Annotated in this window: 108 protein-coding genes, 1 tRNA gene and 4 pseudogenes (2 of these 113 running past the window's edge); 45 read left to right on the forward strand and 68 right to left on the reverse strand. The window is 73.2% G+C overall.

Features of this window, described 5'->3' with window-relative positions; all coding sequences use genetic code 11:
• Positions 1-533 carry the 5' end (the start) of an extracellular solute-binding protein gene (locus AC5K6T_RS30240; RefSeq protein ID WP_493214307.1) on the reverse strand. 691 nt of this gene lie to the left of the window's left edge, so only the first 533 of its 1,224 coding nucleotides appear in the window; it begins with the start codon at positions 531-533; its stop codon lies beyond the left edge, outside the window.
• Between the two features lie 174 nt (positions 534-707).
• Here AC5K6T_RS30240 and AC5K6T_RS30245 point away from each other — a divergent pair, with 174 nt between their 5' ends.
• The 3 genes from AC5K6T_RS30245 to AC5K6T_RS30255 all read left to right on the forward strand — a co-directional run bounded on the left by AC5K6T_RS30245 (position 708) and on the right by AC5K6T_RS30255 (position 3,923).
• Positions 708-1,652, forward strand: coding sequence for an ROK family protein (locus AC5K6T_RS30245; protein WP_493214109.1), 945 nt, complete (start codon positions 708-710; stop codon positions 1,650-1,652).
• Positions 1,649-2,863: an N-acetylglucosamine-6-phosphate deacetylase gene (gene nagA, locus AC5K6T_RS30250; RefSeq protein ID WP_493214308.1), complete on the forward strand. Its 1,215-nt coding sequence runs from the start codon at positions 1,649-1,651 to the stop codon at positions 2,861-2,863. Before AC5K6T_RS30245 ends, nagA begins: the two co-directional genes overlap by 4 nt.
• Positions 2,864-2,993: 130 nt before the next feature.
• A complete protein-coding gene (locus AC5K6T_RS30255; protein ID WP_493214111.1) occupies positions 2,994-3,923 on the forward strand; it encodes a 1-phosphofructokinase family hexose kinase in 930 nt (309 codons plus the stop codon).
• A gap of 154 nt (positions 3,924-4,077) precedes the next feature.
• Here AC5K6T_RS30255 and AC5K6T_RS30260 read toward each other — a convergent pair whose 3' ends face one another.
• Together AC5K6T_RS30260 and cdgB are read right to left on the reverse strand one after the other, a co-directional pair.
• Entirely contained in the window at positions 4,078-5,046 is a 969-nt protein-coding gene (locus AC5K6T_RS30260) for a carbohydrate-binding protein (protein ID WP_493214113.1), read from the reverse strand.
• A gap of 130 nt (positions 5,047-5,176) precedes the next feature.
• A complete protein-coding gene (gene cdgB, locus AC5K6T_RS30265) occupies positions 5,177-6,835 on the reverse strand; it encodes a diguanylate cyclase CdgB (protein WP_493214114.1) in 1,659 nt (552 codons plus the stop codon).
• A gap of 478 nt (positions 6,836-7,313) precedes the next feature.
• Here cdgB and AC5K6T_RS30270 point away from each other — a divergent pair, with 478 nt between their 5' ends.
• Positions 7,314-7,832: a flavin reductase family protein gene (locus AC5K6T_RS30270; protein WP_493214116.1), complete on the forward strand. Its 519-nt coding sequence runs from the start codon at positions 7,314-7,316 to the stop codon at positions 7,830-7,832.
• A 647-nt stretch (positions 7,833-8,479) separates the two neighbouring features.
• Here the strand turns inward: AC5K6T_RS30270 and arfB are convergent.
• Positions 8,480-8,917, reverse strand: coding sequence for an alternative ribosome rescue aminoacyl-tRNA hydrolase ArfB (arfB, locus tag AC5K6T_RS30275; protein ID WP_493214118.1), 438 nt, complete (start codon positions 8,915-8,917; stop codon positions 8,480-8,482).
• 156 nt (positions 8,918-9,073) lie between these two features.
• On the opposite strand from arfB, the gene AC5K6T_RS30280 reads away from it, so the two are divergent.
• Both AC5K6T_RS30280 and AC5K6T_RS30285 read left to right on the forward strand, forming a co-directional pair.
• Complete coding sequence (locus AC5K6T_RS30280) at positions 9,074-9,649, forward strand: TerD family protein (RefSeq protein WP_493214119.1); 576 nt, start codon at positions 9,074-9,076, stop codon at positions 9,647-9,649.
• 189 nt (positions 9,650-9,838) lie between these two features.
• Positions 9,839-10,792, forward strand: coding sequence for a bifunctional GNAT family N-acetyltransferase/NUDIX hydrolase (locus tag AC5K6T_RS30285; RefSeq protein ID WP_493214121.1), 954 nt, complete (start codon positions 9,839-9,841; stop codon positions 10,790-10,792).
• 615 nt (positions 10,793-11,407) lie between these two features.
• Here the strand turns inward: AC5K6T_RS30285 and AC5K6T_RS30290 are convergent.
• Complete coding sequence (locus tag AC5K6T_RS30290; protein ID WP_493214123.1) at positions 11,408-12,817, reverse strand: M1 family metallopeptidase; 1,410 nt, start codon at positions 12,815-12,817, stop codon at positions 11,408-11,410.
• Between the two features lie 548 nt (positions 12,818-13,365).
• Here AC5K6T_RS30290 and AC5K6T_RS30295 point away from each other — a divergent pair.
• Complete coding sequence (locus AC5K6T_RS30295) at positions 13,366-13,866, forward strand: hypothetical protein (RefSeq protein ID WP_493214124.1); 501 nt, start codon at positions 13,366-13,368, stop codon at positions 13,864-13,866.
• A 126-nt stretch (positions 13,867-13,992) separates the two neighbouring features.
• Here AC5K6T_RS30295 and AC5K6T_RS30300 read toward each other — a convergent pair whose 3' ends face one another.
• From AC5K6T_RS30300 to AC5K6T_RS30310, 3 genes are all read right to left on the reverse strand, one after another.
• The gene (locus AC5K6T_RS30300) at positions 13,993-14,670 is read right to left on the reverse strand and encodes a pentapeptide repeat-containing protein (protein ID WP_493214126.1); all 678 of its coding nucleotides are present in this window, start codon (positions 14,668-14,670) and stop codon (positions 13,993-13,995) included.
• 235 nt (positions 14,671-14,905) lie between these two features.
• Positions 14,906-16,318: an NAD(P)/FAD-dependent oxidoreductase gene (locus AC5K6T_RS30305; protein ID WP_493214128.1), complete on the reverse strand. Its 1,413-nt coding sequence runs from the start codon at positions 16,316-16,318 to the stop codon at positions 14,906-14,908.
• A 268-nt stretch (positions 16,319-16,586) separates the two neighbouring features.
• Complete coding sequence (locus AC5K6T_RS30310; RefSeq protein WP_493214130.1) at positions 16,587-17,210, reverse strand: hypothetical protein; 624 nt, start codon at positions 17,208-17,210, stop codon at positions 16,587-16,589.
• Between the two features lie 323 nt (positions 17,211-17,533).
• Here AC5K6T_RS30310 and AC5K6T_RS30315 point away from each other — a divergent pair, with 323 nt between their 5' ends.
• The gene (locus tag AC5K6T_RS30315) at positions 17,534-18,103 is read left to right on the forward strand and encodes a hypothetical protein (protein WP_493214131.1); all 570 of its coding nucleotides are present in this window, start codon (positions 17,534-17,536) and stop codon (positions 18,101-18,103) included.
• A gap of 157 nt (positions 18,104-18,260) precedes the next feature.
• Here AC5K6T_RS30315 and AC5K6T_RS30320 read toward each other — a convergent pair whose 3' ends face one another.
• From AC5K6T_RS30320 to AC5K6T_RS30335, 4 genes and pseudogenes are all read right to left on the reverse strand, one after another.
• The gene (locus AC5K6T_RS30320; protein ID WP_493214132.1) at positions 18,261-19,916 is read right to left on the reverse strand and encodes a ricin-type beta-trefoil lectin domain protein; all 1,656 of its coding nucleotides are present in this window, start codon (positions 19,914-19,916) and stop codon (positions 18,261-18,263) included.
• Positions 19,917-20,529: 613 nt separating this feature from the next.
• Positions 20,530-21,087 carry a hypothetical protein gene (locus tag AC5K6T_RS30325; RefSeq protein WP_493214134.1) on the reverse strand — a complete coding sequence of 186 codons (558 nt, stop codon included), beginning with the start codon at positions 21,085-21,087 and terminating at the stop codon, positions 20,530-20,532.
• A 969-nt stretch (positions 21,088-22,056) separates the two neighbouring features.
• Positions 22,057-22,926, reverse strand: coding sequence for a helix-turn-helix domain-containing protein (locus AC5K6T_RS30330; protein ID WP_493214136.1), 870 nt, complete (start codon positions 22,924-22,926; stop codon positions 22,057-22,059).
• A gap of 11 nt (positions 22,927-22,937) precedes the next feature.
• Positions 22,938-23,674 (reverse strand): annotated as a pseudogene (locus AC5K6T_RS30335) (DUF6879 family protein).
• A gap of 169 nt (positions 23,675-23,843) precedes the next feature.
• Between AC5K6T_RS30335 and AC5K6T_RS30340 the strand changes: the two are divergent.
• The 3 genes from AC5K6T_RS30340 to AC5K6T_RS30350 are packed head-to-tail and all read left to right on the forward strand — an operon-like array spanning position 23,844 to position 24,600.
• Positions 23,844-24,059 carry a hypothetical protein gene (locus AC5K6T_RS30340; protein WP_493214138.1) on the forward strand — a complete coding sequence of 72 codons (216 nt, stop codon included), beginning with the start codon at positions 23,844-23,846 and terminating at the stop codon, positions 24,057-24,059.
• Positions 24,056-24,394 (forward strand): hypothetical protein, encoded by a 339-nt coding sequence (locus tag AC5K6T_RS30345; RefSeq protein ID WP_493214140.1) that lies wholly within the window; start codon positions 24,056-24,058, stop codon positions 24,392-24,394. The genes AC5K6T_RS30340 and AC5K6T_RS30345 overlap by 4 nt, the downstream gene beginning before the upstream one ends.
• Positions 24,391-24,600: a hypothetical protein gene (locus AC5K6T_RS30350; protein WP_493205685.1), complete on the forward strand. Its 210-nt coding sequence runs from the start codon at positions 24,391-24,393 to the stop codon at positions 24,598-24,600. Before AC5K6T_RS30345 ends, AC5K6T_RS30350 begins: the two co-directional genes overlap by 4 nt.
• Positions 24,601-24,753: 153 nt before the next feature.
• Here AC5K6T_RS30350 and AC5K6T_RS30355 read toward each other — a convergent pair whose 3' ends face one another.
• The gene (locus tag AC5K6T_RS30355; protein ID WP_493214142.1) at positions 24,754-25,293 is read right to left on the reverse strand and encodes a helix-turn-helix transcriptional regulator; all 540 of its coding nucleotides are present in this window, start codon (positions 25,291-25,293) and stop codon (positions 24,754-24,756) included.
• Positions 25,294-25,398: 105 nt separating this feature from the next.
• Positions 25,399-25,472 (reverse strand) — tRNA-Thr (locus tag AC5K6T_RS30360).
• A 213-nt stretch (positions 25,473-25,685) separates the two neighbouring features.
• On the opposite strand from AC5K6T_RS30360, the gene AC5K6T_RS30365 reads away from it, so the two are divergent.
• The 3 genes from AC5K6T_RS30365 to AC5K6T_RS30375 all read left to right on the forward strand — a co-directional run bounded on the left by AC5K6T_RS30365 (position 25,686) and on the right by AC5K6T_RS30375 (position 28,718).
• On the forward strand, positions 25,686-26,774 hold the full coding sequence (locus AC5K6T_RS30365; RefSeq protein ID WP_493214143.1) for an ABC transporter ATP-binding protein: 1,089 nt from the start codon (positions 25,686-25,688) through the stop codon (positions 26,772-26,774).
• Between the two features lie 432 nt (positions 26,775-27,206).
• Entirely contained in the window at positions 27,207-27,662 is a 456-nt protein-coding gene (locus AC5K6T_RS30370; protein WP_493214145.1) for a hypothetical protein, read from the forward strand.
• Positions 27,663-27,986: 324 nt separating this feature from the next.
• Positions 27,987-28,718, forward strand: a complete 732-nt coding sequence (locus tag AC5K6T_RS30375; protein WP_493214147.1) for a nucleotidyltransferase family protein — start codon at positions 27,987-27,989, stop codon at positions 28,716-28,718.
• A gap of 82 nt (positions 28,719-28,800) precedes the next feature.
• Here the strand turns inward: AC5K6T_RS30375 and AC5K6T_RS30380 are convergent, their stop codons facing one another.
• The 6 genes from AC5K6T_RS30380 to AC5K6T_RS30405 form a co-directional block, all read right to left on the reverse strand.
• The gene (locus AC5K6T_RS30380; RefSeq protein ID WP_493214148.1) at positions 28,801-30,549 is read right to left on the reverse strand and encodes a DoxX family protein; all 1,749 of its coding nucleotides are present in this window, start codon (positions 30,547-30,549) and stop codon (positions 28,801-28,803) included.
• A gap of 117 nt (positions 30,550-30,666) precedes the next feature.
• On the reverse strand, positions 30,667-31,608 hold the full coding sequence (rlmB, locus tag AC5K6T_RS30385) for a 23S rRNA (guanosine(2251)-2'-O)-methyltransferase RlmB (RefSeq protein ID WP_493214149.1): 942 nt from the start codon (positions 31,606-31,608) through the stop codon (positions 30,667-30,669).
• A 121-nt stretch (positions 31,609-31,729) separates the two neighbouring features.
• The gene (gene cysS / locus AC5K6T_RS30390; protein ID WP_493214151.1) at positions 31,730-33,145 is read right to left on the reverse strand and encodes a cysteine--tRNA ligase; all 1,416 of its coding nucleotides are present in this window, start codon (positions 33,143-33,145) and stop codon (positions 31,730-31,732) included.
• Between the two features lie 391 nt (positions 33,146-33,536).
• Positions 33,537-34,061: a 2-C-methyl-D-erythritol 2,4-cyclodiphosphate synthase gene (gene ispF / locus AC5K6T_RS30395; protein WP_493214153.1), complete on the reverse strand. Its 525-nt coding sequence runs from the start codon at positions 34,059-34,061 to the stop codon at positions 33,537-33,539.
• Positions 34,051-34,824, reverse strand: a complete 774-nt coding sequence (ispD, locus tag AC5K6T_RS30400; protein WP_493214155.1) for a 2-C-methyl-D-erythritol 4-phosphate cytidylyltransferase — start codon at positions 34,822-34,824, stop codon at positions 34,051-34,053. The genes ispF and ispD overlap by 11 nt, the downstream gene beginning before the upstream one ends.
• Positions 34,825-35,570: 746 nt before the next feature.
• A complete protein-coding gene (locus AC5K6T_RS30405) occupies positions 35,571-36,053 on the reverse strand; it encodes a CarD family transcriptional regulator (protein ID WP_003953493.1) in 483 nt (160 codons plus the stop codon).
• Positions 36,054-36,925: 872 nt separating this feature from the next.
• On the opposite strand from AC5K6T_RS30405, the gene AC5K6T_RS30410 reads away from it, so the two are divergent.
• Complete coding sequence (locus AC5K6T_RS30410) at positions 36,926-37,570, forward strand: copper chaperone PCu(A)C domain-containing protein (protein ID WP_493214156.1); 645 nt, start codon at positions 36,926-36,928, stop codon at positions 37,568-37,570.
• Between the two features lie 71 nt (positions 37,571-37,641).
• Here the strand turns inward: AC5K6T_RS30410 and phoP are convergent, their stop codons facing one another.
• The gene (gene phoP, locus AC5K6T_RS30415) at positions 37,642-38,322 is read right to left on the reverse strand and encodes a two-component system response regulator PhoP (RefSeq protein ID WP_362754850.1); all 681 of its coding nucleotides are present in this window, start codon (positions 38,320-38,322) and stop codon (positions 37,642-37,644) included.
• Positions 38,319-39,911, reverse strand: coding sequence for a sensor histidine kinase (locus AC5K6T_RS30420; RefSeq protein WP_493214158.1), 1,593 nt, complete (start codon positions 39,909-39,911; stop codon positions 38,319-38,321). Before AC5K6T_RS30420 ends, phoP begins: the two co-directional genes overlap by 4 nt.
• A gap of 234 nt (positions 39,912-40,145) precedes the next feature.
• Here AC5K6T_RS30420 and phoU point away from each other — a divergent pair, with 234 nt between their 5' ends.
• The 3 genes from phoU to AC5K6T_RS30435 all read left to right on the forward strand — a co-directional run bounded on the left by phoU (position 40,146) and on the right by AC5K6T_RS30435 (position 41,807).
• Positions 40,146-40,832 carry a phosphate signaling complex protein PhoU gene (gene phoU, locus AC5K6T_RS30425; RefSeq protein ID WP_493214160.1) on the forward strand — a complete coding sequence of 229 codons (687 nt, stop codon included), beginning with the start codon at positions 40,146-40,148 and terminating at the stop codon, positions 40,830-40,832.
• 120 nt (positions 40,833-40,952) lie between these two features.
• Positions 40,953-41,117, forward strand: a complete 165-nt coding sequence (locus AC5K6T_RS30430) for a hypothetical protein (protein ID WP_493214161.1) — start codon at positions 40,953-40,955, stop codon at positions 41,115-41,117.
• 210 nt (positions 41,118-41,327) lie between these two features.
• Positions 41,328-41,807, forward strand: coding sequence for a hypothetical protein (locus tag AC5K6T_RS30435; protein ID WP_493214162.1), 480 nt, complete (start codon positions 41,328-41,330; stop codon positions 41,805-41,807).
• 168 nt (positions 41,808-41,975) lie between these two features.
• Here AC5K6T_RS30435 and AC5K6T_RS30440 read toward each other — a convergent pair whose 3' ends face one another.
• On the reverse strand, positions 41,976-42,737 hold the full coding sequence (locus AC5K6T_RS30440) for a phosphoglyceromutase (RefSeq protein WP_493214164.1): 762 nt from the start codon (positions 42,735-42,737) through the stop codon (positions 41,976-41,978).
• 229 nt (positions 42,738-42,966) lie between these two features.
• On the opposite strand from AC5K6T_RS30440, the gene AC5K6T_RS30445 reads away from it, so the two are divergent.
• Positions 42,967-44,664, forward strand: coding sequence for a stealth family protein (locus AC5K6T_RS30445; RefSeq protein ID WP_493214166.1), 1,698 nt, complete (start codon positions 42,967-42,969; stop codon positions 44,662-44,664).
• 12 nt (positions 44,665-44,676) lie between these two features.
• Entirely contained in the window at positions 44,677-46,452 is a 1,776-nt protein-coding gene (locus tag AC5K6T_RS30450) for a stealth family protein (RefSeq protein WP_493214168.1), read from the forward strand.
• 314 nt (positions 46,453-46,766) lie between these two features.
• On the opposite strand, the gene AC5K6T_RS30455 is transcribed toward AC5K6T_RS30450, so the two are convergent.
• On the reverse strand, positions 46,767-47,327 hold the full coding sequence (locus AC5K6T_RS30455) for a type III secretion system chaperone family protein (RefSeq protein ID WP_493214170.1): 561 nt from the start codon (positions 47,325-47,327) through the stop codon (positions 46,767-46,769).
• Positions 47,320-48,660: a D-inositol-3-phosphate glycosyltransferase gene (mshA, locus tag AC5K6T_RS30460; RefSeq protein WP_493214171.1), complete on the reverse strand. Its 1,341-nt coding sequence runs from the start codon at positions 48,658-48,660 to the stop codon at positions 47,320-47,322. The genes AC5K6T_RS30455 and mshA overlap by 8 nt, the downstream gene beginning before the upstream one ends.
• 495 nt (positions 48,661-49,155) lie before the next feature.
• Between mshA and AC5K6T_RS30465 the strand changes: the two are divergent.
• The 3 genes and pseudogenes from AC5K6T_RS30465 (at position 49,156) to AC5K6T_RS30475 (ending at position 53,157) form a co-directional block, all read left to right on the forward strand.
• Positions 49,156-49,916: pseudogene (locus tag AC5K6T_RS30465) on the forward strand (class I SAM-dependent methyltransferase).
• A gap of 432 nt (positions 49,917-50,348) precedes the next feature.
• Positions 50,349-51,437, forward strand: coding sequence for a C40 family peptidase (locus AC5K6T_RS30470; RefSeq protein ID WP_493214172.1), 1,089 nt, complete (start codon positions 50,349-50,351; stop codon positions 51,435-51,437).
• A gap of 448 nt (positions 51,438-51,885) precedes the next feature.
• Positions 51,886-53,157, forward strand: coding sequence for a PP2C family protein-serine/threonine phosphatase (locus AC5K6T_RS30475; protein WP_493214173.1), 1,272 nt, complete (start codon positions 51,886-51,888; stop codon positions 53,155-53,157).
• A gap of 255 nt (positions 53,158-53,412) precedes the next feature.
• Here the strand turns inward: AC5K6T_RS30475 and AC5K6T_RS30480 are convergent, their stop codons facing one another.
• The 7 genes from AC5K6T_RS30480 to AC5K6T_RS30510 form a co-directional block, all read right to left on the reverse strand.
• The gene (locus AC5K6T_RS30480; RefSeq protein WP_493214309.1) at positions 53,413-53,748 is read right to left on the reverse strand and encodes a DUF2516 family protein; all 336 of its coding nucleotides are present in this window, start codon (positions 53,746-53,748) and stop codon (positions 53,413-53,415) included.
• Positions 53,749-53,921: 173 nt separating this feature from the next.
• Positions 53,922-54,596: a hypothetical protein gene (locus tag AC5K6T_RS30485; RefSeq protein ID WP_493214175.1), complete on the reverse strand. Its 675-nt coding sequence runs from the start codon at positions 54,594-54,596 to the stop codon at positions 53,922-53,924.
• A gap of 80 nt (positions 54,597-54,676) precedes the next feature.
• Complete coding sequence (locus AC5K6T_RS30490; RefSeq protein ID WP_493214177.1) at positions 54,677-55,117, reverse strand: helix-turn-helix domain-containing protein; 441 nt, start codon at positions 55,115-55,117, stop codon at positions 54,677-54,679.
• A 120-nt stretch (positions 55,118-55,237) separates the two neighbouring features.
• Positions 55,238-55,582 carry a hypothetical protein gene (locus AC5K6T_RS30495; protein ID WP_493214178.1) on the reverse strand — a complete coding sequence of 115 codons (345 nt, stop codon included), beginning with the start codon at positions 55,580-55,582 and terminating at the stop codon, positions 55,238-55,240.
• A gap of 34 nt (positions 55,583-55,616) precedes the next feature.
• On the reverse strand, positions 55,617-56,210 hold the full coding sequence (locus AC5K6T_RS30500; protein ID WP_493214179.1) for a hypothetical protein: 594 nt from the start codon (positions 56,208-56,210) through the stop codon (positions 55,617-55,619).
• The gene (locus tag AC5K6T_RS30505) at positions 56,207-56,545 is read right to left on the reverse strand and encodes a hypothetical protein (protein WP_493214181.1); all 339 of its coding nucleotides are present in this window, start codon (positions 56,543-56,545) and stop codon (positions 56,207-56,209) included. The genes AC5K6T_RS30500 and AC5K6T_RS30505 overlap by 4 nt, the downstream gene beginning before the upstream one ends.
• An 82-nt stretch (positions 56,546-56,627) precedes the next feature.
• Positions 56,628-57,929 carry a TniQ family protein gene (locus tag AC5K6T_RS30510; RefSeq protein WP_493214182.1) on the reverse strand — a complete coding sequence of 434 codons (1,302 nt, stop codon included), beginning with the start codon at positions 57,927-57,929 and terminating at the stop codon, positions 56,628-56,630.
• A 135-nt stretch (positions 57,930-58,064) separates the two neighbouring features.
• Here AC5K6T_RS30510 and AC5K6T_RS30515 point away from each other — a divergent pair, with 135 nt between their 5' ends.
• Both AC5K6T_RS30515 and AC5K6T_RS30520 read left to right on the forward strand, forming a co-directional pair.
• The gene (locus AC5K6T_RS30515; protein WP_493214310.1) at positions 58,065-58,712 is read left to right on the forward strand and encodes a DUF1963 domain-containing protein; all 648 of its coding nucleotides are present in this window, start codon (positions 58,065-58,067) and stop codon (positions 58,710-58,712) included.
• 17 nt (positions 58,713-58,729) lie between these two features.
• Positions 58,730-58,996, forward strand: coding sequence for a hypothetical protein (locus AC5K6T_RS30520; RefSeq protein WP_493214184.1), 267 nt, complete (start codon positions 58,730-58,732; stop codon positions 58,994-58,996).
• Positions 58,997-59,057: 61 nt separating this feature from the next.
• On the opposite strand, the gene AC5K6T_RS30525 is transcribed toward AC5K6T_RS30520, so the two are convergent.
• Positions 59,058-59,615, reverse strand: a complete 558-nt coding sequence (locus AC5K6T_RS30525) for a hypothetical protein (RefSeq protein WP_493214311.1) — start codon at positions 59,613-59,615, stop codon at positions 59,058-59,060.
• A gap of 2 nt (positions 59,616-59,617) precedes the next feature.
• Positions 59,618-59,944, reverse strand: a complete 327-nt coding sequence (locus tag AC5K6T_RS30530; RefSeq protein ID WP_493214186.1) for a hypothetical protein — start codon at positions 59,942-59,944, stop codon at positions 59,618-59,620.
• 168 nt (positions 59,945-60,112) lie between these two features.
• On the opposite strand from AC5K6T_RS30530, the gene AC5K6T_RS30535 reads away from it, so the two are divergent.
• Entirely contained in the window at positions 60,113-60,877 is a 765-nt protein-coding gene (locus AC5K6T_RS30535; protein ID WP_493214188.1) for a DUF5710 domain-containing protein, read from the forward strand.
• A gap of 63 nt (positions 60,878-60,940) precedes the next feature.
• On the opposite strand, the gene AC5K6T_RS30540 is transcribed toward AC5K6T_RS30535, so the two are convergent.
• A complete protein-coding gene (locus tag AC5K6T_RS30540) occupies positions 60,941-61,498 on the reverse strand; it encodes a hypothetical protein (protein WP_493214190.1) in 558 nt (185 codons plus the stop codon).
• A gap of 65 nt (positions 61,499-61,563) precedes the next feature.
• Between AC5K6T_RS30540 and AC5K6T_RS30545 the strand changes: the two are divergent.
• A pseudogene (locus AC5K6T_RS30545) lies at positions 61,564-61,671 on the forward strand (IS5/IS1182 family transposase); the annotation flags it as partial.
• Between the two features lie 201 nt (positions 61,672-61,872).
• On the opposite strand, the gene AC5K6T_RS30550 reads toward AC5K6T_RS30545, so the two are convergent.
• The 5 genes from AC5K6T_RS30550 to AC5K6T_RS30570 all read right to left on the reverse strand — a co-directional run bounded on the left by AC5K6T_RS30550 (position 61,873) and on the right by AC5K6T_RS30570 (position 68,126).
• Positions 61,873-62,484, reverse strand: coding sequence for a DinB family protein (locus AC5K6T_RS30550; protein ID WP_493214192.1), 612 nt, complete (start codon positions 62,482-62,484; stop codon positions 61,873-61,875).
• 145 nt (positions 62,485-62,629) lie between these two features.
• Positions 62,630-63,505 carry a hypothetical protein gene (locus tag AC5K6T_RS30555; RefSeq protein ID WP_493214194.1) on the reverse strand — a complete coding sequence of 292 codons (876 nt, stop codon included), beginning with the start codon at positions 63,503-63,505 and terminating at the stop codon, positions 62,630-62,632.
• A 134-nt stretch (positions 63,506-63,639) separates the two neighbouring features.
• Entirely contained in the window at positions 63,640-65,841 is a 2,202-nt protein-coding gene (locus tag AC5K6T_RS30560) for a phosphotransferase (protein ID WP_493214196.1), read from the reverse strand.
• A 681-nt stretch (positions 65,842-66,522) separates the two neighbouring features.
• Positions 66,523-67,275 carry an HAD family hydrolase gene (locus AC5K6T_RS30565; protein ID WP_493214198.1) on the reverse strand — a complete coding sequence of 251 codons (753 nt, stop codon included), beginning with the start codon at positions 67,273-67,275 and terminating at the stop codon, positions 66,523-66,525.
• Positions 67,275-68,126, reverse strand: a complete 852-nt coding sequence (locus tag AC5K6T_RS30570; protein WP_493214312.1) for a GntR family transcriptional regulator — start codon at positions 68,124-68,126, stop codon at positions 67,275-67,277. Before AC5K6T_RS30570 ends, AC5K6T_RS30565 begins: the two co-directional genes overlap by 1 nt.
• Before the next feature lie 173 nt (positions 68,127-68,299).
• Between AC5K6T_RS30570 and AC5K6T_RS30575 the strand changes: the two genes are divergently transcribed.
• Positions 68,300-68,488 carry a hypothetical protein gene (locus AC5K6T_RS30575; RefSeq protein WP_493214200.1) on the forward strand — a complete coding sequence of 63 codons (189 nt, stop codon included), beginning with the start codon at positions 68,300-68,302 and terminating at the stop codon, positions 68,486-68,488.
• Positions 68,489-68,885: 397 nt separating this feature from the next.
• On the opposite strand, the gene AC5K6T_RS30580 is transcribed toward AC5K6T_RS30575, so the two are convergent.
• Both AC5K6T_RS30580 and AC5K6T_RS30585 read right to left on the reverse strand, forming a co-directional pair.
• Entirely contained in the window at positions 68,886-70,139 is a 1,254-nt protein-coding gene (locus AC5K6T_RS30580) for a GNAT family N-acetyltransferase (protein WP_493214202.1), read from the reverse strand.
• A gap of 69 nt (positions 70,140-70,208) precedes the next feature.
• The gene (locus AC5K6T_RS30585; protein ID WP_493214204.1) at positions 70,209-70,868 is read right to left on the reverse strand and encodes an RsiG family protein; all 660 of its coding nucleotides are present in this window, start codon (positions 70,866-70,868) and stop codon (positions 70,209-70,211) included.
• A 158-nt stretch (positions 70,869-71,026) separates the two neighbouring features.
• On the opposite strand from AC5K6T_RS30585, the gene dtd reads away from it, so the two are divergent.
• Positions 71,027-71,452 (forward strand): D-aminoacyl-tRNA deacylase, encoded by a 426-nt coding sequence (gene dtd, locus AC5K6T_RS30590; RefSeq protein WP_493214206.1) that lies wholly within the window; start codon positions 71,027-71,029, stop codon positions 71,450-71,452.
• Between the two features lie 3 nt (positions 71,453-71,455).
• Here dtd and ygfZ read toward each other — a convergent pair whose 3' ends face one another.
• The 6 genes from ygfZ to AC5K6T_RS30620 all read right to left on the reverse strand — a co-directional run bounded on the left by ygfZ (position 71,456) and on the right by AC5K6T_RS30620 (position 76,852).
• Positions 71,456-72,421 carry a CAF17-like 4Fe-4S cluster assembly/insertion protein YgfZ gene (ygfZ, locus tag AC5K6T_RS30595; RefSeq protein ID WP_493214208.1) on the reverse strand — a complete coding sequence of 322 codons (966 nt, stop codon included), beginning with the start codon at positions 72,419-72,421 and terminating at the stop codon, positions 71,456-71,458.
• Positions 72,422-72,431: 10 nt separating this feature from the next.
• Positions 72,432-72,869, reverse strand: a complete 438-nt coding sequence (locus AC5K6T_RS30600; protein ID WP_493214210.1) for a Fur family transcriptional regulator — start codon at positions 72,867-72,869, stop codon at positions 72,432-72,434.
• Positions 72,870-72,942: 73 nt separating this feature from the next.
• On the reverse strand, positions 72,943-73,518 hold the full coding sequence (locus AC5K6T_RS30605) for a heme-binding beta-barrel domain-containing protein (RefSeq protein WP_493214212.1): 576 nt from the start codon (positions 73,516-73,518) through the stop codon (positions 72,943-72,945).
• A gap of 249 nt (positions 73,519-73,767) precedes the next feature.
• A complete protein-coding gene (locus tag AC5K6T_RS30610) occupies positions 73,768-74,556 on the reverse strand; it encodes a hypothetical protein (protein ID WP_493214313.1) in 789 nt (262 codons plus the stop codon).
• A 455-nt stretch (positions 74,557-75,011) separates the two neighbouring features.
• Entirely contained in the window at positions 75,012-76,139 is a 1,128-nt protein-coding gene (locus AC5K6T_RS30615) for a hypothetical protein (RefSeq protein ID WP_493214214.1), read from the reverse strand.
• Positions 76,136-76,852, reverse strand: coding sequence for a hypothetical protein (locus AC5K6T_RS30620; protein ID WP_493214216.1), 717 nt, complete (start codon positions 76,850-76,852; stop codon positions 76,136-76,138). Before AC5K6T_RS30620 ends, AC5K6T_RS30615 begins: the two co-directional genes overlap by 4 nt.
• 193 nt (positions 76,853-77,045) lie before the next feature.
• Between AC5K6T_RS30620 and AC5K6T_RS30625 the strand changes: the two genes are divergently transcribed.
• A complete protein-coding gene (locus AC5K6T_RS30625) occupies positions 77,046-77,408 on the forward strand; it encodes a DsrE family protein (protein ID WP_493214218.1) in 363 nt (120 codons plus the stop codon).
• 213 nt (positions 77,409-77,621) lie between these two features.
• Here AC5K6T_RS30625 and AC5K6T_RS30630 read toward each other — a convergent pair whose 3' ends face one another.
• The 8 genes from AC5K6T_RS30630 to AC5K6T_RS30665 all read right to left on the reverse strand — a co-directional run bounded on the left by AC5K6T_RS30630 (position 77,622) and on the right by AC5K6T_RS30665 (position 83,224).
• Positions 77,622-77,882 carry a DUF3099 domain-containing protein gene (locus tag AC5K6T_RS30630; protein ID WP_493214220.1) on the reverse strand — a complete coding sequence of 87 codons (261 nt, stop codon included), beginning with the start codon at positions 77,880-77,882 and terminating at the stop codon, positions 77,622-77,624.
• A gap of 193 nt (positions 77,883-78,075) precedes the next feature.
• A complete protein-coding gene (locus tag AC5K6T_RS30635; protein ID WP_493214222.1) occupies positions 78,076-78,363 on the reverse strand; it encodes a DUF1416 domain-containing protein in 288 nt (95 codons plus the stop codon).
• A gap of 32 nt (positions 78,364-78,395) precedes the next feature.
• Positions 78,396-79,241 carry a sulfurtransferase gene (locus AC5K6T_RS30640; protein ID WP_493214224.1) on the reverse strand — a complete coding sequence of 282 codons (846 nt, stop codon included), beginning with the start codon at positions 79,239-79,241 and terminating at the stop codon, positions 78,396-78,398.
• A 136-nt stretch (positions 79,242-79,377) separates the two neighbouring features.
• Positions 79,378-79,458, reverse strand: coding sequence for an Ms5788A family Cys-rich leader peptide (locus AC5K6T_RS30645; protein ID WP_351229977.1), 81 nt, complete (start codon positions 79,456-79,458; stop codon positions 79,378-79,380).
• A gap of 431 nt (positions 79,459-79,889) precedes the next feature.
• The gene (locus AC5K6T_RS30650; RefSeq protein WP_493214226.1) at positions 79,890-80,627 is read right to left on the reverse strand and encodes an LmeA family phospholipid-binding protein; all 738 of its coding nucleotides are present in this window, start codon (positions 80,625-80,627) and stop codon (positions 79,890-79,892) included.
• Between the two features lie 136 nt (positions 80,628-80,763).
• The gene (locus AC5K6T_RS30655; RefSeq protein WP_493214228.1) at positions 80,764-82,257 is read right to left on the reverse strand and encodes a hypothetical protein; all 1,494 of its coding nucleotides are present in this window, start codon (positions 82,255-82,257) and stop codon (positions 80,764-80,766) included.
• A 10-nt stretch (positions 82,258-82,267) separates the two neighbouring features.
• Positions 82,268-82,522, reverse strand: coding sequence for a MoaD/ThiS family protein (locus AC5K6T_RS30660; protein ID WP_493214230.1), 255 nt, complete (start codon positions 82,520-82,522; stop codon positions 82,268-82,270).
• A gap of 39 nt (positions 82,523-82,561) precedes the next feature.
• Entirely contained in the window at positions 82,562-83,224 is a 663-nt protein-coding gene (locus tag AC5K6T_RS30665) for an alpha/beta hydrolase family protein (RefSeq protein WP_493214314.1), read from the reverse strand.
• 660 nt (positions 83,225-83,884) lie between these two features.
• Here AC5K6T_RS30665 and AC5K6T_RS30670 point away from each other — a divergent pair.
• The 6 genes from AC5K6T_RS30670 (at position 83,885) to AC5K6T_RS30695 (ending at position 90,049) form a co-directional block, all read left to right on the forward strand.
• Positions 83,885-84,664 (forward strand): response regulator transcription factor, encoded by a 780-nt coding sequence (locus AC5K6T_RS30670; RefSeq protein WP_493214232.1) that lies wholly within the window; start codon positions 83,885-83,887, stop codon positions 84,662-84,664.
• A 97-nt stretch (positions 84,665-84,761) separates the two neighbouring features.
• Positions 84,762-85,784: a LacI family DNA-binding transcriptional regulator gene (locus tag AC5K6T_RS30675; RefSeq protein WP_493214234.1), complete on the forward strand. Its 1,023-nt coding sequence runs from the start codon at positions 84,762-84,764 to the stop codon at positions 85,782-85,784.
• Between the two features lie 268 nt (positions 85,785-86,052).
• Positions 86,053-87,339, forward strand: coding sequence for a S1C family serine protease (locus tag AC5K6T_RS30680; protein ID WP_493214236.1), 1,287 nt, complete (start codon positions 86,053-86,055; stop codon positions 87,337-87,339).
• Between the two features lie 47 nt (positions 87,340-87,386).
• Entirely contained in the window at positions 87,387-87,827 is a 441-nt protein-coding gene (locus AC5K6T_RS30685; RefSeq protein WP_493214238.1) for a hypothetical protein, read from the forward strand.
• Positions 87,828-87,881: 54 nt separating this feature from the next.
• The gene (locus AC5K6T_RS30690) at positions 87,882-88,616 is read left to right on the forward strand and encodes a response regulator transcription factor (RefSeq protein WP_493214240.1); all 735 of its coding nucleotides are present in this window, start codon (positions 87,882-87,884) and stop codon (positions 88,614-88,616) included.
• On the forward strand, positions 88,613-90,049 hold the full coding sequence (locus AC5K6T_RS30695; RefSeq protein WP_493214242.1) for a sensor histidine kinase: 1,437 nt from the start codon (positions 88,613-88,615) through the stop codon (positions 90,047-90,049). Before AC5K6T_RS30690 ends, AC5K6T_RS30695 begins: the two co-directional genes overlap by 4 nt.
• Positions 90,050-90,119: 70 nt before the next feature.
• Here AC5K6T_RS30695 and AC5K6T_RS30700 read toward each other — a convergent pair.
• The 3 genes and pseudogenes from AC5K6T_RS30700 to AC5K6T_RS30710 all read right to left on the reverse strand — a co-directional run.
• Positions 90,120-90,290 (reverse strand): annotated as a pseudogene (locus AC5K6T_RS30700) (DUF7848 domain-containing protein); the annotation flags it as partial.
• Positions 90,287-90,772: a hypothetical protein gene (locus AC5K6T_RS30705; RefSeq protein WP_493214244.1), complete on the reverse strand. Its 486-nt coding sequence runs from the start codon at positions 90,770-90,772 to the stop codon at positions 90,287-90,289. The gene AC5K6T_RS30705 and the pseudogene AC5K6T_RS30700, both read right to left, overlap by 4 nt.
• 479 nt (positions 90,773-91,251) lie before the next feature.
• A complete protein-coding gene (locus tag AC5K6T_RS30710) occupies positions 91,252-93,066 on the reverse strand; it encodes a bifunctional metallophosphatase/5'-nucleotidase (RefSeq protein WP_493214246.1) in 1,815 nt (604 codons plus the stop codon).
• Positions 93,067-93,210: 144 nt separating this feature from the next.
• Here AC5K6T_RS30710 and mshD point away from each other — a divergent pair, with 144 nt between their 5' ends.
• From mshD to AC5K6T_RS30730, 4 genes are all read left to right on the forward strand, one after another.
• Positions 93,211-94,137, forward strand: coding sequence for a mycothiol synthase (gene mshD, locus AC5K6T_RS30715; protein WP_493214248.1), 927 nt, complete (start codon positions 93,211-93,213; stop codon positions 94,135-94,137).
• A 546-nt stretch (positions 94,138-94,683) separates the two neighbouring features.
• A complete protein-coding gene (locus AC5K6T_RS30720; RefSeq protein ID WP_493214250.1) occupies positions 94,684-97,026 on the forward strand; it encodes an RNA degradosome polyphosphate kinase in 2,343 nt (780 codons plus the stop codon).
• Positions 97,007-98,056 (forward strand): CHAD domain-containing protein, encoded by a 1,050-nt coding sequence (locus AC5K6T_RS30725; RefSeq protein ID WP_493214252.1) that lies wholly within the window; start codon positions 97,007-97,009, stop codon positions 98,054-98,056. Before AC5K6T_RS30720 ends, AC5K6T_RS30725 begins: the two co-directional genes overlap by 20 nt.
• 221 nt (positions 98,057-98,277) lie before the next feature.
• Positions 98,278-98,676 carry an NUDIX hydrolase gene (locus AC5K6T_RS30730; protein ID WP_493214254.1) on the forward strand — a complete coding sequence of 133 codons (399 nt, stop codon included), beginning with the start codon at positions 98,278-98,280 and terminating at the stop codon, positions 98,674-98,676.
• 23 nt (positions 98,677-98,699) lie between these two features.
• Here AC5K6T_RS30730 and AC5K6T_RS30735 read toward each other — a convergent pair whose 3' ends face one another.
• A complete protein-coding gene (locus AC5K6T_RS30735; protein WP_493214256.1) occupies positions 98,700-98,873 on the reverse strand; it encodes a hypothetical protein in 174 nt (57 codons plus the stop codon).
• 136 nt (positions 98,874-99,009) lie between these two features.
• Between AC5K6T_RS30735 and AC5K6T_RS30740 the strand changes: the two genes are divergently transcribed.
• Together AC5K6T_RS30740 and AC5K6T_RS30745 are read left to right on the forward strand one after the other, a co-directional pair.
• The gene (locus AC5K6T_RS30740; protein ID WP_493214258.1) at positions 99,010-99,834 is read left to right on the forward strand and encodes an SCO4651 family lipoprotein; all 825 of its coding nucleotides are present in this window, start codon (positions 99,010-99,012) and stop codon (positions 99,832-99,834) included.
• A gap of 257 nt (positions 99,835-100,091) precedes the next feature.
• Positions 100,092-100,268: a hypothetical protein gene (locus AC5K6T_RS30745; RefSeq protein WP_493214260.1), complete on the forward strand. Its 177-nt coding sequence runs from the start codon at positions 100,092-100,094 to the stop codon at positions 100,266-100,268.
• 11 nt (positions 100,269-100,279) lie between these two features.
• Here AC5K6T_RS30745 and AC5K6T_RS30750 read toward each other — a convergent pair whose 3' ends face one another.
• The gene (locus AC5K6T_RS30750; RefSeq protein WP_493214262.1) at positions 100,280-100,615 is read right to left on the reverse strand and encodes a metal-sensitive transcriptional regulator; all 336 of its coding nucleotides are present in this window, start codon (positions 100,613-100,615) and stop codon (positions 100,280-100,282) included.
• 232 nt (positions 100,616-100,847) lie between these two features.
• Here AC5K6T_RS30750 and AC5K6T_RS30755 point away from each other — a divergent pair, with 232 nt between their 5' ends.
• Positions 100,848-101,468 (forward strand): DUF47 domain-containing protein, encoded by a 621-nt coding sequence (locus tag AC5K6T_RS30755; protein ID WP_493214263.1) that lies wholly within the window; start codon positions 100,848-100,850, stop codon positions 101,466-101,468.
• Positions 101,469-101,475: 7 nt separating this feature from the next.
• Positions 101,476-102,474 carry an inorganic phosphate transporter gene (locus AC5K6T_RS30760; RefSeq protein ID WP_493214264.1) on the forward strand — a complete coding sequence of 333 codons (999 nt, stop codon included), beginning with the start codon at positions 101,476-101,478 and terminating at the stop codon, positions 102,472-102,474.
• 650 nt (positions 102,475-103,124) lie between these two features.
• On the opposite strand, the gene pstB is transcribed toward AC5K6T_RS30760, so the two are convergent.
• From pstB to pstS, 4 genes are all read right to left on the reverse strand, one after another.
• Positions 103,125-103,901: a phosphate ABC transporter ATP-binding protein PstB gene (pstB, locus tag AC5K6T_RS30765; RefSeq protein WP_493214265.1), complete on the reverse strand. Its 777-nt coding sequence runs from the start codon at positions 103,899-103,901 to the stop codon at positions 103,125-103,127.
• A 73-nt stretch (positions 103,902-103,974) separates the two neighbouring features.
• Positions 103,975-105,036 carry a phosphate ABC transporter permease PstA gene (gene pstA, locus AC5K6T_RS30770; protein WP_493214266.1) on the reverse strand — a complete coding sequence of 354 codons (1,062 nt, stop codon included), beginning with the start codon at positions 105,034-105,036 and terminating at the stop codon, positions 103,975-103,977.
• Positions 105,033-106,040, reverse strand: a complete 1,008-nt coding sequence (gene pstC / locus AC5K6T_RS30775; RefSeq protein ID WP_493214267.1) for a phosphate ABC transporter permease subunit PstC — start codon at positions 106,038-106,040, stop codon at positions 105,033-105,035. The genes pstA and pstC overlap by 4 nt, the downstream gene beginning before the upstream one ends.
• A gap of 63 nt (positions 106,041-106,103) precedes the next feature.
• Positions 106,104-107,237 (reverse strand): phosphate ABC transporter substrate-binding protein PstS, encoded by a 1,134-nt coding sequence (gene pstS / locus AC5K6T_RS30780; RefSeq protein ID WP_493214268.1) that lies wholly within the window; start codon positions 107,235-107,237, stop codon positions 106,104-106,106.
• 401 nt (positions 107,238-107,638) lie between these two features.
• Here pstS and AC5K6T_RS30785 point away from each other — a divergent pair, with 401 nt between their 5' ends.
• Positions 107,639-109,222 (forward strand): FAD-binding oxidoreductase, encoded by a 1,584-nt coding sequence (locus AC5K6T_RS30785; RefSeq protein WP_493214269.1) that lies wholly within the window; start codon positions 107,639-107,641, stop codon positions 109,220-109,222.
• A gap of 183 nt (positions 109,223-109,405) precedes the next feature.
• Here AC5K6T_RS30785 and AC5K6T_RS30790 read toward each other — a convergent pair whose 3' ends face one another.
• From AC5K6T_RS30790 to AC5K6T_RS30800, 3 genes are all read right to left on the reverse strand, one after another.
• A complete protein-coding gene (locus AC5K6T_RS30790) occupies positions 109,406-110,113 on the reverse strand; it encodes a phosphatase PAP2 family protein (RefSeq protein ID WP_493214270.1) in 708 nt (235 codons plus the stop codon).
• A gap of 241 nt (positions 110,114-110,354) precedes the next feature.
• Positions 110,355-111,299 (reverse strand): C40 family peptidase, encoded by a 945-nt coding sequence (locus tag AC5K6T_RS30795; protein ID WP_493214315.1) that lies wholly within the window; start codon positions 111,297-111,299, stop codon positions 110,355-110,357.
• Between the two features lie 222 nt (positions 111,300-111,521).
• A protein-coding gene (locus AC5K6T_RS30800; protein WP_493214271.1) for an oxidoreductase crosses the window boundary here: on the reverse strand, positions 111,522-111,604 show its 3' end. The gene runs 877 nt beyond the window's last position; 83 of the gene's 960 nt are visible here — the last part of the coding sequence; its start codon lies off the right edge, out of view; the stop codon is at positions 111,522-111,524.

A 111,604-nucleotide genomic window follows, 5' to 3' on the forward strand; every position in this document is an offset into this window, starting at 1 on the left:
GGACCGAGGGGCAGGGCGTAGGGGTAGTCGACGCCGTCGTCCTTGAGGGTCTCGGCGGCGGCGGCCAGTTCGTCCCAGGTGGTGGGCGGGGTGAGGCCGGCATCGTCGAAGAGGGTCTTGTTGTAGAAGAGGACGCGGGTGGAGGCGGCGAAGGGCATGCCGTACTGGCGGCCGCCGACCTGTCCGGCGTCGGCGAGCTGTCCGGCGAAGTCGGCCTGGGTGGTGATGGAGAGCAGTTCGTCGGCGGTGTAGAGCCGGTCGGCGGTGGCGTAGTCGGCGTAGGCGCCGATCTGGGCCATGTCGGGGGCGTCCCCGGCGTCGACCATGTCCTTGACCTTGCGGTCGACCTCGCTCCAGGAGTAGACCGCCACGTCGATCCGCACGCCGGGGTGGTCGGCCTCGTAGGCGGTGACGAGGTCGGCCCAGTACTTCTCGGAGCTGTTGCCGGGGCTGTCGCCGTAGTCGGCGGCGACGAGCCTGAGGGTGACGTCGGCCTCGCCGTCGAGCCCGCAGCCGCCGAGGAGCGCCGTCATTCCGAGCGCGGCGACCGCCGCGACCAATCCCGTCCTAGCCCGCTGCACTGCCAGCCCCAACTCTGTTCACGTTCCCGTAGGACACCCTTCACCGGGCGTCCGCTATCCGAATTAAGGTCTACACCACGCAAGTGGACTAGACCTCTTGCGGGTCCTCGGGCCACACTGTTCCCCGTGAGACATGTCATCGCCCTCGACGTGGGCGGCACCGGGATGAAGGCCGCCCTGGTCGGGGCGGACGGCGAGCTGCTGCACCGGGCGCGCCGGGCGACCGGGCGCGAGCGCGGCGCGGACGCGGTCGTGGACGGCATCCTGGACTTCGCCGCCGACCTGCACGCGTACGGCGAGCGGGAGCTGGGCGAGCCGGCGGCCGCGGCCGGCGTGGCGGTGCCCGGCATCGTCGACGAGGAACACGGCGTCGCCGCCTACGCGGCCAACCTGGGCTGGCGGGACGTACCGCTGCGGGACCTGCTGGCGAAGCGGCTGGGCGGGGTGCCGGTGGCGCTGGGCCACGACGTGCGCACGGGAGGCCTGGCGGAGGGCCGGATCGGGGCGGGGCAGGGCGCCGACCGGTTCCTGTTCGTGCCGCTGGGCACCGGCATCGCGGGCGCGATCGGCATCGACGGCCGGGTCGAGGCGGGTGCCCACGGCTTCGCGGGCGAGATCGGCCACATCGTGGTCCGGCCGGACGGCACGCCCTGCCCGTGCGGGCAGCGCGGCTGCCTGGAGCGGTACGCGTCCGCGTCCGCGGTCAGCGAGGCGTGGGCGGCGGCCGCGGACGACCCGGCGGTGGACGCCGCGGACTGCGCGCGGGCCGTCGCGGACGGCGTCCCGGACGCGGTCCGGGTGTGGGGGCGGGCGGTGGACGCGCTCGCGGACGGTCTGGTCACCGCGCTCACTCTGCTGGACCCGCGCACGCTGATCATCGGTGGCGGGCTGGCGGAGGCGGGGGAAACCTTGTTCTCACCCCTGCGGGACGCGGTCCGCCGGCGCGTCACCTTCCAGAAGCTGCCGAGTATCGTCCCCGCTGCCCTGGGCGACACGGCGGGCTGCCTGGGCGCAGGCCTCCTGGCCTGGGATCTCCTCAACCAAACGGACCGGTCGGAGGTAACGACCTGATGGCAACCCCCACAGGGGCGCGGAGTACCGCGCGAGGCCCCCTGGACGGCTCGCGGCCCGCGTCGGACCGGGCCCCCCTGACGCTGGCCGGGGCCCGTGTGGTCCTGCCCACCGGAACGGTCGAGGGCGGCCGGGTGGTGGTCGACGGCGCCCGCATCGCGGCCGCGGCCCCGGACGGTGCCCGGGTCGTCGACGCGAGCGGGTACTGGCTGGTGCCGGGCTTCGTCGACCTGCACAACCACGGCGGCGGCGGGGCGTCGTTCACCTCGGGCTCGGCCGAGGACGTGCTGACCGGCATCGAGACGCACCGCAGGCACGGCACCACGACCCTGGTGGCGTCGACGGTGACGGGCGGGATGGACTTCCTGGTGCGGCGGGCGGGCCTGCTGAGCGAGCTGGCCGAGCAGGGGGACATCGCGGGCATCCACTTCGAGGGCCCGTTCATCTCGCCGTGCCGCAAGGGCGCGCACGCCGAGGAGTTGCTGCGCGACCCGGATCCGGCGGAGGTCCGCAAGCTGGTCGACGCGGCGCGCGGGCACGCGAGGATGATGACGCTGGCCACGGAGCTGCCGGGCGGCGTCGCGTCGGTGCGGCTGCTGGCGGAGCACGGGGTGATCGCGGCGATCGGCCACACCGACGCGACGTACGAGCAGACGGTCGAGGCGATCGACGCGGGCGCGACGGTGGCGACCCACCTGTTCAACGCGATGCCCGCGCTGGGCCATCGCGCGCCGGGGCCGATCGCCGCGCTGCTGGAGGACGAGCGGGTCACCGTCGAGCTGATCAACGACGGCACGCATCTGCATCCGGCCGCGCTGGAGCTGGCGTTCCGTCACAAGGGCGCGCAGCGGGTGGCGTTCATCACCGACGCGATGGACGCGGCCGGTTTCGGTGACGGCCGCTACATGCTCGGCCCGCTGGAGGTCGAGGTCGCCGGCGGTGTGGCCCGGCTGGTGGAGGGCGGTTCGATCGCGGGTTCCACCCTGACGCTGGACCGGGCGTTCAAGCGGGCGGTGACGGTGGACCGGCTGCCGGTCCAGGACGCGGTCGCGGCACTGTCCGCCAACCCGGCGCGTCTGCTGGGCCTGTCGGACACGGTCGGTTCGCTGGAGCCCGGCAAGTACGCCGACCTGGTGCTGCTGGACGCCGCTTTCGACGTGCGGGGCGTGATGCGGCGCGGGGAGTGGGTCGTCGATCCCGGTCTGAGCTGATTCCTCCGCCGGGCCGACGCCCGTTCGGGCAGGCTGGCCGGTCCCGGGTCTGGGCCGGCCGCCGCTCGTTTGGCATGATCCTGTCTTCGGGCCGAAGGTCGGCGAGCGCTCTCGGGGGAGGTCGGACCTGGTGATCCTCACCGTCACGCTGAACACCGCTCTGGACATCACCTATCGCGTGCGGTCCCTGCGGCAGCACACGTCCCAGCGGGTGTCGGACGTCGCGGAGCGGCCCGGCGGCAAGGGCGTCAACGTGGCCCGGGTACTGGCGGCGCTGGGCTGTCCGGTGACGGTGACGGGGTTCTCCGGCGGCGGCACGGGCCGGGCGGTGCAGGAGCTGCTGCGGGCGGTGCCGGGCGTGGTGGACGCGCTGGTGCCGGTGTCCGGCACGACCCGCCGCACGATCGCCGTGGTCGACGAGACGACCGGCGGCAGCACGCAGCTGAACGAGCCCGGTCCGGCGATCGGCGCGGCCGAGTGGTCGGCGTTCCGGGAGGTCTACGCGGACCTGCTGGGCTCGGCGTCGGCGGTGGCACTGTGCGGGAGTCTGCCGCCGGGCGTGCCGGTGGGGGCGTACGCGGGGCTGGTGCGGGCGGCTCGCTCGGCGGGCGTGCCGGTGCTGCTGGACACCAGCGGGGAGCCGCTGCGCCGCGGGGTGGCGGCCCGCCCGGACATCGTCAAGCCGAACGCCGACGAGCTGGCCGAACTGACGGGCTCGCACGAGCCGTTGCGGGCGACGCAGGACACCCGCCGCCGGGGTGCGCGGGCGGTGGTGGCCTCGCTGGGTGCCCGGGGGCTGCTCGCGGTGGCGCCGGAGGGCCGCTGGCGGGCCGCTCCGCCGTCCCGGTTGCGCGGCAATCCGACCGGCGCGGGCGACTCGGCGGTGGCGGGCCTGCTGTCGGCCCTGGCGGAGGATCTTCCGTGGCCGGACCGCCTGGCCCGGGCGGTCGCCCTGTCGGCGGCGACGGTCCTGTCCCCGGTGGCGGGCGAGTTCGACCGGGCGGCGTACGAGGGGCTGCTGGACCGGGTGTCGGTCTCCCCGGAGACGGCGGCCGCCTGAAGCCGGGTGCGGGCGGGGGCAACCCGGCTCCCCCGCGCCCGTCTGCTGGCAGGCACCCCGGCTCCGCCACCGTGCACGCCGGGCGGGCCCGGCGTCCGCGGGCCCGGCGTCCGCGGGCGCGGCCGCCCCGGGGCTGCCCCCGGTCCACTCGGGGCTACTCCTTGACCTGGCCTTCCTTCAGCACCAGCTTGTCCAGCAGCACGTCGCACTTGTCGCCGTCGCCGCAGGACAGGGCGATGGTGTTGGTGCCCTTGGTGAGGTTCGGCCAGGCGAACGTGGTGGTCCAGCCCTTGGCGAAGTCGCCGTCGGCGGCGCCCGCGTAGTTCTTCATGTTCAGCTTGCTGCCGAACTCCTTGCCGTTGACGGTCAGCGTCATCGACTGGTCGTCGCCGGCGGTGCTGTACTGGGCGAACAGGGTGTAGACGCCGTCCTTGGGGATGTCGTCGACGGTCCAGGTGACGGAGGCGCCCGGCTGGTTCAGCCCGGTGAGGTAGACGCCGCCGGAGGAGGAGGCGCCCGCGACGTCGGAGGCGGTGGTCACGCCCGGGGACAGCAGCAGCGTCTTGCCCTCGGCCTCCACCGGCTGCATCGGCTTGTCGGCGTCCTCCCCGTCGGCCGACGGGGTCGGCTCGCCGCTCTCGGAGCTGGTGGCGGTGGGGCCGGGCTGGTTGTCGGCGGTGCCGTCGGGGCTGTCGTCGCCGCCGATCATGGCGACGCCGATGCCGATGACGACCGCGGCGACCACGGCGATCGCGCCGATCAGCAGGCCCTTGGTGTTGGGGCCGCGGCGCCCCCCGCCGCCGGTGTTGCCGTAGGACGGTGCCGGGGAGGTGGGAGCGCCGCCGCCCGGCAGGGTCTCCGGGGCGGCGTAGTGCGCGTGGGGCCGGCCGTTCGCGGCCGGCGGCTGCCCGTAGGCGGGCTGCTGCGGGACCGGCTGGCCGTGGGGCGCGCCCTGCGGCTGGCCGTACTGGCGTTCGCCGACCGTCCGCACCCTGCTGACGGAGTTGGGGTAGCCGTAGCCGCCGGAGGGCGGCTGGGCGCCGTTGGCCTGCCCGTCGGCGTACAGGTAGCCGAACGGGTCGTCGTCCTCGGGCGTGCTCGCGCCGTTGTTGCCGGGCGTCATCCCTTGGTACTCCTCAACAGGTGCGGGGCAGATGCGATACAGATGCGTACACGGGTCAGCAGGGCGAGCCTACCCGGTCCCGCTGCCCCAAACGGGTGACTCAGCTCGCACCGCTCCGCTGACCTGCGGGTCAGCCCGCACGTCTGTGCTGTTTGGGACGAGATCGTTTCTCGACGTACATCCGCTCGTCCGCCGACTTCAGGACTTCGTCGGCCGTCATCCCGCAGTGCGCCCAGCCGATGCCGAAGCTGGCGCCCACCCTGACGGCCCGGCCCTCGGCGCGGATCGGCTGGATGATCTCGTTGCGCAGGCGTACGGCGAGGTCCTGGGCGTCGGCCCGGCCGAGCCCGTCGGCGAGGATCACGAACTCGTCGCCGCCGAGCCGGGCGACGGTGTCCCCGTCGCGCACTCCGCGCGACAGGCGCCGGGCGACCTCGATGAGGACGGAGTCCCCGGCGTTGTGCCCGAACCGGTCGTTGATCGACTTGAATCCGTCGAGGTCGCAGAAGAGCACCGCGAGCCCCTTGGTGCCGTCGTCGTGCTCGCCCTGCGGGGCGGCGGTGTGCACATGGTGGTCGTAGGCGTCGTACGCCTCGGCGCCCGGCCGCAGGTCGAAGTCGTGGCCGCGGGCGTCGTAGGCGGGGTGCCCGTAGGCCGCGTCGACGGACTCCAGCTCTCCGGGGTGGCCGGACTGCGGGCGCCGGCACAGCCGGGCGGCCAGCCGCGCGCGCAGTTCGGCGGAGTTCGGCAGGCCGGTGAGGGAGTCGTGGGAGGCGCGGTGGGCGAGCTGGAGCTCGCGGCGCTTGCGCTCCTCTATGTCCTCGACGTGGGTGAGCAGGAAGCGGGGTCCGTCGGCGGCGTCGGCGACGACGGAGTTGCGCAGGCTGACCCAGACGTAGGTGCCGTCGCGGCGGCCCAGCCGCAGCTCGGCGCGGCCGCCCTCGGCGGAGGTCCGCAGCAGGGTGCCGATGTCCTCGGGGTGGACGAGGTCGGAGAAGGAGTAGCGGCGCATCGCGGCGGCGGGGCGGCCCAGCAGGCGGCACAGGGCGTCGTTGGTGCGCAGGATCCGTCCGTGCTGGTCGCCGCCCATCTCGGCGATGGCCATGCCGGAGGGCGCGTACTCGAACGCCTGCCTGAAACTCTCCTCGCTGGCCCGCAGCGCCTGCTGCTCGCGTTCCAGCCGGACCAGGGCGCGCTGCATGTTCGCACGCAGACGCGCGTTGCTGATGGCGATGGCGGCCTGGAAGGCGTACATCTGCAGGGCCTCGCGGCCCCAGGCGCCGGGCCGGCGTCCGTTGCGGGGCCGGTCCACGGAGAGCACGCCGAGCAGCTCGCCGTGCGGGCCGCCCTGGCCGCCCGGCGTGTACATCGGCGCGAAGAGCCGGTCGGCGGGGTGCCACTCGTCCTCGAAGCGGGGCGCGGGGCCGTCGGTGAACCACTGCGGGACGTCGTCGTCGTCGAGGACCCAGCCTTCGGTGTGGGATATGAAGATCAGGTCGCCCCAGGCCTCGCCCATGCTCAGCCGCCGCTCCCAGGAGGTGCGCGAACCGACCCGGCCGGTGATCAGCGCCTCGGCGGCGGGGTTCCCGGAGAGGGCGGCCACGACGAGGTCGCCGTCGGGGCGTACGAGGTTCACGCAGGCGAGTTCGTACCCGAGGGCCTTGACGACTCCGTCGGCCACGGTCTGGAGGGTGTCGGCGAGGCTGCGCGCGGTGTTCATGTCGGCCATGACCTGGTGCAGCTGCCGGAGGGAGGCCAGACGGACGTAGGGCTCGGACTCGGTCTCCATGCTCGCCCTCCCCCCGAGACCTCGCAGCGAATCAAGGGTTGTGTTCGGCGCCGTTTCTGGTGGTGCTTCTGGTGGTGCCCTGTCTGCCTTCTCTGCGTTCTTGGGCTTCCCCGCCACTGAATCACAGCGCGCTGCCCACTCGGTACACAGGGTCAACAATTAGTGCCGCTTGTGACTCAAGTCACAGGCGAACGTGAACAATTGCGTCGGTTTTCTGCGTTCTTCCCGACGCTTCCGCGCTCTTCCCGGCTGTTTGTGGCCCGTTCCCCGCGCGTAAACCCGCCGGAGTTGCACGGGAAAAGGCGCGGTACTTCCCGTGCGGCTCCGTCCGGAGTCCTAGGTCCGCGCTCGGACCGAGGCCCGATGCCGGTGCCACGCCGCGCAGACTAGCGTCTCTTCCGTGCTGAACCGTCCTCGCGCCGCCCTGCCCGTCCCGTCCGCACCCGCCCCGGCCCCGGCCGGCGGGCATCCTGTGGGGGTGAGCAACGACGAGTTCCGGGCCGCCATGTCCCGGCTGGCGGCGGGTGTGGTGCTGGTGACGGCGCAGGAGCCGCCGCTGGATCCGGACGACCCGCTGGCACCGCGCGGCGAGGACGTCGGCATGACGGCCACCGCGTTCCTGTCGGTGTCGCTGGACCCGCCCCTGGTGCTGGTCAGCCTGCGGGACGGCTCGCGCATGGACGACCTGCTGGCCGAGCAGCCGCTGTGGGCGGTGTCCGTGCTCGCGGAGAGCCAGCGCCACATCGCCGGGCGCTTCGCGATGAAGGGCAGGATCAGCGACCGCCTGCTGTTCGAGGACATCGCCTACACCCGTGGCGAGGTGTCCGGGGCGCCCCTGGTGGGCGGTGCGCTGGCGACGCTGGAGTGCAGGACCGAGCAGCGGATGGCGGCCGGGGACCACACGCTGGTGGTGGGCCGGGTGCTCACGGCGCGGGTGCCGAGCGCGGACGGCGGCCCGCTGACCTACTTCCGCGGCCGCTACCGCCGGCTGGGCTGACGGCGCGGCGCGGCGCGGGGACGGAGCGGCGTGGGGACGGAGCGGGCTGCTCGGCAGCCGGGACCGGACCGCTCGGCGGAGGTCACCGGACGGGACGTCGACAGCGGTCGACGGCGGTTGACGAGGGCCACGGGGGCCACGGGGGCCACGGGGGCCACGGGGGACGGTACGCCCGACGGCGGCCCTGCGGCCGGAGGACCGCGCGGCGGGCGCCACCGGCGCGGGACGGCCACAGCGGCGCGGGGCACCACGGCGGCGACCGAGGCCACGGAGGCCGGGCGGCTGCCACGGCGGCCGAGTGCGGGGCGGCGGGGTGAACGCCGACCGGGTGCCCAAAGGGTCTCCGCCGTGGCGGCCGCCCGGCCGGAGGGTCGCCGCCGGGGCGGGAGGTCCGCCGGCCGCAGGGCCGCCGGGCCGCAGGGCCGCCGGGCCGCAGGGCCGCAGGGCCGCCGGCCGGAGGCGAGGCCGCCACGGCGCTGCCCGGCGGACGCACAGCGGCGGGGGCGGCCGCGGCGACGGCCACGGGGACCACGGAGGCTGCGGAAGCGACTGCGGAAGCGGCTACGGAAGCGACTGCGGGGGCGGCCGCAGGAACGGCGGTGAGGGCGGCGGTCGCCGACGGCTCCGGAGGGCGGCGGCGGAGGCGGCTACCGCCAGTCCCGCCCGGAGCGGCCCCGCTTGGTCTCGGCCCGCTGCTTCTTCTGCCGCAGCCGGCGCTCGTTGATGCCGCGGGGCACGCGGGTGGCCCGCCGTTCCCTGGGCGGCGGCGCCGTGGCCTGAGCGAGCAGCGCGGCGAGGCGGACCAGCGCGGCCTCCCGGTTCCGCCACTGGGAGCGGTGCTCGGAGGCCCGTACCACGACCACCCCGTCGACGAGGCGGCCGGCCAGCCGCTCCAGCGCGCGCCGCTTCCACACCTCGGGCAGCGCCGTGGTCGCCGCGAGGTCGAAACGCAACTCGGCCTGGGAGTCGCTGGTGTTGACGTGCTGACCGCCCGGCCCGGAGGACCGCGAGAAACGCCACACGAGTTCGCCCTCGGGCAGCGGGACGGAGCCGCGGATGAGATGGGGACCGGACATGCCGTCCATGGTCCCGTTTCCGGCCGGTTCCCGTCATGCGAATTACGCGGCGGCCCGGTTCACGGTAAAGAAAGTAAAGAGAACTGGAACCTGTGACACACCTCCAGGCGTTCATGGGGGTAGCTGTAGGTTCGTCGTACGCAACGAGGGAAGGGACTCCCAACAATGGCTGTAAGCCTGTCCAAGGGCGGCAACGTCTCGCTCACCAAGGAAGCTCCGGGCCTGACCGCCGTCACCGTGGGCCTCGGCTGGGACGTCCGCACCACCACGGGCACGGACTTCGACCTCGACGCCTCCGCGATCGCGGTCAACGCGCAGGGCCGGGTGTACTCCGACGCCCACTTCGTCTTCTTCAACAACAAGCAGACCCCGGACAACACGATCGTCCACACCGGCGACAACCGCACCGGTGAGGGCGCGGGCGACGACGAGGCGATCAACGTCAACCTGTCCGCCCTCCCGGCCGACGTCGACAAGATCGTCTTCCCGGTCTCGATCTACGACGCGGAATCCCGCTCGCAGAACTTCGGCCAGGTCCGCAACGCCTACATCCGCATCGTCAACCAGGCGGGCGGCGCCGAGATCGCCCGCTACGACCTGTCGGAGGACGCCGCGACCGAGACCGCGATGGTCTTCGGCGAGCTCTACCGCAACGGCGCGGAGTGGAAGTTCCGCGCCGTCGGCCAGGGCTACGCCTCGGGCCTCGTGGGCATCGCGCAGGACTTCGGCGTCAACGTCTGACCACCTGCCGCCCGGCACTCCGGACCGCCCGGAGGCCCCGCACCGCATTCCGCCGCGGTCCGGGGCCTCCGGCCTGTCCGCCGCCCGACACGGACGGCGCCAAACGGCCGCCGTCCGGGGCCCGCGTCGAGGCCGGGGCCGCTTCGGGCAGGGGCCGCTTCGGGCAGGGGCCCGCGGTAGCGTGCCCCGATGATCCTCACCCGCCTGTCCACCGGCCCCGGCCAGGACATCCCGGCGCCGCTGCTGACGGAACTCACCGCCCTCTACGCCGCAAACCACGCCTTCTTCGCTCTCAGCGGCGACTTCCCGGACCCCGGCGACATCCGGCCCGAGCAGGTGGCCGCCGCGCTCGCCGACGAACTCGCCCGGCCGGGCGCCGACGTGCTGCTGGCCCGTGTCGGGGGGCGGTTGGCCGGGATCGCGATCACCCTGGCGGACCACCCCGATCCGGCCGACCCGGACCCCTGGATCGGGCTGCTGATGATCGACGCCTCGCTGCACGGGCAGGGGCACGGCCGACGGATCGCGGCCGGGATCGAGGACCGTTTCCGCGCCTCCGGCCGGGCCGCCGTACGGCTGGCCGTCCTGGACGGCAACGCGGCCGGGCTGGCCTTCTGGACCGCGCTCGGCTACGAGACCGTCGGCCACCGTCCGGACCGCGAGCGGGGCCGCCCCTGCACGGTGCTGCGCAAGCCGCTGCGGAGAGCGCGCCGGGCCGCGCGGATCGCCGTGGTGGGCCCGGCGGGCGAGGTCTTCCTCTTCCGGTACGACAACGAGGAGACCGGCGTCCACTGGGCGCTGCCCGGCGGCGGCCTGGACCCCGGCGAGTCGCCCCGCGCGGGCGCCCTGCGCGAACTGCGGGAGGAGACGGGCTGGACGGACCTGGAGCCGGGGCCGCTGCTCACGACCTGGGAACACGACTTCGCCCACTCGGGTCTGCCCGTCCGGCAGCACGAGCACATCTACGTCACCCGGGGCCCGCGCCGGGAACCGGCCGGGGACCTCACCGCCGCGCATGCGCTGGACCGGATCCTCGCCGGGCGCTGGTGGACCCGCGAGGAACTCGCCGAGCAGCCCGAGCCGGTGCAGCCGCCGGACCTGGCACGGCTGCTGGACGCCTGGGAGTCGGCCACGGCCGGCTGACCCCTGCTCCGCGCGGGACACCGGCCGGACTTCGGCGGGGCAGAACGGCACGGACCGGAACAGCGCCGGCACCGGCCGATGCCGGTGCCGGCCGGTGCCGGTGCCGGCCGATGCCGGTGCCGGCCGATGCCGGTGCCGGCCGATGCCGGTGCCGGCCGATGCCGGTGCCGGCCGATGCCGGTGCCGGCCGATGCCGGTGCCGGCCGATGCCGGTGCCGGCCGATGCCGGTGCCGGCCGATGCCGGTGCCGGCCGATGCCGGTGCCGGCCGATGCCGGTGCCGGTGGAGGCGGTGCCGGTGGAGGCGGTGCCGGTTCCGGTGGAGGCCGGACCGGTGGAGGCCGGACCGGTGGAGGCCGGACCGGTGGAGGCCGGACCGGTGGAGGCCGGACCGGTGGAGGCCGGACCGGTGGAGGCCGGACCGGTGGAGGCCGGACCGGTACCGGTGGAGGCGGTCGGGTCAGCAGGGGCGTCCGGTCCGGCCCGCGCCCGCGGGCCTGCCCTCCGGGCCACCGGGCCACCGGGCCACCGGGCCGGACCCGACACCAGGGCCGCCCCCGGACCCTACGGCCTCGGGCGCCGGGGTCAGCCCGGGACACCGCGGCCGGCCCGGGCGTCAGGGCCGGTCCGGCTTCCCGTCGCCGTGGAGCCAGTCCGTCCAGATCCCGGAGAAGTCCTCGTCCGGGGCCTGCTCCTGCACGTACGCCGTGAAGTCCGCGGTGTCCGCGGTGCCGTGACGGTGGGAGGCGGCCCAGCCGCGCAGCAGCGCGCGGAAACGGTCGTCGCCGATCCGCTGCCGGACCTTGTGCAGAACCATCGCGCCCCGCTGGTAGACGGGGTCGGCGGTCAGGTGCGCGGGACCGTCCTGGCGTGCGGGCGGGAACGCCCACAGGTCCGGGTAGGCGTCCTCGCCCCGCTCGTACAGCCGGGTGAAGGTGTCCTGTGCGCTGTCGCCGCCGTGCTCCTCCTCCCACAGCCACTCCGCGTACGTCGCGAAGCCCTCGCTGAGCCAGAGGTCCCGCCAGGTCCGCGGGGTGACGGAGTCGCCGTACCACTGGTGGGCCAGCTCGTGCACCATCAGCACCACGTCCGGCGCGCCCGGGTAGACGGGGCGGTTCTGCGTCTCCAGGGCGTACTCGACGTCCTCGTCGCGCTCGACGATCGCGCCCGTGGAGGAGAACGGGTACGGGCCGAAGGTGTCCTCGGCCCAGGACACCACCTCCGGCAGCCTCTTCAGCACGCCCCGGGCGGCGTCCGCCTCGACCGGGTCCACGGCCGTGTACACGGGCAGCCCGTCGCGGGTGTCCGTCCGGGTGATCTCGTAGCGGCCGATCGCGATCGCGGCGGCATGGCTGGCCACCGGTTCGGCCGCGTGCCAGAGGAAGGTGGTGCGGCCGCCGCGGCCGGTGCGCCGCCCGGCCGGTTCGCCGACGGACACGGCCGTCAGACCGCGCGGGACGGTGACCTCGATGTCGTACGACGCCTTGTCGGAGGGGTGGTGGTTGCCGGGGAACCAGGCGGCCGAGCCCACCGGTTCACCCAGTGCGAGCGCCCCGTCGGCGGTGGGCAGCCAGCCCTCCTCGGTACCGTCGGGGTCGGTGACGGTCTCGGGCCGGCCCGCGTAGCGGACCGTGACGGTGAAGGTGGCGCCCTCTGCGGGCTCCTCGTGCGGACGGACCGTCAGTTCGTACCCGGCGCGGTTCCAGCGGGCCTTCCGGCCGTCGACGGTGACCTCGTGGACGTTCAGGCCGCGCAGGTCCAGGTTGAAGGCGGAGAGGTCCTGGGTGGCCCGGGCGGTGATCACCGCGCTGCCGGTCAGATGGCGGCGGGTGGGGTCGTAGGCGAGCGCGAGGGCGTAGTGGGTGACGTCGTAGCCGCCGTTGCCCGCCTTGGGGAAGTACGGGTCGCGCAGTCCCGCCGCGCCCGGAGTGCCCCGTACCCCGTCACTGCAGGCGACCGGCGCGAGGGCGAGGCAGGCGACCAGGGCGAGGCGGACGACGGGTGCGACGGGCGCGAAACGGGACACTCCCCGATCCTATGGCGGTCCTCCGCCCCGCCCGTCGGGATCGCGACAGCCGCACCCGGCCCTCGGAGCGGCCGCAGCCGGCCCTCGGGGGACGGCCGGGGCGCCCACGTCGGCCGCTCACGGGGACGGCCCTCGGGGACGCCCGGGACGGCCCTCGCAGGGACGGCCCGCAGCTGGGCGGCGGGCCCCCGAGCCGGCCGGGCACCGGCCGCGCCGCTGGTGCCGCGGCCGGTGCCCGGCGCTTGCCCGTCGAGGGGCGGCGTCCGGTGCGTGCTCCCGGCGGGCCGGCCGGAGGCCCTCGTACGGGACGGCGGCTTCCAGGGGCGGTGCGGCGAGCGTCGCCTGCCGCGCCACCAGGTCACGCCGCCGGGCGCCGGGCGCCGGGCGGACGGCGACGGCCCCCGGGGCGGTCGGCGACGGGCAGGGGCAGCGGGCGACGGGCGACGGCCTCCGGGCGCCGCCCGGTGTGCCGGCCCGGGCCGCCGCCGGTCCGCGCCGGTCCCCGGGCGGCGCGGACCGGGCGCCGTGGGCGTGACACCATCGGCTCCGTGCTCGACATCGGCTACGCCCTCTCCAACCGCTTCCCCGACCCGCCCCAGACGGACTACCGGCGGGCGGACGTGCACGCCCTGCGGCACGACCTGTTCTGCGGGGACGTGTACCTCGCCGACACGAAGGCGGACCGCGAACTGTCCACAGCCTGGGGATGGGTGCCGGTGCTCGACTTCGCGTGGGCGCTGTGCGACATCGTGGAGCGGCTCGACCGGGACCCGGCCGGTTCCCGCGCCTCCCGCCCGCAACACGCCGAGCTGGACTTCACCGAGTCCACCGACCGGATGCTGTTCGAGCGCCGGTTCGGCTGGGTGGACATCGAGGCCGACTGGATGCCGGCCGAGGAGGCACCGCTGTCCTTCTCCCACTCCGAACTGCGCCGTGAGGCCCGCGACTTCCTGCACGATCTCGTCGCCGACCTGTCCGACCTGCACGAGGACCTCGGCGAGAACCCCGCTGTCTGGACCCTCCAGGCGCGTTTCCCCCGGCTGCGCTGAGCCCCGGCGGACCGCGGGCCGCCCCTGCCGCCGGGCATCACCGGCCCCGGGCACCCCCGGCAGGGAGCACCCCGCCTCCGGCCGGCGGCCCTCAGGAGCCCGCCCCCAACGGCAGGCCGGGCTCCCTCACCTCTCGACCGCCACCCCCAGTGCCGCGGCCAGTACCGGCGCCAGGTCCAGCAGCTGGGCCGTACTGATCACCGAGCCCGCGAGCCGGTCCACCCCGCGCGCGATCTCCAGCGGGGCAGCGCCACGCAGGTCGACGTCCTTGAGCGTCGCCGAGCTGAAGTCGGCCCCCTTCAGCGCGCAGTCGACGAACTCCACCCGCTCCAGCTGCGCCCCGCCGAAGTCCGGTTCGACGAGGACACAGCTCTCGAAGACGACGTCTCTGAGCCGTGCGGCGCGCAGGTTGAGGTAGTCGAGCTTGCCGCCGCGGACGACGACCCGCTCCAGCACCGCCCCGTGCAGCTGCACCCCGCCGAGGCGCGCGTCGAGCAGCTCGGTGTCCCGCAGCGTCGCCTCCGACAGGCGCGTGCCGACCCCGCGGGCGCCGGAGAGCACCGAGTCGAGGAAGCGGGCGTGGTGCAACCGCGTCTCGTCCAGCACGCACCCGGTCAGCGCGCAGTCCATGAAGCGGGCGCCCGCCCCGTCCTGCCCGGCCAGGTCGCTCTCGTGCAGCTCCAGGCCGTCGTAGTCGCCGTCCGGCTCCAGCCGCCCGCCGTCCCACCGCTCCAGCGCGGGCAGCCGCACCTCGGGCCGTCGCGCCGCTTTCCTGCCCGCCCCCGCGGGCCGTCCGATCGCCATGCCCCCATCGTGCACCCCGCCACCGACAACGCCCCGCTCGACGGGTGCCGCTCCGCTCCGGCGGCCTGCCCTCCGGCGGGGCCGAGGCCGTAGCGGCGGGGTGTCCGACGGCAGGGTGTCCGACGGCAGGGTGTCCGACGGCAGGGTGTCCGACGGCGGGCCCACCGCGGCCGGCGCCGCTCGGGCAGGCCGCGGCGGGGCATCCGCACCGGGCGCGCCGGGCGGCCCGGGCTCCTCAGTGCCGTCCGGCCAGCCGGTCCGCGGCCCGTGCCAGCCACGACGACTCCGTACGGTGCGTGCTCAGCTCCCGCCGGTCCGCCGCACGGTAGGTGGCGTACATGCCGTGCACCCCGAGCCAGCGCAGCGGCTCCGGCTCCCACCTGCGCACCGCGTGCCCGACCCACGGCAGGCCGGTCAGCGGGGTCTCGCCGCCCTCCCCCGAGTCGTGCCGCACCAGGTCCCGCAGGGTGCGGGCGGCGAGGTTGGCGGTGGCCACGCCCGAGCCGACGTAGCCGCCCGCCCAGCCCAGGCCGGTCGACCGGTCCAGGGCGACCGTCGCGCACCAGTCGCGCGGCACGGCCAGCACGCCCGACCAGGCGTGCGCGAGACCCGCCCCGGCCAGGGACGGGAAGAAGCGCACCAGGATCTCCCGGAGCGCCTCGACGGTCTCCGCCCGCGTCCGGCCGTCGTTGTCCGTCCTCGACCCGTAGCGGTACGGCATCCCGCGGCCGCCCAGCGCGATCCGCCCGTCGGCGGTGCGCTGCGCGTACATGTAGGCGTGCGCCATGTCGCCGAGGGTCTCGCGGCCCTCCCAGCCCAGCGACGCCCACTGCTCGCCGGTCAGCGGCTCGGTGACGACCATCGAGGAGTTCATCGGCAGCCAGGTGCGGCGCTGGCCCCTGAGCGCCGCGGTGAACCCCTCGGTGCAGCGCAGCACGTACGGCGCGCGGACGGTGCCGTAGGGGGTGACCGCGTGCCCGGGGCGGATCTCCGTCACCGGGGTGCCCTCGTGGACGGTGACGCCGAGTGCCTCGACCACCGCCGCCAGTCCCCTGACCAGCTTCACCGGATGCAGCCGGGCGCCGTGCGGGGTCCACGACGACCCGACCGCGCCCGCCACGCGGATCCGCCCGGCCGTCTCCCGCGCCCCGTACAGCTCGCGGTCGGTCTCGCCGTACGTCAGCTCGTGCTCGTGGAACGCCTTCAGCCGGGCCAGCTGCGCGGGAGTGGTCGCCACCTCCAGCACACCGCCCTGGTGCACGTCGGCCTCGATCCGCTCGGCGGCGAGCACGGCGACGACCTCGTCGACGGTGTCGTTCATGGCCCGCTGGAGCCGCGTCGCGGCCGGCCGGCCGTGCAGGCGGGCGTACCGGTCGCGGCCGGCGATGCCGTTGTACAGCCAGCCGCCGTTGCGCCCGGAGGCGCCGTAGCCGCAGAACCGCTGCTCCAGCACGGTGACCTTCAGCGACGGCACGGCCTTCTTCAGGTAGTACGCCGTCCACAGGCCGGTGTATCCGCCGCCGACCACGACCACGTCGGCGGTCCGGTCGCCCGGGAGCGGCTCCCGGACGGGCGGGAGCCCGTCGTCCGCGAACCAGAAGGAGACGCCGCCGTTGACCACACCGCTGCCGACCACACCGCTGCTCATGCCGCGGACGCTAACCCGGCCCGGTGGCCGCTGTCTCCTTCGGATTTCGTGCTCTTCGCACCGCCTCCGGCCGGCGGACTGCGCCCCGCCCCGGCGGCAGCACGACGGGGTGCCCGAGATGGCCGGGATGACCGGGATCGGCCCTGCGTGGGCTCCGTCGGCAGCCCCGTCCGCGGCGCCCCGGACACGGCGGGGACCACGGCCGGGAGCACGGCGGCGCGCCACGGCGACGAAATCCGGAGCCCCGCCGTCCGGGCCACGGCCGTGGTCAGGAACCGCCGGGTGCGGGCCTGTCCGCGCCGGGCTCCCGAACCGGCCCGGCCCCGAGCGCCTCGCGCGCGGCGGTGACGAACCCGTCACTCGTCGCGGAGCGGACCCGCAGGGCGTGCGTCCGGGCGGACGGATCAAGCCCGGCGGCGCATTCCTGCGCGGCGGGATGCGCGCGTACGACCCGCGCATGCTCACGAAACTCGGCCGCTGTGCCCTGCACCACGGCGGCTCCCAGCACCACGGCGGCTCCCAGCACCACGGCGGCTCCCAGCTCCGCGACGCTCTCCGGTCCCGTCAGGCGGACCCGGATGCAGGCCCCGTCCAGCGCCCTGCGTGCGGCGAACCCCGCCTCCCGGTGCGGTGGCTCGGCGAACGGGCTCGCCGTCCACCCGCTGTCCAACACCCGGTGGGCGGCGTCCACCCGGGAGAGAAACCGCTCGTACGACTCCCGCCGCATGTCCCTGCGGGTGTTCGCGCGCCGCTCGGCGCGTTCCTCCCCGGCCGGCAGGGCCTGGTGGCGCAGTTGCCTGCCGGTCGTCCAGGCCGAGACCGAGCCCGCCGGCGCTGCGGCGGTCAGGGTCGACAGCGAGGTGGTCAGGGCCACCGCCACGGTGTCATTCACGGGCGCCATTGTCCGGGACGCCTGCGACGGCGCCCTCGGGTGCCCCGCCACGCCGCGCTACGCCCAAGGCAGGGCCGGGCCGGGCAGGGCCGGGCAGGGCAGGACGGCCTCCCGTCCGGCGCGGAGGCCGCCGGCCCCGAGGTGCCGGTGGCGCCACCGACGCGGCGGGCCGGCGCGACCGTGGACCGCGGGGCGCCGGTGGTGCGGCGGGCGCGTGAATGGGCGGGTGACGGCGAGTGACCCGGACGTCCGCACCGGGCCCGGCTTCCGCATCCGGGTAGGCATGCCTGCGAGGATCGGCGCGTCGGAAGGAGGCCGTGGCCGTGACGAGCGACGCGGGGCACGAACAGGCACCGGCTCCGGAAGACCTGCGCACGACCGCCAAGGGGTGGCAGGGCGTGCAACTGGCCGTTCTGGGCTTCGTCGGACTGTGCGGGGTGCTCAAGGACAGCGGCCCGCCGGGGGTCCCGCACGGCATCCAGGTGGCGGCCGGGGTACTGGCACTGAGCGCCCTGGCCATCGCCTGCTGCGCCGTCTTCTTCGTCGCCCTGGCCGCCTGGCCCCTGTACCGCACCGGACCCCGCCCGGCCGCACGCCGGCGGACGGGCCGCGCCCTGCGCACCGGAATCGCCCTGACCTTCACGGCCGTCGCACTGCTCGCTCTGTCCGCGGCCGCTTCCTGGTGGCCCGCGACGGCGGACACGGCGGACAAGGCCGGCACCACGGGCGCCGCGGCGCGGAGTCTCGTCCGCGTGGGCACCAGGACGGGCACCGCCTGCGGGTCTCTGGGCGAGAGCGGCTACGGGTTCCTGACCCTCAGGTCGGACGGTCGCACCCTGACCCTGGCACTCGGCGAGGTCACGGCCCTGCAGCCGGTGCCGTCCTGCGGCTGACCGGATGCCGGGACAGGGCACCCGCCCGCGGCGGCCCCGCCCCGCCCGGCCCGGCGACGGTGCCTGCTCCCGGGCCCGTACCCGCGCCACAGGGCCGCGGCACTCCGGCAGGCCGGCCGGGCGCCGGTCCGACGGGGGCGGAGGCGGCGCGGCGTGGTCAGGGGGCGCTCGCCGACGGCGGCGAGGGGGCGCCCGTGGCCGCGACCGGCCCGGCGGCCCAGCGTTCGTCGCCGGCCACGGAGGTCCCCTTGAGCACCAGGGGCAGCACGTCCTCGGTGGACGTGCCGACGGGGACGATGACCTGGTCGGACCGCGGCTTGGAGTGGATCGCCCCGTCCTCACCGATGACGAAGGTCATCCGCGATCGCTTCTCGGGGTCGTCGGACGTGCAGGGCCGGATCCCGACACCCGCGGCGTTTCCGTCGGCCTTGAGGCAGAAGTCGGGGTCGGCCTCGTTGTGCAGGCGCCCCTCGGTGTCGAAGACCCACCGCTGGGTCTGCCCCGGACCGCAGGGCGCGGCGACGGCGTTGACGCGCTTGTCCACCACCTGGTTCTCCACGTCCAGGCACAGCCCGGTGGCCACATGGACGATCTGGGAGGGTGTGCCGACGGGGACCGGCGCGAGCGGCTCCCCGCCGGGTGCCGGAGCGGAGCCGTCCGACGGCGTTCCGCCGACGGGACGGGAGGGCGTGGCGGACGGGGCCGGAGCGGAGGCCGACCGGCTCGGCCCGGGGCGTTCGAGACCGCTGACGTCCCAGCTCTCGGGCAGGACGTCGTATGCCACCACGGCGGCCACCGCGACCACCACGACCACCACGGCGATGCCGCCGACGGCTCTGCCGGCCCGTCCCGGGACGGAGCGATGGGCGTGCCTGGTGCGGGCGGAGCCCTTCGAGACCTCGACCGGCGCGGCGAGCACCTCGATCGGGGCCTCCCGGCCGTCCGTGCCGGCCGGGGTGGGCTGTTCGGGCGGATCCGGCTCCGCGGTGCCGTGCACCGGGACGCGCTCGGTGTAGCCAGCGCCGCCCCACTGCAGCAGTCCCTCGGCCAGCACGGTCCGCGGACTTGCGGACATGCTGGTGAGTCTGGACAGCAGGACCCCGCAGTCGGTGCAGTGGGCCAGGTGCGCGGCCAGATCGGGGTGCCGGACGCCGTCCCGTGCCTGCGCTGCGGCCTCGACGATGCGCTGGAAGCCACGGCATTCCGCGGTGCCGCGTCGGGACAGGTGCTCCCGCACATAGGCGTCCCGCATGGCGAGCTGCGCCTTGGCCGCGAGGTCGGGGACGGTGTCCGGGGTGGTGCCCAGGTTCGTGGCGACCTCGGAGTGCGGCTCGTCGTCGACGACCGCGTACCACAGCGCGGACCTCAGCCGCTCCGGCAGCTGGTAGAAGGCGCTGACCATGGCGTCGGGCGCCTTGGGCCGGACCGTGGTGTCCGCGGTCTCGGCCCAGGCCAGGAAGTCGGGCCGCAGCCGCCTTCGCCGGTCGTCCGCAGCCCAGGCGAGCGCGGTCTCGCGTACGTGGGTCAGTGTGTGGTGCCGCCAGGTCCCCGACGGATCGACCCCGTCAGCGGCTTCCTCCAGCGCCCGGAAGAACGCCTCGCCGGCCAGCCGCCTGCCGGCCGCCCCGCTGGTGGTGCAGAGCTGCGCGTACGCCACGACGGCGGGCAGATGCCTGCGCTGCAGCTCCCGGATGGCCGCCCCTTCGGCCTCGCCGCCGGAACGCAGGTCCTCGACGAGGTCGGTCTCCGACGAGAGGTCCCGGATCACCTCGTCCGGGGGAATGCGTTCGCCTTCCGTGTCCGAACGCGTCACAGCAGGGCCTCGCTCTCTCGCATTCCTCCGCGCCTGGCGGGCAGGAACTCATGTGGCACGGCCGGGCCTGCGACCGGTCCCAGAGTGGGTCTCAAAGGAAGGGCACAGCTTCATACGGAACGGACGCGCGCGGTGTTCAGTCCCCGCCAGGGCTCAGCCCCCGCCAGGCTCAGCCCCCGTCGCGCACCGGCGTGACGCCCTGTGAGATCAGCCGCTGCTGCCGCAGCATGCACGGCAGTTCCGGCACTCGGCACAAGCCTTGGGTGCGCCGTCACCACGGCTTGGCAGTCCGCCATCGAGGCGTCGGCGTGCACCCGGGCTCCGGATTCCCCCCCCGAGCACTCAGACACTGATGCCTTCCCGCTGCCAAACCTTCGCGTCATGGGTGGCACCGTGACCGAGTCGCTGCTTCAACTTCAGCAGCAGCTGCGGCACTTTCCTGGTCATCCGGCAGAAACGCGGCCCTTGCCAGCTCTCGAGTCACGGGGTCCGGCGATCGAAGGGCCAGGTTCAGACGCCACTGCACCAGAAGATGGACCTGGGAGACGAAACCGGCCGAGAGCACGCAGTCGTCAAGATCTGTGGATGAGGACCCGTCGCACTCTTGCGCAGGTCACTGACTGAGGAGGACGATCAGCCCACGTCCGGTTCGGGCTGCTTCCTCCAACCATTCCTGGTGGAAGCAGACGATGCTGTGAAAATGCTCGATGTCGCGGACATCGTGCCTGGTGATGCGTGGCGGCATTGCGGCGCTCACAGCGGCGTGTTCGATCTCTGGCCACGGCACCGCTCGCGCGTGCTCGAGTACTGCACGGACCGTTGCCGGCCGCATCGAGTAGTACGTTTCGTGCTTCGCAAGTTCGATGCCGGCATCGTCAGCCAGGTCATCAGGCGGCTCCGGGCACCCCTGCCCGAGATCGTGGTAGACGGAGCCGAGGAATGCATCAGCCCTATCGCGCAGCAGGCCGGGAAGCTGGCGACGCAAGATCTCGTAGTAGAAGCCGGCTTCGATGAAGTCGAAGCCGCGGTAGTCGCGTTCGATCGCGAATGAAAGATCGTCACCGTTCGGGTTCTCGGGCGCATCCCAATAGAAGTCGGTGCCACCAGACTCCCGGCAGGCCTCAACGGCAGGACCCCACTCGGCGATCTGGCAGATGACGTCGAAGCTCATCACTCCTCCTGGCAATCGGTCTTGATACTCCGGTCTGGTTTCGCGATCTTGTAGTGACCCTGGCTGGGAACGTGTACGGCCACCGCGTGATCATCGGTTGGTGTGCGGCAAACGAAGATCGTGCGGTGGCCTCAGGCCATAGCGTAGGCCCTGCCCACTGGCGGGTGATGTTCGACCAGGTCATGGCCCGGACCGCGGGTCGTCTCGGCCGAGTTGAGCCGAGGAAGAGTGCCCGCGCCCATCTGCTCGGGCGTTCGAGGGGCGGGGGCTGCACCGGCGGACCGGCGCCAACGGAACCCGCGAACTCAACCTGGGGCACTACGCGGTGTGCGGGATGCTCGGCTCGTCCGGGCTCGTCGAGCCCACGGACGCCATGCTCGACGGCCTGGCCGACGCGATCCGGTGGCTGCAGGGCGGCGCCGGCGAGCCCGCGGTCGGCGGCGAGACGATCGCCCGGTACCGGGTACGGATCGGCGGCCTGGAGTACGGCCACGGCGCGCACGGCGAGCACGCCACCGAGGTCGGCCAGGCCCTCGTCAAGGCCGGGCACGGCGAGCGCTGCAAGATCGGGCCTCCTCGGCCTCGGCTCCGTCACCGCGTTCGTCGTCGAGTACGCCGCCCCACACGACGACGGCTACAGCGTCGGCACCGCGGCGGTCCTCGCCCTCGCCGGCTTCGGCACCGGCGTGCTCTCCCACTTCGGGTTCTGGAAGCCGGTCGGTGTCTCCGCGAAGGCGCAGGACTCCTTCGTCAAGGCAGCCTGATCCTTCCCCATGAGCGCATCGGGGAGGCGGTGGTGGCGGCTCGGCGCGAGCAAGGCAGCGTCCTGGTCCGGGAGCCCCGCCCGGCGCAGCGCCCGAGCGTCGGCCCGGCCGGCTCCTGGACGCCCCGCTCGAAGACCTGGGGCTGTGACCACGGCAGAAGGCTGACGCCGGGCCCCGCCCGCTTCGGCGAGCGGGCGGCCTTCGGTCACGCTTGGGCCCAGCGAGGACCCAGCGCGCGACGAGCCCGGCCGATGACGTTCTGCGCGTCCGCCCCGTACACCGCCGACTCACTGAGCGTCTGCCACACCCGCAGGTACGTCGCCACCGAGTCGGCGTCGTCCAGCCACAGCTCGGCGTGCCAGTCCTCGACGACGACGCGCCGGTCGTCGTATATCCAGAACGAGTTGCCGGGGAAGATCTTCAGCGAAGCTGTGAAGGGGATCACCCCGAGCTCCAGGGTGTCCAGCCCGATGACCCCCATGAGCCGGTCGAGCTGCGCGGCGAGCACCGAGGGCGGGCAGACCAGGGCGTGAAGCACGCCCTCCCACATCATGACTCGGTAGCGGCGGCCCGGCTCGCTCAGCCCAGCCTGCCGCTGAATACGCGCCCGAACGGCGTCCTCGGTGTCGCGCGGCGACCGCATCAGGTTCGCGTGCCGAGTGAGGACGTGGCGGGCGTAGTCCGCCGTCTGGAGCATCCCGGGGACAAGGACGTTCTCCCAGATGGTGAGGACCTGCGTGCGGTCGTGCTCGGCCGTGATGGCGTCCTGCACCGGCCGGTGCCCAGAAGCCAGCTGACGGCGCCACGACCGGATGTGCGACTCGAAGCCGCGGAGTTGAGCGAGGAGACCGGCGAGCGCTTCGGGCTGGCCGGTCGCCTCCGTCCACTCCTGGAGGTCCTCGGCCGTCGCGGTCTGTCGGCCATTCTCCAGCTTGGAGATACGCACCTTGGTCCAGCGCGGGCCGAGGCGCTCGGCGAGCTGGCTCCCGGTGAGCCGACCATCAGGGCACGCCAGCCGGAGTTCCCGGAGCCGTACCCCGAGGGCCTCGCGTGCCTGCTGATAGTCGGTGCTCACCGGACCTCACGTCATGCGCTGTCGATCTCGAACCGTGCGTAGGGGACTGCATAGTGCCAGGCCGCATCCCTTGCCTGGCAGTACCGGTTGACGGCGGCCGGCTCGGTGATGAGCTCGGCGCCGGTCAGGTTGTCGTCCTCGTCGAAGAGGAGGCGGGCGACGAGTCGGGAGTCGAACAGCCAGAAGTCCTCCGCAGGGAGGTGCAGTTCCTCGGCCCGGGCGCGGGACAGGTTGCGGATGTCCTCGCCGACAGCGCAGTTGCGGGCCGCGTTGCTGCGGAGGTACAGCTGTCCTGGGGTGGCGGGGCTGTCGACCAGGCGCACGCGCTCGAACCGCCGTCCCTGCTCGGTGGCCTCGCGCACGCCCTTGCACCAGGCGTCGTCATAGTCCCAGTCGATCCGCGCGCCCCTCGCGAACTGGGCCCACTCCTCGGTCTGCTCGTCGCTCGCGTACCGGCGCCGGGTCTCCAGCCGCCAGGCCGTGTGCTTGAACGCGGTGAACAGCGCGTCGAACTCGTCGCCGGCGTTGATGAGCCGGGGCGTCTCGTCGCGCGGCCCGAAGTCCACCAGCGTGTTCCTCGGAATGACGATGGCCACCTCGCCCTCGTCGAGGTGCTGAAGCTGGGCGACGTCCGATGGGTCGTTGAGCGGCGGGCCGTGCACGATGACCTCACCCGTGTCGAGATCCTCGTGGACGCCGGGGCAGCCGCCTCCACCGGAGGGGTGCCGTTGAACCGTAAGCGCCGCATGGTCCCCTCCCAGGGTCGTGATGTGGGGCCAGCCTCCCCGACGCCGACCGCTCAGACACGACACCTGACCCACTCTCTTGAGAAACGTCACGCAACTCCGGCGAGGCGTCAAGAAACTCTGCGCAACTCGACGGGCGCCTGGCAACTCGGCCAGCCTACGGTCCTGTTCATGGCCGAGACCAACACGCTGCACCAACTGGACGGCGTCGACGCATTCGCCGAGGTGGAGTCCCTCCGCTCGGCGCTGGACGACGCCGGGATCGTCCTGCCGTGCCTCGGCGTCGATCCGGGCTCGCCCGCCCTCCGCCTGGTGGACCTCGGGCGGGTGCACGCGGACGTCGCCCCGAAGCTCGCCACCGCACTCCAGCGAGGAGCAGCCGCGTGACCGCCGCGTACAGGATCAGCGCCGTCCCCCCGAGCGTCGTGAGCGCGCTCGGCCTCCCCCCGCTGGAGGGGCTGACGGGGGGCCAGGCCCGGGGCGTCGAGTGCGTGTGGTGCCGCACGCCGCTCAGCACCGAGAGCGCCCTCGACATGGGCGAGCACGGCACCGCGGCCGACGGCCGGCGCTGGTACCCGCGCGCCTGCCACCCGTGTACGGGCGAGCAGGCGTACGGCGCCCTGTTCAGCCACGCACCGGGCTGCCGGGCGTGCACCGACTCCGGGGCAGGCTGCGACGTCGGCCGCACCCTGGTGCGCCTGGCCCGGCAGGGCCGCCGATGACGCAGGAGCAGCGGCCGCGGCCGCTGGCGGAGCGGCTGCGGGAGGCGGAGCGGTCCGCCGGCCGGGCGGGCGGCTACTGCTGGCTGGCGCACCCGGACGGCGGCGCGACCTGCACACGGCGCCCGCACAGCGACGGCCGGCACGTGGACCACTACAACGGCCGGACCTCCCACACGGACACGCACGGCACGGTGTGGGTGGAGTAGCCCGGGACCTGCGGCCGCTCCTACTGCCCCGTCGGGGTGGCCGCACCGGGATCCTGCGGCCGGCCGGTCATGGGCGGTGCGGGTCGTGGGTGGGAGCGGCCGCCCGACGGCGTGCAGGACCGGACGGCCGCCCGAAGGTCGGCCGGTTCTCGCTCAAGGCGCCGGGCGCGGTCGGCCTGGGCCGGCACGCTCGTTCTGTACACCGGACGCTCGGCTCCACCGCAGCAGAAGAGATGTCTCATGTCTGGACGCTTGCGACGCAACGTCTACGGCTCTGCGCTGCTTCCGGCGACCCCTCGCCAGCCCTGGAGCGGGTCGGCGCAGTAGGCCCGCAAGGGGGATGTCGAGAGCCTGCGCGAGGAGCAGGAGATCGGCGTACCGGGGGTCGGTGACCGCGTTCTCGTAACGCTGGATGGTTCGACGTTCGACTCCCCTGCGCTCGGCCAGCTGGTCTTGTGAGAGGTGAGCTGCGCGGCGATGAGCGGGGATGCGCCGGCCGAGGGCCAGCCTCTCTGGCATGTGCCCCAGGACGCAGGCGGGGCTTAAAATCGAACACACGTTCACTTGTGCGAGTGGCTCCGCTTGGCGCGAGCGCTTCCTGGGCACGAGCGCCGACGCGAGCAGTGCGCGTGGCCCCTGAGCGTGATCGTTCGGGAGGGCTCTAGGAGATCGACTCCAGCAGCCAGGGTGCATCGAGCCTGTGGGCAGGGTGCAGTCAGGCTGGGTCCGACTTCACGAAAGAAGCCCCGGATACCCCCTGACCTGGGAGTTCCGGGGCCACACCCTGCTGCCTTCCGGAGCCCCCTGTCGGATTCGAACCGACGACCTTCGCTTTACAAGAGCGGTGCTCTAACCAGCTGAGCTAAGGAGGCAGGCGCACGGCTCGCGTGCGCCCGTGCAGTGTACCCAGGTGGCGGAGGGGGCCCGTCGAAAATTTCCGCGAAGTTCACAGAGGTCCGGGTACTGACAGAGCGGGTGAACGGAAGGTACCGTCCTGAGCGGTTCACTCGCGTGGACTACACCAACCACCTTCCTACAACGGATCGTCCGGCACGTTCCTGCCGGTAGAAGGGGGCCCATTCACCATGGCCACTGTCACGTTCGACAAGGCGACCCGGGTCTATCCGGGTTCCGACAAGCCCGCCGTCGACGCACTCGACATCGAGATCGCGGACGGCGAGTTCCTCGTCCTGGTCGGCCCGTCCGGCTGCGGAAAGTCCACCTCACTGCGCATGCTGGCCGGTCTGGAGGACGTCAACGGCGGCGCGATCCGCATCGGTGACCGCGACGTCACGCACCTGCCGCCGAAGGACCGGGACATCGCCATGGTGTTCCAGAACTACGCGCTGTACCCGCACATGACGGTCGCCGACAACATGGGCTTCGCCCTCAAGATCGCCGGTGTGCCGAAGGCCGAGATCCGCCAGAAGGTGGAGGAGGCCGCGAAGATCCTCGACCTCACCGAGTACCTGGACCGCAAGCCGAAGGCCCTCTCCGGCGGCCAGCGCCAGCGGGTCGCGATGGGCCGGGCGATCGTGCGGGAGCCGCAGGTCTTCCTCATGGACGAGCCGCTGTCCAACCTGGACGCCAAACTCCGCGTCTCGACCCGTACGCAGATCGCCTCCCTCCAGCGCCGCCTCGGCATCACCACCGTCTACGTCACCCACGACCAGGTCGAGGCCATGACGATGGGCGACCGGGTCGCGGTCCTCAAGGACGGTCTGCTCCAGCAGGTCGACACTCCGCGCAAGATGTACGACAAGCCCGCGAACCTCTTCGTCGCCGGCTTCATCGGCTCCCCCGCCATGAACCTCGTCGAGGTCCCGATCACGGACGGCGGCGTGAAGTTCGGCAACTCGGTCGTCCCCGTCGAGCGTGAGGCGCTGTCGGGCACCACCGACAAGACGGTGACCGTCGGTGTCCGCCCCGAGCACTTCGACGTCGCCGGGGCCGGCTCCGGCCAGGGCCTCGCGGTCACCGTGAACGTGGTCGAGGAGCTGGGCGCCGACGCGTACGTCTACGGCACCGCCCAGGTCGGCGACACCTCCAAGGACCTCGTCGTCCGCGTGAGCGGCCGCGACGTGCCGGAGAAGGGCAGCGAGCTGCACGTCGTGCCGCGCCCGGGCGAGGCCCACGTGTTCTCGACGTCCACGGGCGCCCGCCTGTCGGACTGACCGCGGAGCGGACGAGGAAGTAACCGACTGATACCGACTGGTGCCGGTTGATACCGACTGGCACTGGTTGGCGCCGACTGGCACCGGTTGGTGCCGAGCGAAGCCGAGCAGCGCTACACGGTACCGAGCGGCACCGAGCGGCACCGAGCGGCACCGGGACGGCACCGAGCGGCATCAACCTGGGCGAGTCGGGAAACCGGGACACCCCGCCCCCTTTGACGGCGGGCGCGCCCCGAGGTCGCCCGAGAGGGCCTCGCAGATCACTGCGGGGCCCTCCGTGCGTGCGGCGACGCGTCGCGGCGGCGAATCCCGGCGGACCCACCCGTTTCGAGCAGCGCGCGTCAACCCCCTACCCCGAAATCGCCACCTTCTCATCCCCCGAATCGGTGACTAAATGTCGCCAAATCATCACCGGGCGCTACCCTCACTCGCGTGAAGCACTCCACCAACCAACAGACGCGACGCGGCCGGGGCCCCGCCCGCCGGGTCGGCCGCAGCCTCGCCCTCGTCCTGCCCGTCGTCCTGGTGCTCTCCGGGACCCTCGCGGTCACCCGAGTCAACTGGTCGGGCGACCCGTCGGCCTCGGTGCTCACCGCCTCGGACGCCGCCGTGTCCGACGACGCCAAGCCGCCCGCCCCGCGCGCGCCCCACGAGCGGCTGCGCGACCAGCTCCTGACCGAGCTTCAGGAGAAGGACCCGGGTATCGCCCTCACCCACCTCCAGCAGGCCGTCGACGAGCGCCCGTCGCTCGCCGAGCACTGCGTCTCCCTCGCCCGCGCCCTGGGCCGGGCGGCGGTCCGCGTGTACGGCCCCAAGCGTGCCCAGTCCTTCGCCCGCCCGGTCTGCGACACCTCGTTCGCCTCCGGCGTGCTGGCGGCCCACAGCTGACCGCCGCTCCGCCCGCGGCCGACGGGTACTCCCGTCGGCGGCCGACGGAGTCCTGCCCGCCGCCGCGGGCCGCCAGGCCCGGCAGCCCGCGGCGGCGGGCCCGGCAGGGCGTGCGCGCACGAGGGCCCGCCCCGGACGCCGTGCGCGCCGGCCGGCGGGCCCCGCTCCACACGCGGGCGCCGTCGGCCGCCTTCCGGCGCCCGCGGACCGTTTCGCGGCGCCCGCGGGCCGTTTCGCGGGGCCCGTCCCGTCGCGCGGGGCCCGGTCCGGCGGGTGCGGCGGGCGCCCCGTGCCCCGTACACCCGTACGCGTACAGTGCGGGGCATGACCGACCCGCACGCCATCGCGCGCCCCACCCAGGCCGTCATCCTGGCCGGCGGCCAGGGCTCGCGCCTGCGCCCGTACACCGACGACCGTCCCAAGCCGATGGTCGAGATCCCCGGCACCGGCACGCCGATCATCGGCCATCAGCTCGCCTGGCTCGCCGAGGAGGGCGTCACCGACGTGGTGGTCAGCTGCGGGCACCTGGCCGAGGTGCTCCAGGAGTGGCTGCACACCGCCGCGCTTCCGCTGAACGTGGCCACGGTCGTGGAGACCGAGCCGCTCGGCCGGGGCGGCGGGCTGAAGTTCGCCGCCGCGCACCTGCCCCACCCGGACCGGCCGTGGTACGCCACCAACGGCGACATCTGGACCCGCTTCTCACTGCGGGACATGGCCGACTTCCACACCGAGCGCGACGCCATAGCCACGCTCGCCCTGGCCCGTCCGCGCCTCCCGTGGGGCGCCGTCCAGACCGACGGCTTCGGCCACATCACGGACTTCATCGAGGCGCCGCCGTCCACGTTCGAGATCAACGCGGGCGTCTACGTCTTCTCCCCGGCGTTCGCCGGCCTGCTGCCCGAGCGCGGCGACCACGAGCGCACCACGTTCCCGCACCTGGCCCGGGAGCGCCGCCTGGCGGGCTTCCCGCTGCCCCAGGGCTCCTACTGGCGGGCCATCGACACCGCCAAGGACCTCACCGAGGCCGCGAAGGAACTGGCCGCACTGGGCCGCTGACAGCCGCACCCACGCATACGGCGACGGGGTCCCGCCCTTCTGCTCGGCGGGACCCCGTCGCCGTGTCCGGCGGTCGTCCGGCTCAGCCCAGGAGACCGCCCACGAGGCCGGGCGGCTGCTCGGCGGTCGGTTCACCGCCGGAGCCGGTGCCGCCGGAGGACGTGGCGCCGGAGGAGGTGGCGCCGCCGGAGCTCGGTCCGGAGCTGGTGCTCGGCGGCTGCTGCTGGACCGGCGAGCTCTGCTGCGGCGGGGCCTCGCCGACCGTGCCCTGCGTCTGGCTCGGGGAGCTGCCCGTGGAGGTGTCCCTCGTTGCGCCCGGTGTGGTCGCCGTGCCCGCGGCCGGCGCCGCCGAGGTGGCGTCCTGGCTGGGTGTCGCGGCGGCCGACGGGCTGCTGCTGCCGCTCTCCCGGGCGCTGCTCCGGCCCGGCTCCTGCGGCAGAGGCGAACCGGGGAGCTCGTTGCGGGGCGTGTCGCCTGGGCCGGGCACGACGATCCGGTCGGCGTCCCGGACCGCGCCGCCGAGCAGCGAGCCGAGGAGCAGGGTGAGCCCTACGACGATGGCGGTGACGAGGGCGCCGCGCCGCAGCACCCAGCGGCGCAGCTCCCAGATGTCGGAGCGCGGACCGAGCCGGCGCCAGGCCGAACCGGCGAGGCGCCCGTCGACGGAGTAGACCGGGGCACCCGCGATGACCAGCGGTGACCAGGCGGCCAGGTAGATGATGTCGGGGGTGTCGTAGGCGGGGACGCTCTTCCAGCTGACGGTGACGAGCAGCGCGGCCGACAGCAGCGCTCCGACCACGGCCGCGACCCGCTGCCAGCACCCCAGGACCGTGAGGACGCCCACGATGACCTGGAGGAAGGCGATGACGAGGCCGGAGCCGACGGGGTGTTCGAGGGCGAACTGGCGCAGCGGCTCGGCGACTTCCCACGGGTGCAGGGTGTTGAGCCACTTCACCATGGAGCCGCGCTTGCCGCCGTCGAAGTAGACGGGGTCGCACAGCTTGCCCATGCCGGCGTAGATGGAGATGAAGCCGAGGAAGATGCGCAGCGGGAGCAGGACGACGCCGAGGTTCATCCGGCGGCCCGGGTAGTAGGCGTGCCGCGCGGGGTCGTCGCCGGGCCGGCCGGCGGTCCGCCCGGAACCGTCCGGGCCGGTGCCGTCGTAGCCGTGGCCCCGGTCGAGGCCGAACCGGTCGTCGTCCGGGTAGCCCGCGTGGTCCGGGTAGCCCGCGTGGTCCGGGTGGTCCGGGTGGTCCGGGTAGCCCGGCTCGTCGTAGGTGCTGCCCACGGTCCGCATCTGCGGCAGCAGCCGCTGACCGGCGCCGTCCGGGGTGCGCTGGGCGCCGACGACGGGGGTCTCGACGGTCTGGTCGAGCGCGTCGTGGACGGCGTCGTAGCCCGGGCCGCCCACGTCGACGCGCGGGATGACCTGGGTGGCTCCGGCGTCGGCGGGCTCCTCGGCGGGGCGGACGCCCGCGGTGCGCACCGCCTGCAGGAGGCGGTGCGCACCGGTGTCGTCGGGCGCGGAGCGCCCGCTCCAGACGACGGGCCGTCGGCGGGCGCCGCCGGACCGGGCCGCCGCACCCGCCGCTCCCGCCGAGGTGACGACGGGGATGCGGGCGGTGTCCTCGCCGGCGCCCAGGTGCCGTGCGACCCGCGCGGAGGGGGAGCGGCGCGAGGAGGCGCCCAACTGCACGCGGAAGCTCGCATGGTTGACGATGATCTGCGCCGGATCGCTCGGCACCTTCACCATGCTCAGCGCGGGAGTGTCGTCGAATCCCGACGCGCCGTCTCCCGAGGGTGTGCGGGGTGTTCTGGTGTCCACACTCATCTAACCGAGTGACGTGTGCTTAGGACACTGCTTTGACCTGCTGGATCTGTCCGGACCCCGTCAAGCTTGCCCTGAGCGCCGGGATTACCCCGTCCGGGTGGTCCCGTGGACGTGTGTTCAGGCCCGTCGGCGCGCCGCCTCGTACAGCACGATGCCCGCGGCCACACCGGCGTTCAGCGACTCGGCGCCGCCCGGCATCGGGATCCGCACCCGCACGTCGCAGGTCTCGCCGACCAGCCGGGACAGGCCCTTGCCCTCGCTGCCGACCACGACCACGACCGGACCCTCCAGCGCGTCCAGCGCGCCCAGTTCTGCCTCGCCGTCGGCGGCCAGGCCGACCACCGTGACACCGGCCTTCCGGTACGACTCCAGGGCCCGGGTCAGGTTCGTCGCGCGGGCGACCGGAGTGCGGGCGGCCGTGCCCGCGGACGTCTTCCACGCACCGGCGGTCATACCGGCCGCGCGGCGCTCGGGCACCACCACGCCGTGCCCGCCGAACGCGGACACCGACCGGACGACGGCACCGAGGTTGCGCGGGTCGGTGACCCCGTCGAGCGCGACGATCAGCGGGTCGGCGCCCTCGTCGGCGGCGGCGTCGAGGAGGTCCTCGGGGTGCGCGTACTCGTACGGTGGGACCTGGAGCACCAGGCCCTGGTGGTTGAGGCCGTTCGTCATGCGGTCCAGTTCGGGGCGGGGCGCCTCCATGAGGTTGATGCCGCCGCGGTCGGCCGCGAGCTGCAGCGCCTCGCGCACCCGCTCGTCGTTGTCGATGAACTGCTGGACGTAGAGCGTGTTGGCGGGCACCCCCTCGCGCAGCGCCTCCACGACCGGGTTGCGTCCGACGACCAGCTCCGAGGACGAGCGGCCGCCGCCCCGGCGCTGCGGGCGCCCCTGCTGGGTGCGGCGCGCCTTGGCCTGCGCGATGCGCTGCTTGGCGTGGCCCTTGCGCATCTCGGCGGGGGGCGTGGGCCCCTTGCCCTCCAGGGCCCGGCGCCGCTTGCCGCCGCTGCCGACCTGCGCGCCCTTCTTGCCGGACATGCGGCGGTTGTTCGCGGCCATGACCTACCTGTCTGTCGTACGTGTCGTGGTGCTGGACGTCTGTGTGTGCGTACTGCGGGATGTCTGCGTCAGTGCCAGTGTGCCGCCCGCGCGGGCGGGCGGCACACTCGCGGGTGGTGCCTCAGCGCCGGACGATGCTCCAGCGCGGGCCCTGCGGGCTGTCCTCGACGACGAGGCCGGACCGGTTCAGCTGGTCGCGCAGGGCGTCGGCGGTGGCCCAGTCCTTGCGGGCGCGGGCCGCCTCGCGCTGCTCCAGCACCATGCGGACCAGGCTGTCGACCACGCCGTGCGCGTCCGCGCCGAGGCCGGCCCCGCCCCGGCCGGTGCCGGCCGCCCAGTGCGGGTCGAGCGGGTCGAGGCCGAGCACGCCGAGCATGGCGCGGACCTCGGCGAGACGGGCGACGGCGGCTTCCTTGTCGTCGGCGGCGAGGGCGCTGTTGCCCTGCCGGACGGTGGTGTGCACGATCGCGAGGGCCTGCGGCACCCCGAGGTCGTCGTCCATCGCCTCGGCGAACGCGACGGGCACCTCGGTCGCGGGCTCGACCGGCCCTCCGGCCAGCTCGGCCACCCGCAGCGCGAAGCCCTCGATCCGGTCGAAGGCGGCCTCGGCCTCGCGCAGCGCCTCCTCGCTGTACTCGATCATGGAGCGGTAGTGCGGGGTGCCGAGGTAGTACCGCAGCACGATCGGACGCCACTGCTTGACCATCTCGGACACCAGCACGCTGTTGCCGAGCGACTTGGACATCTTCTCGCCGCTCATGGTGACCCAGGCGTTGTGCACCCAGTACCGGGCGAACTCGTCGCCGTACGCCTTGGCCTGGGCGATCTCGTTCTCGTGGTGCGGGAAGATCAGGTCCAGGCCGCCGCCGTGGATGTCGAACGCGGTGCCCAGGTACTTGTGGGCCATGGCCGAGCACTCCAGGTGCCAGCCGGGGCGGCCGCGGCCCCACGGCGTCTCCCAGCTCGGCTCGCCGGGCTTGGCGGCCTTCCACATCGCGAAGTCGCGCGGGTCGCGCTTGCCGGTCTCGCCCTCGGCGGAGGGCTGGAGGAGGTTGTCCAGCTCCTGGTTGGACAGGCCGAGGTAGCCGGGGAAGGACTTCACGTCGAAGTAGACGTTGCCGTCGGCCTCGTAGGCGTGGCCGCGCTCGATGAGGCCGAGCATCATCTCGACCATCTCGGTGATGTGGCCGGTGGCGCGGGGCTCGTAGCTGGGGGGCAGGCAGCCGAGGGCGGTGTAGCCGGCGTCGAAGGCGCGCTCGTTCTCGTAGCCGATCGCCCACCAGGGACGGCCCTGGTCCGCCGACTTGGTGATGATCTTGTCGTCGATGTCGGTCACGTTGCGGATGAACGTGACGTGGTAGCCGCGGTAGGCGAACCAGCGGCGCATGATGTCGAAGTTCAGACCGGAGCGGATGTGCCCGATGTGCGGGGCCGCCTGCACGGTGGCGCCGCAGAGGTAGATCGAGACACAGCCCGGTGCGAGCGGGGTGAAGTCACGGATCTGCCGGGCGCTGGTGTCGTACAGGCGAATAGTCACGGCACCAGAGTAGTGGTCCCGGTGCCGTGCCTCCGCACGGTTGTGGACATCTGTGGACAACCACGGCTGCGCCCGCACCGCCGGGCGCGGCACGGCGCCGGGTGACCCGCCGTCCGGGCGCGTGCCACGGCCGTCCGGGCGCGTGCCACGGGCCCGTGGCGCCGTACGCCCCGTCGGACGGCACCCCCGCCGGCGCCGGTGCCCGCCTCCACGGGCAGCGCCCGAGCGGCCCGGGCGCGCTCCCCCGCGGTCCGGCGGCGCCCGGAAGGGGCGCGGGGGAACCGCGCGACCGGCCTCGACGGCTCCACGTCCGGACGGCGCCGGACCGGCACTCCCGGCGGCGCCCGGCCCGGCACCGGTGCCCGCCGCGGCGGGCGGCACCGCCTCGGCCTCACCGGCCGGTGCGCGCCACCAGGGCCGTCGCCACCGCCATCAGTCCCTCTCCGCGGCCGGGGAAGCCGAGGCCGTCCGTGGTGGCACCGGACACCGACACCGGGGCGCCGGCCGCCGCCGAGAGGATCTCCTGTGCCTCGTCGCGCCGCTTGCCGATCTTCGGCCGGGGGCCGACGACCTGCACCGCGATGTTGCCGATCACGAAGCCTTCGGCGCGTACGATGCGGGCCGCCTCGGTGAGCAGGGTGACCCCCGAGGCGCCGGACCACTCGGGGCGGCCGGTGCCGAAGTGCTGTCCGAGGTCGCCGAGTCCGGCCGCGGAGAAGAGGGCGTTGCAGGCGGCGTGCGCGACGACGTCGGCGTCGGAGTGCCCGGCGAGGCCGGGCCCCTCGCCCTCCCACCTCAGGCCGGCGCACCACAGCTCCCGGCCCTCCTCGAAGGCGTGGATGTCGGTGCCGATGCCGACCTGCGGCAGCAGGGAGGTGCCCTGGGGCGCGGCGGGGCCGGTCGGGTCAGAAGCCATCGTTGAGCCTCCTGCGGGCCAGGACCGCCTCGGCGAGGACGAGATCGAGGGGACGGGTGACCTTGAAGGCCTCCTCGTGGCCGGGGACGACCACGACGGGGACGCCGAGCCGCTCGGCCATGCCGGCGTCGTCGGTGACGAGGTCGGTGACCGTCTGGTGGGCGCGTACGAGGGTGGCGCGGTCGAAGCCCTGCGGGGTCTGTACGGCGCGCAGCCGGGCCCTGTCGGGGGTGGCGAGGACGGGCTCGGGGACGCCGGGGACGGCCGCCGGCTCGACCTCCTTGACGGTGTCGGCGAGCGGCAGGGCGGGCACCACGGCGGGAGCGCCGTCGCGGACCGCGTCGATGACGGCGTCCACGGTGTCGACCGGGACCAGCGGGCGGGCGGCGTCGTGCACGAGGACGATGTCGTGGCCGGGCGGCAGCGCGTCGAGGCCGGCCCGGACGGACTCCTGGCGGGAGTCGCCGCCGGGGACGACGAGGAAGTCGGTGCGCTCGGGCAGCGCGTGCGCGTCGAGCATCGACCTCACCTCGGCGGTGCCGTCCGGCGGGGCGACGACCACCACGAGGGAGACCGAGCGGGAGGCGGCGAGCGCGCGGACGGCGTGGATGAGCATCGGGGTGCCGTTCAGCGCGCGGAGCGCTTTGGGGGCGCCCGGCCCGAGGCGCACGCCCCGGCCGGCGGCCGGGATGACGGCGGCGGTACGGGCCGAGCGGGCCTCGGCGGCGGTGTCCGAGGGCGAGGGGCGCGAATCGTCAGACATCGGTTCCTGTCAAGGTTTGTGTGCTCGGCCTGGGTGGGTATGGCCTGGGGGTACCCCGGCTCCTGGAGCCGGGCGGCGGTGCCTGCTGGGCACAGGGTCGACCGGCCCCTTCCGTGACCCCGGTCGAGTCGGTGTCCCGGGCCCGCACAGTACCGGGGGCGTTCCGGCGTACGGCATCGGCGTACCCGGCATCCGCACCGCGTGTCCGCCGGTGCTCCGCGCAGTGCTCCGCGCACGGCGGCACCCGTCCGGCGCGAGCGGCTGTCCGGGGACGGACGGCAGGTGTGCGTGTGCGGCGGGCCGTGCCCGGCGAGGGCGCGTGCCCGCGGGTCGCGCCGGGCGGCCGGGCCGCGTCCCTGCGGCCTGATCGCCGGCCGCACCGCCGGGAGCACGCCGTACGGCCGGATCGTGCGGGCGGTCGTCCGCGGGGCGGTCGTCCGGGGCGTCCGACGCGGGTGTGCCCGGGCCGGGCGCAGGCCACGCGTGAGTCCGGGCCGCGCCGGATCCGCTCGCCCGCGTCCGGCCAGGCCCGCGTCCGGCGCCCCGCGGTGTCCTGGGACTCTGCGGAGCTCTCCGGGGGCTCTCAGGGGTCTCCGGGGGCTCTCAGGGGGCACGGTCTCCAGAACCGGTTCCGCGTACGACTGTGCCGCAGTGCCCGGCGACAGCAGACGTGTCAGGGGCACCGCGGCAGGTCGGTGTGCTGGACTGACCGGACTCGCGCCCGGGTCAACGGGGCTCGCGCCGCCTCAGGAGGCGAGAACCTCGTCGAGCAGGGCTTCGGCCTTGTCCTCGTTGGTGTTCTCCGCGAGCGCGAGCTCGCTCACCAGGATCTGGCGGGCCTTGGCGAGCATGCGCTTCTCACCGGCGGAGAGTCCGCGCTCGCGCTCACGACGCCACAGGTCGCGCACGACCTCCGCGACCTTGATGACATCGCCGGAGGCGAGCTTCTCCAGGTTCGCCTTGTAGCGACGGGACCAGTTCGTGGGCTCCTCGGCGTACGGCGCGCGGAGCACCTCGAAGACCCGGTCGAGCCCGTCCTGCCCGACCACATCACGCACGCCGACGAACTCCGCATTGTCCGCTGGCACACGTACCGTCAGGTCACCCTGGGCGACCTTCAGCACCAAGTAGGTCTTGTCCACGCCTTTGATCTGGCGAGTTTCGATGGCCTCGATCAGCGCGGCCCCGTGATGGGGATAGACCACGGTGTCGCCAACCTTGAACGTCATGTGACAGGTACCCCTTCCGTGGCTATCCAGGGTAACACGGATACGGCGTCTTCTGAATGGCGTTTTCGCAGGTCAGGGCATATCTCGGGGCTTGACAACAGCGACACGGACGTGCTTCGCCGGGGGCGCGGAACGAGGTATTCGCAGGTGGGGGCCACTCTCCGTACAGGACGAAACGAGCACGTTACGCGGCCTGGGAGCCCTCTCCACGCGAGAGAACATCCCGATTTGTCCGCTTCCAAGTGATCGACTTCCGCTACTCCGTTCGGTGTGACGCGGCAGGTACGAGACGAATCCGGGAATTGACCGGCCCGGCGGTCCGGCCCGGCCCCAGTGATCAATTCCGGGGCCGTGACACATTCCTTCACGGAAAATTTGCGGGCTGATCGCCGGGCATTGCGGTGCGCGATTGCGCGAATGCCGGCCGGGTGCCGGGGGGATGTCAGGGAGGATGATCAGGGGGATGTCAGGGGGATGTCAGGGGGATGTCAGGGGGATGCCGAGCAGACGTGCTGCGGATCCGGGGCGGATGCCGCCCAAGTGACTCACCGGTCACTTTCGGATGAGCCACCGGTCGCTTTCGGAGCCCGGCCGAGTGATCCGCCGGTGACCTCGCGGGCCGCCACGGCCGGCTCGCCGCCGCCCGGGAGGCGGCGGCCGCGCGGCTCGCCCGGGTCCTCCCGCGGCTCGCCCGGGTCCTCCCACGGGTCGCCGGGCGGCCTGCCGTACCCCCCGCCGAGCGATGCGACGGGCCGGGAGGAGGGTCGGGTGCGGGGACCGGGGAGCGGCTCGGTAGCCTGGGGCCGCTGACAGACACTTAGAGCGGCTTTATTCAGGAGAGCCGCCCCTGCGTTCAAGGAGTTGCCGCCGCCGTGAGCAGCAGCCTTCGACGCGGCGCCCTCGCCGCCTCGGTCATCGCCTTCTCCGTCGCCTCGCTTGCCGCCTGCGGTGCCGGCAACAACGCGCAGACCCTCGGGGTCAGGCCGGACAACGCGGCCACCTCGGTCGGGGACATCAAGGTCCAGAACGCGGTGGTGATCGTCCAGCCCGGGACCACCTCCGAGGGCCCGGCCGCGGTCTCCGCCACCCTCTTCAACTCCGGCGACCGGCCGCAGACGGTGGACTCGATCACCGTGGACGGGGTCGGCGCCGCCGAGGTCAAGCCCGCCGGGGGCAGCGGCCCGCTGACCGTGCCGGCCGGCGGTTCCGTCGTCGTCGGCGGCGACGGCAACGCCTCCGCGATGCTGAGCAACGGCTCGGCCCTGGAGGACGGCGCCGTCCAGAAGGTCACCTTCGCCTTCAGCGAGACCGGCGACGTCGTCCTGAGCGCGTTCGTCGTCCCGGCGCAGAGCTACTTCTCCTCCTGGGGCCCCAGTGACGTCCCGGCCGCGCCGGAGAGCACCGCCCCCGCGTCGGAGGAGCCCGCCGCGGGCGCGTCGGAGTCCGCCGGGGACCGGCCCGCCGGTGAGGAGTCCGCCTCCGCGTCGGCCGGCGAGCCGGGTGCCGCCGAGAGCTGACCGGGCCTGCGCCGAAGGGCGGGACCTCCCGGGAGGTCCCGCCCTTCGGCGTCTCGGCGTACGGCCGCGGTCTACGGCTCGAACTTGTAGCCGAGGCCGCGCACCGTCACCAGGTAGCGCGGGGCGCCCGGGTCCGGCTCGATCTTGGCGCGCAGGCGCTTGACGTGGACGTCGAGGGTCTTGGTGTCGCCGACGTAGTCGGCTCCCCAGACCCGGTCGATGAGCTGCATCCGGGTCAGTACCCGGCCCGCGTTGCGCAGCAGCATCTCCAGCAGGTCGAACTCCTTCAGCGGCAGGTCGACCTTGGAGCCGGCGACGGTGACCACGTGGCGGTCGACGTCCATCCGGACCGGGCCCGCCTCCAGGGCCGCGGGGGCGACCTCCTCCGGCTCACCGCGGCGGCGCAGCACGGCCCGGATGCGGGCGACGAGCTCGCGGGAGGAGAAGGGCTTGGTGACGTAGTCGTCGGCTCCTATCTCCAGGCCGACGACCTTGTCGATCTCGCTGTCCTTGGCCGTCACCATGATGACGGGGACGTTGGAGCGGCCGCGCAGCTGGCGGCACACCTCGGTGCCCGGCAGGCCGGGCAGCATCAGGTCGAGGAGGACGAGGTCGGCGCCGTTGCGCTCGAACTCGTCGAGTCCGTCGGGGCCGGTGGTCGCCACGGCGACCTCGAAGCCCTCCTTGCGGAGCATGTACGACAGGGCGTCGGAGAAGGACTCCTCGTCCTCGACGACGAGCACTCGGGTCACGGAAGGACCTCCGGGGCGGAAAGCGTCTGGTACGCGGTTGACTCGGGGGAAGGGGAAGACAGCGACGGCGAAGACGACGAAGACGAAGACGAAGCCGAAGACGAAGACGCAGAAGCAGAAGCAGAAGCAGAAAGGGACGACGGGGAACCCGGTGGACCCGGTGGACCCGGTGAGGACGGGGGAGCCGGTGAGGACAGGGACGACGGGGAAGCCGGTGAGGAGGCGGACGGCGGATGAGAGGGCGGGCCTGCTGCGGGAGCGGCGGCCGACGAGCCCCGCGAGGCCGGTGGGTCGGGCGGAGCGGACGGGCCTGACGCGGCGGAGGGTGCCGCCGGCGGGGCGGGCGCGGACGCGGTGCGGGCCGGATGGCCGAAGTGGTCCGCCGCATCGTCCTCGTCCTCGTCGTCGAGGGAGGGGTGCTGGTGCGCGCGGTCGCGGGCGGCGCCCGCTTCCGGCAGCCGCAGGGTGAACGTGGAGCCCTGTCCCTCCGAGCTCCACACCGTGACCTCCCCGCCGTGCGAGGCGGCCACGTGCTTGACGATCGCCAGCCCCAGGCCCGTACCGCCGGTGGCGCGGGAGCGGGCGGGGTCGACGCGGTAGAAGCGCTCGAAGATGCGCTCCTTGTCCTTGTCGGATATGCCGATGCCCTGGTCGGTGACGGCGATCTCGATGAGGTCGCCGCCGTTCCCGGGCACGCGGCGGGCGGCGATGCCGACGCGGGTCCGGGCGGGCGAGTAGTTGACGGCGTTCTCCACGAGGTTGCCGAGGGCGGCCGCGAGCTGGCCCCGGTGACCCCACACGTGCAGGTCGGCGTGGCCTCCGGCGGCCATGGTGATCTGCTTGGTGCCCGCCTGGTGGCGGCAGCGGTCGATGGCCTCGGCGACCAGTTCGTCGATCCGGACCGGCTCGGCGTCGTCGAGCGGGTCGTCGTTCTGCACCCGGGAGAGGTCGATCAGCTCCTGGACCAGGTTGGTCAGCCGGGTCGCCTCGATCTGCATCCGGCCCGCGAAGCGCTGCACGGCCTCGGGGTCGTCGGAGGCGTCCATGACGGCCTCGGAGAGCAGGGAGAGCGCGCCGACCGGGGTCTTCAGCTCGTGGCTGACGTTGGCGACGAAGTCCCGCCGGACCGCCTCTATGCGGCGGGCCTCGGTGAGGTCCTCCACCAGCAGCAGAACCAGGCGGGAGCCGAGCGGCGCGACCCGGGCGGAGACCGCGAGGGCCTCGCCCCGGCCGCCGCCGCGCTTGGGCAGGTCCAGTTCCACCTGGCGTATCTCGCCGTCGCGGCGGGTGTCGCGGGCCATCTGGAGCATGGGTTCGACGGCGAGCCTGCCGCCGCGCACCAGGCCGAGGGCGTACGCCGCGGAGCTGGCCTTGACCACCGCGTCGGCCTCGTCGAGGACGACGGCCGAGGAGCGCAGTACCGACAGCACGGTGTCCACACCGGGCGGGAGGACCGGATCGGTGTGCAGGGAGGTCCGGGTGGGCCGGCTCAGGTCGCGTTCACTCCAGCGGAACGCCAGCATGGCGATGACACCGGTGAGCACCCCGGCGATCGCAGCTGCTGCGGCGACCGCCGCGTTCACGTCCATGCGTCAAGGTTAGGCATGCCGGACGGCGTGGCCACAGCCATCGATGTGCGACCTCGAACACTCGTCGCCCAGAGTTCACCTTGGAGCCAGTGCCGATTCATTCGAGGTGGCCGATCCGGACGCGTACCGGGTCGAACATGGGACCGTAGGGGCCGAAACCCCGAGGCATCCCGGGCACGGCGCCCCGGAGTCCTCGGGCAGCCCCCTGGGACAGACGCACGAGAGGGAACCCTGATGCGGGACGCGTACCACGAGGAACTGGACTCGATCGGCGACGGTCTGGTGGAGATGGCCCGGCTGGTCGGGTCGGCGATCGGGCGCGCCACGACGGCGATCCTCGACGCCGATCTGAAGCTGGCCGAGCACGTCATCGAGGCCGACAAGAAGGTCGACGACCTCCAGCACGACCTGGAGGCGCGGGCGATAGCCCTGCTGGCCCGGCAGCAGCCGGTGGCGACGGATCTGCGGATCGTGGTGACGTCGCTGCGCATGTCGGCCGACCTGGAGCGCTCGGGCGACCTCGCCCAGCACGTGGCGAAGCTGGCCCGGCTGCGCTTCCCCCAGCGGGCGGTGCCGCAGGACCTGCACGCCACCATCCTGGAGATGGGCCAGCTCGCGCAGCGCCTGATGGCGAAGGCGGCCGAGGTCATCGTCACCAAGGACATCGACCTGGCGATGCAGCTGGAGCAGGACGACGACGCGATGGACCTGCTGCACCGCACCCTCTTCCAGCACCTCATGGACGACCGCTGGAAGCACGGCATCGAGACCGCCGTCGACGTCACGCTGCTCGGTCGCTACTACGAGCGGTTCGCCGACCACGCGGTGTCGGTCGCCAAGCGGGTGGTGTTCCTGGTGACGGGTGAGCACGCCGACGAGCTGCAGCCCGATGTGCAGCCGACCGGCATGGACGCCGTCTGACGGATCCGGCGGGGCGGGCCCGGTCCGCCGCGGCCGGAGCGGGTGAGCCTCCGTGCGCCGTTGACGCGACTGGTCCGGCGGGCGTGCAATGTGCACAGGCACCGGCGTCTAGGAGGGACCATGTCCGAATCCCCCGGCACACCCCGCGGCACCCCCGACCCCACCCAGGAACGGCCCACCGAGCAGCCCGCCGAGACCAGGAACCTGATGCTGATCGGCGCCTGCGGGTGCGGCTCGGGCTGCGGCTGCGGCTGCCAGTCGGGCGGCCCCTGCCAGTGCGGCTGACCCCGCCCGAGCACCATCCACCGCACCACCCGAGGCCCCCCGGAGTCACCCACGGCCCGGGGGCCTCGCCGCGCCCCTCTTCCGTCCGGGCGACCGTGCCGCGCGGCTGGGCGGGTCGGAGGCCGGGGCGGGTGACCGGCGGCCGGCCGACGGGTGGGTCCGGTCTCCGGTCCGCCCCCTCGAAGGCGGGGCAGGTCCTACCGTGCAGGCATGTGGACGACACTGACGACGCTGGGCGCGACTCTGCTGGGAGCCCTCATAGCCACCGGATCCTCCTGGCTCGTCGAGTCCCGCCGGGACAGACGCGCTGCCGTCGCCGAGTGGCGACAGGCCCGGCGTGAACTGTACGGATCGTTCCTCAGCGCCCTGACCAGGGCGCGAGCGGAGCTGTGGGGGATCAGCCGCGACGACCGGATGGCGGACGGGGAGCGCGCGACGGCCGCCCGGGCGGTCTTCACCGGCTGCTACGAACTCCGCTACCAGCTTGAGGTGTTCGCGCCAAGCACGGTGGTCGAGCCGGCCCTGGACTACTTCCGCAGCGTCCGCCGGCTCCGCGACGCCGTCGGACAAGGACTCCGCTGGGACGACGCCGCACGTTCCGCTCATGACGACGATGTGGTCCGCGGCCTCCGTACGGCGCGGGACGCGATGCGTACGGACATGGGAACCGACGCGGCGCCTACCGGGTGACCCGTCGTGACGGCGCGCCGCCTGCCGGACGGCAGCGCCCCGGACCCCGCTCCGGCGCACGCGGCGGACGCGCCCGCCGGGAACCCGAGGGGCGCCGATCACGGCCCAGGCCGTGAAAACACCCCTGAGCCGCACCGTATGCGCAGCTCAGGGGCATGATCACAAGCCTTACTTCTTCTTGCCCTGGTTCTTGACCGCCTCGATGGCGGCTGCCGCGGCCTCCGGGTCGAGGTAGCGGCCGCCGGGGGTGAGGGGGGTGAAGTCGGCGTCGAGCTCGTAGTACAGGGGGATGCCCGTCGGGATGTTCAGGCCCGCGATCTCCGCGTCGGAGATGCCGTCGAGGTGCTTGACCAGGGCGCGCAGCGAGTTGCCGTGGGCGGCGACCAGGACGGTGCGGCCGGCCAGCAGGTCCGGGACGATGCCGTCGTACCAGTAGGGCAGCATGCGGACGACGACGTCCTTCAGGCACTCCGTGCGCGGGCGCAGCTCCGGCGGGATCGAGGCGTAGCGCGGGTCGTCCGACTGGGAGTACTCGGCGCCGTCCTCGAGGGGCGGCGGCGGGGTGTCGTACGAGCGGCGCCACAGCATGAACTGCTCCTCGCCGAACTCGGCGAGGGTCTGCGCCTTGTCCTTGCCCTGGAGGGCACCGTAGTGGCGCTCGTTCAGGCGCCAGGAGCGCTGGACGGGGATCCAGTGGCGGTCGGCGGACTCCAGGGCGAGCTGCGCGGTGCGGATGGCGCGCTTCTGGAGGGAGGTGTGGACCACGTCGGGCAGCAGGCCGGCGTCCTTGAGCAGCTCACCGCCGCGGACCGCCTCCTTCTCGCCCTTCTCGTTGAGATTGACGTCCACCCAGCCGGTGAACAGGTTCTTCGCGTTCCACTCGCTCTCGCCGTGGCGGAGGAGGATCAGCTTGTACGGTGCGTCGGCCATGGCCTTGAGCCTACCTAAGGGGTTGGGGCCCGTAGGGGCGCGGCCCGGTGACGGCCTCGGGCGCGGGCCACTCGTGAGTGTGGGCTTCGCCCCATCGCGGGGTCGGGAGGGTGGTGGAGGGGGCGATCGGGCTCACGCCTAAATTAAGGTGAACTCTTCCATAACCTATTGCCACGTCCACCTGTCCGGTCAGCGCAGGTGTAGCGGTTCAGATGAGGAGCACAGAATCGTGACCGTGCGTTCCTTTGCGCGGCGGATGCGTCCGCGGGTCGAGCGGAAGGCCGCTGAGCGGGTCTGGCAGCTGCGGACCATGCGGCGGCGCCGCAGAGCAGCAGACACGGACCCGGTGCTGCGGCCGGTCGCCGTGCGCGGCCAGCAGCTCTACGGGCGGGTGGTGACCGAGTTCACCGCCGCCGGTGCGGCCGCGGCCAACCTCGACCTGGTGGTCGCCGCGCTGGAGAAGGAGGACATCTCCTACTTTCTCGTCCCGACCGCCCGTACCCGGCACGTCGTGGGCGTCAACGCGGTGGACCGCGGCCGGCTCCTCGCCGCGCTGCAGTCGCTGTACGCGGACAAGGCGGTCTTCATCGGCCGGCCGCTGCCCGGCGGGCAGCTCAAGCACCCGGCGATGTTCCTGGACGGCCTCCTGCCCGCCGGGCTGCGCACCGCCCCGGTGCTGCGGATCGGCGAGAACCACCTCGGCCCGAAGGGGCAGCTGCTGGCGGGCCCGGAGCTGGCGTGCGACGTGGAGTTCTGGGAGGACGGCGGGCAGCTGCTGGCCACCGACGAGGGCGAGCGCCGCCTGGCCAAGGTGCAGCCGCAGGCGTCCCAGGACATATTCGCCGAGTCCCTGGTCGCGCCGCGCAACAACGGCCTCACCGACGTGCTGCCGGCCGCCGAGCAGAAGCCGGTGACGGTGCGGGTCGGCGAGCGGGAGCTGCCCAGCTTCGCCCCGCTCACCCTGCCCACCGCGAGCCGGGTGACCTTCCCCGTCGACGTCGTCTACACCTGGGTCGACGGCGAGGAGCCGGAGATGCGGGCGAAGCGGGCCCGGTACCAGGAGCGCGGCACCGCCGAGATCCTGGACAAGGAGACCAACGCCTCCCGCTACACCAGCCACGACGAGCTGAAGTACTCGCTGCGCTCGCTCGCGATGTACGCCGACTTCGTCCGGCACATCTACATCGTCACCGACGGGCAGAAGCCGCACTGGCTGGACGACACCGCGGACGGCATCACCGTCGTCGACCACCGCGACATCTTCCCCGAGGGTGTCCTGCCGGTGTTCAACTCGCACGCGATCGAGACCCGGCTGCACCACATCCCGGGCCTGTCCGAGCACTACCTGTACTTCAACGACGACGTGTTCGCCGGGCGCCGCATCACCCCGGAGCACTTCTTCCACGGCAGCGGCCTGATGAGGGTGCCGGTGTCCCCGCTGAAGATCGGTGTCGGCAAGCCGCACGCCGAGGAGACGGCCACCAACTCCGCCAGCAAGAACGTACGGGCACTGCTGCTGGAGAAGTTCGGCAAGATCACCACGAACAACTTCATGCACACCCCGCTGCCGCAGCACCGCGGCACGCTGGAGGAGATCGAGGAGCTGTTCGCGGAGGACGTGCAGCGGACCATGGCGTCCCGCTTCCGCTCCCCCACGGACATCGCCGTGACCGCGCCGCTGCTGTACAACTACGCGCTCATGGCGGGGCGCGGCGTGCCGGGCCGCTTCAACTTCCGGTACGTCAACATCAGCCGCCCGGACGCCGACAAGCGTCTCAGCGACCTGCGGTCCAACCGGCGCTTCGACTTCTTCTGCCTCAACGACGTGGACGTGGCGCCGGAGGAGCGCGAGCAGGTCCAGGCCCGTATGGCCGCCTTCCTGGAGGACTACTTCCCCTTCCCCAGCCCCTTCGAGAAGCGGAACTGACGGGCCGAGGCCATGCAGATACGTGAACGCCTGCCGGCCTCCGCGGGCCTGCGGGCCGCCCGGGACCTGCTGCTGCGCCTGCGGCTGTGGCTGGCGGCCCGGCTGTGGCCGCTGCGCAGGTCCCGGTCCCGCCGCCGGCTGCGGCGCACCATGCCCGGACTGCGCAGGGCGGCCTTCGGTCCGCTCCGCCTGTACGGGCCCACGGTCGCCGGCTACACCGCCGCGGACGCCGCGGAGGCCGACCTGGAGCAGGTGTGCACGCTGCTGGAGGCGGCGGGTGTGCCGTACTTCCTGGTCCCCTCCGAGCACGGCGGCGGCTCCCGGCAGGTCGTGGGCGTCGCGGAGGAGCACCGCGGGGCGGTGCTGGCACGGGCCCGGCAGCGGTTCGCGGACACCGCGGCGTACGTCGGTGCCGTCGGCCCCGACGGCACCGTGCCGGCCGCGGTGCTGTGGGCCGACGGCCGGCTGCCGCGGGCAGTGCGGCGCGCGCCGGTGCTGCGCACCGGCCTGATCCGGCTCGGGCCGGCCGGGCAGGTGCTCAGCGGCCTGGAGGCCGGCTGCGACATCGAGTTCTGGCGGCAGGGCCGGGACCTCGGCGGGGAGCCCGCCCATCTGACGGTGCCCGGGGACCGGCTGGAGGACGTGTACGGCACGGCCCTGGTGGCCCCGCGCCGCAACCCGGTCTCCGAGGTGGTGCCGGAGGCGGCCCGCGAACCGGCCACCGCCCTCGGGCACCGGCGTGCGGTGCCGACGTTCGCGCCGTTCGCCGAGCCGGGCATCGACGACGTGCTGTTCCCGGTCGACGCGGTGTACACGTGGGTCGACGGCAACGACCCGGCGATGGCCGCCAAGCGCCGCGCGCACCAGGAGCGCTCCGAGAACGTCATCGCCGCGCGGGAGACCGGCGACTCCCGGTACACCAGCCACGACGAGCTGAAGTACGCGCTGCGCTCGCTGGAGATGTACGCCGGTTTCGTCCGGAACGTCTACCTGGTCACCGACGCGCAGGTGCCGTCCTGGCTGGACCCCCGGGCGGAGGGGCTGACGGTGGTCGACCACCGCGACATCCTCCCGGCGGACGCGCTGCCGGTGTTCAACTCGCACGCGATCGAGAGCCGCCTGCACCACATAGCGGGTCTGTCGGACCACTACCTGTACTTCAACGACGACGTCTTCATCAACCGTCCGGTGCGCGCCGAGCACTTCTTCCACGGCAGTGGCATCGCCCGTATCCCGTTCTCGCCGCTGAAGCTCGGGGTGGGCGCGCCGCATCCGCTGGAGCCCGCGCCGAACTCGGCGGGCAAGAACACCCGCGAGGTGATCCGGCGGTTCCACGGGCGGCAGATCACCCGGAAGTCGCTGCACACCCCGCATCCGCAGCTGCTGTCGGTGATGCGGGAGATGGAGAGTCTCGGCATCGAGGAGCTGCGGCGTACGTCGTACTCCCGGTTCCGCTCCACCTCCGACGTGGCGCCCGCCTCGACGCTGCACCACCACTGGGCGATCGCGACCGGGCGGGCCGTGCCGGCGGAGTACCTGTTCCGCTACGTGCAGCTGGGCTCGCCGGACATGAAGCAGCGGCTGGCCCGGCTGGCGGCGGGCGAGGACGTCGACTTCTTCTGCCTGAACGACGTGGACACGCCGCCGCAGGCGCGGGCGTCGGCCCAGCGGGCGATCGGCGCGTTCCTGGAGCGCAAGTACCCCTTCCCGAGCCGCTTCGAGCGCGGGGCGGGGGCGCCGGGGGGCAGGGTGCCGCGCCAGCAGGCGGCGGCCCGGCAGCGGCACTGACGCGGCGGCGGCCGCTCCCGTTGAACGAGGGCGGCCGCCGCCACTGTGCGGTGCGCGGTGTGCACTGCGCGGTGTGCACTGCGCGGTGTGCGGTGTGCACTGCGCGGTGTGCGGTGTGCCGTGTGCCTTCCGGGGCGGAAACCGGTGCGGGAGCAGGTGCCGGGTCGTGCCGCCGTACGGCCGGTGCGGGACGCCGGGCCGGCGCGGCCGGTGTGCTGAACCTCCCCGGCCGGAGAGGCCGGAAGGGGCTCCCGCGCCCACGGACTGCCCACGGTCCCGGCAACCGCAGCCGCGGCGGGCGCCCGACGGACCGGTCAGTCCGCCCGGCGTCGGGTGAGGTGCTCGAAGGCGTCGAGGTTGCGGGTGGACTCGCCACGGGAGACCCGCCAGGCGTACTCGCGGCGGATGGCGGTGGCGAAGCCGAGTTCGAGGAGCGTGTTGAAGCTGCCGTCGGCGGCTTCGAGGACCTGGCCGAGGAGGCGGTCGAGTTCGTCGGCGGTCACGCAGGCGAGGGGGAGCCTGCCGGCCACGTAGATGTCGCCGAGGGGGTCCACGGCGTACCCGACGCCGTACAGCTTCAGGTTGCGCTCCAGCAGCCAGCGGTGGACGCCGGCCTCGTTCTCGTCGGGGTGCCGGACGACGAACGCGTTGAGGGAGAGGGAGTGCCGGCCCACGATCAGGGAGACGGTCGTGGCGAGCTTGCGGGTGCCGGGGAGGGTCACGACGAAGTGGCCGGGGCGGGGGCTCTCCCACTCCAGTCCGGCGTCCTTCAGGGCGTCCTCGACGGTCCGCGCGGCCGTCGCCTCATCGCCCGCGGTCGCGGCTGCGGCGACGCCTCCGGCCTCGCCCCTGTCCGGGCCCCTGTCCTCACCCATGGTGCGAGCGTACGCGACGGCGGTGGGCGTGCAGGGCGGCGGTGTAGACCTCGGCGGTGGCGGCGGCCGCGGTGTCCCAGCCGAAGGACCGGGCGTGCCGGGCGGCGGCCTCGCCCATGGACGCCGCAAGGTCCGGCGCCTCGGCGAAGTCGCGCAGCACCCGCGCGTAGGCGGCCGGGTCGTGGCCGCGCACCAGGAAACCCGTCTCGCCGTCGCGGACGGCCACCGGCAGCCCGCCGACGGAGGCGGCGAGCACGGGCGTGCCGGCTGCCTGGGCCTCTATCGCGACCAGGCCGAAGGACTCGCTGTACGACGGCATGACCAGCACCGACGCGGCCCGGAACCAGTCGGCGAGCCGGTCCTGGCCGACCGGCGGGCGGAACCGGACGACGTCCGCGATACCGAGCCGGGCGGCGAGCTTCTGCAGCCCCTCGGGCTTGGCGAGGCCGCTGCCGCTGGGGCCGCCCACGACCGGGACGACGATGCGGGAACGCAGCTCGGGCCGCTGCTCCAGCAGCACCGCCACCGCGCGCAGCAGCACGTCGGGGGCCTTCAGGGGCTGGATGCGGCCGGCGAAGAGGGGGATGAGGGCGTCCTGGGGGAGGCCGAGGCGGGCTCGGGCGGCGGCGCGGCCGTCGGCGGGGCGGAACCGGTCGAGGTTCACCCCGGGGTGGACGACGGCGACCTTGCCGGGGTCGGCCGCGTAGTGCCGGACGAGTTCGTCTGCCTCCTCGGCGGTGTTGGCGATCAGCCGGTCCGCCGCGGCGACGATCTGGGTCTCGCCGATGACGCGGGCCGCGGGCTCGGGGGTGTCGCCGTCGGCGAGGTTGGCGTTCTTGACCTTGGCCATGGTGTGCATGGCGTGCACCAGGGGGACGCCCCAGCGCTGCGCCGCGAGCCAGCCGACGTGCCCGGAGAGCCAGTAGTGGGAGTGGACGAGGTCGTAGTGGCCGGGCCGGTGGCCGGCCCAGGCCTGCATCACGCCGTGCGTGAAGGCGCAGAGCTGGGCGGGCAGGTCCTCCTTGGCCAGGCCCTCGTAGGGTCCCGCGTCGATGTGCCGGACGGTGACGCCGGGTTCGATCTCGACGGTCGGTGCCACGGCCGCGGTGGTGGACCGGGTGAAGATCTCGACCTCGATGTTGATCGCGGCCAGGCGCTTGGCGAGTTCCACGATGTAGACGTTCATGCCGCCCGCGTCGCCGGTGCCCGGCTGGTGCAGCGGGGAGGTGTGCACGGAGAGCATGGCGACGCGCCGGGGGCGCCGGTGTCCGATCCTGAGCCGCGAGGGGGCTGCCGCCGAGCGACGCCCGAGCCTGCTGACGTAGTGGCTCACGGAGCGATCCTCCTTGCTGCGGACATGCCGGACGGAGGGCCGTGGGGAGTCCTCCGAGGTGGTGCAACGACGCATGGCCGGATTCCATTTCCACCCCACACTTCTTTGCCGAACCATTACCGTCGGTCGCTCAACCGTTCGATACCGTGGGACGTTTCAGTTCGCGTTCGTTCGCGTTCGTTCGCGTTCGTTCGCGTTCGTCGCGCGAGACCCGTGCCGTGACCGCGACCGCGCGGCGGGCTCGCCCCCGGGCGCCGGACCCCGGCCCGGGTCGCCGGGGGGGCGCCGGGGGGTCGCCGGCTCGGGTCGCCGGCCGGGGTCGCGGGCCGGGCCCGGGTCGCACGCCGCAGTCCGGCCGCACGCGCGGTCCGGCAGCGACCGGGGCGCCGAACGCCCGCGCCGCGCAGGCTCCCGGCCGCGAAGGTGTCGCGCGGCGGGTACGCCCCTCCTCAGCCGCGTCGGCCGCACTCCCGGCGGCGGCATACCCTCGTCCGTATGACACCCCGCGCCACCCGCCCCGTGGGCACCGTCACGCGCGGGACGACGAACCCGAACCGGCTGCGCCGCATGGACCGCTGGATCGCCGCGACGCACGGCGCCGAACTGCGCCGCGCCGCCGACCCGGTGGCGGTCGACCTCGGCTACGGCGCCGCGCCCTGGACCGCCGTCGAGCTCCTCGGCCGGCTGCGCGGGGCCGCGCCGCACGCCCCTACGAGCGCGACGGGCTCACCTTCCGGCACGGCGGGTTCGAGATCCCGGTCACCGGCCGGCCCCTGCTGATCCGGGCCGCCAACGTGCTGCGCCAGTACGACGAGGAGGAGGTCGCCGCCGTCTGGGCCCGCCTGTGCGCGCGCCTCGCCCCCGCCGCCGGGCCGTCGCGGGGCGGACTGCTCGTGGAGGGGACCTGCGACGAGATCGGGCGGCGGCACGTGTGGGTGGCGCTCGGCCCGGAGGGGCCGCGCACGGTCACCTTCGCCACCCGGCTCGGCTCCCTGGCACAGCCCTCGGACCTCGCCGAGCGACTGCCCAAGGCACTGATCCACCGCAATGTGCCCGGCGAGCCGGTGCACGCCTTCCTGCGGGACTTCGACCGTGCGTGGGCCGCCGCCGCGCCGTACGCCGCGTACGGGGCCCGGCAGCGGTGGCTGCGCACGGTGCGGGACCTGGCGGCCGACTGGCCGGTGACCGACCGTCCGGCGCGCTGGCGACAGGGCGAAGTGACCCTGCGCTGGGAAGCCCTGGCCCCCGGCGGGTGAGACCGGAGCGGCCGGCCGGGCTCCCCGGAAGGCCGGGCCGCGGGGCCGGGAAGCGGCGCACGCACCCGGAGGGCGGCCCCGGCCTCACCCCGCCCCCGGCGCCAGCCGTGAACACGCAGGCACGGGGCGCCGGACCCCGCCCCGGCCCGGTCCCGGCGGGTGAGCGCGCGACGGCGCGCAGACGAACTGTTCGGACCCGCCTCACTCTCCCGGGTGACCAGGGGGAACGATGGTGCCGAGTCGTTCGTCCCATCCACGGGGAGACCGCCACGGCCGGGCGGCTCAGGGGGAGAGAAGCCCTGGCCCGCCGCATCCGCCGCGGTACGGCGCGGCACGACCTCTGTCGTTTTCGGCGCGGGCATGGCAGGATCCCCCAGGCACCACAGGTTACTGACGGTTAATCAGGTTCGTATCGGGTTTGGGGGTCGGGGTATGGGGACGAGTGAGCGCGGGCTGATCACGGCAGCCGTGGCCGCCGTGTGCGCGGTCACCGTACTGGCCGCCCCCGGCACGGCGTTCGCCGCACCGGACCCCGCTGCCACGCCCCCGCCGCAGGCGTCCGTGACCCGGGTGGCCCCGGCCACGAACAGCGAACTGGAGGCCGTACGGCAGCGCCTGGAGGAGCTGTACCACGAGGCGGCGGTCGCCACCGACGCCTACAACGCGGCCGAGGAGAAGGTCCGCGAGCAGTCCGCGCAGCTGGTCTCGCTGGCCAAGAAGATCGTCGCGGGACGGGAGCGGCTGGCGGATCTCAAGGACCGCGCCGGGCGCGGAGCCGCCGCCCAGTACCGCTCCGGAGGCCTGCCACCCGAGGCCCACCTGGCGCTCAGCGACGACCCGGGCGACTTCCTCGACGGCCAGGGCCGCATCGTGCAGGGCGAGCGCGCCACCCAGCACCTGCTGGCGGAAACGACCCGCGTCCAGGAGGACTTGGAGCGGTACGCCAGGGACGCCTCCGCCCACTGGGCGAAGCTGGAGTCCACCCGGCAGGCGCGGGCCACCGCGAAGAAGAAGGTCAAGAAGCGGATAGCGCAGGCGGAGGAGCTCGAGTCGCAGCTGGAGAAGGAGGAGAAGGAGCGGCTGGCCCGCCTTGAGCGGGAGGCCGCGCACCGGGCCCAGACCACCTGGCTCGGCACGGGGGTTCTCGACGGGAACACGGCAGGCGCCTCGGAACAGGGCAGAAGAGCCGTCGAGTTCGCCGCCGCACAACAGGGCAAGCCGTACGTATGGGGCGCCGAGGGCCCCGACTCCTTCGACTGCTCCGGCCTGACCTCGCAGGCCTGGGCGAGCGCCGGCCTCACCATCCCGCGCACCTCGCAGGACCAGTGGGCCCGGCTGACCCGCGTCGGCACCGCGGACATGCGGCCCGGCGACCTGATCATCTATTACGACGACGCCAGCCACGTCGGCATGTACATAGGCGACGGCAAGATGATCCACGCTCCCCGGCCCGGACGCACGGTGACCGTGGCGGGAGCCGGCTCGATGCCGATCCTCGGCGTGGTCCGCCCCGACGCGTGAGCCGAGCCGCCGCACGGCACACGTCCGCCCCGGCCTGCGGATCGGTCCCGGCGCCCACCCCCTCCGGCCGGCAACCCCCTCCGGCCGGGCCCGCCGCCCCTGACCGCACCGCCTCCGCCCGCCACCGCCGTACCTCCCCGCAGCCGCTCCCGGAAGCCGCTCCCGCAGTCGCTCCCCGGCGACGTGACGCAGGCCTCGTGACCCCGGCCACGTGAGCCGGCACACCCCAAGTGCCCCTCACACCGGGGCAGGGCGTGACGTTCGTCATCCCCGGAGGGTGGGCGCCTCGCCCAACTGCGATACGGAACGCGGCATATGACAACGACCCGCCGCGGGACGACGTGCCGTAGGCCATTCCGCTGCGGCCGGGACACCCGCTAAGGTCCCGACGGTGGGTCGAGGTCCCTCGCCCCGCCGTGCCCTCGGGGGGAGGGAAGGAACACTGGAGATGCCCGTACCCGTACCGCGGCAGAGAGCGATCCCGGCCGTGGAGTGTGGTCAGGCGCAGGCCGCGTCCACCGCCGGCCCCACGAAGGAGGACACCGCCGCCCCCCTGACGCTGCTGCTGATCGAGGACGACCCGGCCGGCTCGGCGATCGTGCCGGACCTCCTGGACACGGCCGGGCAGCCCATCCGGATCCGCACGGCCCGCAACCTCACCGAGGCCGGGCGGCTCCTCACCGACGACGTCCACTGCATCCTGCTGGACCTCGCGCTGACCTCCCCGGGCCTGGTGGACGACTCCGGCGACGAGCTGGCCGTCCTGCGCCATGTGCTCCGGCTCGCACCCCGGCACGCCGTGCTCGCGCTCACCGCGTCCGGCGACGCCGAGCGCGGCGCCCAGGCGGTCGGCGTCGGCGCCCAGGACTACCTCTTCCGGGACGAACTCGACGGCCGCCTGCTGAGCCGCGCCATCCGCTACGCCGTGGAGCGGAAACGTTCCGACACGGCGGAGCGGCGGCTCGCCGAGGGCCGCCTGCGGGCGCAGGAGAACCGGCGGCTGGAGCGCGGTCTGCTGCCCACGCCGCTGCTGGAGGGCTCCTCGCTGCGGTTCGCCGCGCGCTACCGCCCCGGCCGCTCGCGCGCTCTGCTGGGGGGCGACTTCTACGACGTGGTCCGCACCCCGGACGGCACGGTCCACGCGATGATCGGCGACGTCTGCGGCCACGGCCCCGACGAGGCGGCGCTCGGTGTGGAGCTGCGCATCGCCTGGCGCGCGCTGACGCTCGCGGGGCTGTGCGGCGACCAGCTGCTGAACACGCTCCAGCAGGTGCTGGAGCACGAGCGCGCCGACGACGAGATCTTCGCGACCCTGTGCACGGTGGACATCGCGCCGGACGGGCGCCGGGCCGGGCTGTGCCTGGCGGGCCACCCCGCACCGCTCGTGGCCCGGCCGGGACGGGCCGCCCGCCTGCTGCCGTGCGAGAACAACGGCCCGGCCCTGGGACTGCTGCCGGGGGCGCGGTGGCCGCGTATGCACGTCGAGCTGGGGGCGGAGTGGAGCCTGATGCTCTACACCGACGGGCTGATCGAGGGCCATGCCGGACCCGGCCGGGAGCGCCTCGGGCAGGACGGCATGGTGGAGATGGTCCGCCGACAGCTGTCCGAGGGGCTGCGCGGCGAGGAACTGCTGCGGGCGGCGGTGCACGAGGTGCGCGAGCTCAACGGCGGGGAGCTCACCGACGACGTGGCGGTGCTGCTGCTGGACCGGGTGCCGTAGCCGGTCGGCCGGGCGCCGTAGCCGGTCGGCCGGGCGCCGTAGCCGCTCGGCCGGGTGTCGTGACCGGCAGCCCGCCCTGCCGCACCGCGGGCCCGCACACGCCGCCCCCGCGCGGGCACGCCTGGCCCCCCGGCGACGGCACGGCCGTCACCGCCGGACCGGCGTGATCCGGGTGGACGGCACCGCGGGCACGCCGCCGGGTCGGCGGGGGACCCGAGGTCCGCGGGCGGGCCGGCGGGGGCGCTGCGGGTCCGGTCAGCGGCCGCCGTTGAACGGACCGTACGGCCCGTCGCTGCTGCTGCCGCCGCGCCGCCGGGGACCGGAGATCTGCCGCAGGGCGGGGCGGACGTCGACCATGTAGACGATGGTCGCGATCAGACCGATGACCGGCAGGAACGACAGGATGCCGAACACCAGACTGACCACGAAGGCCAGACCGAGGACGACCAGCCAGAACGTCTTGGTCTGCTTGGAAGCGGCACGGTAGGCGTCGTCCCGGCGCACCGCCGCGTCCACCAGCGCGAAGCCGCTGAAAAGGGTGAAGGCCAGACTCAGCAGGGCCAGGAACCCCGCGAACCCCTGCATCAGCATTGTGTCCACTCTCCGAATCGGCTCGTCCTCACGCGGTCACCGTACCCGCAGGTGACCTGCAAACCACCCGTAAGCGACCCGTAAGCCGTGGGCTGTCCGCAGACACTGTCCCGCTACCCCGACAACGGGCCGGGCACCCTCGAAGTGCCCGGCCCGTCACGACCGGCCACGAATCACTCGGCCGGGGGCGTCGCCTTCTTCGCGGCGGGCTTGCGCGCGGGCGCCTTGCGGGCCGCGCTCTTCTTCGCCGGGGCGGCCGCCTTGGCCTCGGCCGGCTTGGTCTCGGCCGGCTTGGTCTCGGCCGGCTTGGTCTCGGCCGGCTCCTCCTTGACCGCGACCGGCTCCGGCTCGACCGCCACCGCCAGGTCCTCCAGCTCCTCGGCGGCCTCGCCGCGCCAGGACCGGACGGTCTGCTCGCCGTGCTCGGCGACCTTCTCGTAGGCCTCGCGGGCCTTCACCGCGTACTCCGCGGCGACGCCCACCCCGCGCAGCGCGACGTCCTGCGCGGACTCACCGAACTTCTTCAGGTCGGCGTCGATCGTGCTGCCGAGCTTCTTCAGGTCGCCGTCGAGGGAGGCGAGGAACTCGCCGACCCGGTGCTGCAGGGTCTCCTGCGCCTCACGGGCCTTGGCCTGGGCCTCCTTGGCACGCGCGGCGGCCCGCTCCTGCACGGCCTTCGGGTCGGTGTTGCGCACCGCGTCGATCCGCGCGGGGGCCTCGGCCCGCAGCTGCTCCACCAGGCCCGGCACCTTCTTCGCCTGCTGCAGGGCGAGGTCGGCGGTGCCGGCGGCGAAGTAGAGCGGAGTCGGGTCGCTGAGGGTCTTGCGCAGGTCGTCGGTGATGGCCATGGTGAGGTCCTCCCGGATTCTTGCTGCTGTCGGCTGAGGGTCTGGCGGGTCCGCGGGCGGCGGCCGGTCCCCTGGTCCGGTCAACCGGCCGTCCGCCGCGGATCGTCTCCGGCATCGCGCACGGTGCCGTCGAGCACATCGGTGTGCCCGGCACCGGCCGGGTCGCTCACGGCCGAGCCGTTCTCCTTGCGGAACGACTCGTAGATCTGGAGCAGCACCTGCTTCTGCCGCTCGTCGAGGGTGGGGTCCGCCAGGATGACGGCCCGCGTCTCCACCTCGTCCCGGTCCCGCTCCGCGTCCAGGATCCCGGCGCGCACGTACAGCGTCTCCGCGGAGATCCGCAGCGCCTTGGCGACCTGCTGGAGCACCTCCGCGCTCGGCTTGCGCAGCCCGCGCTCGATCTGGCTCAGGTACGGGTTGGACACCCCGGCCGCCTCCGCGAGCTGCCTGAGCGACAGCTGCGCGGTGCGCCGCTGCTCACGGAGGTACTCGCCGAGACTGCCGACGTTGAGCGATGCCATACCCCTACTGTGCCCCCAACCCGCTAACAATTGCAAGCACCCCGCTTGCAGCAGCTACCACACGGTCAATGTCGGGCCGTGTGACTGAGCAAGATAGTTGTCACTTGAGCAGGACAACTGTCACCGCTCAGCTCGGCGGACTCCCGTGCAGGCGAGGACTGCGTCGGCGTCCTCGACGAGGAAGATCATGAAGGCCCACGTCCGGTCCGGTGAGAAGACGCAGCCGATCCTGACCTGAGCGGCTTCGAGCCGGGTGAGGATGTCGACGGTGGACGGCAAGGCGAGAGTCTCAGTACCTCGCTTCCTCGCCCGTCGGAGGCGAGCCGCGTAGATGCCGGCAAGCTCCTGGCTGGGAACGCGGCCGTCCCATACGACGAAGTCGCCTCCGTCGAGAAGCGCCGATCTAGCGGGTTCGCAGGCCGCGGTCTGGTCGCCTAGCATCTCGGCGAGTTCCGCCCGGTCCATCTGTCGTCCTCTCGCGTGCGGTCCCGTTGTCCGCTCAGTCGTCAAAGTGGAGCTCAGGTCGGGTCCAGAGGGTGAGGTCACTGCTGGTGGCGACCGCCAGGGTCTGGCCGGAGGGAGAGAACCCGGCTGCGCGAAGTTCCGAGTACTCAGAGTGGAAGACGTGCCACCACGTCCCTCCCGCCGGGCCTTTGTGGGACCCGCCGTCGGCGGAGAGGATGACGCGGTCGTGGGGCCAGTCGGGGCTGACGACGTCCAGGGTCCAGCCGTCCGGTGTGGTGCTGTGAAGGCCGCCGCCGAAGAGACCGGCGATGCGCACCGGTGCGCCTGCGATCGGGCCGAGCCCGGGACAGGCGAGGGCCGGGTGGGCGTCGGGAGTGCTCGTTTCGAAGTCAGGGTCCCTGTCGCGGGCGATCTTCTCGCCGGTGACCGCGTCGAAGAGTCCGTGACCGTCGCTGGACACGACCATGACGAGGTCGTGGCCGCTGTCGGGATGGACGGCGAATCCGATACCGAGGAGGCCCCCGATAGGGGTCCTGCGGTCCAGCACCGGCTGCCACGGCTCGGGAACCGGCATGACGGTGGCGGCGATGTAGCGCTCGCGCAGCTTCTGCTGATAGTCCGTGATCAACTTGCCTCCTCGACGCGATTCGCGTCGAGGGTCTCTCGCGCAGCGGCCCACGTCGACTCGAATTCTTGACGGGTGATCTCGGCAACGCCGTCCGCTTCTCGCCAGCCGTGCAGGGTGCCTTCCGCGAGGACGCTGTACTGCCGCTCGTAGGAGGCCATGGCTGCGAGGTCGTCGCGGTCACGGATCTCAATGACCTCCACCAGCGAGGCGGCAGTCACGGGCAGACGCTGAAGCCCTTGCAGGTCGACGTGCCGTAGCACCCATTCCTCGTCGTCGAGTTCGAAATACGACCAGACATCACTCTCGTCGTCGTAGGTGCGGATCCAAGTCGTCACGTTCGCATGATCTCTCGGCGGGAAGACGACGCATCCGGCAGGACGCACGGGCCAGCTGCTTCCCGGCTTGTCCGCAACTGGATCACGCCATGCGACTCGATTCAGGATGGCTCCGAGAGGCACGGCGATAACCCTCCGTGGTCGACTTCCCTTGCCCGCCCGGTTGGATCGGGCCACGAGCGATGATCTGGTGCATCGGAGCCATCTGGTTGAAGTGGTTCATGACGACGATCCGCAGCGGGAACGAGATCCAGGCTTTGCGCCGGAGATAGAGCGAAAGGGCTTGGTCGAGATCGCTGGCCTGGTGGATGAGTGGCAACATGCGCTCGCGGGCCTGCTCTTCGTCGTCGGCATCAAGGAGATGTTCGGCGATCCCGAGTACTGCCCCCATGAGCAACGGGTCCAGCGGAGGGTCGGTGAAGGGGCGGGAGCTGTGCTTCTTTCCGGGTCTGCCCCGGAGGATTGTCGCGCGGGCATGGCGTTGCCCGGCCTCGCGATCAAGTGCCTCCGCGAGGGCTGGTGTTGCGGCGAAGGGCCGGGCCGCCGGCCAGGACAGGAACACCAGACCGAGCAACGCTCTGAGGTCGGCGAAGTAGTCAGCGGCAGGGATCAGCCAGCCGACGCACGGTGTCATCTCGGTGCCGATCGGGCTGAGGAGGTCCAGAAGTCGCTGCTGGAGGCCGAGCAAGTGTTCCAGTGTCTGTGCGTCGGGTGGGTCTTCGGGGAGCGTGCCGTCGGGTTCGGCGAGTTGGACACCACAGGCGGGTTGGAGGCGCCCGACGGTGCGCGGGGCGGTGGTTGTCCGGCACTGGGTGGGGTGCAGGTCTTCGTCCCAGGGGCGGGCGATGATGCTGTTCATCTCGACCGTGTGGACGGGGTGTCGGCAGGTGGGGCAACTGATTCGCAGCAGGCGGCGGTGCTTGGTGCAGGCGAAAACTGGTGGGAGACGCCAGAGGCGTTGCCACGATCCGCCGTGAAGTTGCTGGATCTCGCTTCCGTCTCCGACGAGACACTGCGGGCAGTAACGAGGGGTGCGGGTCAGGAGCCAGGCATTGTCGTTGACCATCCTCGCGGCGCTCTTGCGCGGGGTGAACTTCTCGCTCAGCGGTCCATATCGCTCGGCGAGCGAAGAGGTCAGAAGGCAGCTGACCTCCTCTGGGGCGAGTCGGGTCGCTCGGGCGAAGGTCTGGATCTGCTCCGGTTCCAGGTGGTGCAGAAACCGGATGGGAACGCGGAAGAGCACGTTCTCCTTGCGGTGACCAGTCAGTCCTGTATGGATGGCGACCGCTCCGGGGGAAGTCCCGAGCCGGTGCGCGAGGCGGATGATGTAGCCGGCCAGCGTCTCGTCGGGCAATGGGTCGAGGCTGCGGGGCAGCGGGCGCATTGCCCCATGATGTCGTCTGCGTCTCGACTCACCGCCGATTCTTCGCGGATTCACCTCCTCACCACGAACACTCGATCCCCCTGGAGCCGGTGATGTCGGTGGGCTGTCATAGGGTCCGGTCCCATGACGCTCCTGATGACGTACGGGGGACCCGGCGAGCCCGAAGGGCTGGCCACGCGTACCGGTGGGATACCCATGGCCCCGGCGGGGACGGCATGGCCTCACTGTGCGACGTGTGACGGGCCGATGCAGTTCCTGGCCCAGATCGTCCTGGATGATCTGGACCGTCCGATGGACTCAAGCAACAAGCAAGACGGCGACGTCATGGCGATCTTCATGTGCCAGAACGATCCCGGCATGTGCGACGAGTGGAGCCCGATAGCCGGTGGCAATCGTGCCCTGCTGTTCCCTGCCGACGGGTTGGCGCCGATGTCCACGCCCACCCCGGGTGAGAACGACGAGAAGGTGCTGCTCCTCGGCGCTGTCAGCGCCGTCACCTTGGTGCCCTCACCCGCAGCCGACTACTTCAGCGCGCGTGAGGAGTGGGCCAGCCGTAGCGGAAATGAGCTGGGGCACGTCCTGGGACAGCTCGGCGGACAGCCCCACTGGCTCCAGGACGATGAGACACCCCGGTGCCCGACCTGCACCCACCCTATGGACCTGGTTGCACAGTTCGAGGAAGGCCCGGACCACTCCACGGCCATGAACTTCGGCGGCTGCGGCACAGCGTTCGCCTTCACGTGCGCACCCTGTGTCCAGACCGCCTTCCTCTGGCAGTGCTGACTGGGGAAGGAGAGACCGTGCCCGACGAGCTCATCCGCATCCTGGCCAAGGCCCTCGCCGGCCTTGTGATCAGCATCGACCTCACCGATGACGAGGACGTACCCCCGGACGTTGCCACGCGCTGGTTCGAAGACAGCACCCACACCCTCGGTCACCTGATCGAGTCAGACCGCGACCGGCTCACCGCCCTGTGGCACGACCTCGCCGACCACGAACCCAGCCCTGCCCGCCGTCAGGCCCTACGCGAGCTGCCGGAAAGTTTCGGCCTCGACGACGGGGACTGAACCGGGTTCCAACGACGGCCCGCACGAGCGTGAGCACGTTCGCGTGCAGGCCTGCCAGTGATCACGATTCCCCATGGGGACGGCGGACGTGGGCGGTGCCGGCGCATCCGGGCCGGTCCACGTTCCACTTCCACGGCAAGGCCTCGTCGCAGAAGACGCAGACGAAGTCCCCCTCGCGCACGACGTTGAGCTGCTGGCAGGCGGGGCAGCGCCGGAAGACAACCTCGTGCGTGAAGCCGGATGGGCGAACGATCCCGGCCTGGTCCAGGGCCTCGGCGACGGCTGGCCAGGAGCTAACGTCCGGGCAGTAGCCGGTCGACTGATTGCTGACCTCGTCGACCGCCCAACTCCCGGACTCCTCGATGAAGCTGATCTCACCAGCACTCAGGACCACTTCTCCAGCAGCACACACCACGTGCTCACTGCGACGCGGCGCGAGCCTTAGTACTCCAGCCAGATCGACAACGAAGGTGAAGGGCTCGGCCAACTCCTCCACCGTCCGCATCACAGCCCACTCGTTGAAGTCGGCCAGTGAACGCATGCTTCGGCCCTCGCCGCCCGGACGGACAAGACTCCTCAACTCGGCCGGTCCGACGTAGCGATAGCTCCACCGCTGCATGCTCACGCTTGCCCTCTGCCGGTGAGCTGGTCACACCGAACGGTGAACTCGTCCCGCCCGTCCGTGGCTGCGACACCATGGGGTGTGGTGGAGACCGTGACAAGCTCGCCATCCTCCTGAAGCCTGGCCGATCCTATGATCACGCAGGCGACGCTGACCTCCAGCGGATATGCGGAATCCGGACCCAAGGCACCCTGGGCGTCGAAGACGGGAGCCTTGTCGACCAGCGACCACCGACGCCCCGCCGCATCCGTGAACCGGACCTCCACCACACCCGGAAACGGCTCGTCGTCCACCCACCGGACCGCTTCAGCACGCAGCTCGACCACGAGCCTCCCCCTCGATCAAGGCCACAACCAGATGTCAGTGTCCCGCACTGCTCAGCCAGATTCGTGATCGTCGACAAGGCCGATAGCGGTAACCCTGAAGGACACTCCAGGTGGGGCTGCGTTCGTTAATCTCACCACCAGATGTCGGAGACAACCAGAGGGGTATCCATGGCAGTTGAGCGGATCTGGTTAGACGTTCCCTTCGCGGAGAAGGACGAGGCGAAGAAGGGCGGTGCCCGCTGGGATCCTGCCGCCAAGCGCTGGTACGCGCCCCGGGGCGGGATGGCGGAGCTTCAGCGGTGGGCGCCCTCCCCTGATGTCCCCGACCTGCTGCCCGGTGAGGACCGGAGCCTCGGCAGTGGTCTCTTCGTTGACCTGGTGCCCAGCACCTGCTGGTTCACCAACGTCCGCTCCTGCGTGGAGAAGCGGGACTGGGAACGCCTCCGTCGCATGATCACCCGGCGGGCCGGGCAGCGCTGCGAGATCTGTGGGGCCGCCGAGGACCGCGAGGCCAAGCGGTGGCTGGAGGCCCACGAGCGGTGGATCTTCGACGACGCGACACGGGTACAGACCCTCAAGCGGCTGATCTGCCTGTGCACCGACTGCCACACGGTCACGCACTTCGGCTATGCGCAGGTCCGCGGGATCGAGGCGCAGGCCTTCGCGCATCTGGTGAAGGTCACCAGGATGAGCGAGTCACAAGCCCGCCAGCACGTCAGGTCCGCCTTCGCGCTGTGGGAAAAGCGCTCGCAGATCGCCTGGAGCCTGGACCTGGGAATCCTTACGAACGCCGGGATCGCTCTCGCCCCGCCGCCAGAGGCGAAGGACCGCGCTCGCGTCGCGGAGGAGACCCTCCGTTCGGCCGACGGCCCGGCCGTGCCCAGGCAATCCGGATCGGACTCGGCCATTCGTCGGATGCTGGGGCTGCGCTGATCGCGAGGCGGTCGACGAGAGCTCACCTTGATCTTGGCGCCGCTTACTTGCCTGATGATTCCTTCATGCCCTATCCACTCGGCTGAGCCCCTGGGCTTCGATGCGCTGGCCCATGCGCGCGAACGCGCCCTTGTCCTGCCGTACGGCGAGGAGCACCACACTCGCTGGCTGCGACAAGCCGTTCAGGGCACGGAGCTGGTACCCCACCATGTTCTCCACTCCCCTGGTCCGGGCGATGATCGGGGCCATGACCTCGTGGCCCGCGGTCTCATCGGGGGCCGACAGCAGCCGTGCCGCAATGCCGAACACCGCTCCGGCGACGACCGGATCCGCCGACGGATCGCTGAAGTGATGCGAGGCCCGACGCTGCTTGCCGATCGGGGCCCGGGACTTGGTGAATGCGACATGTCGCCGCGCGGCTTCCCGGTCGACGAGCGCGGCCAGGGCCGTCGTCTCGGTCAGGTCGCGCGCCTGTGGCCACGTCATGAAGATCAGCCCGCTCGGGGCCCGGGGATCGATGAAGTACTGGGCCGCTGGGATCATCCATCCGAAGCTGCCCGCCCACGTCGGACCGTCCGGCGCCAGCAGGTTGTCGAAGTGGTACTGAAGTCTCAGAACCACCACGCACGCGACGCCGCCCAACCGCTCACCGCCCTCGCCAGCGCGTGATCAACCCACCCGGCTCGTTCCACCACGCCGCCTGGCGCGACGAGGGAGTCCTCACCCGGCTCAACCACGACCTGACCGGCCTGGCCCGCGTGGAGGAAGGTCGCAAGCCCGAGCCGACCGCCGCCCCGCCGCCCCGCCGCCCCGCTGTCCCGCTGTCCCGCTGAGGCTTCCTGCTGTATGCCGCTGCCGTCACCGCCGCCGCAGCGGTGCTTCCGCACTCGCAGGCGGCCCCCGGCATACGCCGCCGAGCCACGGGACTGCACCTTCTCCAAGGCCGTCCGCGACGGCCCGGACGGTCGTCGGTTCTCCTGGAGCGGCCTGCCCGGCTACCGCCTTCGCCCGTGGCGCCGCGCCGCCTCGCGGGCGGCCTCCTCGACGCGGTCGTGGTGGCGCCGCCACCACTGCGGGTCGCCCGACGGCAGGCCGGTGTCGGTGACGCTCATGCCGACGGCGCCGTCGATCAGCTCGCGAAGGATGTCGGCCTGGCCGGCGTGCCGCTGCGTGTCGGCGATCACCCGGGTCACGGCGTGGTGCAGGGTCAGCTCGTCCCGGCCGTCCGGCCACCACGGCACCGTCCCCACGGTGTCCAGCGGCAGCGCGTCGATCGTGGCGTCCGCGTGCGCCCACGCCCTGCGGTACAGGCCCACGACGTCCTCGCGGGACTCCTCGGGCGTGAGCCACAGGTCCGCGTTGGTCTCGGCTGCCTCCGCCAACCAGGGCAGCGGCTCGCCGGAGGGCCGGCCGAAGGCGTCGCCGAGGTAGCCGAGCTCCACCGAGGCCAGGTGCTTGACCAGGCCCAGGAGGTTGGTGCCGGTGGGCGTCATCGGGCGCCGGGCGTCGTACTCCGACAGCCCCTCCAGCTTCCACAGCACGGCGTCGCGCCCGGACTGGAGGTAGCAGTGCAGAGCGGAGCGGGGGTCGGGGTCGGCGGGGTCCACGGGGCCAGTGTGCCGCGCGGCCGCCCGGGAGACCTGCCGCGGGGCGCACCGGCCGTGGCGGCCGGGCCGTCGGGCCGAGCCGGCCGCACTCGGAACCCGGCGTCGGCCGCCGCGCAAGACGTCCTCGGCCCCGGCGCCGGACGGCTCACACCGGGTCGCCGCCGACCCAGCTCGGCGTCCTCGCAAGTCTCCAGAGACTGTCGAAGGTCCTGTTCCACGTCGCCACCGTCTCCTCCGCCGCGGCGCCGCCCGCCGGGGAGGACACGGCGAGATCGGTGCGAAAGCCCTTGGGGTCGTAGTACAGGGCGTCGGAAGACGACTGGGTGCGGCGGACGGAGACGTCGTAGAGCCCGGTCAGGACCTCCTTCCGGTTGAATATGCACACCTTGTTCAGCGGGAATCCGCCGTACACCCGGTACTCGCACTCCACCCGGACCCGACCCGCCCGGGACAGCCGGGCAGCGAGGCGGGAGAGTGTCAGGCCGTAGCCGCGGCACTGGTCCTGCCGCAGGGCGCGGAAGGCCGGGTCGTCCACGGGCTCACCGTTCTCGCCCACCCGGGACGGCACCGGCATCGGCTGGTCGAAGTCCGGCACGAGCACGCGCACCCGCACGTGGCGGGTGGCACCGGAGTTCTCCATGAGATCCTCAAGACGGTGGAACACCTCGTTGTAGAGGGTCTCACCGGTGTAGCCGAGAAAGTCGATCTCCACGTCCCGAGCGTGGAAGGCACGGCTCACGTAGTCGTCGAGCTGGCCGGAGTTGACCAGCGTGCGTGCGGGGAGGCGGACGAAACCGGTCAGTTCCTTCACCGAGTCGTACAGCACGAAGGCAACGAGGCTGAACAGCGCTCCCCCGAGATAGGCCTTGTCCTCCAAGGCGTCGCCGACGGGCCTGACGAACTGGGCGGTCAGCCCCGTGACAAAGATCCCGGCCAGCAGGATCCTGGTGACCAGAGGCTCGAACCGCGCCTGGTGGCGGCGCAGCCGCTGAACGACACCCGCCTCGGACCGCACGGACATGCGTTCCCCCTCCGCATTCCCACCACCCGCCCGTCACACCTGCCTCCGCATCCGCTTCCGCGTGCGCCGCGGGCTCCGACGAACCGTCATCAGCGCCCGCGCACCACGCGGCTGGCCCCCTCGTCATGGTCCTCTCAGGCCAGGCCTCGGGCAAGACGGGGGCCGGTGGCGGGGCGGCCGCGCAGGCCGAGGGAGGCGATGGCGGTGCCGAGGGTCATGGCGTACGAGTCCACGGCACGCCGGACGTTGGGCGCGTCCAGGCCGGTACCGCTCACCAGGCGGTCCAGGTCCACGTACGCCGAGCGCACGATCTCCAGCCACCGGTAGACCTGCCAGTCGTCCCCCCAGCCGCGTGTGTACTGCTCGGGGAGCCGAGCCGCCCAGCGGCGGAACATGCGGTCGCGGATCTCCGGGCGCGTGGGCGTCAGATGCATGTGGCGCACCAGGTCGTACAGCGGGTCCCCGACCACGGCCAGTTCCCAGTCGATGAGGGTCAGCGCCATGTGGTCGTCGCGGCGCACCAGGTTCCAGGGGTTCAGGTCGCCGTGCAGCAGAGCGGGGGTGCGTCGGGTCAGAGTGTGCCGGCCGAGGATCTCCGCGAGGCGGCCGGCCTCGGGCAGGCCCAGGAACCGGGCCGTCCGCTGCGACGTCTCGGGGAGGTTGCGCACCATCTCCACGAGTTGCCCGCTGAGCCACTCGTAGAAGGGGCCCTCGCCGGCGGCCGGGTCGAGCGGCCGGTAGTCGACGGCGGTGAGCTCGCCCAGCTGGTCGACGAGCCGGTCGGCCTCGTGCGGCAGCAGTCCGTGCACGGGGTGGCCGGGGGGCCGGTCGATGTCGGGCGGGCCCTCGTAGGTGTGGACGGTGAACTGGTCGGTCCGGTGGCTTCTGCCCATCGCCAGCACGCGCGGGGCCGCCACCCCCACCCCGGAGTCCTCGATGGCCCGCAGCACGGCGTGCTCGCTGAGGAAGCTCGGCTCGCGGCGCTTCGCGTGGGCCGCCTTGCGTCGGATCACGACCGGGGACTCGACGCCCGGCACCCGCACCACGGAGTTCAGGTGCGCGGTTCCCTTGAAGACCCGGTTGGCCGGCGCCGCGCCTTCGGCGAGCAGCGCCCGGTCCACGGCGGTCAGCGGGAAGCCGGGGCGCGGCGGGACACGCTTGTCGCGGGTCCAGTCGACGCGGTGGACGGCCGGCGCCCGGCTCCGCCGGCCGTCGGGGTTGCCCCTGCCCACCCGCCAGCGGTGGAGGATGCGGCCGATCTCGTCGTCGTCCGGTACGTTCCGCAGACCGAGCGGCTCCGCGGCCGCTTCGAGAGCGCCGCGCACCCGCCTGGTTGCGCGGTCAAGGCTTTCCTGGTCGAAGAGCGTGCACAGGGACGTGGCGGCCCGCATCACGTCCGGGTAGACGGACTGGGCGCGCTCGAAGGCGAGGTAGGGAGCGAGGTCCTTGCCCAGCCCGTTCACCGCTGCCGGGCGCAGTTCCCGCACGGCGTCCGCCCACAGGTCGATGACGCGGGGCCACTGTGCCGCGGGGTACCGCATACGGACCAGATGGGTGGCCAGGTCGTGCAGGGGGTCGCCGTAGCCGGCCAGTTCCCAGTCGATGCAGACGACCGGCGGATCGCCCTCGCCGGACGTGATCAGGTTGTCGCGGTGCAGGTCGCCGTGGAGCAGGCTGTAGGGGCGTCGGACCATCGGCGGAACGCGCTCGCCGAACCGGACCAGCGCGTCCTCGGGCAGGCCCAGCGCCTTGAACAGTCCGCCGAACACCGGCCAATTGGGCTGCCTGATCTGCCGGTCGGCCTGCCGGGCGAGTGCCTGGAGGAACCCGCGGCTGTCGCTGTAGTCGCCCGGCCAGCCCGCCGGCAGCGGGGGCAGGGTTCCCCGTCGCACCTGGGACAGGCGGGCGAGCAGCCCGGTCAGTGCCTTCGTCACCAGGGGGGGCACGGCTGTGCCGTCGGCGCAGACGCTGGACAGCGGCACGCCCTCCACATGGCTGTGGACGGCGAAGCCGTCGCCTCGGGCGAGGCGCTGCGGCACCTCGGGCAGGACCGTGCGTACGGCGTCGAGGACGCTTCCCTCGTTCGGCCAGGTCCGGATCACCACAGGCGGTGCCTGGCGCCGCGGGACCCGCAGCGTGACGGTGGTGCCGGGCGCACGGCCGAGGGCCCGGGCGAGCGGGTCCGTGAGCGGGACGGCGTAGTTGTCGTGGTGGTGGCCGCTGAGGGCGTGTCCCCGGGCGGCGGCACTCGCGACGAACGCGCGGAGTCCGGCCCGGTGGCCGTCGAGTGTGGTCGGCCCCCGCAGCGGAGGCACGGGAACGGGGGGTGCGCCCACTTGGCCACTCCGGAAGGTTCGCACGACGACGGACAGGACGAACGGTCAGGACGAACGGTCAGGACCAACGGACAGGACGAACGGGCAGGCCGGAAACGACCGGCTTCACAGGGCCCGGCGGGCGGGGCGACGGTCGGCCGCAGTGGTGTTCCGCGTCGATGTGCCGAACGCCGGGGTCCCGGTCCGGCGGGCACGGCGGGTGGTGTGCCACTCGCCCGCCTGAAGCCGTTCGAGACCGGCCGGTGGGCCGTCCCGGCCGACAGCGGGCGGTACGGTTCCGCGCGCGGTGCAGGCATGGTAACCCGTCGGTCGTCCCGGGCGAGCAGCTTCCACACCGGGTTGCTCCCGGAGGTCCAGGTCGCTGTGGTGGGCGTCGCGCCGCTCCTCGCGGTCCTCGCGGACGCGGTGCCGGCGGAAGGACCAGGCTTGTGGCGTGGCGACGGAGCCGGCGGTCCGGACGCCCCTTCGGGGGAAGACGCCGGACGATGCTTCAGGCCTGACCTCAGGGTCGCGCTGAGGGCGCCGGAGGCCGCTGGGCCGCTCCCGGCCGGACGGGCTGCCAGGGGGCTGCCGGACGGACTGCCAGGGGACTGCCGGGCGGACTGCCAGGGGCTGCCGGGCGGGCTGCCGGGGCTGCTGGGGGCACCGGGGCGGGGGTCGGCGGGAGTCGCCGGGGCCGTGTCAGGGCGGAAGCCGCCGGACCGCGCTCAGGACGGCCTCCAGCGAGGTGACGATCTCGGCGGCGCCGCCTGCCCGGAGGATCTCCTCCTTGCGTGCGTTGCGCGCGTAGCCGAGGAAGGGGACGCCGGCGGCGCGGGCCGCCTGGAAGTCGGTGACCGTGTCGCCGATCATCAGGGCGTCCCGCGGGGCCGTGCCCGTGGCGTTCAGGGCGCGGTGCAGGCAGTGCGGGTCGGGTTTGAGGAGGTGGAGGTTCCGGGTGCGGCCGTAGATGTGGGGGGCGAAGCAGGCGGCGAGGCCGCGGCCGGCGAGGTAGGCGCCCACCGCCCGCGGGGAGTTGTTGGTGACGACGGTGAGCCGGGTGCCGAGGGCCGACCAGGTGCGGATCAGCGGGTCGGCGTAGGCGGTGGGCATCGCGACCGGTACGGCCCGGAGTTCATGACGGGTGAGACGTTCCTCCAGCTCGGCGACGAGGTCGCTGCCGGGGTGGCGGCGGTCGACGGCGCTCATCACGACGACCGGGTCGAGGGAGCCCCGCTCCCGGGCCGTGAGCAGCCCGCGAAGCCCTCTGCCCTCCAGCCAGGCCACCAGATCGCCCGCCACGTGTTCGGCGGTGTGGCCGGCGAAGAGGCGGCAGATGGGCCCGTCGAAGTCCCAGAGCACGACGCGGGCGCGGGCGACGAGGTGCCGCAGCCGCGCCGGGTCGTGCTGCACTGGCGTCTCCACCGGTCCCGTCCGCTCGGTCTCAGAAGCCACTAGGAGAGTGTCAGGTCCGTGGAGATGGTTTCCCAGAGGGCGTCGAACCACAACTGCGCCTCCCCGACGAACATCTCGTCCCGCCTCCCGCTGCGCCGGTCGAAGGAGAAGAGCAGGGACTCGGTGCCGAGCACGTCGTACATGTCCAGTGTCTCGCCGTCCGCGGTCTCCTCGCGGCGGGCGACCCGGTAGTAGGCGAAGAGGGCCTCGGTGCCGTTGAGGAGGTACAGCTTCGTCGCCGGGGTGAAGGGCAGCGCCCGGAAGGTGACGTGGACGTCGATGCCGTGGGTGGAGCGCAGCACCTGGAGGTTGTGGCGCAGGACGTGGCCCTGGGCGTTGCGCTGGGCGAGCCATCGTTCGTGCACGGCGTCGTCCTCGCCGCGCCCCTCGACCGGCACCGGGAAGGCGAGGTTGATCTTGCGTGAGGGCAGCAGCAGCCGTACGTCGATGGAGACGGGGCGGACTCTGCCCTCGCGGATGAGGCGCAGGGGTTCGCTGAGGGCCAGCATCAGGGTCTCGGCCGTGAGGCAGGCGGCGTCGATGCGGACGTGGTCGGCGGAGAAGGCGTCGGACAGGCGCGGGGCGAGGGCGACCATGGTCGGCTGGGGCCCGTGCCGGGCCGGGTCGGGTTCGGCGATGCGCGGCGGGCTGCCCTTGCTGACGTGGCTGAGCAGGCCGTCCTCCTGGAGGGCGCGCAGTGCCTGGCGGACCGTGCCGCGCTCCACTCCGAACTCCACCGCCAGTTCGGCCTGGGTGGCCAGCCGGTCGCCCGCCTTGAGCTCTCCGCTGCGGATCCGCTCGCGCAGGGTGTCGGCTATCTCCTGGGGCGTGAGCCTTCTGCCGCCGTTCACTTCCACGCTCCCCTGGTCCACGGCCGGACGCCACAACTGCCAGCCATCCGGCGGCTGTTGCTCGGAAGTTGTTTATGAGTATCGACCAAGCGGGGACAACTTAATCAGAGTTGGCCACCAACTCGACCAAGTTGGCGGAACCTTTACCTCCCGCCGCGAAAGGGGGAAGCACCATGCCCGTCCTCGCCCTCCTGTCCGCCCTGGTCGCCATCAGCCTCGAACAACTGGTCCAGTGGCGGTACGGCCCCACCGGCATCGTCGGCCTGCTCCTGCTCACCATCGGCATCCGGGCGAAGAACCCGGCCGTGAGCTCCGTCGGCGCGGTGGTCCTCACCCTCCTGGTCGCCGGGCCCGCCCTGTGAGGCGCGGATGGCCGGTTCCAGCCTCCGGCCCGAAGTCGACGCCGGGGGAAGGCTACAACTTCCCGCCATGTACGGATAGTTCACGCCCACGCGGTTAGGGCCTGCCCCCATCGGGACATAACAACAGTGAAGTTGGTCGCCAACTCACACAACCTGGTCACACCTCAGGGGGGTTGGCCCCACCGGGCTCCCTTCCGGAGGGGAGCCGGGAGTCCGGTGTCGGCGGGCCACAGCAGACGGCACAGCCACAACCGAAGAAGCACAGCCACAACCGAACAGGTACAGCCACAACTGAACAGTCGGCTACGGATGCACCACCCTGCGCGCCCCGGGCACACCCAGGCCCCCGGCGCGCACCGCACCATCTCCCCGTCCCCGCCAGGAAGGAGGAACCGGGTCAGAACACGTCCGGGCACCAAGGCCGCCTGGGCGTGCGCAGCAGGGCGTCGGCCGACCGGACGGCGCCCGCTCGCTGTTCCCGGACCCGGCCCAGCGCGGCCAGCCGCGCCACGGACTCGTCCCCCAGCCACAGCGCGCCCAGCTCGGCGACGTCCAGCGCCAGTTCCGCCTCCCGCGTGGTCGGCGCGCAGGACGCCCCCTCCGGCGCGGCCCGGAGCAGGAACCGGCCGCCGGTGAGCCCGCCCGCGTCGGCCACCTCCAGCACCAGCTCGCCCTCGGCGCCGTACGTCCGCGCCTCCAGGGCCCGCACCACGTCCAGCACGCGCACCCACAGCCAGTCCGACTGCGCGGTGATCCGCGCGGCCCGGGGATCGGGCAGCAGCAGCGGCAGCACGTCGTCGGGCGCCCGCCGGCCCGACCGCACCCGGGTGACCCAGTCGATCGAGCACAGGTAGTGCCACAGGGCCCGCTCGGCCGCCGGCGTCACGGCCGTCAGCCAGGCCACCTCCGCCGTGATCCCCGGCTGCTTGCCTTCCCAGGTGTCGTCCGTCCGGTACGCCGCCATCCCCTCGACCGCGCCCGCCGCCGACCGGTACACGGCGAAGAACGGCTCGGTCCACGGGGACCGCTCCAGCCGCAGGTCCCCCGTCGCCACCCGCCACCAGCGCTCGTCGCGGCCGACCGCCCCCGGCTGCTCCCGCCGCAGGCGGTCGAAGAGCGCGGGCCCCGCCGCACGCACGTACGCGGGTTCCACGAGGTCGACCCGCCCGCCGTCGTCGGGCCCCGACCATCGCGGGTCCAGCCCCGCCCGCCGCACCTCGACGGTCCACTCGGCACTCCAGGTGCCCGGACCGAACCCGTACCGCCCGTAGATCGGGTACTCGGCGGCGATCAGGGTGGCCACCACGTCGCCGCGCTCCTTCGCGGCGGCCAGGTCCCGCGCCATCATCCGGGACAACAGCCCGCGGCGCCGGTGCGTGGGCGTCACCGTGACGTTGGTGATGGCGTCCGCGGCCACGACGGCCCCGCCCACGGCCGTCAGCTCCTGCCCGAACGACCGGAAGGTGGCCACACACCGCCCGTCCTCGAACGCACCCAGCGTGCGCTCCCGCTCGATGGAGGCCGCCCGGTCGGCGACCTCGGCCGCGGAGGAGCCGGGCGGACGCAGGAACCCGGTGTTCAGTGCCCGGGTCCAGTCGGCGACCTCATCGGGGGCGATCGGACGTACGGCGGTGTCGGCGTGCCCAGTCATGGGATCACCGTAGGTTCACCCTCCCGCACGTCGCTCCCCCTTTTCCGCCGCCGCGCCGCCCCGTCGCCCTCAGACCAGCAGGTCGTCGACCTGGGCCTCGCCGTCCCGGTAGCGGCGGGCGATCTCCGCGCTGCACGCGTCCGTGGTGCCCTGGAGCGCGGCCCGCCGACGGGACACCTGCTGCTCGTACCGGACGAGCCGCCCCATGGCCGCGCCGAGTTCGGGATCGGTGCGCGCCGCGAGGTCGGAGAGCTCGACCTCGGCGAGCATCTCCGCGGCCAGCCGCCGGTACTCCTCCCCGTGCGGCGTGCCGAGGGTGACGTGCCGGGCGGAGGACCGCTGCCGGGCGGGCCCGTCGGTGAGGATCTCCGGCAGCCGCGCCACCACGGACGCCTCCCCCGGCCGGGCGGGCAGGCTGGGCCCCCGGCGGGCCAGCTCCGCACGCAGGATGTCGATCCGCCCCTGCAGCAGCCGCCGGACATAGCTCAGGTCCGCCTCGTCCCGCTGGGCGTCACGCCGCAGGGCCCGCACCTCGGGCAGGGTCAGCCGCCCCAGATCCGGCGCGCCGGGCTCCCCGTCCGGTGCCTGCGCCACGGGCGGGGCCGGACCGGCCGCCGGCCCCGGCTCCACGGTCGGCGCCGCCTGCGCCGAGCCGTCCGTGCGCTGCACGGGCGCCCGCCGGACGGCCGCGCCCGGCGAACGCCCGGTGCTCGTGCTCGGTGTGCTCATACGCCTCAACCGTCCCCTCGACCGGCGTGTGGAAGCATCGTGCCACCCCAAGTGGCCGCTATGTGACCGAGTGCCCCCGAACGGCCCCAGATGGGCGCTTAAGGAGCGATGGGAAGCCACGGTCCGACGCCCCTCGCGGGCAGGGCATGATGGTCCGCATGCGTGCAGTGGTACAGCGGGTGGACGGCGCGAGCGTCGTCGTGGACGGCGAGACGGTGGGCGAGATCACGGGCGAGGGCCTGTGCGCGCTGGTGGGCGTCACGCACCAGGACACGAAGGAGAAGGCGGCCCAACTGGCCCGCAAACTCTGGTCGGTCCGCATGCTGCAGGACGAGCGGTCGTGCAGCGACGTCGACGCCCCGCTGCTGGTGATCAGCCAGTTCACCCTCTACGGTGACGCCCGCAAGGGGCGCCGCCCCACCTGGAACGCGGCGGCGCCCGGCGCCGTGGCGGAGCCCCTGGTGGACGAGGTGGTGTCCCAACTGCGCTCGCTGGGCGCCACGGTGGCCACGGGCCGCTTCGGCGCCCGGATGCGGGTGTCACTGACGAACGACGGCCCGTTCACGGTGCTGCTGGAGGTCTGAGCCTCAGGGCTCCACGACGACTTCCTGCGCGGCGGCCGTCTCCCCCGCGACGAGTCGCGCGTCCACCGGCACGTTCCGCTTGACCAGCGCCAGCGCCACCGGCCCCAGCTCGTGGTGGCGGGCGGACGTGGTGACGAAGCCGACCTTCCGCCCGTCGGGGCCGTCCTCGGCGACGCGGATCCCGGTGCCGTGCACGGGCAGGTGCACCTCGCTGCCGTCGAGGTGCAGGAAGACCAGCCGGCGGGGCGGCTTGCCGAGGTTCTGCACCCGGGCGACGGTCTCCTGCCCGCGGTAGCAGCCCTTCTGCAGGTGGACCGCGCTGCCGATCCAGCCCAGTTCGTGCGGGATGGTGCGGTGGTCGGTCTCGAAGCCGAGCCGGGGCCGCTGCTGCTCCACGCGCAGCGCCTCGTGGGCGAGGAGCCCGGCGGGAGAACCGACCTGCCGGGCGTACGCCTCCAGGTCGGCGCGCGGCAGGAACAGATCACGCCCGTAGGCGGTCTCCCGTACGACGACACCGTCCGGTACGGACGCGATGGACCCGGCGGGAAGGTGGACGACGGCGATGTCGTCCGTGCGGTCGGCGACCTCGACGCGGTAGAAGAACTTCATCGACTCCAGGTAGGCGATCAGCGCGTCCTGGCTGCCCGGTTCGACGTGGGCCCAGGTGGTGGTGCCGTCGTCGACGAGGTACAGGGCGTGTTCGATGTGTCCGTTCGCGGAGAGGATGAGCGCCTCGGTGGCCTGCCCGGGGGGCAGTTCGCTCACGTGCTGGGTGAGCAGCAGATGCAGCCAGCTCAGCCGGTCGTCGCCGGAGACGGTGACCACGCCGCGGTGGGACAGGTCGACAAGGCCGGCGCCGTCGGCGAGGGCGCGCTGCTCGCGGAACAGGTCGCCGTAGTGGGCGGCGACGCCTTCGTCCACGCCCTCGGCGGGAACGGCGCCGGGCAGGGACAGCAGGGGGCTCTTCATACGGTCAAGCCTACGACTCGGTACGGGAGCGCTTCAGGGAGCAGTCCCGGCACCGGCCGAAGATCGCGAAGTGCTTGAGGTCGGTGTCGAAGCCGAACTCCTCGCGCAGCCTGGCGGTGAAGTCGGCGGCCACGGACAGGTCGGCCTCGATGACGTCGGTGCAGTCCCGGCAGACGAGGTGGATGTGGTGGTGCCGGTCGGCGAGGTGGTAGGTGGGCGCGCCGTGCCCGAGGTGGGCGTGCGAGACCAGGCCCAGCTCCTCCAGCAGCTCCAGGGTGCGGTACACCGTGGAGATGTTGACCCCCGACGCGGTCTTCCTCACTTCCGCGAGGATGTCGTCGGGGGTCGCGTGCTCCAGGGTGTCCACGGCTTCCAGGACAAGCTGCCGCTGCGGCGTCAGCCGGTAGCCGCGCTGCCTGAGGTCGCTCTTCCAGTCGGTGCTCACCACACGACGAGTCTAGTGCGGCATGGGAACACCTGGGCGGGAAAGGCGCCCGGAGCGGTGACGGGGCCCGGCCGGCCTACTTGAAGAAGGCCACTCCGTCGTCCGGGAGGTCGTCGGGGAGGGCCTTCGCCCAGCGCTCGACCTCCTCGGGGGTGACGACCTTCTTCAGCTGGGCCGACATGTAGGGGCGCAGCTCGACCTCGGGGGTCTGCTTCTCACCGACCCACATCAGGTCGCTCTTGACGTAGCCGTACAGGCGCTTGCCGCCGGAGTAGGGGCGGGAGGCGGCGGTGCGGGCGACCGCGTCCGTGACGAGGTCGATCTGCGGCTTCTTGTCGGCGAGCTCGCCGTACCAGATCTCGACGACACCGTCGTCGCGGGTCATCGTCACCTCGACCTTGCGGCCGTCGTCGATGCGCCAGTAGCCGGACTCGGACTCCAGGGGGCGGACCTTGTTGCCCTCCTGGTCCAGCACCCAGGTGTGGGAGCGGTACTCCAGGAAGTCGCGGCCGTCGTGCGTGAAGGAGACCTCCTGGCCGAAGTTGCACTTCTCGGAGCCGGGGAAGTCGTGCACGCCCGCGCCGGCCCACCTGCCCAGCAGGAACGCGAGGGGGACGAGGTCCTTGTGGAGGTCGGACGGGATCTCGATCATGATCAGCTCAGCAGTCTCGTACGGCTGGACGGGGAGGGGGTCAGCGCTGGCCCTGGTACAGCTTCTTCACGGCCAGAGCGGCGAAGGCGAGCACGCCGACGCAGACCAGGGCCAGCAGGGTTTCGAAGAAGATCTCCACGGGTGCTCCTTGGTGGGCGGAGGGTAGGGGGGGCACACGGCCGGGCCCCAGCTTACGCGGACGGGGCCCGGCCTTCCCTGCGAGGTGTGCCTGCGCGGGCATCCGCGCCGTCAGCCGAGGAGCTGGCTCTGCAGGACCACCGTCTGCTGGAACGGCACGGCGGGCGCGCCGCCCTTGCGGGACTGCACGATCACGGCGTAGACGTCGCCCGCGCTGAGGTGGGCCTGGCGGACCTGCGCGGCACCGTACGGCTCGGTCTCGGCGTAGGCGACCCGGGTGATGTGGGCGACCGCCGCGGCTTCGGGGAAGTCCTCGTCGTAGACGGACTCGTGCTCGCCGCGCATCCGGTAGGTGGGGGCGCTCCAGGCCTGGGCGTCGGTCGCGATGTTCCTGTCGACGACCTCGGAGGTGGCGAACTGCAGCAGGTAGATCCGGGTCCGGGTGCCGTCGGGCATGGTCCAGCCCCGGGCGGCGATGTGCCGCAGGCCGTTGTCCACGAGCCGCTGCCGCAGCTCGTCGCGGTCCTCCTGCAGGGAGAAGAGCTCCAGGTAGTCCTTGGTCGGCAGCCAGCCGTCCGAGCCGCGCAGCGCCTTGTCCTCCCTCGCCCCGGCGGGGGCGGGCAGCAGCAGGGCCCGCAGGTCGGCGTGGTGGCTGTTGGCCGGGTTGCCCGGGGCGAACGGCTCCGGGCTGCCGGACGGCAGGGGCGGCCTGGTCAGCCCGGGGTAGTCCCAGCGCCCGTCCGACCGGGTGGACAGGCCCGGGACGTCGCCGCGCTCCATGCCGGTGATCCCGTACGCCGTGGCCGTACCCACGGCGGCGAACACGGCGACGGCCGCGACCCATCGCACGAGCCCCCACGGCACCCGGCGCCGCCGCGGCGCGGGCCCGGCCTCGGGCATGGCGCCGGGCCCGGCATCGGGTGCGGCGACGGGTGCGGCATCGGGTGCGGCATCGGGTGCGGCGGCGAGGAGCGCCTCGGAGGCGGGCGCGGGGTCGGCCGCCAGGCCGGCGGGGTCGGCCGCGGGTGCCGCCTCCGGCGCGGGACCCTGCCCGGGCCCGGGCGTCCGACCGGACTCGGGTACGTCCCCACGGTGGGCCGGCCCGGCGGTACCGGACGGCCCGGCGGCGCCGGACGGCCCGGCGGCGCCGGACGGCCCGGCGGTACCGGACGGCCCGGCGGTACCGGACGGCTCGGGCCCGGCGTCCGGCCGGGACGCGGTGGACGGTGCGACGGGCGGCTGCGGCGCGGCGGCCGGGGACGCGGCGGCCGGCGGTGTCACCGTGCTCGGCTCCGCGGGGGTGGCCCGCTGCGCGTCGCCGGAGGCGGTCTGCCGCGTGTCCGTGCTCTGCTCGCTCATATCGCCTTCCCGGGTGCGGTGATCCGGTCGAGCTGGCTGCGTACGAACCGGGTGAACTCGTCGGTGTCGAGCGGAGTGACGCCGTTCTCGACGACTGCGGCCATGACGTCTCCGACCACGGCGAGGCAGACCAGCGATTCGACGGTCTGCTCGTCCGCGTCGGCGTCCTCATCGCCCAGGTCCGAGCGCAGGCACGCGGCGTCCTTGTACCCCTTGATCCGCGGCCCCTCGACCTCGTGCAGGTCGGACAGGGCGCGCACCATGCCCTTCATCCCCTGGAGCATGGCCTTGTCGTCGGACCGGGTCAGGGTCACGGTCACCTGGGACGCGCCCTGCGCCCACTGGCCGCGGACGTCACGGCTGAAGTAGCTGCGCTGGGCATGGCCCTTGATGCCCAGCCGGTCGAGCCGCTCCTCCGCCGCCTTCCGGGCGGAACGGGGCAGGAACGCGTAGGAGCGCTTGAACAGCTCGACGGCCTCCTTGCCGCTGAACTGCTCGTCCGGGCCGTACTCGCCGATGTCGGGGCCGGGCACGTACCCGCGGGTGCCGTAGGGGACGAGCATGCCGGCGAGGCCGCCGGCGGCCTCGGGCTCCGCCGTCTTCTCCTCGGCCGGCTTGGGGAACTTCCAGAGGGGGGCGCCGGCCGACCGGTCGGCGTCGCGCACCGCGACGGCGGTCACGGAGACCGTGGCGATCAGCGCGCCCGCGAGCACCGCGGAGGCGGCGGCCGCGGCGACCCGGCGGCGCCGCGCGGTCCTGCGCCGGGGGTCCGCGGGCGGCGCTCCCGGCGTCCCGGACAGCCCCTCGGACCCGGTGGCGTCCGGGCCGGACGGCCCCTCGGGCTCGCCGGTGTCCGGGCCGGACGGACCGGCGGCGCCGCCTGCGACGGCCGCGGCCGCCACGGCGTGCCCGCTCTCACTCCCTGCGGCCGGGTCCGCGCCCTCGGCCGTCCGGGCGGACCCGGCCGCGTCGGTGCCCGTACCGGGCGTGCCCTCCGCGGGGGTGTCCTGGACCGCGGCCCCGTCGCCCGAGGCCGGGCTCCCGTCCTCGCCCGTCGGCGGCATGTTCCCGCCGGGCGCCGGCGTCCCGTGCACGTCGCGCTCCGGCGTCTCGCTCCCGCTCACAGCCGCTCCATCTGCCGCTCGGCCAGTTCCATGACCGTCTTCTTGGTGACCGCCCGCTGTCCGGCGACCCAGACCTCCACCGCGATGTCCCCGCGCCAGGCGTGCGCCTCGGCGGAGTACAGCGGCTCGTATCCCGGATCCCTGCGGGGGCGGTTGTGGACGTAGGCCCAGCCGTTCCCGGTGCCGGGGATGCGCCAGCTGTCGGTGTCGGAAGCCTGGTCCGCGTACTCCTGGAGGTTGCGGACGGAGTCGGCGGCCGCGACGGAGTCCACCTGGTGGAACTGCACCAGGAGGACGGTCACCTGGTACGTCCCGGTGTCCCAGCCGACGACCGCGGCCCGGCGGAACTCGTCGGAGACCAGCTCCTTGAACTTGTACGCAGGGTCGTTGTAGTTGTCCGCGTAGTCCGCCAGGTCGATCCAGTCCGGCTCGGACGGCGCCCAGATCACCCTCTTCGCCCCGAGCGGCTTGCGCAGCAGCAGTTCCCGCAGGTCGCCGTCGGCGAGGACCTGGTGGTCCCGCTGTGCGGACAGCGGCTCGGGCCCCGGGCCCTTCGCCCGGCCCAGTGCGGTCTGGTTCAGCGGCGGCAGCTTCTCCGGCGCGCGGCCGGTCTGCACGAGATAGCCGGTGCAGGTGCCGGCGACGAGGCCGAGCACCGCGGCCCCGGCGATGAGCGCGACGGTACGCCCCCACCGTCTCCGTGGCGGCTTCACTGCTTCTTCCACGGCTGTCACGGCTGTCACGGCTGTCACGGCTTCGTCGGCTTCCACGGCTTCAGCGACTTCAGCGACTTCAGGCATCATCCACAACGTCCCCCCTCGGAACGCGAGTCACAGGTGTTGGTTCCGCGCCAGGAGACTCGTGGTCGATGCACGAAGTTGTACGGGTGTTGATTACGATTCGGCCATGGCGAAGAAGCTTGTGATCAAGGTGACGGCCGGGGCGGACGCGCCCGAGCGGTGTTCCCAGGCGTTCACGGTCGCGGCGGTGGCCGTGGCGAGCGGGGTGGACGTGTCGCTGTGGCTGACCGGGGAGTCGGCGTGGTTCGCGCTGCCGGGCCGGGCCGCGGAGTTCGAGCTTCCGCACGCGGCGCCGCTGCCGGACCTGCTCGACTCGCTCCTCGCGGGCGGCCGGGTCACGCTGTGCACGCAGTGCGCGGCCCGCCGGGAGATCACCGAGAAGGACGTCCTGGACGGCGTCCGGATCGCGGGCGCGCAGGTGTTCGTGCAGGAGGCGCTGGCCGACGACACCCAGGCGCTCGTCTACTGACGCCGCCGGGCGGCCGGCCGGCGTGACGCCTCCGCCCGTACGGCCGGGGGAGCGGCCCCCGGCCACGGGCGGGCGCGCGCGGCGGGACCGGAGCGGGCCGGGCGACGCGCGCTGCGGTTCGGCAGCGCGCCCCGTCGAAGGCGGGGAGCCGGGCGGCCGGCCACGTTCGCTGCGGCAGCCCGGCGCCCTGCCGCGGCGCCTGCCGCGGAGCGCTCAGCGGGGGCGCTTCCGGCCGTCGAGTTCGTCCCACCACTCGTCGGACTCGGGGTCGCCGGACGGGTCGTCCCACCAGCGGTCCTCGGGGCCGCGCCGGTTGGCGATCATCGCGGCGACGGGCGGGATCACCATGGCGACCACGCACATCCCGACGGCCACCGGGACGGACCACAGCCGTACGACGCCCCAGGCCAGGACGAAGAGCGTCAGGCAGGTGCCCATCATGGCGAAGTACACGTGCCGTCGCCGTGCGTACATGACTCCAGGGTAGGTCCGCGGACGGCGGCGGGCCGCGTCGCCGCCGGGTCCGGGCGCGCACCGGGGCGCCGCCCGTCGCCGTCCCCGCGGAGCCCGGTGCGGGCATGCCGGAGGGCCGCGTCCCAGGCGTCCAACCCGCGGGATGCGGCCCTCCGGTGTCCGGGTGCCGTCGGGCGCCGACGGCGACCGGCCGTCAGACGGCGATCGCGACCTCCGCGAGGCCGCCGTCCTGGGCGACGACCGTACGGTCGGCGCTGGCGCCGGGGACGAGCGCGCGCACGGTCCAGGTGCCCTCGGCCGCGTAGAAGCGGAACTGGCCCGTGGCGGAGGTGGGGACCTCCGCGGTGAACTCGCCGGTCGAGTCGAGCAGGCGCACGTAGCCCTGCACCGGCTCGCCGTCGCGGGTCACCTGGCCCTGGATGGTGGTCTCACCGGGCTTGATCGTCGAGGCGTCGGGGCCGCCGGCCTTCGCACCGCACATGTTGGACTCCTTGAGGGGTAAAGGTCGGGGTCTTACTTGTTGGCGCCGAGCTCGATCGGCACGCCGACGAGGGAGCCGTACTCGGTCCAGGAGCCGTCGTAGTTCTTGACGTTCTCCACACCGAGCAGCTCGTGCAGCACGAACCAGGTCAGCGCGGAGCGCTCGCCGATGCGGCAGTAGGCGATGGTGTCCTTGGCCAGGTCGACGTTCTCGTCGGCGTAGAGGGCCTTGAGCTCGTCGTCCGACTTGAAGGTGCCGTCGTCGTTGGCGTTCTTGGACCACGGGATGTTGCGGGCGCTGGGGACGTGGCCCGGACGCTGGGACTGCTCCTGCGGCAGGTGCGCGGGGGCGAGCAGCTTGCCGGAGAACTCGTCGGGCGAGCGCACGTCGACGAGGTTCTGCGAGCCGATCGCGGCGACGACGTCGTCGCGGAAGGCGCGGATGGAGGTGTCCTGCGGCTTGGCCTGGTAGTCGGTCGCCGGGCGGGCGGGCACCTCGGTGCCGTCGACCAGCTCGCGGGCGTCCAGCTCCCACTTCTTGCGGCCGCCGTCGAGAAGCTTGACGTTCTCGTGGCCGTAGAGCTTGAAGTACCAGTACGCGTACGAGGCGAACCAGTTGTTGTTGCCGCCGTAGAGGACCACCGTGTGGTCGTTGGCGATGCCCTTCTCCGACAGGAGCTTCTCGAAGCCCTCCTGGTCGATGAAGTCACGGCGGACCGGGTCCTGGAGGTCCTTGGTCCAGTCGATCCGGATGGCGTTCTTGATGTGGTTCTTCTCGTAGGCGGAGGTGTCCTCGTCGACCTCGACGACGGCGACCGTCGGGTCCTCCAGGTTCTCCTGCAGCCAGTCGGCGTCGACCAGGACGTCGCTGCGGCTCATGCTCGTTCTCCTCCGGGGCAGATGCGGCGGGGGTGTGCGTGAAGGCGGGGTGCGCGGCCGGGCGGGTACGCGGCGGCGCGCACGGATGCCCTGGGGCAGGGCGGTGGGGGAACGCGGCCGGCGGTGCCGGGCCGCATCAGACAGGGCGACAGAGCATGGCGGCGACGCGGCACAGGTCTACTGCCCGCCGCTTCGTGAGATCCGCCTGTCGCTTCATGTGCCCGATCGTAGGGACGGACAGCGGGCCATGTCACCGGTGTGTCACATGATGAGACGCGATCGTCCGGACTTCGGGACGGAGGGCGGTTCGGGGCAGGCGCCGCAGGGCTTCCGGACGGTGGACCGGCCTCAGGTATCTACGGTACGGACCAGGTCGTCTCGCCCCTCGGACAAGTGTCCTAGGGCGGGCACGACCCGGGCGGCGCGGGGCCCGGCACGGCCCTCCGGCCGGCCGCCGAAGGGGGGAAGCGCACGGCCGGCCACGACGACGCCACCGCGGCCGGCCCGGCGTCCTGCACCGTCGCACGTCCTGCGTGGTCCCGCGGCGCCCGGCGTCGTCCCGCGGCGTCCTGCGGCGCCCGGCGTCGTCCCGCGTGCGCCCCGCGTCGTCCTGCGGTGGCACCCGCGGCGGTACCTGCGGCGGAGTGCCTACCCGGCGAGGCTGACATCCGAGCCGCGCACCGAGATGCGCACACCGTCCGACGTCGCCTCCACCTTGTCCAGCGTGATCCCGCCCGGCAGTTGCCGGATCACCTGGTCGAAGTCGGTGATCTCGCGCACCCGGTCCTCGGCGACGGTCACCCCGCCGAACCGGGGCAGCGAGCCCGCCTTCACCCGCACGCTGTCGCCGTCGACCTCGACCGTGCTGAGCACCGTCAGCGGCTTGGGCAGTTTCGCGCCGAGCACCGACGCCTCCACCGCGACCTCGATCTTGCCGTCGCCGCCGTAGGAGAGGCCGACGACCTGTGCGGTGACGCCGGGGGCGACCTGGGTGGGCTCGGACTTGGCGGTCTTGAGCAGCTCGTCGTAGCCGATCGCCGCCGTGCCGGTGGCGGACGTGGCGGTGGCGGAGCTGTAGTCGCCCGAGAACCGGACACCCTTCATGTGCGCCTTCAGGTCGTCGATGCGGATCGTCTCGGCGCCGTCGCCGGTGGCGGCCTGGTAGTCCGCTATGCCGACCTCGACGTCGTCGAGCTCACCGCCCGCCACCTGTGTCAGGAACGGGAAGCCCCGGATGGAGACGTCGGGCGTCCGCGCGAGTCCCTCACCGGTCCGCAGCCGGTCCGCGGCCTCACCCTCGGCGAAGTGCACGGCGATGCGGTCGGCGGCCACGAAGACGCCGCCCAGGACCACCACGACGATCAGAATGGTTCGCAGTGCGCGCATGTTCCCCCACCTAGGTGATCGGTCCGGTCGCCTGTCACCGTAACTCTCCGGGGTGACGGACCCGCGACCTTGTCGAGCACCTGTGACGGAGCGGGCCGGGAGCGGGCCGGGAGGCCCGAAGCGGCGCCGACGGCCCCTACAGGCCCCGGCCCAGCACCCACAGCACGGGGGCGGCGGCCGCCAGCGGCAGCGCCACTCCGGCGGTGAAGTGCACGAACCGCGAGGGGTAGTCGTAGCTCGCGACCCGGTGGCCGATCAGCGCGCACGCCGCCGCGACGGCCCCGATGAGGGCACCCCGGGCACCGACCCCGGTCATCCCGCCGGCCGCGATGCCCGCACCGGCCGCCGCGAGCAGCGAGACGACCGCGGAGGCGGGCGTCGGCAGCGGCAGCACGCGAGCCGGCAGGGCCACCGCGACGGCCGCCGCGCCGATCACCGCCGCGTCCGGCTCGGCGGCCAGGAACCCGGCCGCGAGGATCGCGAGCGCCGCCGACACGACGGTCGCCATCAGGCCGTACATCCGCTCGTCCGGGTCGGCGTGCGACCGCAGCTGGAGCACGAGCACCAGCAGCACCCACACCCCGAGGGTGCCGAGCAGGGCCGCGGGCGCGTTGCCCCGGCCGGCCGCCACCAGCGCCGCGTCGGCGGTCACCGCACCGGCGAAGGCCAGCGCGATGCCCTGCCGGGCCGGCCACATCCCGTTCAGCCGGAACCAGCCCGCGGCGGTGAGCGCCTGCAGCACCACGAGCGGCACGAGCAGCGCGTACGACCCGACGGCCGCGGCGCCCGACAGCAGCAGGGCGAGCAGGGCGGTGAGCGCGGCGGGCTGCATGCCCGGTTCGATGACCGGCGAGCGGCCCTCCAGACGGGCCCGCTGGGCGTCGGTGACCCTGGAGTTCCCGGCGAGCGTGGCGGGGCCGTAGGAGGGCCCGTCGGCGGCGTTGCCGGCTGCGGCTCCGGCGCTCCCCGCGGCCTGCCCGCCCTGCGGGTGCCCGCCCTGCGGGTGCCCGGCAGTCCCCGCGGTCCCGGACGGGGCGGGGGCCGGGGCGGGGGCGGGGCCGCCGTGGGCCGCCGGGCCCGCCTGCGGGGCGTCGTGGGCGCGGGGGGCGCCGAGGCCGTCGGGGGCGCGGGGGGCGCCGAGGCCGTCGGGGGCGCCGTGGCGGCCCCGGGCGTCGCCGCCGCCGTAGGACGCGGACGCACCGTAGGCCGCGGAGCCGCCGTACGCGGCCTGGGCGTGCGCGGGCCGCGCGGCGTGACCGGGACGGCCGGGAGCGGTCGCGCCGGGGTGTGCCGCCCCGGGGTGTGCCGCCCCGGGGTGCGGGTCCTGCTGAGGCGGCAGGTACGCGGTCTCGGTGGTGCTCGGCGCGGTCACCGGCGGCTGGGCCTGGGTCTCCCAGGTCTGCCCCTGCCACTGCTGCGTGTACTGGGGGTCCTCGGAGCCGGGCCACTCCTGCCGCGGCGCCGGGTGGCCGCCCCCGGGCTCCTGCCCGGCCGGCTGCGGCCGGTCCGCGCCCGGGCCGTCGTAGGGCCCGCGGTGGGTCCCTCGGTGGGTCCCGTGAGGCGTCCCGGACGGCGGGTCGTACGGCTGCCGGGCGAACGGGTCGTACGGCTGGTACGGCTGGTTGCTCATCGGTGAACGGTCACCCTCCTGCGAACGGCGGGAGCACCTCGACCGTGCCGCCCTGGGCCAGCCGTACCGTGTCGTGCGCGCGGGTTCCGACGGGGTCGCCGTCGACGAGGAACGAGCAGCGCAGCAGTACGCGCGGGAGCTCACCGGGGTGCCGCTCGCGCGCCGCGTCGAGCGCCTCGGCGAGCGTCGCGGCCTCGACCGGCTCGTCGGCGACGCCGGCCGCGGCCTTGGCTGCGGCCCAGTAGCGGACCGTGACCTGTGGCATCTCGTCCCTCACGTGGGTTCGGCAGTGAACAGGGCCAGGCTAGCCCGCCCGGGAGACCGCCCAGTCACCGATGCGGGCCAGCAGTGCCCCGTCGGCGGCGTGTTCGGCGTGGCCCATGCCGGGCTCCAGCCACAGCTCGCCGTGCGCGCCCGCCGCGGCGGCCAGCATGCGCGGGTGGTCGAGGGGGAAGTAGCCGTCGCGGTCGCCGTGCACGACGAGCAGCGGCGTGGGCGCGATCCGCGGTACCGCCTCCACCGGGGACAGCGGTACGGGGTCCCAGTCCCGGCCGTGGATGCGGGTGCGGAGCCCGTAGCGGGCGACGAGGCGGCCCTCCGGGCGGGTGACCAGCCAGTGCACCCGGCGCATCGGGGCGGTGCCCCGGTAGAACCAGCGGGCGGGCGCGCTGACGGAGACGACGGCGTCCGCCTCGCCCGGCCGCAGCGCGGCGTGCCGGAGCACGACCGAGCCGCCCATGGAGAAGCCGACGGTGACCACGCGCGGGTGCCCGTGGCCGCGGGCCCAGGCGACCGCGGCCGCCAGGTCGAGGACCTCCCGGTCGCCGACCGTGGAGCGCCCGCCGGAGCGGCCGTGGCCGCGGAAGGAGAAGGTGACGACGGCGCCGTACCGGCCGAGCGCGGCCGCCACGCGGCGCACGTGCGGCCGGTCCGCGGCACCGGTGAATCCGTGCGCGACGACGAACACGGGGACGGCGGCGGCCGGGGCACCGGCCGGCCCGCCGGCCGCGGCGGACGCGGCGGACGCGGCGGACGCGGCGGACGCGGCGGACGCCGGCCGGGCCGCGCGCACCGGGCCGGCGCCGTTCACCGGGGCACCGGAGAAGTCCGGGGCGCCGTCAGGCGCGAGACCACCCGCGGGCACCCGGCCGTCGGCGGGCGCAAGACCACCGGCAGGCGCACGGCCGCCGGCCGACGGGTCACCGGCGGACCCGAGGGCGTCGGTGGGCCCCCGGCCGGGGGCGAACACCCGGCCGACGGCGGATGGCGCGGAGGTGTCGCCCGGCCCCCGGGACGGGTTGTATACGAGTGAGGGCGGTTCGTATACGGAATCGATCGGGACGCCGTCGGCCGTGTGCAGAAACGTCCGCAATGGTGCGCGTCTGTTTGTCTCGGCATACGGACGAACGGTGGAACGTGCCACATGACCTGCCGGACCGTTGTTCATGTCGGCTATTCTGCTGGGCAGAGGACTCGGGCAGCGTAGCCCCCGGGTCCTTTTGTGCTTTCGGAAGCGTTGTATACGAAGCGGGAAACCCCAGGTGACCGCAGGTGTACGGGGCCCCGGGATCGCAGAGCAGTTCTGTACCGCACACGTCCTCGCAGGGACCGAGGAGGAACCAGACGCATGAGTTCTCTGCTGCTCCTGACCAACGCCCTCCAGCCGTCGACGGAGGTGCTGCCCGCGCTCGGCCTGCTCCTGCACAACGTGCGGGTCGCCCCGGCCGAGGGGCCCGCACTCGTCGACACCCCGGGCGCCGACGTGATCCTCGTCGACGGCCGCCGCGACCTCCCCCAGGTGCGCAGCCTGTGCCAGCTGCTGCGCTCCACCGGCCCCGGCTGCCCGCTGCTGCTGGTGGTCACCGAGGGCGGCCTGGCCGCCGTCACCGCCGACTGGGGCATCGACGACGTCCTGCTCGACACGGCGGGCCCGGCCGAGGTCGAGGCCCGGCTGCGGCTCGCGATGGGCCGGCAGCAGATCGTCAACGACGACTCCCCCATGGAGATCCGCAACGGCGATCTGTCGGTCGACGAGGCCACCTACTCCGCCAAGCTCAAGGGCCGGGTCCTGGACCTGACCTTCAAGGAGTTCGAACTGCTGAAGTACCTGGCCCAGCACCCCGGGCGGGTCTTCACCCGCGCCCAGCTGCTCCAGGAGGTCTGGGGGTACGACTACTTCGGCGGCACCCGGACGGTGGACGTGCACGTACGGCGGCTGCGGGCGAAGCTCGGCCCCGAGCACGAGTCGCTGATCGGAACCGTCCGGAACGTCGGTTATCGATTCGTTACTCCCGAAAAAGTCGACCGCGCGGCCGACGAGGCGAAGGCCAAGGCCGCCCGCCCAAAGGCGGAGGATGCAGACGAATCGGCCGCCGTGGGCGCCGCCGAGGCCGCGGCGGACGCATGAGGGACGCACGGCCGGGGCGTCGCGCGCGCACAGCCGGCGCCCGGCCGCACTCCTTTCCGCCCTGCCCAGAGGCGTTCCATCCGCGTAGACTCCGCGCGTGGCCAAGGTGACTCGGGATGATGTGGCACGGCTGGCGGGTACCTCGACCGCCGTCGTCAGCTACGTCATCAACAACGGACCCCGGCCGGTCGCCCCGGCCACCCGCGAGCGTGTCCTCGCCGCGATCAAGGAGCTGGGCTACCGGCCCGACCGGGTGGCGCAGGCGATGGCCTCCCGCCGCACCGACCTCATAGGCCTGATCATCCCCGACGCCCGCCAGCCCTTCTTCGGGGAGATGGCGCACGCGGTCGAGCAGGCCGCCTCCGAGCGCGGAAAGATGGTCCTGGTCGGCAACACCGACTACGTCGGCGAGCGCGAGGTGCACTACCTGCGCGCCTTCCTCGGCATGCGGGTGTCCGGCCTGATCCTCGTCTCCCACGCGCTGAACGACCTGGCCGCCGCCGAGATCGAGGCCTGGGACGCGCGCGTGGTGCTGCTGCACGAGCGGCCGGAGTCCATCGACGACGTGGCCGTCGTCACCGACGACCTGGGCGGCGCCGAGCTCGCCGTCCGCCATCTGCTGGACCACGGCCACGCGTACGTCGCCTGTATGGGCGGCACCGCGGAGACCCCGGCCGTCGGCGACCCGGTCTCCGACCACGTCGAGGGCTGGAAGCGCGCCATGACCGCAGCGGGCCTGTCCACCGAGGGCCGCCTGTTCGAGGCGCCGTACAACCGCTACGACGCCTACCGGATCGCGCTGGACGTCCTCTCCGGGCCCGACCGCCCGCCCGCGGTCTTCTGCTCCACCGACGACCAGGCGATCGGCCTGCTGCGCGCGGCCCGCGAACTGCGCATCGACGTCCCCGGCGAGCTGGCGGTGGCCGGCTTCGACGACATCAAGGAGGCGGCGCTGGCCGACCCGCCGCTCACCACGGTCGCCTCGGACCGCTCGGCGATGGCCCGTACCGCCGTCGACCTGGTTCTCGACGACGGGCTGCGGGTGGCGGGCTCCCGCCGGGAGCGCCTGAAGACCTTCCCGTCGCAGCTGATGACCCGGCGCTCCTGCGGCTGCGCGTAGGCGCTCCGCCCGCGGCACCGCGGGAGGGCCCCGGCCGCCCCGCAGGCCGTCGCGGCCGCCCGCGCAGCTCCCCGCCCCCCCGTCAGGGCGCCGCACCGCGGCCCGTGGGCCGACCGCCCGGCCTTCACCTGGACACCTGGGCACCTGGGCACCTGGGCACCTGGGCACCTGGGCACCTGGGCACCTGGGCCTTTATATCGGGCATACGAGGTTCTGCCGGGCTTCTCAGACAGCGCTCAGGGAGCTCTCATGGTCGGGCGGCAGGCTCATGAACATGACCGAGAGCAACCGCCGAAGCGGCGAGCACGAGCACACGTACCAGGGCGGCGCGGAGCAGACCCCGTACCGGTCCGGAGACCGGGCCCCGCACCCGTACCAGGGCGGCGCGCAGCCCCCGGCGCCCGCCCCGGCGGGCCACCCCCACCCGGTGCCCCCGAGGCCCGCCGCTCCCCCGGCGGCGGACGCGGCCCAGGCGGCCCACGCCGCGGACGCGGCCCCCTCGGACCCGGTCACCGCGGTGAACCCGGAGTGGCCGCCCCCGCCGTACGAGCCCCGGTACGGAACCCCGCAGGGGCAGCCCGCGCACGAGCCCTCGGCCGGTCCGCGCCACGGCGGCTCCTACGGCCCGCCGCAGGAGCCGCCGCACGAGCCGCCGGCCGGTGCGGTCGCCCCCGAGCCGAAGCGGCGCCGACGGCACCGCGGTCCGGCCGGCCTGCTCGTCGCGGTCGCCGTCGTCGCGGCCGCCGTCGGCGGCGGCACCGCCTACGGCATCCAGGAGCTGACCGGTAGCTCCGGCACCGCCGCCACCAGCTCCACCAGCACCAACGTCGTGCCCTCCAGCCAGAAGGGCACGGTCGCCGGGGTCGCCGAGGCGGTCACCCCGAGCATCGTGGAGATCAACGCGAAGGGGAACGCGGGCTCCTCCACCGGAGCGGGCGTGATCATCACCGCTGACGGCGAGATCATCACCAACAACCACGTCATCGCGGGCGCCTCGCAGGTCGAGGTGACCACCAGCGACGGCACGCGGTACTCCGCCCAGGTCGTCGGCACCGACAGCAGCAAGGACCTGGCCCTGATCAAGCTGGACGACGCCTCCGGCCTGAAGGCGGCCACCCTGGGCGACTCCGACGGCCTCCAGGTCGGCGACCAGGTCGTCGCGATCGGCTCCCCCGAGGGCCTGACCGGCACCGTCACCAGCGGCATCGTCTCCGCCCTCGACCGCGACGTCACCGTCTCCACCGAGGAGGGGCAGCAGCAACAGCAGCGCGGCGGCGGCTGGCCGTTCGAGTTCGGCGGCCGCGAGTTCAACGGCGACACCGGCTCGTCCACCACCACCTACCAGGCCATCCAGACGGACGCCTCCCTCAACCCCGGCAACTCCGGCGGCGCCCTGATCGACATGAACGGCAACATCATCGGCATCAACTCGGCGATGTACTCGTCCGGCGCCTCGTCCTCCGCGGACGCGGGCAGCGTCGGCCTCGGCTTCGCCATCCCGGTCAACACGGTGAAGGCCGACCTCGACGCCCTGCGCGCGGGCTCCATGAACTGACCCGCGGGCCGGACGGACCGACAGAGGCCGAGGGCAAGGAGAACGCGATGGACGAGACGAAGACCACGGACGCGGCCGGCACGCCGGACGCGCAGGACACGACGCATGCGACGGGCGCCACGGACACGGCCGCTGCGACGGGCGCGCCGGACACGGCCACTGCGACGAGCGCGGCGGGCGCCCCGGAGGCGAGGGGCACCACGGAGGCGACGGGCACCACAGAGACGACGGGCACCACGGAGGCGACGGGCACCACAGAGGCGACGGGCGCCCCGGACGACGACCGGGGCGTGCTCAGGCGGATCGTGATCGAGCGGGTGCCGCACGGCCCCCTCGGCACCGGCCCCGCGGGGCTCGGCCTGGCCCTGGCCGTCGCCCGCGCCGTGCACCCGCCGACGGCACGGGCACCCGAGGTGGCCGACGGACGGAACCGCTCCGGCCGCCGGGCCGCGGGCCGCCGCCGCGCGGCGCGGAACGTGCGAGGCTGAGAGACGGACCGGCACCGCACCCCCGCCCCGAAGAACCAGAGGAACCCGACGCCCATGAGCCCCGCCGAAGGCGACCGCGACCCCCAGCGCATCCTCATCGTCGACGACGAGCCCGCGGTACGCGAGGCGCTCCAGCGCAGCCTCGCCTTCGAGGGCTACGACACCGAGGTCGCCGTCGACGGCATCGACGCGCTGGACAAGGCGACGGCCTACCACCCGGACCTGGTCGTCCTCGACATCCAGATGCCCCGCATGGACGGCCTCACCGCCGCCCGCCGCATCCGCGGCGCCGGGGACACCACCCCGATCCTCATGCTCACGGCCCGTGACACGGTGGGCGACCGCGTCACCGGCCTGGACGCGGGGGCGGACGACTACCTCGTCAAGCCGTTCGAACTGGACGAGCTGTTCGCCCGGATCCGCGCCCTGCTGCGCCGCAGCACCTACGCGGCCGCGACGGGCGCCGCGGCGCCCCAGGACGAGGCACTGGCCTTCGCGGACCTGCGGATGGACCTCGCGACCCGCGAGGTGACCCGCGGCGGCCGCCGGGTCGAACTGACCCGCACCGAGTTCACCCTGCTGGAGATGTTCATGGCGCACCCGCGCCAGGTCCTCACCCGCGAACAGATCCTCAAGGCGGTCTGGGGCTTCGACTTCGAGCCGACGTCCAACTCCCTGGACGTCTACGTCATGTACCTGCGTCGCAAGACGGAGGCCGGCGGCGAGCCGCGCCTCGTCCACACCGTCCGCGGCGTCGGCTACGTGCTCCGGCAGGGCGGCACCGAGTGAACAAGGCGCTCCGGCGACTGCGCTCCCTGCCGCTGCGCTCCCGGCTCGCCCTCCTGGTCGCGGCGGCGGTGGCCTTCGCGGTGGCGGCCGTGTCGGTGACGTGCTGGTTCCTGGTGAAGGACCAGCTGTACCAGCAGACCGACGAACAACTGCGCAGCGAGGACGTGTCCGGCCTCCTGCTGAACAGCATGCTGGCCAACTGCCGCCAGGAGGACCCGCGGGCGCTCGCCCAGCCGCCGAACTCCCCCATCGTCACCATCCTCTACTCCGACGGCGCCACCTGCACCAATCCGGGTGTCGAGGAGGTCCGCGTGCAGGCGGCCGACCTCGCCGTCGCCGACGGTGACGTCGAGACCGCCCTGCACTCCGGGCGGACCGCCGACGGCACCGCCGTGCGCGTCTACACCCGCCCGGTCATCGACCGCAGCACCCGCCAGGTCCAGCAGGGCGTAGCGGTGTCCGTCGCCAAGCCCCTGGAGGACGTCACCGAGCCGCTGAACTCCCTGGCCTGGATCCTCCTGGTGGTCTCCGGCGCCGGTGTGATCGGGGCCGGCGCGGCCGGCCTGGCGGTGGCACGGGCGGGGCTGCGCCCCGTGGACAAGCTGACGGAGGCCGTGGAACACGTGGCCAGGACGGAGGACCTCACGGTCCGCATCCCGGTCGGCGAAGGGGACGAGGACGAGATCGCGCGGCTGTCGCGGTCCTTCAACTCGATGACGACGGCGCTGGCCGGTTCCCGGGACCTCCAGCAGCAGCTGATCGCCGACGCGGGCCACGAACTGCGCACCCCCCTCACCTCCCTGCGCACCAACATCGAGCTCCTCGCCCGCAGCGAGGAGACGGGCCGTCCCCTCCCGGCCGCGGACCGCAAGGCCCTGCTGGCGTCGGTGAAGGCGCAGATGACGGAACTGGCGGCGCTCATCGGCGACCTGCAGGAACTGTCCCGGGCGGACAGCCAGCGGGGCGAGCGGGTCCAGGTGGTCCCCCTGCTGGACACGGTGGAGGCGGCGCTGCGCCGGGCCCGGCTGCGCGGCCCGGAACTGACGATCATGGCGCGGCTGGAGCCCTGGTACGTCCGCGCGGAGCCGTCCGCGCTGGAACGCGCCGTGGTCAACGTCCTGGACAACGCGGTCAAGTTCAGCCCCGAGGGCGGCACGATCGAGGTCGCCCTGCACCAGGGCACGCTCACCGTCCGCGACCACGGCCCCGGCATGCCCGCCGACGAACTCCCCCACGTCTTCGACCGCTTCTGGCGCTCCCCGAGCGCCCGCGCCCTGCCCGGTTCCGGCCTCGGCCTGTCCATCGTGGCCCGCACGGTGCAGCAGGCGGGCGGCGCGGTGTCCCTCGCCCCGGCGGACGGAGGCGGCACCGTCGCCACCCTCCGCCTCCCCGGAGCCCCCACACCGCCCCCGGACACCCCCGCCCCCGCCTGACCGGGGCCTGCCGCATCAGCTGCCGGACCGCCGTCATCGCCACGCGCGGCCCGGCCCGTCCGGGTCGGTTCTGGGTGTGCCTGCGCTGCCACTCCTCCACGGGCGCCGGGCCGCGGCACGTGCCGGACTCCGCCCCGCACTCGGCCTCGTCGCCCGACACGCACCGGGCCTCGTACTCCGGCTCCGCCGTCCGGTCCTGCTCGATGGTGAACGGCACGTACCGGAACACCCGCCGGGTCACCGCGCCTCCCCCCGCGCGACCGGCGCCGTGTCCCGGACGTGCAGGAATCCCCCGGCCCGCTCGATCTCCCGCGCCACCTCGTCGTACTCCCGCAGAACGGAGGAGATCATCGAGCGCCATGCCGTGAGCACCGCACCGGCCTCACCGCGCTCGACGTGCCCGACGGCCCGCGCCGGCCCGGCCCGCCCCTGCGGCGGCAGCAGGCCCACGCGTTCCTCGATCACGTCCGTGACGTCCCATCCGAACGCCTCGGCGTAGTCCGTGCACTCCCGCCGGGGCACCGCGATGTCCGTCTGCGGGGCACCGCAGAGGTGGATCACGCAGCGGAACCGCTCGATCCGCGTGTCCCCGTCCGGGGCGCCGGGCTCGTCCGGTGCGACGCCCGCCGCCGCGTCCGCCAGGCCCTGACGGCGCCTGCGCTCACCTTCGGTACGACGGACCCGGGTCCGTCCCCGCCCCTGTCCGTTCTCCATGCCGACCATGCATCAACCGTGCCCGCACGGTCGCCCGGGGTGAAGAGACGAGGCGTACGATCGGCCGGGGTCGACGGAAACGCGCTCGTACGCTCCGTAGGGCTCAGGCGATCAGGGGCACGCCGATCACTTCCCCGATCCTCCGCACCCGCGCCGTCGACACCTGCGCGAGACGCTTGCCGATGACCCCGGGCGAGGGACAGCCCCGAGGCATCCGCCAGCCCCTGCTGCGTCAGGTCCGAACCCCGAAGGTGCTTGAGACGCTTGCCGTTCGTCAGATCGGCCCAGTCGGTCACGCCCCCCCGTGCGTCTGCTCAGGCGGCTACCCCTCGATGGTAGGGCCGGGCAGGCGGACGCACCGGAGATCCGGAGTGACCCGGGATCAGAACGGACACCGAACCGGGACACACCGGCCGGTCACACGCGAAGGGCCCGGCGGACACGGGAAAGCCGTGCCCGCCGGGCCCCTCGGGAGGGCCGTGCCAGGGTTACCGGACGACCGTGATGCGGTCCGCCGCCGGGGCGGCGAGCGGCGCGGCGGGGCTGGAGTGGGCGAGGAGGTACTTCTCCAGGGCCGCGAGGTCGTCGCCGCCGACGAGTTCGCCGGTGCCCTGGGCGAGGGTCGGGAAGCCGTCGCCGCCGCCCGCGAGGAAGCTGTTGTGCGCGACGCGGTAGGTGGCGGCCGGGTCGATGGGCTCACCGTTGAGCTTGACGGACGAGGCGACCACCCGGTCGGCGCCGGACTTGGTCAGGTCCAGCGTGTAGGTGAGGCCGGAGGAGATCTGGAGGATCTTCGGGGAGGCCTCGTTGACGCCGCTGACCTGCTCCTTGAGGACCTGGATCAGCTGGGCGCCGGTGAAGTTCTTCAGGTTGACCGTGTTGGCGAACGGCTGCACGGTGAAGCCCTCGGCGAAGGTGACGACGCCGTCGCCCTCGCTGCCCTTGGCCGCGTAGGTCAGGGGCGCGCGGATGCCGCCGGGGTTCATCAGCGCCAGGTCGGTGTCCGCGTCCAGCTCCTTGCCGTGGGCGAGCTGGGCGTCGGCGATGAGGTCGCCGAGCGGGGACTCGGTGCCGTCCTTGACGATGTCCTCGGATATGTAGCCGATCGCGCGGTTGCCGACGGGCGCCGCCAGGGTGTTCCACTTGGTGATCAGCCGCGTCATGTCGGGCGCCTTGGGGACGTCCCGGGTGACGACGTGGTTCGCCGACTCCACCGCGGTGCGCACGATGTCACCCGTGCGGCGGTCGTAGGTCAGGGTGGTGTCCGTGTAGAGGCGGCCGAAGGACGCCGCGGACGTCACCATGCGGGGCTTGCCCGACGGGTCGGGGATGGTGCACACGTACGCCTGGTGGGTGTGGCCGGTGACCAGTGCGTCGACCGTCGGCGAGATGTTCTTCGCGATGTCGACGATCGGGCCGGAGACGCCGTCGCCCGCACCCGGCGAGTCGCAGTCGTAGTTGTACGACGAGGAGGCGGGCATACCGCCCTCGTGGAGCAGCGCGACGATGGACTTGACGCCCTTGCGCTGGAGCTCCTTGGCGTACTTGTTGATCGTCTCGACCTCGTCCTTGAACGCGAGGCCCTTGATGCCGTCGGCGGAGACGATGCCCGGCGTGCCCTCCAGGGTCACCCCGATGAAGCCGATCTTGACGCCCTTCTTCTTCCACACGAAGTACGGCTTGAGGATCGGCTTGCCGGTCTTCTCGTCGACGACGTTCGCGGCGAGGTAGGGGAAGTCGGCGCCCTTGAACTTCTTGTCCCTGAAGCAGCCGTCGACCGGGTGGCAGCCGCCCTTCTGCAGGCGGGCCAGCTCCCGGGCGCCCTCGTCGAACTCGTGGTTGCCCACGGAGGTGACGTCGAGGTCCAGCTTGTTCAGCGCCTCGATGGTCGGCTCGTCGTGGAACAGGCCGGAGATGAGCGGGGAGGCCCCGACCATGTCGCCGGCGGCCGCGGTGACGGAGTACCGGTTGCCCTTGCGGGCCTGGCGCAGGTGCGTGGCCAGGTACTCGATCCCGCCGACACCGTCGATGGTCTTGGTGGTGCCGTCCGGCTGCACCTCCGTGACCCGGCCGGAGGAGCCGGCCGGCGGCTCCAGGTTGCCGTGCAGGTCGTTGAAGGACAGCAGTTGCACGTCCTGGTAGCGGCCGTGGTGGTGGTGCTTGCCGTGGTGCTTCGCCGGCTGGGCGCTGGCGGTGCCGGGCAGCGCCGCGGCGAGCGCGCCGACGGTCGCGATTCCGGCGGCCGCCGCGAGCAGCCGGTGCGTACGGCGTCTGCGGCGGTGCGGCTGGGATGTGGTAGGCATGCGGCCCCCTGCGGTGCATGTGACGGTATGGCTCGGTCCCGGCGCAGCCTAGAGTCAACGCGCGTAGCGCGACAGGGGGTTCATGGTTACATCTGGGTTTCCCTTTGCCGGTCCTCCCGTCAGCGGGCCTTTACCCTCGTATGCATGACCAGCGACGACTTCGCCCGGCCCGGCCACTCCCGCTCCATCGAGACCCTCGCCGCGCTCGACGCGGAGCAGACCGACGCCGTACTCGCCCTGCTCGCCGACGCCGCCCGCAACGACGGCCAGCAGGCCGTGTCCGAGCAGGGCCGGCTCCAGCTGCGCGGCGGGGCGCGCCAGGGCGTGGCCCACCTGCTGCTCTCCCTCGGCGGTGAACTGGTGGGCTACGCCCAGTTGGAGGACACCGACCCGGTGGAGGCACCGGCCGCCGAACTGGTCGTGCACCCCGCGCACCGCGGGCACGGACACGGCCGGGCGCTCGGCTCGGCACTGCTCGCCGCCTCCGGCAAGCGGCTGCGGGTGTGGGCGCACGGCGGGCACCCGGCCGCCCGTCACCTCGCCCAGGTGCTGGGCCTGACCCTGTTCCGCGAACTGCGCCAGATGCGCCGCCCCTTGGAGGGCCTGGAGCTGCCCGAGCCGGTGCTGCCGCAGGGGGTGACGGTCCGTACGTTCGTCCCGGGCGAGGACGACGCCGCCTGGCTCGCCGTGAACGCCGCGGCCTTCGCCCACCATCCCGAGCAGGGCTCGCTCACCCAGCGCGACCTCGACGACCGCAAGGCCGAGCCCTGGTTCGACCCGGCCGGCTTCTTCCTCGCCCTGCGCGGCGAGGAGCTGGTCGGCTTCCACTGGACGAAGGTGCACGCCGAGGAGCAGCTCGGAGAGGTGTACGTCGTCGGGGTCTCGCCCGCCGCGCAGGGCGGCGGCCTGGGCAAGGCCCTCACCACGATCGGCCTGAACCATCTCAGGGCCCAGGGGATGCCCACGGCCATGCTCTACGTCGACGCCGACAACAAGGCGGCGGTGGCCGTGTACGAGGGGCTGGGCTTCGCCACCCACGAGACGGACCTCATGTACCGCACCGAGACGTGACGGACCCGACCGGGACCTGACGGACCGGACCGAGACGTGACAGACCAGACCGGGACGTGACAGACCGGACCGGGACCTGACGGACCGGACCGGGACCTGACGGACCGGACCGGGACGTGAGCCGGCCCACCCCGGCCGGGGAGCACCCCCTGGCCAGCACGAGCCCGCCCGCACCGGCCCCGGACGTGAGCCCGTGCGGCCCCGCGGCGCCGGACCGCTCACCGAGGGCACCCGCGCCTCACCGTCCGTGACGGAGGGCGCTCGGCGCCGCCCGGTCGGAAAGCCGCCCGGCCGGAAAGCCCCGCCCGGCCCCCGCCCGGCCGCCCCCGGCCGGCTCCACCGGGCGGCCCCGCCCCGGCGCCGGCGCGGCCCCCGCGGCCCTCCGCGACGGGGGCCGCGCAGGTGCCGGGCCCGGCGCCGCTGCGCCGAACGGGGGTACCCCGGAGGGGCGGGGCAGGCACATGGACGTCCGCGATCCGTTCCCCGCTAGCCCGTACGCCATGTCGCCGTAACCATTGGTTCAGACGGTCTTGCGACGCTCGGCCAATGAACCCCGCCGTGCCCGAGCCCCCGCCGCCGCCCGCGACGGACGCCCCCACGCTCCCGCCCGCGCCTTCCGACGCGCCCGTATCGCTCCTCGCGCGGAAGAATGGGTCCATGAGTCAGCAGAACGCCCAGGCAGAGGTCCAGCACGCACAGCCCTCCGTGGGCTCCATAGCCGCCCACCGCCCGCACACCGTGGCGGCGGCGGTCTCCGACCTGGAACCCGACCTCGACGCGGACCTCGACGCGTACGAGGACACGCAGGAGGACGGGGTCAAGCTGCCGCAGGGCCGGTTCCTGGACCGGGAACGCAGCTGGCTCGCGTTCAACGAACGGGTTCTGGAGCTCGCCGAGGATCCGAACACCCCGCTCCTGGAGCGGGCGAACTTCCTGGCGATCTTCGCGAGCAACCTCGACGAGTTCTTCATGGTCCGGGTGGCCGGCCTGAAGCGCCGTATCGCCACCGGGGTCGCCACCCGCTCCGCCTCCGGCCTCCAGCCCGCCCAGGTGCTGGAGATGATCTGGGCCCGCTCCCGCGAGCTCATGGCCCGGCACGCCGCCTGCTTCCACGAGGACGTCGCCCCCGGACTCGCGGAGGAGGGCATCCACCTCGTCCGCTGGAGCGAGCTGACCGAGAAGGAGCAGGCCCGCCTGTTCACCCTGTTCAGGCACCAGATCTTCCCCGTGCTGACCCCGCTGGCGGTCGACCCGGCGCACCCCTTCCCCTACATCTCCGGCCTGTCGCTGAACCTGGCCGTCGTCGTGCGCAACCCGGTCAGCGGGCACAAGCACTTCGCCCGCGTGAAGGTGCCGCCGCTGCTGTCCCGCTTCCTGGAGTCCAGCCCCGGGCGCTACGTCCCCATCGAGGACGTCATCGCCGCCCACCTCGAAGAGCTCTTCCCGGGCATGGAGGTGCTGGAGCACCACGCCTTCCGCATCACCCGCAACGAGGACCTGGAGGTCGAGGAGGACGACACCGAGAACCTCCTCCAGGCCCTGGAGAAGGAACTCATGCGGCGCCGCTTCGGGCCGCCGGTGCGCCTGGAGGTCGAGGAGTCCATCGACCGCGAGGTCCTGGACCTGCTGGTGCGCGAGCTGAAGATAAGCGAGGCCGAGGTCTACCCGCTGCCCGGCCCGCTCGACCTGACCGGCCTGTTCCGCATCCACGGCCTGGACCGGCCGGAGCTGAAGTACCCCAAGTTCATCGCGGGCACCCACCGCGACCTCGCCGAGGTGGAGTCGGCCTCCCCGCCGGACATCTTCGCCGCGCTGCGCAGCCGGGACGTCCTGCTGCACCACCCCTACGACTCCTTCTCCACCTCGGTGCAGTCCTTCCTGGAGCAGGCGGCCGAGGACCCCGACGTCCTGGCGATCAAGCAGACCCTGTACCGCACCTCCGGCGACTCGCCCATCGTGAACGCCCTGATCGACGCCGCCGAGGCCGGCAAGCAGGTGCTGGTGCTGGTCGAGATCAAGGCCCGCTTCGACGAGCACGCCAACATCAAGTGGGCCCGCAAGCTGGAGGAGGCCGGCTGCCACGTGGTCTACGGCCTGGTCGGCCTGAAGACCCACTGCAAGCTCTCCCTGGTGGTGCGCCAGGAGGGCGACACCCTGCGCCGCTACAGCCACGTCGGCACCGGCAACTACCACCCCAAGACCGCCCGCCTCTACGAGGACCTCGGACTGCTCACCGCCGACCCGCAGGTCGGCGCGGACCTGTCGGACCTGTTCAACCGGCTGTCGGGCTACTCGCGCCGGGAGACCTACCGCCGTCTCCTGGTCGCCCCCAAGTCGCTGCGCGACGGTCTGGTCTCGCGGATCAACAAGGAGGTCCAGCACCACCGTGCCGGACGCCCCGCGTACGTCCGCATCAAGGTCAACTCGATGGTCGACGAAGCGGTCATCGACGCCCTGTACCGCGCGGCGCAGGCGGACGTGCCCGTCGACGTGTGGGTGCGCGGCATCTGCGCGCTGCGCCCCGGCGTCGCCGGCCTGTCGGAGAACATCCGGGTCCGCTCCGTGCTCGGCCGTTTCCTGGAGCACTCGCGGATCTTCGCCTTCGGCAACGGCGGCGAGCCGGAGGTGTGGATCGGCAGCGCCGACATGATGCACCGCAACCTCGACCGCCGTATCGAGGCCCTGGTCAGGGTCGTCGACCCGGCCCACCGCGCCGCGCTGAACCGGCTGCTGGAGACCGGCATGTCCGACACCACCGCCTCCTGGCACCTGGGCCCGGACGGCGAGTGGACGCGGCACGCGACGGACGCCGAGGGCCAGCCGCTGAGGAACGTCCAGGAGATGCTCATAGACGCCCGGAGGCGCCGGCGTGGCACAGCAACACCTTGAACCGACGGACCCGCTGGCCCGGCCGGTGACCGGAGAGGCCCTCGCGGACTACCTCCGGTCCCAGGCCACGGAGTTCCTGCGCGCCCTGCGCCAGCACCGGGAGACCGGCGCCGGCGCCAGCGGCTCGCGGGAGTCCGTCGGAGCGGCGCGCGCCCTGCGCCGGTCGGCCCGCCGCATCAGCGGCAGCCTGCACACCTACCGTCCCCGGCTGGACACGGACTGGTCGGAGGGCATGCGGCCCGAGCTGGCCTGGCTGTCCGGCACGCTCGCGGCCGAGCACGCCTGCACGGCCCGGCTGGACCGGCTGCTGGCGGCCCTGCACCGGCTGTCCGGCTCGGCACCGGTGCCCGCCCAGCCGGGCGCGCCCGGCGGCATCCCGGGCGGCGCCCCGCCGGTCCCGGAGCGCGGCAACCTCACCGTGGGCGCGGCCAAGGCGGGCGCCCTGCTCGACCGGCAGCTGACCCTGGCCCGTACCCGCGCGCACTCCACCGCCCTGCAGGCCCTCGGCAGCAGCCGCTTCCACGCGGTCGCCGACAAGGTCGCCGTACTCGCCAGCGAGGTGCCGCTCGCCCCGGCCGCCGCCGAGGCCCGCCTCGGGCCGCTCGCCGCGGCCGCCGAGGAGCGCCTCGCGGACGCCGTCGCCGCCCTGCCGCTGGTCACCGCGGGCCACCCGTACAACGCGGAGGCCCTGGTCCACGGCCTGTCCCCGGACCCGGCCCCGCACCCCCAGGACGGCCCCTGGCACCAGGTGCGCCTGCTGCTGCGCCTGCACCGCTACGCCCTGGAGGTGCTGCACGGTCCGGATGCCCCGGCCGACGCGCCGCTGCTGGCCGCGGGGCAGGCGCTGAACCGGCACCGGGACGCCTCCGAGGCGGCCGCCGCCGCGGCCCAGGCGGCACGCACTCCGCGCATCGCCCCGGCCACGGCGTACGCGCTGGGCGTGCTGCACGCGGACCAGCGCCACGAGGTGGAGGCGGCGCGCTTCGCGTTCCAGCAGGCCTGGCGGCAGCTGCCGGCGGGCACCCCCTGACACGCACCCGGGCGACGACGGCCGGCCCGGGCACGAGCCGGCACACCGGAACCACGCGGAACAAGCCGGAACGACCCGGCACCATCCGGAACGGGACGCGACGGAAACAGCGGCGGAAGGCGGTGAGGCCGATGGGAGGCGCGGGAACCGGCGGAGGCCACGGAAGCCGGCCGGGCGGTGCGGACGGCGGCGTCCGGGCGGCGGCGTCGGACACCGCCCCCGTGCGCGCGGCGGGCTGCGTGCTGTGGCGGCGCTCCCCGCTCGACGGGGAGCTGGAGGTGTGCCTGGTGCACCGTCCCAAGTACGACGACTGGTCCCACCCCAAGGGCAAGCTGAAGCGCGGCGAGGACGCACTCGCGGGCGCGCTGCGCGAGGTGGTGGAGGAGACGGGCTACACGGCCCGCCCCGGCACGGAGCTGTCCACGGTGCGCTACCTCGTCTCCGGCCGCCCGAAGCAGGTCCGCTACTGGACGGCGGAGGCGACGGGGGGCGGCTTCGTGCCCAACACCGAGGTGGACCGCGTCCTCTGGCTCCGCCCGGCGGCGGCCCGGGCCCGGCTGACCCAGCCGCGGGACCGCGAGCTGGTGGCGAGGGCGCTGCACGTCCTCGGCATCCGGTAGCGGACCGGACCACGCCCGCGCGCTCACCGCGCCGCGAGATGCCCCTCCGCGTCGGTGCGGGCGGTGCTGCGGGCCCGCCGGGCCGGGCCGCGCCAGCCGCAGGTGCAGCGCGCGACGCAGAAGGGGCCCTGTTCGACGGTACGGGTGCGGTGCTCGGGAAGATCCGGGGTGGGCGCGAGGCGCTCCTGCTGCGTCACACCGACAACGGTACCGAGGCCGACGCTCCGGCCGGGCATCCGATCCCGGCCCGCCGGCGCGTGACGGCACCCCCCACCCGTCGTTATCCGTCACGACAGGGGTCTCCCCCGACGGACGGCTGGGGGTGGAGGGGCGATGGCGGAGCGGCGGCACGGCAGAGCGGGCGGGACGGTCACGGCGGCGGGCCTGGCGGCCTTCGCCTGCCTGGCCACGTCCGGCTGCTCGGAAGGCGGGTCCACCGCGGCGGACCCGGTCCGGGCCCTGCACGGGGCGGCGGACGCGCTGGTGGCCGCGCGCAGCTCCAAGGCCCGTACGTCGATGGAGATGGCGACCGGCGGCACCCGGGTCACCATCCGCGGCGAGGGCGTGTACGACTACACGCGGCGGCTGGGACGGCTGAAGGTGCTGCTGCCGCAGGACCCGGCGGGCCGTACGGAGCACCGGCCGATCACCGAGCTGCTGGCGCCGGGCGCACTGTTCATGAAGAACCGGGGCGCGGGAGTGCCGGCCGACAAGTGGGTGCGGGTGGAGACCGCCGGGCTGTCCGACGGGAACCTGGTGACCGGCGGGGCGACGGACCCGTACGCGGCGGCGGAGGTGCTGCGGGGCACGCGGACGGCGCGGTTCGTGGGGACCACCGACCTGGCGGGCACGCAGGTGTGGCACTACCGGGGCACGGCCGATCTGGCGGTGGCGGCGCGGAGCGCCTCGCGGGGCGGGCGGGACTCGCTCGCGGCGGCCGCGAAGGGGTTCGCCACCTCGGTGGTGCCGTTCGACGTGTTCCTGGACGAGGCGGGCCGCATCCGCAAGGTCCGGCACCGGTTCAGCTTCGTCAACGGCCACCGGGAGAACACCGTGGCGGTCGCCTCGACGACGCTGTTGTACGACTTCGGCATCAGGGCCGACGTACGGCTGCCGGCCGACGAGGACATCTACGCGGGCCGGATCGCGGAGCAGTAGCGGCGCCCCGGGCCCGCGGGAGAACTAGCCCGTCCGTGCCATGCGCGCCCCCTGGACAGGTCCTTACTCTAGTGCTGCGACCGGAACGGTTCACCGGCTCGCCACGCCCGGCACGGCACCTCGCCGCGTTGTCGCACCACCGGCCCCGCACACGGGTGGTGCCCCGCCTTGCGACGCACCGCACCGGACGCCGCGAGCCTGCCGGCAGACCGTCCCGGCCGCAGCGCTGGAGAGTCGGTGACGGCAGAGGAGGGGTGATGCGCGTGGCTCCGGTCGGCGGTACGGCGGTGCAGGACCACGTGGCCCTCGCCGAGATCGACCTGTGCGGCGAGCTGATGATCGCGGCCGCGATGGCCGAGGAGGACCGGCTCAGCCTGGAGAGCATCGACGAGGTGCTGCGGGTGGCCGAGGAACGCCGGGCCTCCGCCGGCTGACGGCGGCCCGGTCAGGTGCGCAGCATCCGCGCGATGGCCTTGGTGGCCTCCTCGACCTTGGCGTCGATCTCGTCGCCGCCCTTGAGGGCCGCGTCGGCCACGCAGTGCCGCAGGTGCTCGTCGAGCAGTTGCAGGGCGAAGGACTGCAGTGCCTTGGTGGAGGCGGAGACCTGCGTGAGTATGTCGATGCAGTACACGTCCTCGTCGACCATCCGCTGCAGGCCGCGGATCTGGCCCTCGATCCGGCGCAGCCGCTTGAGGTGCTCGTCCTTCTGCTGGTGGTAGCCGTGCACGGTGTGCTCGTGCCCGCCCACCCCGCCCTGCGCACCGGCCTCGGTGGTCGTCATCACGGCCTCCCAATCAAGACGAGCCTCGCACCATATACCCCCACTGGGTATATGGTACCGAATGTCGCGGGTATGACGGCTTGTGGCTCACAGCACCTTGGAAAAGGGCTGCCCCGCCCGCCTGCCGATAACTCTGCCTGATGGGCGACACTGGGGGACGGCCCGTTAGCCGTGGCCGAATGATGCGCCTAGCATCAGCCTGACCGGAACCGAAGCACCCCGAGGATCCCACGTGCGCTTTCGTCTGACCCCCAGGGAGACGAGCTTCTATGACATGTTCGCCGCATCCGCGGACAACATCGTCACGGGCTCGAAACTCCTGATGGAACTGCTCGGGGCCGACGCCTCCGCGCGGGCCGAGATCGCGGAGCGTATGCGGGCAGCGGAACACGCCGGTGACGACGCCACACACGCGATCTTCCACCAGTTGAACTCCTCCTTCATCACGCCCTTCGACCGCGAGGACATCTACTCCCTCGCGTCCTCCCTCGACGACATCATGGACTTCATGGAGGAGGCCGTCGACCTGGTCGTCCTCTACAACATCGAGGAGCTGCCGAAGGGCGTCGAGCAGCAGATCGAGGTGCTCGCCCGCGCGGCCGAACTGACGGCCGAGGCGATGCCCAACCTGCGCACGATGAGCAACCTCACCGAGTACTGGATCGAGGTCAACCGGCTGGAGAACCAGGCCGACCAGATCCACCGCAAGCTGCTCGCCCACCTCTTCAACGGCAAGTACGACGCCATCGAGGTGCTCAAGCTGAAGCAGATCGTGGACGTCCTGGAAGAGGCGGCCGACGCATTCGAGCACGTGGCGAACACGGTGGAGACCATCGCGGTCAAGGAGTCCTGAGGCGTCCATGGACACCTTCGCTCTGGTCGTGACCATCGGCGTCGCGCTCTTCTTCACGTACACCAACGGCTTCCACGACTCGGCGAACGCGATCGCCACGTCCGTCTCGACCCGCGCCCTGACCCCCCGCGCCGCACTCGCCATGGCGGCGGTGATGAACCTGGCCGGCGCGTTCCTCGGCTCCGGCGTCGCCAAGACCGTCTCCGAGGGCCTGATCGAGACGCCCGAGGGCGCCACGGGCATGGGCATCCTGTTCGCCGCGCTGACCGGCGCGATCACCTGGAACCTGATCACCTGGTACTTCGGCCTGCCCTCGTCCTCCTCGCACGCCCTGTTCGGCGGCATGGTCGGCGCGGCCCTGGCCGGCGGCACGCAGGTCTACTGGAGCGGGGTCTTCGAGAAGGTCGTCATCCCGATGTTCGTCTCACCGATCGTGGGCCTGCTCGTGGGCTACCTGGTGATGACGGCCATCCTGTGGATGTTCCGCCGGTCCAACCCCAACAGGACCAAGCGCGGCTTCCGCATCGCCCAGACCGTCTCCGCGGCCGGCATGGCCCTCGGACACGGCCTCCAGGACGCCCAGAAGACCATGGGTATCGTGGTGATGGCCCTGGTCATCGCCGACGTGGAGGACTACGGCGACCCGATCCCGATCTGGGTCAAGGTCGTCTGCGCCGTCATGCTCTCCCTGGGCACGTACGCGGGCGGCTGGCGCATCATGCGCACCCTGGGCCGCAAGATCATCGAGCTCGACCCGCCCCAGGGCTTCGCCGCCGAGACCACGGGTGCCTCGATCATGTTCACCACGGCCTTCCTCTTCAAGGCCCCCATCTCCACCACCCACGTCATCACCTCCGCCATCATGGGCGTCGGCGCGACGAAGCGCCTGAACGCCGTCCGCTGGGGCGTGGCCAAGAACATCGTCCTGGGCTGGTTCATCACGATGCCCGCAGCCGCCCTGGTGGCGGCCTTCGCCTACGGCGTCATCAACCTGGCCTTCCTGTAGCCCACCCCCACAACCCAACCCCCGCCCACAACAAGGCCGGGAACACACACGACGGGCCAGCCGCCCACGGCGGTGAGGCGACGTGCCCACAGCCCGCCCACCCACAACAAGGCCGGGACGTCACACGACGGGCGAGCCTCCCACGGCGAGGCCGGGGACGCACACGACGGGCCAGCCGCCCACGGCGGTGAGGGGACGTGCCGGGGGGTGCCCGCCCGCAGCGGCCGGCGAAACCCCGAGCACGTACGAAAGAACCCAGCCTGCCGGCCCGAGGACGGACACCCCCCGGCGCGGCCCCGCCCCCGGACGCGAGTCCACGCGCACACCCCACGGCCCGCACCCGGCCGACACCGGGGCCACCCACCCAGGGCCCCGGGCACCCGAACACCACGCACCCCCAACCGACCCGCCCCGGCACCCACCCAGGGGCGCGGGGAACTGCGCAAACCCCACAACGCCGCAGCCCCCGCCCACACACCCCAGCCCCCAGCCCCCACCGCACACAGCCCACAGCCCACAGCCCACAGCCCACACCGCACACCCCACACCGCACACAAGAAATGGGCCCGCCCCCCGGAAACCAGGGGGCGGGCCCTCTTCTCCCTCGCGGTGGCACCGCCATGCAGCACCGCGAGGAGCTCAGGAACGGATCACCCGAAGCGACCCGAGATGTAGTCCTCGGTCGCCTGCACCGAGGGGTTGGAGAAGATCCGCTCGGTGTCGTCGATCTCGATCAGCCTCCCCGGCTGACCCACCGCGGCGAGGTTGAAGAACGCCGTACGGTCGGAGACCCGCGCGGCCTGCTGCATGTTGTGCGTCACGATGACGATCGTGAAGCGCTCCTTCAGCTCACCGATGAGGTCCTCGATCGCCAGCGTGGAGATCGGGTCGAGCGCCGAGCAGGGCTCGTCCATCAACAGCACGTTCGGCTCCACGGCGATCGCCCGCGCGATGCAGAGCCGCTGCTGCTGACCACCGGACAGCCCGGAGCCGGGCTTGTTGAGACGGTCCTTGACCTCGTTCCAGAGGTTGGCGCCCTTGAGCGAGCGCTCGACGATGTCGTTGAGCTCGCTCTTCTTGTAGCTGCCGTTGAGGCGCAGCCCGGCCGCGACGTTGTCGTAGATGGACATCGTCGGGAACGGGTTGGGCCGCTGGAACACCATGCCGACCTCGCGCCGCACGGACACGGGGTCGATGCCGGCGCCGTACAGGTCCTCGTCGTCGAGGAGGACCTTGCCCTCGACGCGCCCGCCGGAGGTGACCTCGTGCATGCGGTTGAGGGTGCGCAGGAACGTGGACTTGCCACATCCGGAGGGCCCGATGAACGCCGTCACCGAGCGCGGCTCGACGGTCATCGAGATGTCCTCGATCGCCTTGTGGGAGCCGTAGTAGGCGGTCAGTCCGCTGACGTCGATTCGCTTGGCCATGTCTACTTCACTTCCAGAAATTCAAGCTCGGTCGCTGTGGGGGCCCCGCTCTGCGGAGCCGGAGATCGTCGCCTCAGCGACCCGTCTTCGGAGCCTTCCAGCGGGCGATGCCGCGGGCCAGCAGGTTGAGGATCATCACGAAGGCGATCAGCGTGAGGGACGCCGCCCAGGCACGGTCGTAGGCCGCCTCGGAGCCGCCGCTCTGCGAGTACTGCTGGTAGATGTACAGCGGCAGGGAGGCCTGTGCGCCCTCGAAGGGGTTGTTGTTGATGAACGGGTTGCCGAACACCAGCAGCAGCACGGGGGCGGTCTCGCCCGCGATGCGGGCGACGGCCAGCATGACGCCGGTCGTGATGCCGCCGATGGCGGTCGGCAGGACGACCTTGAGGATGGTGCGCCACTTGGGTACGCCCAGGGCGAGGGACGCCTCGCGCAGCTCGTTGGGGACGAGCTTGAGCATCTCCTCGGTGGAGCGGACCACCACCGGCATCATCAGGATGGCCAGGGCGAGCGAACCGGCGAACCCGGAGGGCTGCAGGTCCCACATGAGCATGAGGCTGAGGATGAAGAGACCGGCGACGATCGAGGGGATGCCGGTCATGACGTCGACGAAGAAGGTGACGGCGCGGGCGAGGTGACCGCGGCCGTACTCGACGAGGTAGACGGCGGTCAGCACACCGACGGGTGCGGCGATGACCGCGGCGAGGGCGACCTGCTCGATGCTGCCGATGATGGCGTGGTAGATGCCGCCGCCGGTCTCGGTGTCGGCGACGACGCCCATCGAGTGGGTGAGGAAGTAGGGGTCGAGGACCTTGATGCCGCGGACGACGGTCTCCCAGACGAGGGAGGCCAGCGGGACGACGGCGAGGAGGAAGGCGACCCAGACGAGAGAGGTGGCCACCCGGTCCTTGGCCTGCCGGCGGCCCTCGACGCGCGCGGCGACGAGGAACGTGAGCAGGACGAACAGGAGTCCGGCGATCAGGCCCCACTGGAGGTGGCTGTCGAGCCCGGCCCCGAGGCCGATGCCGACGGCGAGCGCGAGCGACCCGCCGGCGATGGCGTAGGGGGACCACTTGGGCAGGCTGGCGCCGCGCAGGGTGCTGGCGGGCTTGGTGGCGACGGCTGCGTGGCTCATGCGTTGGCCCCCGAGTACTCCTTGCGGCGGGCGATGATCGCGCGGGCCGCGCCGTTGACCAGCAGGGTGATGACGAAGAGGACGAGGCCGGAGGCGATGAGCGCGTCACGGCCGAACGGCGTCGCCTCGTTGAACTTGCTGGCGATGTTCTGGGCGAAGGTGCCGCCGCCGGGGTTGAGGAGGCTGGCCTGGATCTCGAAGCTGGGCGAGAGCACCGTGGCGACGGCCATGGTCTCGCCGAGGGCGCGGCCGAGGCCGAGCATGGAGGCGGAGATCACGCCGGAGCGGCCGAACGGCAGGACGGCCATGCGGATGACCTCCCAGCGCGTGGCGCCGAGGGCGAGGGCGGCCTCCTCGTGCATCTGCGGGACCTGCTTGAAGACCTCGCGGCTCACGTTGGTGATGATCGGCAGGATCATGATCGCGAGCAGCACGCCGACGGTGAGCATGGAGCGCGGGGCGCCGCCAGCCCACTCGAAGACGCCGGTCCAGCCGAAGTACTCGTCGAGCCAGCCGTTCAGGCCCTGCATGTGCGGCACGAGGATGAGGGCGCCCCACAGGCCGTAGACGATCGAGGGCACGGCGGCGAGCAGGTCGATCACGTAGGCGATCGGGCCGCTGAGCCGGCGCGGGGCGTAGTGGGTGAGGAACAGCGCGATGGCCACGGCGATCGGCACCGCGATGACCATGGCGATGATCGAGGAGACGATCGTGCCGAAGGCCAGCACGGCGATACCGAAGACCGGCGGCTGGAGGTTGGCGTTCCACTCGAAGGTGGTGAGGAAGTTGCCCTCGTCCTTGCCGATGGCGAGGACGGAGCGGTAGGTGAGGAAGATCGCGATCGCTGCCATGACGGCCAGCAGGAGGATGCCGGATCCGCGGGAGAGACCGAGGAAGATGCGGTCTCCGGCGCGGGTGGCGCCGCGAGCGTTGCGCTTCTGCTGCCGGGCGCCCGGATGGGGCGCGGGCGGCGGTGCCTGGGTGTCGTTCGTCGTTATGTCCATCGGGTTCTCCGGTCTGCGGAGCCGTACGTGTCGTGCGGCTCCTGGCGGCGGTGCACCGGTGGATCAGCTCAGTTCGTCGATGTTCGTGCGGACCTTGGCGATGATGTCGGCCGGGATCGGCGCGTAGTCGATGCCGGACAGGATGCCCTGGCCCTCCTCGCTGGCGATGTAGCCGAGGAACGCCTTGGTGGCGGGCAGGCTGTCGGCCTTGTTGCCCTTGTCGCAGACGATCTCGTAGGTGACCAGGGTGATCGGGTAGGCGCCGTCGGCCTTGGTCGCGTAGTTGATCTGGAGGGCGAGGTCCTTGCCGGTGCCGACGACCTTGGCGTCGGCGATGGCCTTGGTGGCACCGTCGCTGGAGGCCTTGACGGGCTCGGAGGCGCCGGTGTCCAGGGCGACGACGGACAGGTCCTTGGCGTAGGAGAGCTCCATGTAGCCGATGGCGCCGGAGTTCTGCTTGACCTGCTGGGCCACGCCGGAGGAGCCGGAGGCCGCCTGGCCGCCCTTGGCCTGCCAGGCCTTGCCGCCCTCGTACTTCCAGTTGTCCGGGGTGGCGGCGATCAGGTACTTGGTGAAGTTGTCCGTGGTGCCGGACTCGTCGGAGCGGTGGAACGCCTGGATCTTCAGGTCGGGCAGCTCGGCGTCGGGGTTGAGCGCCGCGATGGCCTTGTCGTTCCAGTTGGTGATCTTGCTGTCGAAGATCTTCGCCAGGGTCGGCGCGTCGAGGACGAGCTCGTCGACACCCGGGACGTTGTAGCTGACCGCGATCGGGCCGCCGACCATGGGCAGGTCGATGCCCTGGCCGCCGGTGCAGACCTCCTTGGACGCGGTGATCTCCTCGGGCTTGAGCGCCGAGTCGGAGCCGGCGAAGGCGACCTGGCCCTGGGTGAACGCGGTCACACCGGCGCCGGAGCCGCCGCCCTTGTAGTTGATCTGCACGCCCTTGCAGGCCTGGGTGAAGCTCTTGACCCAGGCGTCGATGGCGTTCTTCTGCGCGGAGGAGCCGTCGGCGAGGAGCTGGCCCTTGGCGTCGTCGCACTGGATGTCGCCGGTGTCGGCGGCGGCGCTGGTGGACGCGCCGCCGTCACTGGCCTTGTCACCCGTGTCGTCCGAGCCGCACGCCGTGAGGGCCAGGGCGCCGGAGACGGCGAGAGCACCGAGGGTGAGGGCCCGCCGGTTCATGCGCTGAAGCTTCACTTTCGGGAGTTCCTTCCAGGAGCCGCCGTCCTGATCTGCGGCGTGCGAGGGCTGACTGGTGCGAGCGCGTTCGAGGCGCGTTCGTCACCTGGTAGGCCCGAAATTAGGCAGAAGAGGTGAAGCGGCCTATGGCCATAAGTGAACGAACGGTGAACCCCTGCGGTCGGTGCGGTTAGGTCACGGAATGCTTACGGGGAGGGCACGCCGAGGTCCCGGCAGACTCCGGCACCACCGTACCGACAAACACCCCCATGCTCGCGAAACGGACACCCGTTCGTGACGGTACACGACCGGCCGGATTCCGGCGGCGACGCACGCTCCGGGCCCCGTGGGAAAGACGGGAACCCGGCACCCCGCGCGGCCGTCTCGTTCCACAGGAACGGCGTTAAGAGGAGACGGACATGCAGCGACGCACGTTCATCGGCGGCGGCGCGGCGGCCCTCGCGGCGGCCGCCGCGGCGGGCTGCGGCGCGAGGGCGCACTCCGAGGCCACCTCCCCGGCCACCCCGCTCTCCCCGGCACCCTCCTCCACGTCGGCGCACGCGGCCCGCCCGGGCGCCACCGGTTCCGCCGCGGCGGCGGCCGGCTGGGGTGCACTGGCCCACGGCCTGGACGGCACCCTGGTCCGGCCCGGCGACCGGAACTGGCCGGCGGCCCGGCAGCTCTACAACACCCGCTTCGACTCCCTGCGGCCCGCCGCCGTCGCCTACGTCGCCCACGCCGACGACGTCCGTACGGTCCTGTCGTACGCCCGCGCCCACGGTGTGCGGGTGGCGATCCGCAGCGGCGGCCACTCCTACGCGGGCTGGTCCTCGGGCGACGGCCGGCTGGTCATCGACGTGTCCCGGCTGAGCCGGGTCCGGGCGGGCGGCGGGCAGGCCGTGGTCGGGGCGGGCGCCAGGCTGATCGACGTCTACCGGGCGCTGACCGCGAAGGGCGTGACGGTACCGGCGGGCTCCTGCCCCACCGTCGGCGTCTCCGGCCTGACCCTCGGCGGCGGTCACGGCGTGGTCTCCCGGGTCTACGGACTGACCTGTGACAGCCTCACCGGGGCGACGCTGGTCACCGCCGACGGCCGGCGGCTCACCGTGGACGCCCACGAGAACCCGGACCTGTTCTGGGCCCTGCGCGGCGCCGGCAACGGAAACTTCGGCGTCGTCACCGAGCTGCGCTTCCGCACCCACCCGGCCCCGCAGGGGGTGACCGCCTATCTGAGCTGGCCCTGGTCGAAGGCGGCCGCGGTGGTGCGGGCCTGGCAGGAGTGGGGGCCGACCCGGCCGGACGAGATCTGGTCCGCCCTGCATCTGGCGAACGCGACGGGCGGCACCCCCACCGTGTCGGTCGCCGCGTTCTCCCTGGGCGGCCACCGTGAGCTGCAGAACGAGGTGGACCGGCTGGCCGGCCGGATCGGCGCCCCGGCGAGCAGCGTCTCGCTGCGGCGGCGCTCCTACCGGGACGCCATGGAGGGGTACGCGGGCTGCTCGTCCTTCGCCGGTGACGCGCAGTGCCGTCTGCCGGGGGCCGTCCCGGGCCGCTCGCCCGAGGGCGCGCTGGGCCGGGAGACCTATGCGGCGCGCTCCGACTTCTTCGACCGCTCGCTGTCCCCCGCGGGCGTCCGCGCGCTGCTCGCGCAGATCGCCGCGGTGCGCGGCGGCACCGGCAGCATCGCGCTGACCGCGCTGGGCGGGGCGGTCAACCGGGTCCCGCCGACGGCGACGGCCTTCGTGCACCGCCGCTCGCGGATGCTGGCGCAGTACATCGGGGCCTGGCGGGCGGGCGCCTCCGGCGCGGCGGCGCGGGCCTGGCTCGCCGAGGCGCACGCCGCGATGCGCCCGCACGCCTCGGGCGCCGCCTACCAGAACTACCCGGACCCGGCACTGACCGACTGGCGCCTGGCCTACTACGGCGACGCGGCGCCCCGGCTGGCCGAGCTGAAGAAGCGGTACGACCCGCAGCGGGTGTTCACCTACCCGCAGGCCCTGTAGGGCGCGCCCGGGGCCGTCGCCGGGCGGCGGCGGGGAAGGCGGCGCGGAGCCGCGGAGGCCCGGGGAAAGCCGGGGAGGCGCCCGGAAGAAGCCGAGGAGGGCGCCCGGAAGAAGCCGGGAAGGGCTGCGCAGAGGCGGCCGGAGCCGGCGGAGGAGGGCGCCGAGGACGGCGGACCGTCCGGCTCAGGCGGCGAGGTCGCGCTCGGGGGCGGTCTCGGTGCGGGCACCGGGGACGACCGGTCTGCCGGACGCGGCGTCAGGGGCGCCGCGGCGGCCGCGGATCAGCCACCCGGCCCGCGGCGACCCCTCGACCGCCCGGGTGAGCGGGGTGAGCAGCGCCATGGCGAGCGGGGAGAGCAGCAGGGCGACGGCGGTGCCGAGGGCGAACCCGCCGATGACGTCGGTCGGGTAGTGCACCCCCATGTAGACCCGGCAGAAGCCCTCCACGAGGGCGAGCGCTATCCCGGCCAGTCCGAAGCCGCGGTGGGCGACGAACAGGCCGACCGCCAGGGCCATGACGATGGTGGCGTGGTCGCTGACGAAGGAGTAGTCGGTCTTGCCGGACACCAGGACCTGCAGTCCCTGGTGGTCGAGGAACGGCCGGGGCCGCTCCACGAAGCCCCTTATCGGCACGTTGACGAGGACGGCGACAGCGGCCGCGAGCGGGGCCCAGAGCAGCGCGGCCGCGGACCCGGCGGCGTCCTCGGCCCCGGCCCGCCGCACCCTCCACCAGCACCCGAGCACGAGCAGCAGCAGCGCGAGCGGCAGCCCGTACTCGCCGGCGTGGGCGACGGCCCGGTCGAACCAGTGCGGCGCGTCCCGGGCCAGGCCGTTGATGTCGTAGAGCAGGTCGACGTCGGGGTTCGACCCGGATTGCGCGAGTCCAGCCATGATGCCGTGGCCCCTTCGTCCTCATCGTCCTGCCGCGCCCGGCGCAGGCGCGTGCGCGGGCCCTACCACCCCCGTGGTGTGTACGGACCCGACCACCGGTTCCGTCAGCCGAATCCGTGAACAGGAACGCACGGCGCCGTCGGGTTCGTTCCGCACTCCACGGAATGATCACGCAGACGTTACCGAAGAGAGATCCATCACCGCAGCTCAGGGGAGGGGTTCACGGTGTGTCAGGTCCGGTTCAGACGCCGGTGGGCAGTGCTTTCGCGCCGTCCTCGGTGACCCGGGTGGCGCCGAAGTAGTCGGGGGTGTCGACGGGGTCGAAGCGGATCACGGCGCCCGTCCGCGGTGCGTCGATCATGTAGCCGCCGCCGACGTAGACGCCCACGTGCCGGATGGCCCGCGAGTCGGTGAGGTCGTCGGAGAAGAACACCAGGTCGCCCGGCAGGAGTTCGTCCCGCCCCGGATGCGGTCCGGCGTTGTACTGGTCGTTCGCCACCCGGGGCAGGGTGATGCCCACACTCTCGTAGGCCGCCTTCGTCAGCCCCGAGCAGTCGAACCGGCCCCCCTGCTCGGGCGTCCCGTCCCCACCCCACAGATACGGCGTGCCGAGCCTCTGCTGGGCGTAGTGGATCGCCGCGGCAGCCTGCCGGGAGGGCTCGACGCGGCCCGCGGGGGCGGCGAAACTCGCCTGCAGCGAGGTGATGGCGGTCACGTAGTTCCGGGTCTCCTCGTACGGCGGCACGCCTTGGTACTTGATGACCGCGTAGGCCCCCGCGTTGTAGGCGGCGAGCATGTTCCTGGTGGCGTCGCCCGGCACGTCCTGGACGTACTCGGCGAGGGTGCAGTCGTAGGAGGCCGCCGACGGGATGGCGTCGTTGGGGTCCCAGACGTCCCGGTCGCCGTCGCCGTCGCCGTCCACGCCGTGCGTGGCCCAGGTGCCGGGGATGAACTGCGCTATGCCCTCGGCGGCGGCCGCGCTGCGGGCGTTCGGGTCGAAGCCGCTCTCCTGGTAGAGCTGGGCGGCGAGCAGCGCCGGGCTGATGGCGGGGCAGAGGTTGCCCCAGCGCTGCACCAGGTCCTGGTAGGCGGCCGGGACGGCGCCCTTGGCGAGCGCCCTGCCGCCGCCCCCGACGCCGTTCACCAGGTTCCCGGCGACGACGTACACCCCGATCACGAGCAGCATCACGAAGCCCAGCCCCGTGCCGAGCGCGACACCACCGGCCACCCACACTTTGCGCACGCCTCAACCCTCCCCCATTCCCGGCCCGTTCAACGCCATTTCCGGGCGAGGGCGGCGTCATTTCGCTCCGGAGCCGGTACGGGCGGCACCCGGAGGGACTGCCGGGACGGCGGACCGCGCCCGGCCGGGGCGGGGCTCGCTACGCCCCGGCCCGCCGGGCCGGGCTCAGTCGCGGGCGGCGGCCGGCAGCGGGAAGGCCGCGCCGGTGAGTTCCGCGGAGACCTCCCAGAGCCGCCGCGCGGCCACCG

The organism is Streptomyces sp. B8-7, from assembly GCF_058833805.1.

Coding starts and splice junctions, on each gene's coding strand:
- pstB (WP_493214265.1), bottom strand. CDS start 103,901: ATGGCCAAGCGAATCGACGTCAGCGGACTGACCGCCTACTACGGCTCC.
- AC5K6T_RS30580 (WP_493214202.1), bottom strand. CDS start 70,139: ATGACTGGGCACGCCGACACCGCCGTACGTCCGATCGCCCCCGATGAG.
- AC5K6T_RS30350 (WP_493205685.1), top strand. CDS start 24,391: ATGACGCAGGAGCAGCGGCCGCGGCCGCTGGCGGAGCGGCTGCGGGAG.
- cdgB (WP_493214114.1), bottom strand. CDS start 6,835: ATGGAGACCGAGTCCGAGCCCTACGTCCGTCTGGCCTCCCTCCGGCAG.
- AC5K6T_RS30485 (WP_493214175.1), bottom strand. CDS start 54,596: ATGGCCATCACCGACGACCTGCGCAAGACCCTCAGCGACCCGACTCCG.
- AC5K6T_RS30490 (WP_493214177.1), bottom strand. CDS start 55,117: ATGGCATCGCTCAACGTCGGCAGTCTCGGCGAGTACCTCCGTGAGCAG.
- AC5K6T_RS30710 (WP_493214246.1), bottom strand. CDS start 93,066: ATGCCTACCACATCCCAGCCGCACCGCCGCAGACGCCGTACGCACCGG.
- AC5K6T_RS30750 (WP_493214262.1), bottom strand. CDS start 100,615: ATGACGACCACCGAGGCCGGTGCGCAGGGCGGGGTGGGCGGGCACGAG.
- AC5K6T_RS30430 (WP_493214161.1), top strand. CDS start 40,953: ATGTCCGAATCCCCCGGCACACCCCGCGGCACCCCCGACCCCACCCAG.
- AC5K6T_RS30795 (WP_493214315.1), bottom strand. CDS start 111,299: ATGCTGCTCGTGATCGGGGTGTACGTCGTCGCCGGGAACCTGGTGAAC.
- AC5K6T_RS30510 (WP_493214182.1), bottom strand. CDS start 57,929: ATGCGCCCGCTGCCCCGCAGCCTCGACCCATTGCCCGACGAGACGCTG.
- AC5K6T_RS30635 (WP_493214222.1), bottom strand. CDS start 78,363: ATGTGCGGTGCGAAGGCCGGCGGCCCCGACGCCTCGACGATCAAGCCC.
- AC5K6T_RS30650 (WP_493214226.1), bottom strand. CDS start 80,627: ATGCGCGCACTGCGAACCATTCTGATCGTCGTGGTGGTCCTGGGCGGC.
- AC5K6T_RS30605 (WP_493214212.1), bottom strand. CDS start 73,518: ATGATCGAGATCCCGTCCGACCTCCACAAGGACCTCGTCCCCCTCGCG.
- AC5K6T_RS30745 (WP_493214260.1), top strand. CDS start 100,092: ATGCGCGTGGCTCCGGTCGGCGGTACGGCGGTGCAGGACCACGTGGCC.
- AC5K6T_RS30720 (WP_493214250.1), top strand. CDS start 94,684: ATGAACCCCGCCGTGCCCGAGCCCCCGCCGCCGCCCGCGACGGACGCC.
- AC5K6T_RS30655 (WP_493214228.1), bottom strand. CDS start 82,257: ATGAGCAACCAGCCGTACCAGCCGTACGACCCGTTCGCCCGGCAGCCG.
- AC5K6T_RS30785 (WP_493214269.1), top strand. CDS start 107,639: ATGCAGCGACGCACGTTCATCGGCGGCGGCGCGGCGGCCCTCGCGGCG.
- AC5K6T_RS30645 (WP_351229977.1), bottom strand. CDS start 79,458: ATGAAGCGACAGGCGGATCTCACGAAGCGGCGGGCAGTAGACCTGTGC.
- AC5K6T_RS30300 (WP_493214126.1), bottom strand. CDS start 14,670: ATGGCGATCGGACGGCCCGCGGGGGCGGGCAGGAAAGCGGCGCGACGG.
- AC5K6T_RS30375 (WP_493214147.1), top strand. CDS start 27,987: ATGACCGACCCGCACGCCATCGCGCGCCCCACCCAGGCCGTCATCCTG.
- ispF (WP_493214153.1), bottom strand. CDS start 34,061: ATGGCTTCTGACCCGACCGGCCCCGCCGCGCCCCAGGGCACCTCCCTG.
- AC5K6T_RS30760 (WP_493214264.1), top strand. CDS start 101,476: ATGGACACCTTCGCTCTGGTCGTGACCATCGGCGTCGCGCTCTTCTTC.
- mshD (WP_493214248.1), top strand. CDS start 93,211: ATGACCAGCGACGACTTCGCCCGGCCCGGCCACTCCCGCTCCATCGAG.
- AC5K6T_RS30420 (WP_493214158.1), bottom strand. CDS start 39,911: ATGGACGTGAACGCGGCGGTCGCCGCAGCAGCTGCGATCGCCGGGGTG.
- AC5K6T_RS30340 (WP_493214138.1), top strand. CDS start 23,844: ATGGCCGAGACCAACACGCTGCACCAACTGGACGGCGTCGACGCATTC.
- AC5K6T_RS30555 (WP_493214194.1), bottom strand. CDS start 63,505: ATGTCCGTGCGGTCCGAGGCGGGTGTCGTTCAGCGGCTGCGCCGCCAC.
- AC5K6T_RS30405 (WP_003953493.1), bottom strand. CDS start 36,053: ATGACGTTCAAGGTTGGCGACACCGTGGTCTATCCCCATCACGGGGCC.
- AC5K6T_RS30470 (WP_493214172.1), top strand. CDS start 50,349: ATGGGGACGAGTGAGCGCGGGCTGATCACGGCAGCCGTGGCCGCCGTG.
- AC5K6T_RS30495 (WP_493214178.1), bottom strand. CDS start 55,582: ATGGACCGGGCGGAACTCGCCGAGATGCTAGGCGACCAGACCGCGGCC.
- AC5K6T_RS30625 (WP_493214218.1), top strand. CDS start 77,046: ATGGCGAAGAAGCTTGTGATCAAGGTGACGGCCGGGGCGGACGCGCCC.
- AC5K6T_RS30685 (WP_493214238.1), top strand. CDS start 87,387: ATGGACGAGACGAAGACCACGGACGCGGCCGGCACGCCGGACGCGCAG.
- AC5K6T_RS30690 (WP_493214240.1), top strand. CDS start 87,882: ATGAGCCCCGCCGAAGGCGACCGCGACCCCCAGCGCATCCTCATCGTC.
- AC5K6T_RS30325 (WP_493214134.1), bottom strand. CDS start 21,087: ATGAGCTTCGACGTCATCTGCCAGATCGCCGAGTGGGGTCCTGCCGTT.
- AC5K6T_RS30450 (WP_493214168.1), top strand. CDS start 44,677: ATGCAGATACGTGAACGCCTGCCGGCCTCCGCGGGCCTGCGGGCCGCC.
- AC5K6T_RS30575 (WP_493214200.1), top strand. CDS start 68,300: ATGCCCGTCCTCGCCCTCCTGTCCGCCCTGGTCGCCATCAGCCTCGAA.
- AC5K6T_RS30660 (WP_493214230.1), bottom strand. CDS start 82,522: ATGCCACAGGTCACGGTCCGCTACTGGGCCGCAGCCAAGGCCGCGGCC.
- AC5K6T_RS30630 (WP_493214220.1), bottom strand. CDS start 77,882: ATGTACGCACGGCGACGGCACGTGTACTTCGCCATGATGGGCACCTGC.
- AC5K6T_RS30705 (WP_493214244.1), bottom strand. CDS start 90,772: ATGGTCGGCATGGAGAACGGACAGGGGCGGGGACGGACCCGGGTCCGT.
- pstA (WP_493214266.1), bottom strand. CDS start 105,036: ATGAGCCACGCAGCCGTCGCCACCAAGCCCGCCAGCACCCTGCGCGGC.
- phoU (WP_493214160.1), top strand. CDS start 40,146: ATGCGGGACGCGTACCACGAGGAACTGGACTCGATCGGCGACGGTCTG.
- ygfZ (WP_493214208.1), bottom strand. CDS start 72,421: ATGAAGAGCCCCCTGCTGTCCCTGCCCGGCGCCGTTCCCGCCGAGGGC.
- AC5K6T_RS30365 (WP_493214143.1), top strand. CDS start 25,686: ATGGCCACTGTCACGTTCGACAAGGCGACCCGGGTCTATCCGGGTTCC.
- AC5K6T_RS30260 (WP_493214113.1), bottom strand. CDS start 5,046: ATGACGCCCGGCAACAACGGCGCGAGCACGCCCGAGGACGACGACCCG.
- AC5K6T_RS30380 (WP_493214148.1), bottom strand. CDS start 30,549: ATGAGTGTGGACACCAGAACACCCCGCACACCCTCGGGAGACGGCGCG.
- AC5K6T_RS30740 (WP_493214258.1), top strand. CDS start 99,010: ATGGCGGAGCGGCGGCACGGCAGAGCGGGCGGGACGGTCACGGCGGCG.
- AC5K6T_RS30475 (WP_493214173.1), top strand. CDS start 51,886: ATGCCCGTACCCGTACCGCGGCAGAGAGCGATCCCGGCCGTGGAGTGT.
- AC5K6T_RS30680 (WP_493214236.1), top strand. CDS start 86,053: ATGAACATGACCGAGAGCAACCGCCGAAGCGGCGAGCACGAGCACACG.
- AC5K6T_RS30305 (WP_493214128.1), bottom strand. CDS start 16,318: ATGAGCAGCGGTGTGGTCGGCAGCGGTGTGGTCAACGGCGGCGTCTCC.
- AC5K6T_RS30440 (WP_493214164.1), bottom strand. CDS start 42,737: ATGGCCGACGCACCGTACAAGCTGATCCTCCTCCGCCACGGCGAGAGC.
- AC5K6T_RS30515 (WP_493214310.1), top strand. CDS start 58,065: ATGACGTACGGGGGACCCGGCGAGCCCGAAGGGCTGGCCACGCGTACC.
- AC5K6T_RS30610 (WP_493214313.1), bottom strand. CDS start 74,556: ATGCCCGAGGCCGGGCCCGCGCCGCGGCGGCGCCGGGTGCCGTGGGGG.
- AC5K6T_RS30640 (WP_493214224.1), bottom strand. CDS start 79,241: ATGAGCCGCAGCGACGTCCTGGTCGACGCCGACTGGCTGCAGGAGAAC.
- ispD (WP_493214155.1), bottom strand. CDS start 34,824: ATGTCTGACGATTCGCGCCCCTCGCCCTCGGACACCGCCGCCGAGGCC.
- AC5K6T_RS30525 (WP_493214311.1), bottom strand. CDS start 59,615: ATGCAGCGGTGGAGCTATCGCTACGTCGGACCGGCCGAGTTGAGGAGT.
- arfB (WP_493214118.1), bottom strand. CDS start 8,917: ATGGACGGCATGTCCGGTCCCCATCTCATCCGCGGCTCCGTCCCGCTG.
- AC5K6T_RS30280 (WP_493214119.1), top strand. CDS start 9,074: ATGGCTGTAAGCCTGTCCAAGGGCGGCAACGTCTCGCTCACCAAGGAA.
- AC5K6T_RS30790 (WP_493214270.1), bottom strand. CDS start 110,113: ATGGCTGGACTCGCGCAATCCGGGTCGAACCCCGACGTCGACCTGCTC.
- pstC (WP_493214267.1), bottom strand. CDS start 106,040: ATGGACATAACGACGAACGACACCCAGGCACCGCCGCCCGCGCCCCAT.
- dtd (WP_493214206.1), top strand. CDS start 71,027: ATGCGTGCAGTGGTACAGCGGGTGGACGGCGCGAGCGTCGTCGTGGAC.
- AC5K6T_RS30285 (WP_493214121.1), top strand. CDS start 9,839: ATGATCCTCACCCGCCTGTCCACCGGCCCCGGCCAGGACATCCCGGCG.
- AC5K6T_RS30355 (WP_493214142.1), bottom strand. CDS start 25,293: ATGCACCCTGGCTGCTGGAGTCGATCTCCTAGAGCCCTCCCGAACGAT.
- rlmB (WP_493214149.1), bottom strand. CDS start 31,608: ATGGCCGCGAACAACCGCCGCATGTCCGGCAAGAAGGGCGCGCAGGTC.
- AC5K6T_RS30585 (WP_493214204.1), bottom strand. CDS start 70,868: ATGAGCACACCGAGCACGAGCACCGGGCGTTCGCCGGGCGCGGCCGTC.
- AC5K6T_RS30435 (WP_493214162.1), top strand. CDS start 41,328: ATGTGGACGACACTGACGACGCTGGGCGCGACTCTGCTGGGAGCCCTC.
- AC5K6T_RS30535 (WP_493214188.1), top strand. CDS start 60,113: ATGGCAGTTGAGCGGATCTGGTTAGACGTTCCCTTCGCGGAGAAGGAC.
- AC5K6T_RS30670 (WP_493214232.1), top strand. CDS start 83,885: ATGAGTTCTCTGCTGCTCCTGACCAACGCCCTCCAGCCGTCGACGGAG.
- AC5K6T_RS30455 (WP_493214170.1), bottom strand. CDS start 47,327: ATGGGTGAGGACAGGGGCCCGGACAGGGGCGAGGCCGGAGGCGTCGCC.
- AC5K6T_RS30480 (WP_493214309.1), bottom strand. CDS start 53,748: ATGCTGATGCAGGGGTTCGCGGGGTTCCTGGCCCTGCTGAGTCTGGCC.